88 protein-coding genes, 1 tRNA gene and 2 pseudogenes are annotated in these 115,343 nt (G+C 44.5%); 30 read left to right on the plus strand and 61 right to left on the minus strand.

Annotated features, from left to right (window positions below; translation table 11 throughout):
- The 8 genes and pseudogenes from C7475_RS04685 to C7475_RS04725 form a co-directional block, all read right to left on the minus strand.
- Window positions 1–640, minus strand: a pseudogene (locus C7475_RS04685) (hypothetical protein); the annotation flags it as partial.
- 1,238 nt (window positions 641–1,878) lie between these two features.
- Window positions 1,879–2,103 (minus strand): hypothetical protein, encoded by a 225-nt coding sequence (locus C7475_RS04695; protein ID WP_110051617.1) that lies wholly within the window; start codon window positions 2,101–2,103, stop codon window positions 1,879–1,881.
- A 73-nt stretch (window positions 2,104–2,176) separates the two neighbouring features.
- The gene (locus tag C7475_RS04700) at window positions 2,177–2,458 is read right to left on the minus strand and encodes a hypothetical protein (protein ID WP_110051619.1); all 282 of its coding nucleotides are present in this window, start codon (window positions 2,456–2,458) and stop codon (window positions 2,177–2,179) included.
- A complete protein-coding gene (locus C7475_RS04705; protein WP_110051621.1) occupies window positions 2,451–2,810 on the minus strand; it encodes a hypothetical protein in 360 nt (119 codons plus the stop codon). Before C7475_RS04705 ends, C7475_RS04700 begins: the two co-directional genes overlap by 8 nt.
- Before the next feature lie 102 nt (window positions 2,811–2,912).
- A complete protein-coding gene (locus C7475_RS04710; RefSeq protein ID WP_146217467.1) occupies window positions 2,913–3,458 on the minus strand; it encodes a hypothetical protein in 546 nt (181 codons plus the stop codon).
- 32 nt (window positions 3,459–3,490) lie between these two features.
- A complete protein-coding gene (locus tag C7475_RS04715; protein WP_110051626.1) occupies window positions 3,491–4,018 on the minus strand; it encodes a hypothetical protein in 528 nt (175 codons plus the stop codon).
- A gap of 141 nt (window positions 4,019–4,159) precedes the next feature.
- On the minus strand, window positions 4,160–4,621 hold the full coding sequence (locus tag C7475_RS04720; protein WP_146217468.1) for a hypothetical protein: 462 nt from the start codon (window positions 4,619–4,621) through the stop codon (window positions 4,160–4,162).
- 181 nt (window positions 4,622–4,802) lie between these two features.
- Window positions 4,803–7,175: an ABC transporter permease gene (locus C7475_RS04725; RefSeq protein WP_110051630.1), complete on the minus strand. Its 2,373-nt coding sequence runs from the start codon at window positions 7,173–7,175 to the stop codon at window positions 4,803–4,805.
- 229 nt (window positions 7,176–7,404) lie between these two features.
- On the opposite strand from C7475_RS04725, the gene C7475_RS04730 reads away from it, so the two are divergent.
- From C7475_RS04730 to C7475_RS04740, 3 genes are all read left to right on the plus strand, one after another.
- Entirely contained in the window at window positions 7,405–8,145 is a 741-nt protein-coding gene (locus tag C7475_RS04730) for a DUF92 domain-containing protein (protein ID WP_110051633.1), read from the plus strand.
- A 218-nt stretch (window positions 8,146–8,363) separates the two neighbouring features.
- Complete coding sequence (locus C7475_RS04735; protein ID WP_110051635.1) at window positions 8,364–8,936, plus strand: GNAT family N-acetyltransferase; 573 nt, start codon at window positions 8,364–8,366, stop codon at window positions 8,934–8,936.
- A 392-nt stretch (window positions 8,937–9,328) separates the two neighbouring features.
- The gene (locus C7475_RS04740) at window positions 9,329–10,123 is read left to right on the plus strand and encodes a hypothetical protein (RefSeq protein WP_110051637.1); all 795 of its coding nucleotides are present in this window, start codon (window positions 9,329–9,331) and stop codon (window positions 10,121–10,123) included.
- 9 nt (window positions 10,124–10,132) lie between these two features.
- Here C7475_RS04740 and C7475_RS04745 read toward each other — a convergent pair whose 3' ends face one another.
- From C7475_RS04745 to C7475_RS04790, 10 genes are all read right to left on the minus strand, one after another.
- Window positions 10,133–12,700: a BamA/TamA family outer membrane protein gene (locus tag C7475_RS04745; RefSeq protein WP_110051640.1), complete on the minus strand. Its 2,568-nt coding sequence runs from the start codon at window positions 12,698–12,700 to the stop codon at window positions 10,133–10,135.
- A 205-nt stretch (window positions 12,701–12,905) separates the two neighbouring features.
- On the minus strand, window positions 12,906–14,456 hold the full coding sequence (locus C7475_RS04750) for an MFS transporter (protein WP_110051642.1): 1,551 nt from the start codon (window positions 14,454–14,456) through the stop codon (window positions 12,906–12,908).
- Window positions 14,457–14,487: 31 nt separating this feature from the next.
- Window positions 14,488–16,917 (minus strand): ABC transporter permease, encoded by a 2,430-nt coding sequence (locus C7475_RS04755; RefSeq protein ID WP_110051644.1) that lies wholly within the window; start codon window positions 16,915–16,917, stop codon window positions 14,488–14,490.
- 209 nt (window positions 16,918–17,126) lie between these two features.
- Complete coding sequence (locus C7475_RS04760) at window positions 17,127–18,674, minus strand: PepSY domain-containing protein (RefSeq protein ID WP_110051647.1); 1,548 nt, start codon at window positions 18,672–18,674, stop codon at window positions 17,127–17,129.
- A gap of 83 nt (window positions 18,675–18,757) precedes the next feature.
- The gene (locus tag C7475_RS04765; RefSeq protein ID WP_110051649.1) at window positions 18,758–21,196 is read right to left on the minus strand and encodes a TonB-dependent receptor; all 2,439 of its coding nucleotides are present in this window, start codon (window positions 21,194–21,196) and stop codon (window positions 18,758–18,760) included.
- Window positions 21,197–21,340: 144 nt separating this feature from the next.
- Window positions 21,341–23,104: a hypothetical protein gene (locus tag C7475_RS04770; protein WP_146217469.1), complete on the minus strand. Its 1,764-nt coding sequence runs from the start codon at window positions 23,102–23,104 to the stop codon at window positions 21,341–21,343.
- Between the two features lie 129 nt (window positions 23,105–23,233).
- On the minus strand, window positions 23,234–23,452 hold the full coding sequence (locus C7475_RS04775; RefSeq protein ID WP_110051651.1) for a hypothetical protein: 219 nt from the start codon (window positions 23,450–23,452) through the stop codon (window positions 23,234–23,236).
- A 538-nt stretch (window positions 23,453–23,990) separates the two neighbouring features.
- A complete protein-coding gene (locus C7475_RS04780) occupies window positions 23,991–24,263 on the minus strand; it encodes a hypothetical protein (protein ID WP_146217470.1) in 273 nt (90 codons plus the stop codon).
- A gap of 38 nt (window positions 24,264–24,301) precedes the next feature.
- Window positions 24,302–24,736 carry a hypothetical protein gene (locus C7475_RS04785; protein WP_110051653.1) on the minus strand — a complete coding sequence of 145 codons (435 nt, stop codon included), beginning with the start codon at window positions 24,734–24,736 and terminating at the stop codon, window positions 24,302–24,304.
- Window positions 24,737–25,199: 463 nt separating this feature from the next.
- A tRNA-Cys gene (locus C7475_RS04790) sits at window positions 25,200–25,270 on the minus strand.
- Between the two features lie 92 nt (window positions 25,271–25,362).
- Here C7475_RS04790 and C7475_RS04795 point away from each other — a divergent pair.
- The 4 genes from C7475_RS04795 to C7475_RS04810 all read left to right on the plus strand — a co-directional run bounded on the left by C7475_RS04795 (window position 25,363) and on the right by C7475_RS04810 (window position 28,579).
- Window positions 25,363–26,241 (plus strand): nucleoside phosphorylase, encoded by an 879-nt coding sequence (locus C7475_RS04795; protein ID WP_110051654.1) that lies wholly within the window; start codon window positions 25,363–25,365, stop codon window positions 26,239–26,241.
- Window positions 26,242–26,380: 139 nt separating this feature from the next.
- Window positions 26,381–27,166: a diaminopimelate epimerase gene (dapF, locus tag C7475_RS04800; protein WP_110051656.1), complete on the plus strand. Its 786-nt coding sequence runs from the start codon at window positions 26,381–26,383 to the stop codon at window positions 27,164–27,166.
- Window positions 27,167–27,193: 27 nt separating this feature from the next.
- The gene (locus tag C7475_RS04805) at window positions 27,194–28,132 is read left to right on the plus strand and encodes a magnesium transporter CorA family protein (RefSeq protein WP_110051658.1); all 939 of its coding nucleotides are present in this window, start codon (window positions 27,194–27,196) and stop codon (window positions 28,130–28,132) included.
- Window positions 28,133–28,135: 3 nt separating this feature from the next.
- On the plus strand, window positions 28,136–28,579 hold the full coding sequence (locus C7475_RS04810) for an NUDIX domain-containing protein (protein ID WP_110051661.1): 444 nt from the start codon (window positions 28,136–28,138) through the stop codon (window positions 28,577–28,579).
- A 1-nt stretch (window position 28,580) separates the two neighbouring features.
- Here C7475_RS04810 and C7475_RS04815 read toward each other — a convergent pair whose 3' ends face one another.
- Together C7475_RS04815 and C7475_RS32915 are read right to left on the minus strand one after the other, a co-directional pair.
- A complete protein-coding gene (locus C7475_RS04815; RefSeq protein ID WP_110051663.1) occupies window positions 28,581–29,363 on the minus strand; it encodes a queuosine precursor transporter in 783 nt (260 codons plus the stop codon).
- The gene (locus C7475_RS32915) at window positions 29,363–29,644 is read right to left on the minus strand and encodes a hypothetical protein (RefSeq protein WP_158286424.1); all 282 of its coding nucleotides are present in this window, start codon (window positions 29,642–29,644) and stop codon (window positions 29,363–29,365) included. Before C7475_RS32915 ends, C7475_RS04815 begins: the two co-directional genes overlap by 1 nt.
- Window positions 29,645–29,717: 73 nt before the next feature.
- Between C7475_RS32915 and C7475_RS04820 the strand changes: the two genes are divergently transcribed.
- Window positions 29,718–30,653, plus strand: a complete 936-nt coding sequence (locus C7475_RS04820) for a glycosyltransferase family 2 protein (RefSeq protein WP_158286425.1) — start codon at window positions 29,718–29,720, stop codon at window positions 30,651–30,653.
- A gap of 83 nt (window positions 30,654–30,736) precedes the next feature.
- Here C7475_RS04820 and C7475_RS04825 read toward each other — a convergent pair whose 3' ends face one another.
- Together C7475_RS04825 and C7475_RS04830 are read right to left on the minus strand one after the other, a co-directional pair.
- Window positions 30,737–31,486 (minus strand): SDR family oxidoreductase, encoded by a 750-nt coding sequence (locus C7475_RS04825; RefSeq protein ID WP_110051668.1) that lies wholly within the window; start codon window positions 31,484–31,486, stop codon window positions 30,737–30,739.
- Between the two features lie 255 nt (window positions 31,487–31,741).
- Window positions 31,742–32,746, minus strand: coding sequence for a glycosyltransferase family 2 protein (locus C7475_RS04830; protein ID WP_110051671.1), 1,005 nt, complete (start codon window positions 32,744–32,746; stop codon window positions 31,742–31,744).
- Window positions 32,747–32,862: 116 nt separating this feature from the next.
- Between C7475_RS04830 and C7475_RS04835 the strand changes: the two genes are divergently transcribed.
- Window positions 32,863–34,359: a lipopolysaccharide biosynthesis protein gene (locus C7475_RS04835; protein WP_110051672.1), complete on the plus strand. Its 1,497-nt coding sequence runs from the start codon at window positions 32,863–32,865 to the stop codon at window positions 34,357–34,359.
- 5 nt (window positions 34,360–34,364) lie between these two features.
- On the opposite strand, the gene C7475_RS04840 is transcribed toward C7475_RS04835, so the two are convergent.
- Genes C7475_RS04840 through C7475_RS04855 form a run of 4 tightly spaced genes read right to left on the minus strand, consistent with a single transcriptional unit; the run spans window position 34,365 to window position 38,276 of the window.
- Window positions 34,365–35,303: a glycosyltransferase family A protein gene (locus C7475_RS04840; RefSeq protein WP_110051674.1), complete on the minus strand. Its 939-nt coding sequence runs from the start codon at window positions 35,301–35,303 to the stop codon at window positions 34,365–34,367.
- A 1-nt stretch (window position 35,304) separates the two neighbouring features.
- Window positions 35,305–36,420 carry a non-hydrolyzing UDP-N-acetylglucosamine 2-epimerase gene (gene wecB, locus C7475_RS04845; RefSeq protein ID WP_110051676.1) on the minus strand — a complete coding sequence of 372 codons (1,116 nt, stop codon included), beginning with the start codon at window positions 36,418–36,420 and terminating at the stop codon, window positions 35,305–35,307.
- Entirely contained in the window at window positions 36,417–37,592 is a 1,176-nt protein-coding gene (locus C7475_RS04850; RefSeq protein ID WP_146217471.1) for a glycosyltransferase, read from the minus strand. Before C7475_RS04850 ends, wecB (C7475_RS04845) begins: the two co-directional genes overlap by 4 nt.
- 36 nt (window positions 37,593–37,628) lie before the next feature.
- Window positions 37,629–38,276 carry a C40 family peptidase gene (locus C7475_RS04855; protein WP_199236171.1) on the minus strand — a complete coding sequence of 216 codons (648 nt, stop codon included), beginning with the start codon at window positions 38,274–38,276 and terminating at the stop codon, window positions 37,629–37,631.
- Between the two features lie 225 nt (window positions 38,277–38,501).
- Here C7475_RS04855 and dnaE point away from each other — a divergent pair, with 225 nt between their 5' ends.
- The 6 genes from dnaE to C7475_RS04890 all read left to right on the plus strand — a co-directional run bounded on the left by dnaE (window position 38,502) and on the right by C7475_RS04890 (window position 48,533).
- Entirely contained in the window at window positions 38,502–42,146 is a 3,645-nt protein-coding gene (gene dnaE / locus C7475_RS04860; protein WP_110051681.1) for a DNA polymerase III subunit alpha, read from the plus strand.
- Between the two features lie 173 nt (window positions 42,147–42,319).
- Entirely contained in the window at window positions 42,320–42,637 is a 318-nt protein-coding gene (trxA, locus tag C7475_RS04870; protein ID WP_110051685.1) for a thioredoxin, read from the plus strand.
- A 346-nt stretch (window positions 42,638–42,983) separates the two neighbouring features.
- Window positions 42,984–45,116, plus strand: a complete 2,133-nt coding sequence (locus C7475_RS04875; RefSeq protein ID WP_146217472.1) for a M43 family zinc metalloprotease — start codon at window positions 42,984–42,986, stop codon at window positions 45,114–45,116.
- 5 nt (window positions 45,117–45,121) lie between these two features.
- The gene (gene mqnE, locus C7475_RS04880; protein ID WP_110051689.1) at window positions 45,122–46,303 is read left to right on the plus strand and encodes an aminofutalosine synthase MqnE; all 1,182 of its coding nucleotides are present in this window, start codon (window positions 45,122–45,124) and stop codon (window positions 46,301–46,303) included.
- A 12-nt stretch (window positions 46,304–46,315) separates the two neighbouring features.
- Window positions 46,316–46,852 carry a DUF192 domain-containing protein gene (locus tag C7475_RS04885; RefSeq protein WP_110051692.1) on the plus strand — a complete coding sequence of 179 codons (537 nt, stop codon included), beginning with the start codon at window positions 46,316–46,318 and terminating at the stop codon, window positions 46,850–46,852.
- A gap of 277 nt (window positions 46,853–47,129) precedes the next feature.
- On the plus strand, window positions 47,130–48,533 hold the full coding sequence (locus tag C7475_RS04890; RefSeq protein WP_110051694.1) for a sigma-54 dependent transcriptional regulator: 1,404 nt from the start codon (window positions 47,130–47,132) through the stop codon (window positions 48,531–48,533).
- A gap of 2 nt (window positions 48,534–48,535) precedes the next feature.
- Here C7475_RS04890 and C7475_RS04895 read toward each other — a convergent pair whose 3' ends face one another.
- Complete coding sequence (locus C7475_RS04895; protein ID WP_110051697.1) at window positions 48,536–50,815, minus strand: c-type cytochrome; 2,280 nt, start codon at window positions 50,813–50,815, stop codon at window positions 48,536–48,538.
- A gap of 178 nt (window positions 50,816–50,993) precedes the next feature.
- On the opposite strand from C7475_RS04895, the gene C7475_RS04900 reads away from it, so the two are divergent.
- On the plus strand, window positions 50,994–52,256 hold the full coding sequence (locus tag C7475_RS04900) for a NupC/NupG family nucleoside CNT transporter (RefSeq protein ID WP_110051700.1): 1,263 nt from the start codon (window positions 50,994–50,996) through the stop codon (window positions 52,254–52,256).
- 93 nt (window positions 52,257–52,349) lie between these two features.
- Here C7475_RS04900 and C7475_RS04905 read toward each other — a convergent pair whose 3' ends face one another.
- Both C7475_RS04905 and smc read right to left on the minus strand, forming a co-directional pair.
- Entirely contained in the window at window positions 52,350–52,745 is a 396-nt protein-coding gene (locus tag C7475_RS04905; protein WP_110051702.1) for a DUF4259 domain-containing protein, read from the minus strand.
- A 36-nt stretch (window positions 52,746–52,781) separates the two neighbouring features.
- Window positions 52,782–56,312: a chromosome segregation protein SMC gene (gene smc / locus C7475_RS04910; protein ID WP_110051705.1), complete on the minus strand. Its 3,531-nt coding sequence runs from the start codon at window positions 56,310–56,312 to the stop codon at window positions 52,782–52,784.
- A gap of 398 nt (window positions 56,313–56,710) precedes the next feature.
- Here smc and C7475_RS04915 point away from each other — a divergent pair, with 398 nt between their 5' ends.
- Window positions 56,711–58,948 (plus strand): FUSC family membrane protein, encoded by a 2,238-nt coding sequence (locus C7475_RS04915; protein ID WP_110051707.1) that lies wholly within the window; start codon window positions 56,711–56,713, stop codon window positions 58,946–58,948.
- Here C7475_RS04915 and bshC read toward each other — a convergent pair.
- The 3 genes from bshC to C7475_RS04930 all read right to left on the minus strand — a co-directional run bounded on the left by bshC (window position 58,935) and on the right by C7475_RS04930 (window position 63,866).
- On the minus strand, window positions 58,935–60,530 hold the full coding sequence (bshC, locus tag C7475_RS04920) for a bacillithiol biosynthesis cysteine-adding enzyme BshC (protein ID WP_110051709.1): 1,596 nt from the start codon (window positions 60,528–60,530) through the stop codon (window positions 58,935–58,937). The genes C7475_RS04915 and bshC overlap by 14 nt on opposite strands.
- Before the next feature lie 603 nt (window positions 60,531–61,133).
- A complete protein-coding gene (locus C7475_RS04925; RefSeq protein WP_110051712.1) occupies window positions 61,134–62,408 on the minus strand; it encodes a glucose-1-phosphate adenylyltransferase in 1,275 nt (424 codons plus the stop codon).
- Window positions 62,409–62,444: 36 nt separating this feature from the next.
- Window positions 62,445–63,866, minus strand: a complete 1,422-nt coding sequence (locus C7475_RS04930; protein ID WP_110051714.1) for a glycogen synthase — start codon at window positions 63,864–63,866, stop codon at window positions 62,445–62,447.
- 310 nt (window positions 63,867–64,176) lie between these two features.
- Between C7475_RS04930 and C7475_RS04935 the strand changes: the two genes are divergently transcribed.
- A complete protein-coding gene (locus tag C7475_RS04935; RefSeq protein ID WP_110051716.1) occupies window positions 64,177–65,085 on the plus strand; it encodes a DUF72 domain-containing protein in 909 nt (302 codons plus the stop codon).
- A gap of 63 nt (window positions 65,086–65,148) precedes the next feature.
- Window positions 65,149–68,079 carry an FAD-binding and (Fe-S)-binding domain-containing protein gene (locus C7475_RS04940; RefSeq protein ID WP_110051718.1) on the plus strand — a complete coding sequence of 977 codons (2,931 nt, stop codon included), beginning with the start codon at window positions 65,149–65,151 and terminating at the stop codon, window positions 68,077–68,079.
- 74 nt (window positions 68,080–68,153) lie between these two features.
- Here C7475_RS04940 and C7475_RS04945 read toward each other — a convergent pair whose 3' ends face one another.
- Both C7475_RS04945 and C7475_RS04950 read right to left on the minus strand, forming a co-directional pair.
- A complete protein-coding gene (locus C7475_RS04945; protein WP_110051720.1) occupies window positions 68,154–69,038 on the minus strand; it encodes an inositol oxygenase family protein in 885 nt (294 codons plus the stop codon).
- A gap of 400 nt (window positions 69,039–69,438) precedes the next feature.
- Entirely contained in the window at window positions 69,439–71,088 is a 1,650-nt protein-coding gene (locus tag C7475_RS04950; RefSeq protein WP_110051723.1) for a sodium/sugar symporter, read from the minus strand.
- A 167-nt stretch (window positions 71,089–71,255) separates the two neighbouring features.
- Between C7475_RS04950 and C7475_RS04955 the strand changes: the two genes are divergently transcribed.
- A complete protein-coding gene (locus tag C7475_RS04955) occupies window positions 71,256–72,290 on the plus strand; it encodes a hypothetical protein (RefSeq protein WP_110051725.1) in 1,035 nt (344 codons plus the stop codon).
- Between the two features lie 54 nt (window positions 72,291–72,344).
- Here C7475_RS04955 and C7475_RS04960 read toward each other — a convergent pair whose 3' ends face one another.
- A complete protein-coding gene (locus C7475_RS04960) occupies window positions 72,345–73,310 on the minus strand; it encodes a (-)-gamma-cadinene synthase (protein WP_110051727.1) in 966 nt (321 codons plus the stop codon).
- Between the two features lie 33 nt (window positions 73,311–73,343).
- Window positions 73,344–73,859, minus strand: a complete 516-nt coding sequence (gene idi / locus C7475_RS04965) for an isopentenyl-diphosphate Delta-isomerase (protein ID WP_110051730.1) — start codon at window positions 73,857–73,859, stop codon at window positions 73,344–73,346.
- A gap of 310 nt (window positions 73,860–74,169) precedes the next feature.
- Between idi and C7475_RS04970 the strand changes: the two genes are divergently transcribed.
- From C7475_RS04970 to C7475_RS04985, 4 genes are all read left to right on the plus strand, one after another.
- Window positions 74,170–74,649 (plus strand): GAF domain-containing protein, encoded by a 480-nt coding sequence (locus C7475_RS04970; RefSeq protein WP_110051732.1) that lies wholly within the window; start codon window positions 74,170–74,172, stop codon window positions 74,647–74,649.
- A gap of 24 nt (window positions 74,650–74,673) precedes the next feature.
- Window positions 74,674–75,441 carry a tyrosine-protein phosphatase gene (locus C7475_RS04975; protein ID WP_110051735.1) on the plus strand — a complete coding sequence of 256 codons (768 nt, stop codon included), beginning with the start codon at window positions 74,674–74,676 and terminating at the stop codon, window positions 75,439–75,441.
- A gap of 10 nt (window positions 75,442–75,451) precedes the next feature.
- Window positions 75,452–76,732, plus strand: a complete 1,281-nt coding sequence (locus C7475_RS04980; protein ID WP_110051737.1) for a nucleotide sugar dehydrogenase — start codon at window positions 75,452–75,454, stop codon at window positions 76,730–76,732.
- Between the two features lie 308 nt (window positions 76,733–77,040).
- Window positions 77,041–77,733: a response regulator transcription factor gene (locus C7475_RS04985; RefSeq protein WP_110051740.1), complete on the plus strand. Its 693-nt coding sequence runs from the start codon at window positions 77,041–77,043 to the stop codon at window positions 77,731–77,733.
- A gap of 677 nt (window positions 77,734–78,410) precedes the next feature.
- Here C7475_RS04985 and C7475_RS04990 read toward each other — a convergent pair.
- Window positions 78,411–79,190: a ThuA domain-containing protein gene (locus tag C7475_RS04990; protein WP_110051742.1), complete on the minus strand. Its 780-nt coding sequence runs from the start codon at window positions 79,188–79,190 to the stop codon at window positions 78,411–78,413.
- Window positions 79,191–79,445: 255 nt separating this feature from the next.
- Between C7475_RS04990 and C7475_RS04995 the strand changes: the two genes are divergently transcribed.
- On the plus strand, window positions 79,446–79,793 hold the full coding sequence (locus tag C7475_RS04995; RefSeq protein WP_110051745.1) for an SWIB/MDM2 domain-containing protein: 348 nt from the start codon (window positions 79,446–79,448) through the stop codon (window positions 79,791–79,793).
- 106 nt (window positions 79,794–79,899) lie between these two features.
- On the opposite strand, the gene C7475_RS05000 is transcribed toward C7475_RS04995, so the two are convergent.
- The 24 genes and pseudogenes from C7475_RS05000 to C7475_RS05115 form a co-directional block, all read right to left on the minus strand.
- Window positions 79,900–80,517 carry an acetyltransferase gene (locus C7475_RS05000; RefSeq protein ID WP_233259763.1) on the minus strand — a complete coding sequence of 206 codons (618 nt, stop codon included), beginning with the start codon at window positions 80,515–80,517 and terminating at the stop codon, window positions 79,900–79,902.
- A gap of 104 nt (window positions 80,518–80,621) precedes the next feature.
- Window positions 80,622–81,512 (minus strand): FkbM family methyltransferase, encoded by an 891-nt coding sequence (locus tag C7475_RS05005; protein ID WP_110051747.1) that lies wholly within the window; start codon window positions 81,510–81,512, stop codon window positions 80,622–80,624.
- 163 nt (window positions 81,513–81,675) lie between these two features.
- Window positions 81,676–83,313, minus strand: a complete 1,638-nt coding sequence (locus C7475_RS05010; protein ID WP_110051749.1) for a gliding motility-associated C-terminal domain-containing protein — start codon at window positions 83,311–83,313, stop codon at window positions 81,676–81,678.
- A gap of 182 nt (window positions 83,314–83,495) precedes the next feature.
- Window positions 83,496–85,265, minus strand: a complete 1,770-nt coding sequence (locus tag C7475_RS05015) for a DUF4838 domain-containing protein (RefSeq protein ID WP_110051751.1) — start codon at window positions 85,263–85,265, stop codon at window positions 83,496–83,498.
- A 54-nt stretch (window positions 85,266–85,319) separates the two neighbouring features.
- A complete protein-coding gene (locus tag C7475_RS05020) occupies window positions 85,320–86,462 on the minus strand; it encodes a DegT/DnrJ/EryC1/StrS aminotransferase family protein (protein ID WP_110052817.1) in 1,143 nt (380 codons plus the stop codon).
- Between the two features lie 39 nt (window positions 86,463–86,501).
- Window positions 86,502–87,119: a sugar transferase gene (locus C7475_RS05025; protein ID WP_110051753.1), complete on the minus strand. Its 618-nt coding sequence runs from the start codon at window positions 87,117–87,119 to the stop codon at window positions 86,502–86,504.
- Window positions 87,103–88,371 carry a glycosyltransferase family 4 protein gene (locus C7475_RS05030; RefSeq protein WP_110051756.1) on the minus strand — a complete coding sequence of 423 codons (1,269 nt, stop codon included), beginning with the start codon at window positions 88,369–88,371 and terminating at the stop codon, window positions 87,103–87,105. The genes C7475_RS05025 and C7475_RS05030 overlap by 17 nt, the downstream gene beginning before the upstream one ends.
- A 4-nt stretch (window positions 88,372–88,375) precedes the next feature.
- Window positions 88,376–90,271: an alginate lyase family protein gene (locus tag C7475_RS05035; RefSeq protein ID WP_110051758.1), complete on the minus strand. Its 1,896-nt coding sequence runs from the start codon at window positions 90,269–90,271 to the stop codon at window positions 88,376–88,378.
- Complete coding sequence (gene wecB, locus C7475_RS05040) at window positions 90,268–91,386, minus strand: non-hydrolyzing UDP-N-acetylglucosamine 2-epimerase (RefSeq protein WP_110051761.1); 1,119 nt, start codon at window positions 91,384–91,386, stop codon at window positions 90,268–90,270. The genes C7475_RS05035 and wecB (C7475_RS05040) overlap by 4 nt, the downstream gene beginning before the upstream one ends.
- A gap of 52 nt (window positions 91,387–91,438) precedes the next feature.
- Complete coding sequence (locus tag C7475_RS05045; RefSeq protein WP_110051763.1) at window positions 91,439–93,604, minus strand: bi-domain-containing oxidoreductase; 2,166 nt, start codon at window positions 93,602–93,604, stop codon at window positions 91,439–91,441.
- 3 nt (window positions 93,605–93,607) lie between these two features.
- A complete protein-coding gene (locus tag C7475_RS05050) occupies window positions 93,608–94,600 on the minus strand; it encodes a glycosyltransferase (RefSeq protein ID WP_110051766.1) in 993 nt (330 codons plus the stop codon).
- Between the two features lie 28 nt (window positions 94,601–94,628).
- Window positions 94,629–95,753: a glycosyltransferase gene (locus C7475_RS05055; protein ID WP_146217473.1), complete on the minus strand. Its 1,125-nt coding sequence runs from the start codon at window positions 95,751–95,753 to the stop codon at window positions 94,629–94,631.
- On the minus strand, window positions 95,740–96,972 hold the full coding sequence (locus C7475_RS05060) for an O-antigen ligase (protein ID WP_110051768.1): 1,233 nt from the start codon (window positions 96,970–96,972) through the stop codon (window positions 95,740–95,742). The genes C7475_RS05055 and C7475_RS05060 overlap by 14 nt, the downstream gene beginning before the upstream one ends.
- 23 nt (window positions 96,973–96,995) lie before the next feature.
- A pseudogene (locus C7475_RS33500) lies at window positions 96,996–97,148 on the minus strand (antibiotic acetyltransferase); the annotation flags it as partial.
- A gap of 338 nt (window positions 97,149–97,486) precedes the next feature.
- The gene (locus C7475_RS05070; protein WP_110051773.1) at window positions 97,487–98,533 is read right to left on the minus strand and encodes a glycosyltransferase; all 1,047 of its coding nucleotides are present in this window, start codon (window positions 98,531–98,533) and stop codon (window positions 97,487–97,489) included.
- Window positions 98,534–98,646: 113 nt separating this feature from the next.
- A complete protein-coding gene (locus C7475_RS05075) occupies window positions 98,647–99,774 on the minus strand; it encodes a polysaccharide pyruvyl transferase family protein (RefSeq protein ID WP_110051776.1) in 1,128 nt (375 codons plus the stop codon).
- Between the two features lie 36 nt (window positions 99,775–99,810).
- On the minus strand, window positions 99,811–100,359 hold the full coding sequence (locus tag C7475_RS05080; protein WP_110051778.1) for an acyltransferase: 549 nt from the start codon (window positions 100,357–100,359) through the stop codon (window positions 99,811–99,813).
- Complete coding sequence (locus tag C7475_RS05085) at window positions 100,340–101,863, minus strand: oligosaccharide flippase family protein (RefSeq protein ID WP_110051780.1); 1,524 nt, start codon at window positions 101,861–101,863, stop codon at window positions 100,340–100,342. The genes C7475_RS05080 and C7475_RS05085 overlap by 20 nt, the downstream gene beginning before the upstream one ends.
- Window positions 101,860–103,047 carry a non-hydrolyzing UDP-N-acetylglucosamine 2-epimerase gene (gene wecB, locus C7475_RS05090; protein ID WP_110051782.1) on the minus strand — a complete coding sequence of 396 codons (1,188 nt, stop codon included), beginning with the start codon at window positions 103,045–103,047 and terminating at the stop codon, window positions 101,860–101,862. The genes C7475_RS05085 and wecB (C7475_RS05090) overlap by 4 nt, the downstream gene beginning before the upstream one ends.
- A gap of 10 nt (window positions 103,048–103,057) precedes the next feature.
- A complete protein-coding gene (locus tag C7475_RS05095) occupies window positions 103,058–104,413 on the minus strand; it encodes a nucleotide sugar dehydrogenase (protein ID WP_110051785.1) in 1,356 nt (451 codons plus the stop codon).
- A 41-nt stretch (window positions 104,414–104,454) separates the two neighbouring features.
- Window positions 104,455–106,842 carry a tyrosine-protein kinase gene (locus C7475_RS05100; protein WP_110051787.1) on the minus strand — a complete coding sequence of 796 codons (2,388 nt, stop codon included), beginning with the start codon at window positions 106,840–106,842 and terminating at the stop codon, window positions 104,455–104,457.
- A gap of 4 nt (window positions 106,843–106,846) precedes the next feature.
- Window positions 106,847–107,698 carry a polysaccharide biosynthesis/export family protein gene (locus C7475_RS05105; RefSeq protein WP_110051789.1) on the minus strand — a complete coding sequence of 284 codons (852 nt, stop codon included), beginning with the start codon at window positions 107,696–107,698 and terminating at the stop codon, window positions 106,847–106,849.
- Between the two features lie 77 nt (window positions 107,699–107,775).
- Entirely contained in the window at window positions 107,776–109,500 is a 1,725-nt protein-coding gene (locus tag C7475_RS05110) for a nucleoside-diphosphate sugar epimerase/dehydratase (RefSeq protein WP_233259764.1), read from the minus strand.
- A gap of 1,031 nt (window positions 109,501–110,531) precedes the next feature.
- Window positions 110,532–110,804 (minus strand): hypothetical protein, encoded by a 273-nt coding sequence (locus tag C7475_RS05115; RefSeq protein ID WP_110051794.1) that lies wholly within the window; start codon window positions 110,802–110,804, stop codon window positions 110,532–110,534.
- Between the two features lie 511 nt (window positions 110,805–111,315).
- Here C7475_RS05115 and C7475_RS05120 point away from each other — a divergent pair.
- The 5 genes from C7475_RS05120 (at window position 111,316) to C7475_RS05140 (ending at window position 114,793) form a co-directional block, all read left to right on the plus strand.
- Window positions 111,316–111,855, plus strand: coding sequence for a hypothetical protein (locus C7475_RS05120; RefSeq protein WP_110051796.1), 540 nt, complete (start codon window positions 111,316–111,318; stop codon window positions 111,853–111,855).
- Between the two features lie 486 nt (window positions 111,856–112,341).
- Window positions 112,342–113,313 carry a GntR family transcriptional regulator gene (locus tag C7475_RS05125; RefSeq protein WP_233259765.1) on the plus strand — a complete coding sequence of 324 codons (972 nt, stop codon included), beginning with the start codon at window positions 112,342–112,344 and terminating at the stop codon, window positions 113,311–113,313.
- Between the two features lie 212 nt (window positions 113,314–113,525).
- Window positions 113,526–113,846: a helix-turn-helix transcriptional regulator gene (locus C7475_RS05130; protein ID WP_110051800.1), complete on the plus strand. Its 321-nt coding sequence runs from the start codon at window positions 113,526–113,528 to the stop codon at window positions 113,844–113,846.
- A complete protein-coding gene (locus tag C7475_RS05135; protein ID WP_110051803.1) occupies window positions 113,843–114,346 on the plus strand; it encodes an SRPBCC domain-containing protein in 504 nt (167 codons plus the stop codon). Before C7475_RS05130 ends, C7475_RS05135 begins: the two co-directional genes overlap by 4 nt.
- Window positions 114,347–114,415: 69 nt before the next feature.
- Complete coding sequence (locus C7475_RS05140) at window positions 114,416–114,793, plus strand: DoxX family protein (RefSeq protein ID WP_110051805.1); 378 nt, start codon at window positions 114,416–114,418, stop codon at window positions 114,791–114,793.
- The last annotated feature ends 550 nt before the right edge of the window (window positions 114,794–115,343 follow it).

The following is a 115,343-nucleotide window of genomic DNA, read 5'->3' on the forward strand; positions in this document are numbered from 1 at the left end:
CTTTCGCCTCTGCCTTCTTTTTATCCTTTAGTAAGGTCTTGTATTCGCTGATCTGCTGACCGTAGTAATAAGCCTCTTTATTAATCTTCTGAAGATCCTTCGTAAAGCCGGTATACTGGGATAACTGTTCTTTCAGCTGTTTCTTATGTTCGCGGATATAGGCCTTTATCTGATCGGCTTGTTGCAGTTTGCCCTGTAGCGATTCAAGATTTTTGGTAGCGTCAGCCAGTTTCCCTTTCGAAGTACCCAACAGTTCCCCTTTCCCTTCCAGAAACTTTAAGGAATTACCAAGTGTATCAAGATAGCCGCCGCCACCGCCTAATGGCAGCTTGCCCGTCACTTTGTTTTTAAGCCCCGCTTTCAGACTACCTAAACTGTCTATAGATTTCGAGAAAATATTACCTGCAGCCACTGAGTCGACCTTCCATAGGCAAGCTTTCATCTTCTTCTCCTGTTTAAGCAAACGGCTCAATGCTTTGTCGGTCCGCTTATTTACCTGCTGTTCCGTACGCATTGATTTCTGCTTCACCTGCGATAAATACTTTGCAGGTAACTGTGGTGCATTCTTAAAGCTGCTATCCTGGACTGGCGCCGTGGAATCTTTACGCTGAGCGTCAACAGAACTGTGCAGATTTATCATAAGTAGACTTACAATAATCCAACTAGTCATATGTATAGGCTAAGATCTAACTTGAAAATGCTGATTTTTTACAAACAAAGTATAGGCAACCACAATGGCTATTGGGCGACATAAAACTTTAACTGAATTCAAATATCACGAAACAATTTGAAGAACACAAAATATATTCGTTGTATTTCAGTTCTGAGATCATCTACCTGCCATTTACAAACAAAGAAAGCAACCGGATACGTATTGTATCTGCGCAGAAAAAATACCTTTATAAACCCACCGTGTAATAAAACCCGACTGTCAGAAGAATCGGCCCTAACATCGCTACTTAATCCTCAGAATAACGACCCGATTTGAAACTAAATAATTCTGCCCATATCTTGCGAAAGATCCATCTAAGGTGCAAACCGGCCGCCTAAAAGATAAAATTGGTACGAATAACACTGTCTCTTTCATTTCGCCCTGCTCTACATTTGTTCACACCAAAAATCAACTGTAAAATACGTCAAAAAAAGGGCCGACCTAAAAGCCTTTTCTGACTTTTTGGTCAACCCTACAATCTTTACAAAACCATAATCGGCTCGACAGTGCAATTAAAGTTAAATTATATCCCAACCCGTATTACTTCCGTTGTTTCCACAATTTGTATGATTCATCAGTAACTATAAATCTACATTTTGAGTCACCTACTTTATATCCAACAAAACCAACCCCTTTTTCAAAATAAAAGGTAGTGTATCGTCCATTGACAATTTGTGACTCAATACAATTTTCCTTGGTCACAGGGTAACAATCTCCGATTAAATAGTATAGATATACATTGTGATTACCTATACGCTCTTCCTTAACGGGAACAAAAGCATTTACCGAGTACGCAAGTCTTAAAAACCGTGACACATCCGCTTCACCTGGCCGTTGAATCGTATCACCAGCATTTATATCACTATAGTAATATCTGAAACTCCGCTTACCAATCTTGAAATCTTCCTCCGTATCGACGATCTTATAGACAGTATTGTGCGATGTAATAAACAATCTCCCGTTGTTGACAATAAATGTGTCTATCAGATTATAACTCCGCTCCACATATATCGAATCGTTAATATACCTACGTGTATAGTCCGTATATACTTTACAACTGTCCGTATAATACTGCCATTTGTAGACTGAGTCGGTTGCTTCAATTCTTCTCTGTGCCGTACATGAGAAGATTGAGAAAAATACCATAGTTATAATAATGTAAATCTTCATTGACCCGATTGTGCGATTAATAAATTATTAGTAACATAATCTTTCATGGCCGAATATGCAGCAGCCAACTTTTTTCCATAACCCTCTTCGTTGCTATTCAACTTTATGCCCAAAAAAGACTCAGCATATTCTGCTGTTATATCTGCGACTGCTTGGATAATGGTTCCATTCCTTTCCTGTATGCCTATACCGATTGCACTTATCGCCTTGGAGATTTCCATACCATATTCTATTAATGGGGTTAATACTCATCTCCGGTAAAGAAGAAATATCTGGTCCGTACATCTAATCAGATCAAACAACTACCCTCTTCTTAAAATACCCCCTATATATCATCCACCCGGTTAAAACAAAAACACAGAACTGAATTAAAGCAACAGGAAGATAAGAACCAGCTTCCATATAGCGATATCCAAAACTTATAAAATTGACAGGGAATGTAAGCAACAAACCAACCCAAACCCATTCTCCGGAAAATTTATCAGCGGGATAAACAGATAAGACTGTCAGCGTCCCTAAACCAACATACAAAAAAGAGATCAGGTATGCGTTTATATAAGCGTCTTTCTTACTCATGTAATTTATTTTTGACTAATTCATAACCGGTTATTTTTGTCAGTGGGAAAAGATTAGGCGGACCAAAATAAATTTTCAACTCTATTTCCTTAACATTATTAATTGAATCCCTGCCTTTGAAAATAGGAATTCTCACCTCCCGTCTGCCCATATCGTCATATTTATCCGTAATTACTACCGGTATCCTATCGAAGCTACTATATGTTAATACATACTTTCTCACATCCTCAAAAACCCAGTGAACCCTTTCTTCGTCCGTCATATAGCGCAAGTCCGGACCAATCATACGGATAAAATCGGCTTCGTTATTTTCCTCAAAAACATCTACCACCTCGTTTGAAGTCTTTAGCATTCTCTGTTCCTGGGATAGTCTTTCACAACTACACAGACACAATACAAGTACGAAAATTCCGATGGATGGTTTTAGATACAGCATCTTTTTAGTTTTGATTGTTTAAAATGCTCCCGGGTTTCCCTTGAACTGCCAGTCTGGTAGCATTAGACTCCCGGACTCATCCCCTGTCGTGACAATCACATGCCGCTCAAATAATGCATTGATAATTCCATTCTCCGTTTCATTCGTTACAGCACCCTTAAATGTATACCAATTGCGCCATCTGCGAAAATATTTTCCGAGAATATATTCTGTTCCCTTTTCAAGTTCCTGGTTGATTTCTTCACATCCATAAAGTATGGCAAAATCATATCTCTTGCGGTCCGCTGCACTAACTGCTATCACGCGATCTTCTTTAATAATCTCCTTTGCAAGGCTTGCATACTGACTTTCATTTAAACCCTGCCGATCGTTGAAATACAGGAATAAATTCCCATTTCTAACAATGCATCGTACTACTGCCGAATCAGTCCTCACCTTTAACGATATAAAATAACTATGCCGCTGATAGTCATTCACACATGCATTTAGCACCTTCTCTTTCCATTTTCCCGACAAACAAGATTGAAAAAGAACAGCGCAAAGAATAACAACGATATACTTCATGTAGGTATTCAACTTATTAATGAATAAACTGCTCATGTCCTCGGAAAACGTTTCCAGCTCATATTGTACAAGCTATACGATATATTAGCTTCCTTCCAAGCTCTTAATAAACTCTTAAGGTCATTCACAGATTCCTCCTTCACCAAAAACCGGTACTCCTTCTTCTCACCTCCATATCGGAATTGTAGAAAATTAGTTGCGCCCTGATTCATAATAAAAGACCTGCCCTGATTAAATTCCCCCTGAACGCCCAGCAAGTTAAACCCGACATTCGTTACAGTTGAAAGTAAAAAAGACAACTGTTCCTGCTCACTATCAACAATAATTTCTTTGTTTGTAAGTTTGATCTTTCCAACAATTTCGTATAACCTCACAATCTGCACGGGTATCGCAGATGCAGCAAACAAAATAAAGAAAATAAGGGTTATTTTACCAGACCAAAATATCAGGCTGAGAAACAGCAGAGGAAAGCTTATAAACACAATCCATGTTAATAGTCGGATAGCGAAGTTTTTTTTAACAGTAAGTAAGGGCAGCTCAATTACGATCTCATGTGTCATTTCTTCTTTTTTGCAATTATAGCATGCTACCCAATGTTCCAGGGACAACAAACTTACAACAACGTATAGGCTAAACACTGAACTTAAGAACACCGATTTCACGAACAAAGAATAGGTAACCCCCAAGATAACAAACGTCCTCTACACATCATGCTTCTCACGGGACTTATATTCCTCAAATTCACCAACTATCTGCCTCAGTGTACCCGCCTCCCAGCCTTTATCATTTGGTGGCACTTCAATGATCTTTTCATTATTTACAAAGATCATAAAAACGTCTTTTCTTGCCAATTTACTCCCCTTCTCATCTCTTTCAAAGATCACCTGCATATCAGCAACCGGATATTCAAGTGCGCCTCCTATGCTAAACCACCTTTCCATTTTAATTTTAACGACACTCTCTTTTTCCAATATTTCAAAAGATGCCAGTTTAGCCTTGTTCATTAAAGTCGAGAGGAGTATAGTGTTAAAGGCTACTATATATAGTGCTTCAGGCCACTTATGCCTGACTGCAACATAAATCAGTATTAAAATCAAGACTACTACATTCATCCAAAATAAATAGGGGATAAAGCGTTGTTTCGTTCTTCTGTATTCAGACATATATACTACGTTTATAGGCGAAGACTACACTAAGAATACTTATTTTCTACGATCTAAGTATAAATAACGATAACAGCTATAAATTTCTATGAAACTCAAAGATCGCGTGACGGCATGAAAACACATAACACATTCGTTGTACGGTAGTTATGAGCGTTCTAAAGCAATACTCACTGGTACATCATTCCATCCTCAAACTCTTCACCGGGTTTACCAACGCCGCCTTAAGTCCCTGGTACCCTACTGTCAGTCCCGCAATAAACACCACAAAGAAAGCCGACAATGCAAACATCCACCATTCAATGTCAATCTTATACGCAAACTCCTGCAACCACTTGTCCATGATGAACCATGCCAGCGGAGACGCGATCACTAACGCAACAATAACAAGCAGAATGAATTCCTTTGATAGCAGTCCAAATAAAGAAGTCATACTTGCACCCAATACCTTGCGGATGCCTATCTCTTTTATACGCTGCTCCGCTGTGAACATCGCCAGACCAAGCAGTCCCATACAGGATACCAATATACTGAAAAAAGAAAAATAAGCGGACAGTTGGCTCACGATCCCCTCACTCTTATATAATTGCTGGTATTCCTCATCAGCAAATGAATATGTAAACGGAACATTTGGATTCAGCTCTTTGCAGATCTTTTCAAGACTTGCCAGCGCCTGTTTTGTTTTACCAGCTTCTGTACGTACAAGGATATTACCCCAGTTTTCCTTCACATCTAACCTTAATATTAACGGTTGAATAGGATCATGCAAAGACGTTATATGGAAATCTTTTAGCAGCCCTACGATGTGCCCTTTCTGTCCCCAGAAGGTCAGCGGTTTCCCGATAGGATTTTTATATCCAATGATCTTCAGCGCCGATTCATTGATAAGATAACCTGTAGAATCAGAAACATAATTCTTCGAATAATCACGGCCATCCAGTAATTTTAAATTCATCGTCTTTACGAAATCATACCCAACAGCTGTATTCGTAAATTGCGGAGCAGTATTAGGCTCTTTCCCACTCCATTCAACAGCAAAGGTGGCGCTTCTTACAGATGTAGGGGCCTCCCCTATCTTTGACACCATTTTCACTCCCGGCGCATTTGACGCCACTTCCTTAAAGGTGCTATACTTGCTGGTGAATGCCCCTTCAATGGGTATATACAACAGGTTCTCCCTGTCATAACCAAGATTGATACGCTGCAGATAATTTACCTGCTTTGAAACGACGATCGTACCTGTTATGATCACAATAGAAAGTACAAACTGGAAAACGACGAGTCCCTTGCGGAACATCGTCGCATTGCCACTGAACTTCAATGTTCCCTTTAAAACACTGATAGGCCTGAACGAAGAAAGGAAGATCGCAGGATAGCTGCCGGCAGCAAAACCCGTAACAAGTGTTAACCCGATCAATGCTGCCCAGAAGTAAAGATTCAAATAAGGAAATACAACCTGTTTACCGGTCAGCAGATTAAAAGAAGGTAATGTAAGCAGAACGATCAATAGTGCCAGCAGGACAGATACACCTGCCAATATCATGGCCTCACTTAAGAATTGTTTTATCAGCGCCCCACGCATAGCTCCAGCCACCTTACGGACCCCGATCTCTTTAGCTCTCCTGGAAGAACGGGCTGTGGTGAGGTTCATAAAATTGATGCAGGCTATCACAAGGATAAACACCGCTAACACGATGAATAATCTGACATACTCTATACGCCCGCCCGATAAATAACCGTTCTTAAAATTGCCATGCAGATAACTGTCGCCGAAGCGTTGCATCCCCAGTTCCAGCCGGAAATTCGGAGAGCTGAATTTATCCATCGCCTTTCTGATCTTGGCTTCCGCCAACAAAGGATTGGCATCCTTCCGCAACATAATAAGAGTGTTGGGGCCTGTATTCCCCCATTCTGCCGCCCATTTATTATCATCCAGGAAACTCATCCAGTTGATGAGAAAATCAAATTTAACAGAAGCCGCTCCCGGTAAGTCGTCAAACACACCGGTCACCGTCATGTCCTTCCTGTTATCATATCTGATCGTCTTGCCCAATGCTGCGGTTGCACTTCCAAAAAAGGCTTTCGCCATTTTATCTGAAAGACATATCGATCCGGGTGTATTCAATGCTGTTGCTGCCGATCCTTCTAACAAAGGATAACTCATCATTCTAAAGTAATCTGAATCAGCATAACAACCGTCAAACTTCATGACCTTATCACCAGCCTTGAAAACTAACCGGTCAGGAGTATCGTTGATCCATGCAAAAGCGGAAGCGTACTCAATTTCAGGAATCGTACGCTTTAGTTCACTCGCCAGTACACCCGGCGTGTTATATCCCGCATATACGTTGTTGTCAATATACTGCCTTTCATAAACGGCATATAGCCTGTCTCCGTTCTTGTGAAAATTGTCAATGCTTACCTCATCCCATACCCATAATAATATCATCAGACTACAGGCCAGTCCTATCGTCAGACCAACTACATTGATTGTCGAAAAGGCTTTGTTCCGGACAAAGTTCCGCCAGGCAATTTTCAGATAGTTCCTTAACATAGTATATGCATTTGTTGATGTTGATTCGAAAATAATATGCCGGTTTATAATTATCAAACCGACACACGACTATGCATGAAAAAACTTACAATATGTTCAGTTGCAATATAACAGGCGTTCGTTAACGAACACATGATCATGTCATGCAGGGAGCTCCTTCTCTTTTCGATTGATGCTCACTATCGACCGGCATATATTTACTCAAATATTTAATTAGTTTTACATTCCTATGGTAACACTCCCTACAGGCGCTTTCCAGTTACTTATCCTGCTGATACTTGGCATTATTATGTACATCTGCGTCAGGACCAGAAAATTGACCGTTCCCGCTGCCCTGTTGGCAGGTATGATCGGTTTCATCGTAGCAATGGGATCTGGATATATTGGTCTCTTTTCACTCATCCTCTTTTTTGCGCTTGGCGTATGGGCTACTTCTCACCGGAAAGATCTGAAAGCTAACATAACACCCGATGGTGTACATCCCGAGCGGAGAAAGGCAGGCCAGGTCTTTGCAAATGGCGGCGTGGCAGGTATCATATCATTCATCGCATATTTTGACCGCATGCATGAAGACCTGTACGTACTGATGGTAGCAGGCAGCCTGGCGTCTGCACTGGCCGATACACTCTCTTCAGAGCTGGGTATGGTATATGGCCGCAGCTTTTACAACGTTAAAACCTTCAGGAAAGATACAAAAGGCCTGGATGGCGTGGTAAGCCTGCAAGGTACACTGATAGGCGCTGCAGGCGCGGGGTTAGTAGCATTGCTGTCGGCAGGTTTTAGTAAAATGGCTGTTGCTGTTTTATGTGCAGGCGTGTTAGGCAATCTTGTCGATTCCATTCTTGGCGCAACACTGGAACGCGGTCAACAAATTGGCAATGACACGGTGAACTTCCTCAATACATTGAGCGGCGCTATTTTCGCGGGAATAGGTTATGCCATCGTACACGCTTCGACCGCTACCTATTGAATAATATGCTGTTTGATCACCTTACATTCTACAGCTCTGGTAGTAACAGGTAAATAGGATGGCTGTCTTTTAAAAACTGCACAGGATGCCATAAATAACAAACATGATATCAGGGATAAAAATATTGGTTTCATAAGCAGGGGATCTATCTCCGATTTATCCTTTTTTTTCGTTAAATTCATTATGAGCATACATCATTACACCAAACAGCCATTATCATGTCCACGTTTACTGATCATAAATCCGTATTTGATAAGTTCCCTGCCATACGCACTCCACACCTGGAACTTGTCCAGATCACCGAGCAACATGTAAACGATCTGCTGAAGATCTTCGGTGATAAACACATGAGTGAATACTACAACCTGCTGCCACCTGAAGACGAGCAAGACTGCCAGCGTCTTGTGAACCACTTCCGTAGCCGCTTTGAATCAAAAGCTGCTATCAGATGGGGTATCCGGCGGAATGATAATAATGACATCATCGGTACTGTAGGATTTAACAACTTCACCAAAAAGCACCGCGCTAATATTGGTTACGACCTTCAGAATAACTGCTGGGACCAGGCAGTTATAACGGAAGCCCTTTACGCTGTTATCAGCTTTGGTTTTCACGCCCTGGACATCAACCGTATAGAAGCAGAAATAATGGAAGGCAATGAAAATTACATACAGGTAATGCACAATATGGGCTTCAAACAGGAGGGCGTTCTCAGACATTGGATGTACTGGAACGATAAACACTATGATATGCTGATGTTCTCACTGTTGCGTTCAGATGGTGAGGCTTAAAGGATAATTCCCCTAAAACACTTAAAAATCCCGTAAACCAGGTTGATTGGTTTACGGGATTTTTTTTGATTCAAAAAGACAAATAGTTTATTTATACAATATATATAACAACTATTCCATAATCATATATAAAACTACTATTTTAAACACGCTTTGTAACTGTACTACTATAGCGAGTTTCCTGAGATGTCCCATATATGTCCCATATATGTCCCATATATAACCCATATATATCCCATATTTAAGAGGTATGGGATATATATGGGTTATATATGGCTTGAATATGGTTTATTGATGAGTTATCGATTATTATACTTACTTTAGTAGTATATTTAAGCCCGTTAACTCCGGAGCCCATATCTAATTAATTATTTTAAGTTAATTCCCTTATTATGGCCATTCTTAACAACAAGTCCCTCGAAATCACAGGAAGTTTAGGGATCTTGAGCCTCTACAAACGGAAAGATTCCGACAAGATCATTGCACGTACCAAAGGCGGTCCGTCCAGAAAACAGATCCAGAAATCTCCAAAATTTGCACGAACGCGTCTCAACAATGATGAATTTGGGGATGCTGCGAAAGGAGGTTGTTTTATTCGTGGAGCTATATTTCAGATCCGGCATCTGGCAGACTACAATTTCACGCCAACATTAAATGCTTTATGCAGGAGCATTTTTAAGCTGGACATGGAAAAACCTATTGGTGCCAGGATAATGCATTTTTCGCAATACCGTCATCTCCTGGACGGTTTTAACCTGAACAGAAGGTATCCATTCAACGCCGTCGTAAAACCCCCAGTTTACAGCTCAATAGACAGGGATACTGCGACTGCTACTATTCATATCCCGGAGCTTTTGCCTAATATTAATCTCACATTACCCTGGCAATATCCCATGTACAGGATCATATTGTCAATTGGTATTATAGAAGACGGTTTAGGAGCTGACAGCGGTTACATAGCAAAGACCCCGTTATTGCTCAACCAGCCCGCTACAACAGGCTGGCGACTTGCGACACAGACTTATAAAGAAGAAACGATAGTCGTACAGCCTGACATACCTAAGAAACTCCGTGATGGTCAGACACTCTTAGTATCCATCGGCATTGAAATGGGCACACTGATCTCCGACAGCGTGATAGAGCGGGTAAAACACGCCGGTAGCGGCAAGATCCTGATGGCGGGATAACAAGCCATGTCAGAACCTGAAACCGGCCGTAATATAAGGCAATGCGCCCTCTTCCGAGATACCGACAGCAGCCTGTATCAGGAACAGTTCCACAGGTATGATATAAATACCACCGCCATAACCGTCGTGCCATCTGCCGGACGACTGCCCCGGCAACCATACGCGGCCAATGTCGTTGAACCCGATCATGCCCACGCTACCCGGGAACAGGTATGAAGTGAAATCAAATAACTTCAGGCGTAGTTCAAAGTTATGGTACACGGCTGTCTTCCCGATGAAACGGTTCGTATGGAAACCGCGCAGGATCTGTGTTCCACCGATAGCCATCATCTGGAAATAAGCAGGATCACCGAAGGTGGTGCCTGCAGCAATACGATTGGCCATCACTAACGTGGAATCGCCGATCAACGGAACATAAAAGCTAAAGTCAGAAGTCAGTTTGCCATATCTCTTATGTTCCCTGTTGGTCTGTTGCATGCCCGTCAGCTCCGTATGCCAGTTAATACCTCTGGATGGCAACATGATATTATTACGGGTATCGGCTTCAATAGCAGTTACAAGACCGGCATAAAGACGATCGTCAAACACATGCTCATCGGGGAAAGCAGCATTGTAGGCTCCCAGGAATTTACGGCTGTTATTGGCTTCCCGGCTGGTATAGAACTGCCCTGCAATACCGCCGCTCACAGTCAATCCCCTCCCGATGTTACGATACAATCTTACATCGCCGTTTATCAGGTCATATCGGTTACGGTAATACGTAATTTCCTTATCATCGTCATTCACAAAAACAGATTCATTGCCCAGGCCAAAGAAGTTACTCAGGTTATGCGGACCGCGGGAGAGGATATTTACCCTTAGATCATTCCTGCCGATCGCTTGTTTAAAGTCAGCCAGATATTGTAACAGGAACGCCTGTCTGCCGGTCACATAACTAACTATCAGCTGATGTTGCTGCGCGTAAGGCTTCTTGCGGAAACCCTGCTTTTCCAGCATCGTATTCACGCGAAGCATAAAGCCCTGGTCAGGATTATATTGTACGGAAGGCAAAGGACCGAACCTGTCAAATAAGAAACTGCGTTTATCATAACTGTTCACAGCTGTATCTGCGGATGTTCTGATCTTCGCACTTCCCTTCGGTGGTATGTAATTCGTTTCGTCAGAACGGTCGTACACGTACAGTCTGCCTTTTCGCGGTACATTGTCCGCCACTACAAAGCTATCTGCATCATTACCTCCTATCATACGTATACGGATAGGTGAAGATGCTTCACCGCTCACCCTGAATGCATCATGCCCGCTAAGCCCGAACAGTCTTACTTCTTTGGTTACCGCAGGATCGAACACCCGTTTATACAAAAGGTCCTCCACCGTGCCTTCTTTCTTCGTTTTGTAGATAGATACATCCACTTGTCCGTTTGATTGTCGCCGGATATCGAACAGCTCATGTTTGTCGGAAGCCGGGATGTCTACATAAATAGACAGGAACTTATAATAGCTGATGGCCTCCTTTTCCAGGCCGTTCCTGCGGGCTATAAAGGTGCTGATGATCTTTTCGCCCGATAACTTAAAGATGGTATCCGGCATAAGCATCACTGAACTGCGGATAAGACTATCCGTCAGGATAGCCTGTATGTAATGCACCTGTTTCCTCCAGTCCTCTTCACTCAGGCCATTCAGGAAATACCGGTCAAAGTAGCGGGCATTGAAATTGAAACCCTTGATATCCCTGATATGATCGTGATAGCCCTGGAACTTCGATTTAAGCCACTGGTGAGAGATGATCCAGGGAAATACACCGGTGGTATTATAGTACACCTGGTCCCTGTCGCGCGGCACCGGCGTATAGGTTACCTTCTTATGATCTTTGTCCCTTTGCCAGCGCCACTGGTCCTCATGCCGGTCCCAGTCGCCCAGCAGCATGTCCAGCAGTCTTGCTCTTAACACGATCTGCTGATCAATATGCGTGTCATTATCCTCTTCGAGCTTCCGTTGTGTCTTATCGGTATTGTCGGTATCCTCGGAATCTGCGGGTTCTCTCTCTTCAAATAAGAACACGGCATTGGCGAAATCTTTCCGGTATGCTCCCAGTGCGGGATCATCGGGTACATATACGATCTGTGGATTGGCATGTGGAATGCCCAGCGCTTCCGCCAGCGGCGGAACTGTCACCGATGAATAAGGATGTGCAGTGACCACCTGGTCCTGCAGAATATCTTTGGCGATGGTAGCCCTCAAATTTGCAGGCATGCCCCTCTCGGGATATTTCTGGATGGTACGTAACACCCATTCCCGGCCACTGCCGTCTTTCAGTCGCAGCGACCTGGTTTGCAGTCCGCCGCCCATCTGTTCGATGGTCAGCCCGCCCTTTTCCTTTGCCAGGTAAAATACTTTCATCTTTACAGGGGCGGCCCATAACTTACGGTAACTCTCACCGAACAACATACGGTGTAAGCCACCTACACTATCATATGCAGGAGAAATAGCTACGGTAATACTATCGCCCGCAGGCATCTGTGCCCGCGCCGTGGAAATTGACAGGATAGCCAGGAGTGTAAACAGTCTGTTCAGGCTCATGCAGTTATTTTATCAATGTTTGTGCCGTGCCGCCCATAATGCGCATGACAGAACCGAAAAAATACGAAAACAGGAACAACTCTCATCAAAGAAGGCATAAAAATATCTTTGAAGTGATGATGCATCTAACCGGTAGCATTAAAGACCGCCTTATCCAAAACATGTATAACGGAAACATTGTTGACCCGGAGGGACAAATGACAAGCTATTTTGGTACCCTTGCTGCTCTTACAGCGCTATTCCTGATAAAGATGACAGACATCAGTGCACCAAGTAAGCCCAGTACGCCGGATATGCGCATGATCTTCTGATATGCGGATATAAAGCTGTCGTGATACAAGCGGGTAACCGCTGCTTTCTCTGTTTCGTTCAGTGAAGCGGGCGCTTTGGCGTTACCTAACTCCCCTGCCTGCTGCATAACGGCCTGTTTACCGGCTTCATTCAGCGATAAATGCTGCAGATCACCCTTTAGTGCACCGGAGAAGAACAATACCGCCAGGGCGCCGAAAATAGCATTAGCAAAGACGCCTGCAATACGGGATAAGGCATTATTGATACCGGACGCAGTTCCGGAGAAGTGATCGCTAACGGCACCCATAACCGTTGCCGTCAGTGGTGCTACGGTAAAAGACATCCCCAGGCCGAAAACCAGGATACCGGGAAAGAAAGTTCTGAAATAGGCTGATGGTCCGGGAGTTTGTCCGACGAAAGACAACATTAACAACCCCACACCGGCAATAGCCGGTCCGATAGTGAGTAATAACCTGGGACCATACTTATCAGCCAGTGTGCCTGCAAAGCGGGCCACCAATACCATCAGGACCGTAAAAGGCAGGAAGGTAAGTCCTGATTGTAACTGATCGTATCCCTGCGCCTGTACAAGGTTAAGCGAGAGGAATAACATACCGGCGCCGAGGCCTGCATAGAGGAAGAATGTAAGCAGGTTAGCGCCGGAGAAAGTCATATTTTTAAATAGCGACAGGGGCATCATCGGGTGACTGCTCCTTCGCTCTATGAATATATAGGTAGTCAGCAGTAATATACCTACCACCAATGAGGCTAGCACCTGTCCGTTTAAACCCGTCTCCGGTATACGCAGAAACCCGAATGTGACAGCTATCAATCCCAGGGTGATGGCAGCAGCTCCTTTGAGGTCGAGTGTTTTATCCTTATCATCTGCAATACTTTCCTGCACCTTCGTCCATAAGATGATCACCGCGACGATACCGATAGGCACATTAATGAAAAAGATATAACGCCAGTAGCCGGCATCCGCTAGGGCGCCTCCGAGTATTGGTCCGCCGATAGTCACTACAGTTGTAAAGGCGGACCAGGTACCGATGGCTTTACCTCTTTCATCTTCGTTGATGGAGGAAGAGATGAGTGAGAGACTTCCGGGAATCATTAATGCTCCGCCAATGCCCTGCAGCATTCTGAAGATGATCAGCCACAGTACATCAGCTGCCATCCCACAGGCGGCAGAGCCACCAATGAAGATGAGGATCCCCGTAATAAAGATCTTCTTACGGCCTAACTTATCTCCCAGGGAACCACCGATTAACATCAGGGCGGCCAGCATCAGCAGATAAGCATTCAGGATCCAGAACAGGTCTGTACCGGAGGCGTGCATACTTTTCTGGATGGCCGGCAAGACCACATTCAGGGCTGTGCCGTCAATGAATGCCATGGCAGAAGCCATGATCGTCGAAACCATGATCCACTTTCCTGAAGTGCTCGAGAGCGGTACTGTTGCCATTCAGGAAAGTTAGGATAAAAATAGATACGACTTACTCGGCCTTCAGACTGTTCAGCGGATTGGCGACCGCCGCTCTGATAGCCTGAACACCTACTGTACACAGCGTGATCAGCATAGCCAGCATACCTGCGAGGGCGAACATCCACCAACTAAGCGGAATACGGTACGAAAAAGCCTGTAACCATTCTGACATCGCCCACCAGGCAACAGGAGTAGCAATGACAAACGAAATGCTTACCAGTTTAAAGAAGTCTTTCGACAATAAAGTGGTCAGACCGGCTACACTTGCTCCCAGCACCTTCCGGATACCGATCTCCTTACTTCTTTGCTCAGCATTGAAAGCAGAAAGACCAAACAGGCCGAGGCAGGAAATGAAAATAGCCATCGCTGTGAATGAGTTGATAATACCGGATAGCGTGATCTCCGTTTCATATTGTTTCTGCACCTCGTCATCCAGGAATGCGTATTCAAAAGGTATAGCCGGAAACGCCTGCTGCCATAAAGTATTGATCTTCCCTAACAGTTCCTTATAGTTTCCGGTACTGGCGCTGATGATCACATTATCTGTCGCGTTGGCCGGCCTATACGTCAGCATTAACGGTTTCACATCTTTATGAAGCGAATTATAATTGAAGTCTTTCACAACACCCGCTATCTCTACAAACGTCATGGGCTCTCCGCTTTCTACCTGCGGATACAGTCTTTTTCCTGGCGCATTTTCAGCTGTCAGTCCCAGTACTTTTGCAAATGCCTCATTGATCAATACCCTGCCGGAATCGTTTGCCTTTAACTTCCTTCCACCGGCCAGGCGGATGCCCAGGGCATCTGTATACCATTGATCTGTCCACGTAAATTGTACGTCTGTTCCTAATGTTCCATTACTTCCTTCAAGATAATAAGGCCAGTCATGGCTCACTGGCTGACTAGGGAAATTGTCTGCCTGGCTTACCACATTGATGCCTGCCAGCTGTCGCAGGTCACTGGCAAAAGCCGGTATCTTTCCTTTCATGTTCTCTGAATGAAAACTTAAAACGATCTTCTGTTCTCTATCAAATCCAAGATCTTTGCCTTTCATATAATTCAGCTGACTGTAAATAACAATGATAGCAGTAATGAAAATGACAGACAGCGTAAACTGGAACACTACCAGGAAACGCCGTATACCCACTGAAGATAGATGACTTTTGAAATTCCCTTTCAACACCTTTACCGGTCTGAAAGCTGAAAGATAGAACGCGGGATAACTTCCGGCCAGCAAGCCAGTTAATATACCTGTACCTGCCAACAATAGCCAGAATTTATAATCTGTGAGGAATGACAAACTGATATCCGCCTGTGTAATACGATTAAGGTAAGGCAATGCCAGTACCAATATTGGTAATGCCGCGAGTAAACCCAGCAATGACAATATCATTGACTCCCCTAAAAACTGTTTTACGAGATCGTTTACACGCGCGCCTATTACTTTCCTCACACCAACTTCCTTCGCTCTTCTGGAAGCACGTGCCGTAGACAGGTTCATAAAGTTGATACATGCGATGATCTGTATCAACACTGCGATGAGTAATAACATCTTCAGAAAAGAACGGTCAACCGTTTTGCTCATTTCAGTCGCATAGCCTTTTGTAGTATGTATGGAGGTCACCTCTTGCAAATGCAAACGCTTCACCATGCCCATTTCCTTCAGTTGCTGCGCACCGTGTCTTGCTAAAAAGGCCGGAAACTTCTTTTCAAGTGCTTTCACATCGGCATGATCGTTGAGTTTTACATAGGAAGCGGCATAGTTGTAGGAGGCCCAGTTGGTGTTTTCATAGGTAAAACTTCCCATACCACCGCTATTCATTGACATGAACATATTGGCTTTTATATGTGATCTCCCCATGCTTTCATCTACAACACCGGTTACCCTGAAGGCATGTTTCCCATAGGCGTTATCCATTTCGATAGTCTTCCCGACAGGGTCTGCGTCACCAAATAATTTATCAGCAACAGGCTTCAAAAGTACTACGCAATAAGGCGAGGTCAATGCGTCCAATGCATTTCCATGTACAAAATGATAGTTGAACACGCCGAAAAAAGTAGAGTCTGCAAACACTGCATTCTGCACATAAATACCTTTCTGATTATACTGTAACAAGTGTTGCTTTGCTCCCAGCCCCTTTGTAGGGACCACCCGGGTAAACTGCTCCACTTCTGCAAATTCAGCCTTCATAGCCGGAGCTATCGGCGGAGAAGTCGTAGAATTATTATGCTCAGTACCGTTAATGGTAAACCAGGAATTAACACGGTAAATATCCGATGCCCTGTTATGGTGTTTGTCGTAGCTATATTCGTCCGCAACGTACATTACAATGTAAATGCAACATAGCGTTCCTATTGCCAGACCAACGATATTTATAATACTGAAGGTTTTGTTTTTTGCCAGATTGCGAAGGGCAATTTTGAGGAAGCTTCTGATCATAAGGCTTTGGTTGAGCTATGGGTAAACCCAATGAAATGCCAATTATTAATATATTACTAATGAGTTAGTTAACAAAATTAAAATATCTGCATCCGTTCGTTTTGGGACAAAATTGTTCGATTCTGGACAAGGTCAGTGAAATGTATCAGGCTCTTACCAATGTACGTTATGGTAAGAGCCTGATAGCATATATCAGCTGTTGATAATCGTCAGAAAATATGAAGCCCTGTATTCAGCAACAGCTGATACGATACCATGAAAATAATGAAAAAACTAAACGATAATGAGAAATACCGTACCAGCATCCGGCTCCCTTTTTTAAAGGGTGCAAGAAAAATGATATTGAATAAAATACACAGCAACGCAACCACAAAGTTGATCACTACCAGCACGGTGGTAAATGCAATACCGAATACAGGCGGTTGTATGATAATTCCCGATATGATGCCGTATAAGATACCCATGACTATTGTTATGGCCAATGTCCACAGAGCATACTTAAAACCCTTTTTCAACTGCAGTACGAAGTAACGGCCAACGGAGACATCATTTTTGATCGTTCCATTTTTCTGGTCTTCTTCATAGCGCAGGGTTTCGTCATCTACCTTAGTAAGATGTCTGGCGCCAGCCTTTTTCTGTTTACGCCAGCGCGGGTACCAGATGATAAATCCTGTAATGAATAAGGCCAGTGGAGTAAGTCCTCCGAGACAAGCCAGTATTTTGGTCGGCCAACCTCCAAATGATCCGTAGTGCACCGGTGTAAGCCATGAAAGATAAGCATTGCCAACTTCCGGAAAGTCTTTCCGGCTATCCAGCAGTACCTTACCGGAGTATAGATCAACCATCAGCATCTCTCTCTTGCCATCTTTCGGTAAACCGGGCGACAGCATATCAAACCGGTATACGCCGGTACTGTCCAGCGGTAAGGCTAAACCACCGATCCTGCTTGCAGGCATTTCTTTATGAGCAATAGCAGCTGCCTGTTCAGGGGTAAGCATTACAGCACCCTTTGTATAGGCAGACTTAGTACCGAATATTGAAGCAACGCCTTGTGGCGATTTACCACTTAATATAAAGAGAGAAGGTATGATGATGATCGAAAAGGTGATACATACGCCGGTTAAAGATAAAAAGGCGACAACGGGAGCTGAATAGAAGCCGATCACGTTATGCCAATCGTAGTTCTGCCTTTTAAAACTGGCGCCGAATTTAACGGTCAATACTGATTTCAGCTGCTTCCATTTCTGTGGTATCCAAAGCCGGAGGCCGGTAATGGTCAGTATCAGCAGGATCAGTGAGGCGATACCTGTGATGTATTTACCTGCAGCCGGAATAAGTAGTGCTGTGTGAATATCGGTCACAATATGCACGAAGGAGCTTTCATATATACGTTTGCCGCTTAGCGTGGCGGTATATGGATTGATGAAGAATTCCTGTTCGGTGGTGAAATCATAAAAGCGGTAGGCCATATCAGGTTCGTCCGTCTCATTCATGGCATAGCTGAATTTCAGATCAGGATATTTCTCCTTTACCAGCGGGATGATCTTCCCGATCGGAATTTTCTGTTGCTGCTGTTCGACTGTAAAAAAGCTTTTGTTGAGTGCAACATCTATCTCATCCTCAAAAACTAAAATGCTGCCGGTAAGACCGACAACAGTAACTATTATTCCTGCAATGATGCCGAGGTATACGTGCCATTTCCCAAACCATCTGTCCTGATGCCTGGCCCATTGCAGCTTTGATCTGTTCCGTTTCATTGATCTAAAGGAAGAATATGTTTTTAAAGGAATGCACCGACATATAGCCGGTGCATTCTATTGATATTATGTACGGTTAGTATTTAGAACCTGTATGAAACACTGCCTACGAACTGTCTTAACATTTGCGGATTGTAGGTGGAATAACCCTGCCAGTATTTCTTATTGGTCAGATTGTCTGCTTTTACCGCTACAGTAAATTGTTTGAAGTCGTAACCGGCGGATGCATTCAGCACGGTATATGCAGGCAGGGTAAATGTACCGCTGCTTTTGGAATCGGCTATTTTATTATCGCTGGCGTAGTTACCACCGAAGCCGATACGCAGACCTTTCACCACATCAGTGAAATGATAGCTCAACCACCAGTTAGCCAGCCAGGGAGAACCGGAATACGGGTGACGGCGGCCGTTTACATCATCGCTGATATTCTCATATTTTGAATCGTTGTAAGCTAATCCTGCAAGGATAGTAAAGCCTTTTAACGGATTACTTACTACATCCAGTTCCACACCGCGGCTTACCTGTGTACCATTCTGTACCTGGGCTCTTGCAGGGTCTCTTTCATCTATACGCAGGATGTCGTCCACTTTAATATTATAGTAGCTAACAGTAGCGGTCAGATAGTTTTTAACGAGGTCTGTCTTAACACCAAACTCCCACTGATTAGCATGTTCCGGTTTCGCAAATCTTGCAACAACAGTGTCCTCACTGGCATCATAGGCAATGTAAGAGCCCTGGTTAGTAAAGCTGTTCTGGTAGTTAGCAAATATGGAAACCTGGTTTTTTACAGGCTGGAACACCACACCGAATTTTGGTGAAAGAGTGGTTTGGTCAAATGACGTTGCAGATGTTTTATCCTTGTTACGGTAGTGGTCTACACGCAATGCAGCTATTACAGACAGATTGTCGAGGATATTGAACACATCAGACACGAATGCGCTGTAAATGTTTGTGTTGCTTACCACCGGGTACTGTTGTACCAGGCCGGCACTTGCTGTATCGTAATAATTCTTCAGGAATGCTTCATTAAACTTTGAGTAGTCGAAACCTTTGACATTTGTAGGCACCACATCAATAAAGGACGCCGGGCTGAAAAAGTGCTGGTCAGAATTGATATTGGTATAGTCCAGACCAAACACAACACGGTTTCTATGTCCGCCGATATTGAAATCGCAGTTAAAGTACTGCTGAACCTCGAAGATATTGTTACGGGAATTTGCCGTTGACTGATCAGCACGGGCCAGGTAATGGGATACAGTACCTATATCAGCCGGATCGCCGGTCACTGCGTAATTAGGCAGCTGGAAGAAGTACTGGTTACGGCCATCAGAATAACTGCGGCTGTAAGATATGTTGGTGGATGAAGTGAAGTGATCAGAGATTTTATAATGCACATTGGCAAAATAATTAGCACTACGGGAAGTAGTTCTGATATCATCACCGGCATAAGAATTTTTATAATCGAGGCCTGAATGTTCAGGAGAGTTAAATCCTAAATCAGCCCCGGAGAAGTAAAGGAATATGAACTGCGCCGGAAGGCTTTTCGCATAGGTCAGTTCAGCATCCAGGGAGATGGAGAGTTTGTCGTTCGGCTTGATCAGTAACGAAGGTGCTGCAAAGTAACGGTCGCCGGTCCCGGTATTCTCCTGGAAACTGCCTTGTCTGGTAAATGCGCCATTAAAACGGAACATTACTTTTTTAGCCTTATCAATGGGAGTATTGATATCAGCGCTTGCCCTCATGAAGTCGTAGCTACCACCGGAAACACTTACCTCACCACCAAAGTGTTCATATGGCTTTTTAGTAACACGGTTGATCAATCCACCGTAAGTTGTAAGGGCGCTACCATACAAAGTAGCTGATGGGCCTTTCAATACTTCCACTTTTTCTGCATTGGCAGCGTCGGTAGTAGCGGTAACCATGCTGGCAAGACCGTTACGCATGGTGTTCTGTGTAGCAAAACCACGCAGGGCGTAATAGCCGCCGCCATCACCTGCACGACCGGTAGCATCCCACATTTTCTGCAAGCCGGCAACATTACGCATAGCATCATCTACAGTGAACAGCACCTGGTCTTTGATCAGTTCTTTCGTAACAGTGCTGTAAGACTGGGCGTTTTCCAGGCTGCTTAATGGCATTTTATTGGCATAATCGCTTTCTGTACGTTTGAACCTGTTGCTGGAGGTAATGGTCACAGCCTCCAATTGTTTCTCAGACACGGTGAGCTGAAGACTTATATCGGTTGCTTTTCCTGGTTCTACATTCACCGTTTCTTTTAATGGCTCATAGCCGATCAAAGAAACTTCGATGGTGTAGCTGCCTGCAGGAATATTGTTCAGGACAAATCTGCCGTCATCATCAGATGCTGCTGTTTTCTTTATTTTGGCAAGAAAAACTGAAACTCCGGAAGCTGGTTTATTGTCGTTGGTCTTAATTGTCCCCTTTATTGAGCCGGCATTCTGCTGTGCAGATAAAGATGCAGCAAAAAATAAGAGTAAGAAAAGTGTAGAAAGTCGTTTCATCGGTACTGATAATTTTGTTTCCCCCCTTCCATGATGGAAGATTGACGGCCCAAAGGTATCAGTAGCAAAAACGGCTGGTTTCTTTATTCCGGAATTTTATTTACGCAAAACGGAAATTTATCTGCAGCGGGATAAAATGTATTGTTATTGTGAATTGTATATCTGTCGTAGAACGGCCTTCGCATCTGTCCAGGCCCGTTGGTGGGTATTAGTCCATGTTCTCCATCCATCATTGCCGTACTCCTGCTTTGCTATAGCAATAAATCCTTCTATGAACACACTATCGTTATGATATACTCTTGTCATTTTCTTTATCCTGTTCAGATTTGTTCCTGATTGTTCCCCGAGAAGCGTATCCAGTCTTTTATAATTCTGGTCGTTCGCAATGCCGGTGATCTTCTGCTTTTTATGAAGGTCAACAAGCGGTGCGGGAGTATCTGAGCGGCTTCTTTTTCTGGTCTCTTCCAATTCTTTTTTCAGCGCGGCATTTTCCTTCTTCAGCTTTTCGAATTCGTCCGCTTCCGGGAATTGTGCTTCCAGTTGTTTTTCAGCAATTATCTGCCTGATCATCTTTACGCGGCCAATGTCCTCATCTTCGTGTTCATCTTCCGAAGCCGAGCTGGCATCAGAGCTGGCATCAGCTATATCGTTCCTGAGCCTTAATTTCCTGGATAATGATTTTCTACGTTCAGGTTCACTATCGAGCTGCCCTAATCCACGTTGTTTTATCCGGGTGGCCATTTTCCTTTCTCCACCTTTCTCAAGAGCGAGGGCGCTGCTTGTTTCTCCATGATTAACCCGGAAATGGTTTTCTATCAGGTCTCCTAATGGTTCACCCTTTACGTTGCTTAATCCATTGTTCACAGGCTCAAGGAACTGATGCTTGCTGAAAAAACGTTCGCCATACCATGGATTTTCTTTTATCAGGGCTAGCGTACTCTTATTACTTTTTCCTTGCTGGTTGTAGTGTTTAGACGAGAAAACAAGATTTCCCCGACTGTTATGAAGTTCATACATTGCCCATCGGGTTGCGGTCCATTCCCCCTTCGGGTTTATAAACCAATATCTGAAGGTAAGTCCGGCACTGGTCAGCCATTTCTTTACACTGTTTTCATAGCCCGGTATAGTATTCATTTTGATTGCAATACTAAGCAGATGATCTTTTAATTTCCTTGTAGGTATTACGTGGTCGAGATCAGCCTCTTCGGCCCGTATCCACTCCAGCGTATAGGCGCATTGGATGTGGGGTACCATCACTTCTTCATTTCCTCTCAGTTCCGGGAAGTATTGTATGTGTGAGGCTGTTCCGTCCCAGAGGGCCAGTTTGTCCACCTTAATTCGCGGCACCTTGCTTTCATCACCGCTAGGGTTTGTCAACGGAGTAAACTTATGAGGGAGTTCCTTTTTCTTGAAGTCCTGTCCTTCGTCTACGCTTCTGCCTACCTTGGGGTTCAATGGGGTTGTATGTTTAGGCGGTTGCGGCGGCTTCTGTTTTCCCCCCTTCTTTTTAGGTTTATTTTTCCTTGCGGGCGGAGGTTTCTGCCCGGGGATAGCCTGCCTGAAGCCAGAGAATGGATTGACCGCTTCCAATACTTTTATACGTGCGTCTATTGCAGCCAGACGTTTAGGCTTTTTCAGGTTGCGCAGTCTGAAGTCGTTTAATAGATTTATATCCGTCTCCGTTTTCGTATCTATAGTTGCGTTCAAGGTTGCACTGGTTATCCTCATCAACTGTGTGGGAGCTGCCTTTTGAGCAAAAGGATTGACAGCGGGTAATGAAATACCTCCGCTTTGACTATTGGCGGCAGCTGATCTGCCGGGTACAGGAGTATTGTTGGCTTTCAGGTGGTCCTTTGGCATGCGAACAGGGTATACGTTAGATAATAACGGATATGTGAATCTACGCATTTTTCATATTTCTATGAGCATAGCCGTACCAGCAATATTTTTGAAGTCAGATTGCGAGAGGAAACCCGGTAGGCTGGCTGGAATGACTACATAATTGGGCGAGGAATATACTGTTATACCTGTGCACTTTTATTTAATCATTGCCTGGTAAAGATACCTCCCATTGGAACCAATACCTCCAAGCGGCTGATATCCAGCTTTGATTTTCAGCTCAACTTGTCTTTCGAGGTTGCTTGCCCCTATTTCCTCTATAATTACATAATCTGATGGTTTATTGGTTTGCGCGAATAGTTTATAGACGTATAGACAGCTGGCGAGTAATGCTAAAGCGAAGAAATAATTTCTCATGTTATTGGGGTTTTCCTAAAGTTAAAAAGAAAAGGGAGAATTCACATAGGGATTACGGAAGATGTTAAGCCTGGAAAGGCTAGATAAGGTTACGGAAGGTATTAATCATCGAGGGATAAGATGGGGTTAAAAAGATAGTAAGCCTTAAAGGGCAAATGGTGTTATGGAAGATATTAAGCCTTGAGGGGTATGATGGGGTTAAAAAAAGATAGTAAGCCTTAAAGGGCAAAATAGCGTTACGGAAGATATTAAGCCTTGAGGGGTATGATGGGGGTAAAAAAGATAGTAAGCCTTAAAGGGCAAATGGTGTTACGGAAGATACTAAGCCTTGAGGGGTATGATGGGGGTTAAGAAAGATCGTAGGCCTTAAAGGGCAAAATAGCGTTACGGAAGATACTAAGCCTTAAGGGGTAGATGGGGTTAAGAAAGATCGTAAGCTTAAAGGGCAAATGGTGTTATGGAAGATATTAAGCCTTGAGGGGTATGATGAGATTAAGAAAGAAGGGAAAAAATTTAGGGATTAATCCAAAGGATTAAACTACTCTATTTTACTGGGAACGGGTAGATCTTTCATTCGGATGATCCCCCGTTCCACCAGTTTTGTTACATACCCTTCACGGGATAAGGGACAATTTGCCAGATCAAGGAAATCGTCCTTTCCCAAACGGCACTGGTTTTTCATCATGATAATGAGATAATCATTTATATCCTGGTTATCGTGGCTACAAAAGGTTTGCAGGATATACTTCCCGTTGAACCAAAACTCCAGGAATTGATGACTTCCTTGTGCTTTTACGAACCCTTTACTCAAAAGGTTTTTGATTGTTTTCTTGCTGTTTAATGACGACATCATTTAAATGTTACTTCTTTAACAATAGTATTTAACATCGATTTAATCGCTTTAATTCTCTCTGACATCTGTTGGTCTGAAAGTTCGTTATACCGCTGAAAAATATAATCAAACTCCATCGCAAAAAGCTGCTCGGCTTCATGCTGCGTTCTACCTGTCGCAATAATACCCAGAGATTCATTCTCTATAATCGCGTATTCATCTTCAAAGCGAACTTCAGAAGACAGGGGTGAGTGAAAGGAGTAAATTCTATGACCGGATACGATCATGTCGGGAGCATACGATAACATAGCGGATTGTTTTTTATTAAGTTCATTTAATTGAGCCGATTGCTTTTTACCCTGTTTCTGTGCAACAGCAGTAAGGCTATTAGCAACATGCTGCATTACACCTGTACCCATACTCATTGAAAGATCTTTTGAAACGTTTAACATAATCTGGAATTTATTTTTTTATGGTTATTCTACTTATATAATTTCACACCGGAACTTCCTTCCAAATGAAAAACTATTACGGCAACGAAAATACGATTTGCTTCCTGTTACACATCAATTACAGCTGTTCATTTTCAAATCCTGCTTTTTCCTTGTTCATTTTGGTCACTGCCTTCAAATCCTATTGGTTGCGAAATAGATATGCAGTAATACCAGGGAGCAGCATGTGAGTTTATCTGCAGATGCACTTAATACAAAATGTGATGCTTATGCGTGTGGGACTAAAGAATGCTTTCAGCGTGAATGCAGATGATGAGGGGACGTAAATTTGTGGTAGCAATTTTGTAGTCACTATCTACCGTAATAGACAATAATAACCGGCTAAATGAGAAGCCATCAAAATATCAGAATGCCTATAAACAAAGAAACCCAGCCGTTAGACTGAGTTTCAATTTTCTTTCCGAGGTTTCGAGCGGATTCGAACCGCTGTAGGAGCTTTTGCAGAGCTCAGCCTAGCCACTCGGCCACGAAACCTTATTTTTGTGTTCCCATCCGTTTGATGGGATTGCAAAAGTAGTAAATTTTAGATATTTGCCAAATCTATTTCACAATTTTATCAGATAACCATGAATAAACGTATTGCAGAATCTGAACTGATATTGAATAGCAGGGGTGCTGTATATCATCTGGATGTAAGGCCAGAAGAGCTTGCCCCGACAATTATCACAGTTGGCGACCCTGATCGCGTACCCGAAGTTAGCAAACATTTCGATCGTACAGAAAGCAAACATCAGCATAGGGAATTTGTCACCCATACCGGATACATCGGGCAAAAAAGGCTCACGGTGGTATCAACAGGTATAGGGACCGATAATATCGATATCGTGCTGAACGAACTGGATGCGCTGGTGAATATTGACTTTAATACCCGGACCGTAAAACCGTCCCTCACCCGCCTGCAGATCATCAGATTAGGTACTTCCGGCGCCCTGCAGGAGAATGTACCGGTAGACAGCTTCGTGGTTTCTTCTCATGGCGTAGGGCTTGACAATCTGCTGCCCTGGTATGAATTCGAGAACACTCCGGAAGAAAAAGTGCTACTGGACGCCTTCAGGCAGCAGGTCCGGCTCCGTCCCGGCAGTGCCAGTCCATACTTTTTAAGTGCCGCCACCAGCCTGGCCGGACGTTTTACCGATGGGTATATTAGCGGTATCACTGTTACCTGTCCCGGCTTCTATGCCCCCCAGGGCCGTGCACTGAGAGGCCCTCTCTCCCATCCGCAACTGCTGGAACAACTGACTGCCTTCCGCCAGGACAACCACTATATTTCGAACTTCGAGATGGAAACTGCCGGTATCTATGGCCTGGGCCGTGTATTGGGACATGACTGCCTGTCTATCAGCGCTATTGTGGCAAACCGTATCAGGCAGGAATTCACCAAAGACGGTGCATTGGTAGTCGAAAACCTGATCAAACAATCATTGGCTATTATAGAAAAGATCTGATTGTCAATAGTCCATAAACCTTGACTTCGTCATCTAACGATTATTGACCTTGTCAAGCAACAGGTCCGGGCCTCACAAGCTCCGGACCTGTTGTATCCGGGTTATTGACTGTCACTTAAAAGACTTACTTTTGCGCATTATGTCAGCAGTACATTTCTACAAATATCAGGGTACCGGTAATGACTTCGTGATCATGGACAACCGGAAAGGCGAGTATAACTTTTTGACGGAAGAGCAGGTGAATTTTCTGTGCGACCGCCGTTTCGGTATCGGGGCGGATGGCCTTATGCTGCTGAACACCCAGGAAGGTTATGATTTCGGTATGAAGTATTACAACGCTGACGGCCGTGAAAGCAGCATGTGTGGTAATGGTGGCCGTTGCCTGGTGGCTTTTGCCCGTAAAATGGGCCTTAACGATGAAAAACTCAGTTTCCTGGCCGTAGATGGTCCTCACGAAGCTACCCTCAACGGTGATAGCTGGGTGAACCTGAAAATGCAGGATGTAAACGGGGTGGAAATAGGCTCGCTCTACTCCTATCTCAATACCGGCTCTCCTCACTTCGTTAAATTTGTGGAGGACGTTAAGTCGGTAGATGTATTCTCAGAAGGAAAACAGATCCGCTATAATGACCGTTTTGCCAAAGAAGGTACAAACGTCAATTTCGTTCAATCCCTGGAAAAAGGCATCTTCGTCCGCACCTATGAACGCGGCGTGGAAGATGAGACCTATTCCTGCGGTACCGGTGTTACTGCTGCAGCCCTGATGACAGCAGGACAGGAAGAAAAAGAGTACGTAGTACCCGTGCAAACCCTGGGAGGCAAACTGGAAGTACGTTTCACCAAAACCGGCGAAAGGTCTTACAACAATATCTGGTTATGCGGGCCTGCTACCCTTGTCTTCGAGGGAAATATCACATTACCATAACTTTAATTATTCTACCTTTGCGGCCGGATGATCCAATATTTCAAAAATATAGACGCGCGTACGGTAGAAATATCAACTCCTGAAAACGGGGCCTGGGTAAATATTACCCCTCCCCTGAAGCAGGCCGAGTTTGAACAACTGTCGGAAGAGCTGGATATTCCCCTGGACTTTTTGACCGACTCTCTCGATATCGATGAGAAGTCCCGTTATGAACTGGAGGACAATGTTAAGCTGATCGTAATCAAGACGCCTACGGAGAATAATTCCATCAACGAAAGCGATGCTTATTACATCACCATTCCTATAGTGATCATCCTGACCCATAATCAGATACTCACTGTTAACTCTTTCGATAACGCGGCCATTAACCGCTTTCTGAATACTTTCCATAACCGTCATCCTGAAAAAAGGAATATGATGGTGCTGAAAATCTTCGAAAAGGTGACCATGAACTTCCTGGATTACCTGAAAGAGATCAACCAGCGCAGAAATATCCTGGAACAAAAGCTGTATGACAGTAACCGTAACGAAGAGTTACTCTACATCATGCGGATCCAGAAAAGCCTGGTCTATTTTCTCACCGCCCTTCGCAGTAATGAATTGCTGCTCATGAAAATTGAGCGTACCAACTTCCTGGGACTGAACGAAGATGAGAAAGAATTCCTGCATGACCTGATCGTAGATACTTCCCAGGCCCTGGAAATGGCCAACGTTTATACAAATATCCTCAGCAGCTCAATGGATGCCTTTGCCAGCATCATCTCCAATAACCTGAACCTGGTCATGAAACGCCTCACGTCCATCACCATCGTTCTGACCTTCCCGGTATTGGTAGCCAGCGTATACGGTATGAACGTAGAGATCCCGTTTGCCCACTCGGCACACGCGTTCTATATTCCTGTCGTGCTCTCGATCGTTATTTCCGTGATCATGAGCTGGTATTTCATGAAGAAGAAATGGTTCTAAATAATGTTTAACGTTCGTGTATACGGCATAATGCTCAATGAGCAGAAACAGGTCCTCGTAACTGATGAATACATCCGTGGGGATTATTACACTAAATTTCCCGGCGGCGGACTGGAATTCGGCGAAGGCACTTTACAGTGCGTAGTGCGGGAGTTTCAGGAAGAATTGGGACTTGACGTAGAAGTCATAGAACATATCTATACAACTGATTTCTTTCAGCTGTCTGCGTTTGACGACGGCAAACAGATCATCTCTATTTATTACCTGGTAAGACCATTGTCGGAATTAACCTTTCCTACCAGCGACAAACCTTTTGATTTCGTCATTCCCGAAGACAAAACCGATGTGGAAGCCGCCAGATGGATAAACTGGGAAGAGTTTTCCGCCGAAGCAGTTACCCTTCCCATTGATAAAGTAGTGGCAGATCTTGTAAAACTGCGGTATTAACTTATTCAGCCGTCTTTCCCATAGCCGCATTTTTCATGCGGGTTGCAGTTTCCTTACCCAGGTAATTCTCAATACGTCCTTCTATGAAATAGATCACAGGCGTCAGTATAATAGCTACTGTAAACTTGTAGATGTAATTCACCGTACAAACCGCCAGCACCAGTTGCCAGCTCCAGTTATTACCCAGCTTAAAGGCAATATACAATACGATAAAGCTGTCTACCAGCTGGGACACGACTGTCGATCCTGTAGCCCTTAACCATACATGTTTCTCACCGGTTGCACGTTTAATACGATGGAATACGGCTACGTCTATCAACTGGCTCACCAGGAACGCCGTGATACTGCCAATGATGATCCACATACCCTGACCAAAGATCCCGCCGAAAGCGAGCTGCATATCAGGAATACCTTTGTCGGCGTTAGAGCCGATCCAGAATTCAGCTGGTGGCACAGACAGCGAAACGTAAAACATAATAAACGCGTAGCTGATCAATGCAACAGCGATCCAGGAGATCCGTTTTACGGCCTTAGGCCCGTAATATTCATTCACAATGTCTGTCATTACAAACTCGAGAGGCCATAATAATACGCCACAGGTGAGATTGAACGATAGTCCGCTTTGACCAAATATCGTGAAGGTATGTACGGGTAAACCGAACAGTTTCTCCAGCGAAAAGATCTTCCCGCCGATACATTCTGCTATCAGCGCATTAGCTACGAAAAAGCTGCAAAAGAAGATGAAAAGCTTAGTTGGTCTGTCTTTTAGGATGTTCTGTATCATTAGAAGAGAAAATAAAATTGCACTAGTAAAATTATAACATTCACAATAAATACGTACGGAGGAAGTGCTGACCAGGTTATTTTACGCCTGAACAACATAATAGCGGCAACCAGCAGTGTAAGGACGTTGAGCGGAAAAGCGACCATCATGCCCATTGGCAGTACAAACTTCAGCAACTCCTGAAAATGGCCTTTGTAGTCGATATAATATGACACTTCTGCCAGCAGAAAACAGATGTTACAGATAAATGCCACCTTTAAAAAGAAACGTAAACGTCCCATTATTGAAATTTCGGATAAATTACAGTTATTTTGCTTTCCCTGCGAGGAATTTAAACAAAAAGGAAACGAATTCATGCAAATAGCAATATCAATAGTCATATGTTCATATAACAGAGAAGCCTATATCATTGAGGCAATTGATAGTCTGTATAAACAGGATATTGATAAGCAACGCTATGAAGTGATAGTTGTTGACAATAATAGTAAAGATAATACGGCAGAAAAGGTGAAGGCATACATTGCCGAACACCCTGATATGCAATTGTATTATTACCTGGAAACCCGCCAGGGTGCCTCCTATGCACGTAATACGGGAGCAGAGAGATCAAAAGGTGCATTGATCTGTTGCATGGATGATGATGCAGTGGCTATGCCAGGATATCTGCAAAACATTATCACCTTCTTTGAACAACATCCGGATGCTACCGGCCTGGGAGGCCGTATCATTCCCCGGTATATCCCTTCAGAGCCAAAGTGGATGTCACATTATGTATCCTCACTGGTGGGAAACTTCGATTACAGTCCTGTGGCCAAACCTTTTGAAAACGGGCGTTATCCGCTGGAATCCAACATGATAGTCCGCCGGGATGATTTCTTTGCCGTTAAAGGCTTTAATACCAGTTTGCCGGGCGTAAAAGGCACACTGCGTGTAGGTGGTGAAGGAAAAGAATTCTTTTATAAGCTGATAGCAAGAGGTGGCGTTATCTACTACGATCCTTCGGCGATCGTACATCATGTGGTAGAAGTGAAGAAACTCACATCCGAATATATGTACCGTGTCGCCTCGGGGATAGGCCGTGGAGAGAAGGTTCGCATGGTCAGCAAAGGCAGTACGGCCGTTCATAAAAAAAGTCTGGAATACCTCTTCAAACTGGGCGCCTCCGTACTGATAGGCGCCTACTACCTGCTACAGGGAAAACCAGCCAAATCATGGCCTGTAATACAATTCAGGATTGATGTACTGAAAGGTTATTGGGAACCGGTACACAAACAGGAATCTCATCCGTAAGAAATCAGCCACTGCCTTAACGGGCAATGCCGCATAGCAAACATCTTCGCTATACGGCCGACCCTCATGCTGGACAGTACTATTTAGAAAGATTTTTGTGCCGTAGGACGAACTACCAGTTCGTTCACGTCAACATCAGCCGGTTGCTCAATAGCATACGCTACAGCCCTCGCAATGGCCTCCGCCGACAACAGGTTCACCCTGAAACGTTCTATCGCCACTTTCTTCAGATCAGCATCAGATATGCTTTCTGCAAGTTCCGATTCTGTAGCCCCAGGTGCTACCAGCGTCACGCGGATATTTCCGCTTACTTCCTGACGCAATCCTTCTGAAATAGCCCTTACAGCGAATTTTGTCGCACTGTAAACAGTGGATGTAGGCCCTACCCAGCGGTCGCCAACAGAAGAAATGTTGATGAACTGCCCACTTTCCTGCTGCTCAAAAACCGGCAGCGCCGCCGCAATACCATGTAATACGCCCTTAATGTTTACGTCCACCATCTGATGCCATTCATGCACCTTGTAGCTATTCATCATAGACAATGGCATCAGGCCTGCATTATTGACCATTACATCGAGTCCGCCGAATTGTTCCTGTCCCAGCTGTACCAGCGCTTTTACATCCTCCGGCCTTGTCACGTCCATCTTCAGATAGGCCGCCTTCCCTCCTTCTGCCACGATAGCAGAAACGATCTTTTCCAGTTTGTCCGTACGTCTTGCACCCAGCACCACTGCCGCACCTTTGGCTGCCAGGTGACGCGCGATCGCTTCTCCTATACCACTGCTGGCACCTGTAATAGCAACTACTTTTCCTGCAATTTTTAGTTCTTCCATGATTCTAATTTTGTAGTGAGTTATTTGGTTTGATGAGACAAAATTAGCATGGCGGAGGGCCGTGGTGTTAGAGCTATTCAATGCGATAATTGCATAATTCAAACAATGGAGGGCCGGGGGCTGGGTTAACACGTTTCCGCGGTGCGCCCCGTATACAACACGTTTCCCGGGGGTTGTCACCCCGGGCTACAGACAAGGGACTCCTAACGGAGTCCTATTATGTTTTGTTGATCAGATTTTGTTGATCAGATTTTGTCAGAGGACTTTGTAGAAATGCGGTTTGTTGCTCACGATGGTAGGAGTAAGCGTCCATAGACGGAACACATTTTTTGTAAGCCCCCATACCTGAGGCATGTATCTGAATGGGTTACGTGCTTTGAAAAGATTTTCAAATATGCTGCCTATGAAAAATAGGGGTATGGCGAATGTGTAATTCAACAGAAGAATAAAATACCACATCACACCAAACTGTTTACGTACCCGTACATGATTGGATAACATCAGTTGAAGGCCTTTTCTGTCGTATAGTCCGTAGTAACCTTTTTCATCGGAATCAAAGGCGTCTCCCGTCGTTTCCCCCTGCAGATGTATGATATTGATATCTCCTAAAATGGCGAGAGGCCCCAGTTGACGAAGCCTGCTGCACCATTCAACTTCTTCGGCATACAGAAAGAAATCTTCATCCATATAACCTGCTTTTTCAAGAGAGCTGCGCTTCACCATCAGGAAGGCGCCACTGATCCAGTCTACAAGATGTTCCGTACTAGCCTCCTGTACATTGGGCACCTTGGTTTTCAATTGATAACCGACCCAACGGATCACCTTTCCCCAATAAGGTAAAGGCAGCAGATGATTCAATCCTCCTTTCATAAAGTAGTTCCCGGAGATCTGCAGACTACGGTCTGCATTCAGCTGTTGCACACCACAGGCAACGAGGCCGCTTTTGGAGAACCGTTGCACACATTTGTCCAATGCATGATCAAGGATCAGTGTATCAGGGTTGAGCAGCAACAGATGATCCCCTTTTGCAACACGTAAACCGGCGTTGTTAGCACGGGAGAAACCTGCATTGTAGCCCATCTGCAGAAACTTTACGAAAGGAAAGGCATCTGTGATCTGTTGTTCACTGTTATCACCGGAAGCATTGTCCACTACGATCACTTCATAACTGATAGCAGTAGTTTCCGCTACAATTGTACTGATACAATCCAGTATGAGACGGCTGCTCTTATAATTCACAATGATGATCGATAGGTCCATGCTCGAATAGTATAATTATAATTAACGTGCGTTTACAGATGATGAAAAAATGCTAAACATCACGAGAAATCGCAAATTAATAAATACCTTTAGCTTTCCAAGAACTGTTATAGAATATGAGCTTATTGCGGAAAAAGAGTATCGTCTCGATCGTATGGACATATATTGGTTTTATTTTCGGGGCTATCAATGTATTCTTATCCGCCAGATACCTTTCGCCAGAGTATAACGGTCTTACACGCGTGATCCTGGAAATGGGTGTGTTATTTTCCTCCTTTGCCACCTTTGGCGTGCCTACCCTGCTAGCTAAATTTTATCCTTACTATAACGACCGGCTGGATCGCAAAAACTCTGACCTGCTTACACTTGCGCTCGTTATTACCACGATAGGCTTCATTTTGCTGGCAGCCAGTACTTACTTTCTGAAGCCGCTGATCAGCCGGAAATTCTCCGGGAAGTCGCCGTTACTGGTTGATTACTATTATCTCGCATTACCAATCGCCTTCTTCCTGACTTATCTAAATATACTGGAAGCCCAGGCATGGAATCTCTTTAAAACAGTCATTTCCAACTTCTTCAAAGAAGTGGCTTTTCGCATCGCTAACTTAGTATTGCTTGGGGCTTATATCTTTCAACTGATCTCACTGGATACCTTCATCATACTGTTCAGTTTATTATACGGCGTTTCCTTCCTGGGACTCCTGATCTATATGATCAGTATCGGGGAGATCAACATTACCTTCAAAATTAGCAAGTTAACCAGACGGCTATGGAGGATGATGGTGCCGTATGTACTCCTGATGCTGGCAGGGAACGTTGTGACAATATTCAAAGACAGTTTCGACGGACTCGCTATTTCCAGCTTACACGGACTAGAATATGCGGCTGTATTTGTATTGGTGAATTACCTGGTTACTTCCATAGGTGTGCCACAGCGAAGTGTGGTAAGCATTGCATTTCCAGTTATAGCAAGGGCGTGGAAGGAGAAAAATATGGAGAAGCTGGCAGATGTTTATACTAAAACTTCTATCACGCTGTTGTTGATCTCTACCTTCCTTTTTGGCCTGGTATGGATCAATTTTGAAGATGCATTGACGTTCCTGCAATTACCTGCTATTTATCTGACAGGAAAAACCACGTTGTTATTGCTGGCACTCGCGAAGATCGTAGAACTAGGTACCGGGGCCAGCGGACAGATCATCATTTCCTCCAGGAGATGGAAATTCGAGTCTTATTCGAATATGATCCTGCTGGCGTCATCTGTTCCTGTGAACTATCTCATGATCAAGGAATATGGTATTGAAGGAGCCGGGGCGGCCGTACTGATACTTATTATAGTATTTAATGGTATCCGCTTCTTTTATCTTTGGTACAATTATAAACTACAGCCTTTTAATATTAAAACAGTATATGGCGTTGCAATGCCGGTAATACTGATCCTCATCACAACATTGCTTATCAACACTCCCTGGCCATTACTGAATATCTGTCTGCGTAGTATTATTTACGTAGCAGGCTTCATTACCATCACACTACTGCTCAACATCTCAGAAGATGCCACAGGCGTATTTCAGACGGTAAAGAAGCGTTTAGGAATAACCAAACCTGAGTAAGGCGATTATTTTTCTTTTCCTCCGGAAATAATGTTCTTCAGTAGTGCGATCCCGAATGAAAGCGGGACAACTACAGCACCTTTGATCTTCCTGAAAGTGATATAAGCGAAAGATATAAATGCCTGTGAAGGAGATAAACGATAGAGCTTCTGCAAATAGAACTGCATCTTCGGTCCGTTCTCCTTGAAGACGGCATAGAATACTGCATACTTCCTGTACAACAAGATCTCATCTCTTTTGCTCACATGCTGCACCAGCAATGGCAATTGCTTTTCAACCACGATCTTTTGCAGGTCCTGTACCGCACTTGACATAGTGCCTGTGAGAGAAGCAGCATGCACACGGTAATAATAAACGTTGTATTCAGGCAGATAATAAAACTTACTATGCATGAATGCACGTAAGAAAAAGTCATAGTCTTCAATCATGAACGCAGATACATTATACCCTTTATTCCGTTCATGCACTGCCTTTTTATATAAGAAGCATGCGCCGCAACCTTCCCAGGTTATAATACTCTGGTTGATATCATTGAAACGCATGATGCCGACCTGTTTGTTATCATCATCTATCTGGATATAATCGCAGTATACGAGATCAATTTCAGGTTTCTCCTGTAATACCTTCACCATTCTTTCAATAGCATCGGCTGCGTAATAGTTATCGTCGGATGTCCAGGTGAACAAACTTCCTTTCGCCTCATCAAAACCGACGTTCAAAGAGGCTGGCAAACGTTTATTCACAGCATTGTTGATCAGGCGTACACGCGGGTCACGGTTTACGTATTCCTCCGCAATGGCGGCTGTATTGTCGGTTGAACAGTCATTTACAATGAGCAGCTCAAAGTTGGTATATGTTTGCGCGAGGCAGCTGTCCAGCGACTGTCTCAGGTAACGCGAACCGTTGTAAGTAGGTAAAACAATCGTGACCAGTGGTCCGTTCATATTAAAGCACTTTGTATAAAATATCAATGATCTGTACACTACTGGTGCCGTTCCCGTAAGGGTTCACAGCCTGCGCCATCTGCTGGTACAGGGCCTCATCGTCCAGCAATGCCATACAATTCTCTGCAATGGCTTTTCTGCTGGTACCTACCAGTCGCGCTGTACCGGCAGCAATACCTTCCGTTCTCTCCGTCACTTCCCGCATTACGAGTACAGGCTTGCCCAATGCTGGCGCCTCTTCCTGAATACCGCCGGAGTCTGTCAGCACCAGGTAACTCTGTTGCATCAGCCATACGAGGTACGGATAATCCAGCGGTTCAATAAGATGGACACCGGCTACATCACTTAACAAACGTTGTACCGGTTCCTGTACCTGTGGGTTCAGGTGTACCGGGTATACGATCTGTACCTGACCGGCATATTTCACTGCAATATCCCTTATTGCCATACAGATCTCTTCGAATGGTTGTCCGAAGCTTTCGCGACGGTGCCCGGTAACGAGGATCGTCTTTTTAGCAGGATCAAGAAAGCGGAAGTATTCTTTATAAGCCGGCGCATCTTTGATCAGGTCGAGGGCCATAAGCAACGCATCGATCACTGTATTGCCGGTCACGTACACCTGTTCTCTGATATTCTCGGCATAGAGGTTCTCCTGTGCATTCACTGTCGGCGCAAAATGAAAATCGGCCAGGTTACCCGTCATTTTGCGATTCATTTCTTCGGGAAACGGAGAGTATTTATTTCCACTGCGAAGCCCTGCTTCTATATGCGCGATCTTTATTTTCTTGTAGTAAGCGGCAAGTGCGCCTGTGAATGCGGAAGTAGTATCTCCCTGTACCACAAGCACATCCGGCTGCTCTCTTTCCAGTACTTCATCCAGCCGTTTCAGACCATCAGCAGTAATGTCAAACAGCGTCTGCCCTGGCTTCATCAATGCCAGGTCTTCGTGCGGAGTAACGCCAAAGAAGTCCAGTACCTGTGCCAGCATCTGACGGTGCTGACCGGTCACACATACATATGTCTGCCATTTATCGGGCTGTTGTTCACATGCTTTGATCAACGGGATCATCTTAATGGCTTCTGGTCTGGTACCGAAGAGGAAAAATATTTTCTTCAAGCGTCGCTCTCTTTTTGATTTAAGAATAGTTTCAGTATTGTTCTTCCGGGAGCAGGATTATACAACTTCAATGCATTGGCATTTGCGGCCAATCCCATTTTCTCCCAGTCTGCCCGTTTCTGCCAGGCCCTTTCCATTGCGTCTGCCATGGAGGCCACTGACACACCGGGGCTGATAAAGCCTTCCACACCGTCATTCACCCATTCTGTATGTCCACCAACATCTGTCAGTACGGAAGGACGGCCCGATACCATCGCCTCCACTACAGCAAGCGGCATGCCTTCCTGGTGAGATGGCATCAGCAAGAGGCTGTTTTTTCTCCACACTTCTGTGATGTTGTTTACTTTTCCATGGAATGTGATCCTGTCGTCCAGGTTATAAAAAGTGCTTAAGCGTTTCAGGTATCCTTCATCAAGGCCGGAGCCATAAATGTTCAAATGCCAGTTGCGGGACCGCCATTCTTCCCTGTTCAATACACTCAATACAAGGTCCTGCCCTTTATGATCGGTTACCAGTATTCCCACCATAGCAAAGTGTACCGTATCGCCAGTTGGAAATGGCTGTATGCCGATATTTGAAAGGTTCACAGGGTTCCTCACCACCATGGCATTCTCTATATGTGAACAGGTATGCATGCGGGCCAGTTCCAGGTTATGTTCGGACACGAACAGCACCTTCTTTGCCTGCTTATAAGCGGCTGCAACTCTGTCGTAATCCGTACTGCCAAAGCCTCTTACATTATGATTCAGGTTACAGTTGATATACAGGGCGGCAGGACTGGTCTCCAAAGCCTTCAGCAGTAATACGTCGTCTGCGATGGAGTAAGAGGTCCCAACGTAAAATATAATGTCTGGTTTTACCTTAAACAGTTTGTGAAAAGGGTTTTGCAATTTATTAGCGAGAATGATCAGGCCTTTACGAAGGATCCTTTGCAAGAAAGGAAGACCTGGTTTGACAAATCCACGGCGATAAAACAATTTTGCTCCATTCTCCACCAGTTTCACGGTCTTTGGGTGAGCAGGCCCGCATTTCAACGCAGAAATATAGATCTGATGCCCATCTTTCAACGCTTCTGCGGCCATATCGGCCCACAGCTCTTCGCTACCGCCCCAGGGCTCTTTAATAATGGAAACAATACCTATCTTCATTGGATATTCACCGGAATTTTTCAAACCGTAAAATTAATGTCCGGGCGAAGATATATTTAATTATTCTACCCTGCCTCCTCCTACATAATACTTTTTCCAGTAAGTTTCATTGAGGTCACTGATCATAACGCCGGAGCTGGTAGAAGCATGTACAAATTTATCATTACCAAGATAGACGCCAACATGTGATACAGAACTGCCGTTGGTCTTAAAGAAAACCAGGTCGCCTTCACGCATTGAAGAGTTGCCGATCTTTTTGGATTTGCTATATAACTGGGAAGAGCTGCCTCCTGCCGGTAAACTGAATACCTGCGATAACAGGTTATTCGTGAAGCCGGAACAATCTACGCCGCTCTTGGTCTTACCGCCGTATACATAAGGAGTTCCCCACCAGTCCTCGATGAACCGGAAAAGGTTCATATTCAGGACCGTTTCCACCCTTACGTCCAGTAACTGGGCATATTTAAACTGCCAGAGCGCTGCAAACTCGAGGTTAGCACTACCTGCTGTAAAATTCTTAATCTTTGCGGACCCTGTATTAGCAACATTGCTGGATAGTCCCGCTCTGGAAATAACCATCCCCTCTATGAACTGGGACTCGCTCCCGGAAGCTGACTTTCCTGCCGTTCTCTTAGTAGAAGTACAGGAACCTATTCCCAGCGCACACAATATAACAGTCGCCAACAGGACCTCCTTTCTTTCTTTCATAAGCCTTTCAGATTAAATAGATTTGAGCAAATTTACTAATAATAATTGTTTTTAAAGTGTTTTCAGCTGCTGCTCCGGAACCCTCATCTGTAAAGGGATGAGGAAAAGACGACGTATAGCCTGCCGTTAGTATTCCGTGCTTTTTCTATTTTAAACGCAGGGGTTGTGGATAAATTTTACTGTCAGCTGATTCTTAATATGGGCTAAGAGTCGGATTTTTGCCAAATGATCTTTTCCCACTTACACGTTCATACTCAGTATTCATTGCTGGATGGTGCAGCAGACATCAAATCATTGTACAAGAAAGCTATGGCCAGCAATCAGCCGGCCCTGGCCATCACGGACCATGGTAACATGTTCGGAGTGTTCCAGTTTGTGGCGGAAGCTTATAATAATAGGCTGAACCCTGAAGATCCGAAGGATAAAAGGCTGAAAGTAAAACCCATCGTAGGCTGTGAGTTCTACGTCGTGGAAAATCGTTTCAAACGCGCCTTTACCCGTGAGGAAAAAGACATCCGTAATCACCAGGTACTGCTGGCCAAAAACGACGAAGGCTACCGCAACCTCATCAAATTGTGCTCACTCGGGTACATGGAAGGGCTGTACGGTAAGTATCCACGTATCGATAAAGAACTGATCCTTCAGTATCATAAAGGTCTTATCGCCACTACCTGCTGTCTTGGTGCCTCCGTACCAAGAGCGATCCTTAAAAAAGGAGAAGAAGCTGGTGAAGACGAGTTCAAATGGTGGCTGGACATTTTCGGTGAGGATTATTACGTTGAATTACAACGACATGGTATCCCCGAACAGGAAAAAGTAAATGAATCCCTGCTCAAGTTTGCCGCCAAACATAATGTAAAGATCATTGCGTCCAACGACTCTCACTATGTGGACAAGGAAGACGCCAACGCACATGACATCCTGCTCTGTATTAACACGGGCGAGAAAAAGAGCACTCCTACCATGAAGGATTTCTCTGATGATGACGTGTCCATGAAGAATAAACGTTTCGCTTTTTATAACGACGAGTTCTATTTCAAGACCACGGAAGAGATGACAAAACTCTTCCACGATCTGCCGCAGGCGATTGACAATACGAATGAGATCGTTGACAAGGTAGAACTGCTGGACCTGAAGCGAGACATCCTTTTGCCTAACTTCCCTATCCCACCTCCCTTCCTGACACAGGACCAGTACCTGCGTCATATCACTATGGAAGGCGCGGCTAAAAAATATTCAGAGATCACGGCAGAAGTAGAGGAGCGTCTCAACTTCGAACTCCAGGTAATTGAGAACATGGGATTTGCCGGGTACTTTCTTATTGTATCCGACTTCATCAAGGCCGGACGTGACCTGGGCGTATTCATCGGCCCAGGCCGTGGATCTGCCGCCGGTTCTGCGGTGGCTTACTGTATAGGTATCACCAATATTGACCCGATCAAGTACAACCTGCTTTTTGAGCGTTTCCTTAACCCGGAACGTAAGAGCATGCCCGATATTGATACGGACTTCGATGATGAAGGCCGTCAGAAAGTTATTGACTACGTTGTTCAGAAATACGGTAAGAACCAGGTAGCACAGATCATTACCTATGGTACGATGGCTGCCAAGATGAGCATCAAGGACGTGGCCCGTGTAATGGACCTCCCGCTGGTAGAGTCCAACATGCTGGCCAAAATGGTGCCCGATAAGCCGGGTATTCAGCTGGACCGTATCTTCAACGCTCCCATTGATGAAGGCGAAAAGAGCCTGGCAGAGAAAGAAGGTCTGGGACCGGAAGACCTGGAGAACGTGAAGAGATTACGTGAACTGATCAAAGGACAGGACCTCCAGGGTGAAGTATTGAGAGAGGCCTGCGTACTGGAAGGTTCCGTACGAAATACCGGTATCCATGCGGCGGGTATCATCATTGCGCCGAAAGACCTGTATGACCTGATCCCGGTATCTACTGCTAAAGATTCCGACCTGCTGGTAACCCAGTTTGAAGGTAGTATCATTGAGAGCGCCGGTGTAATCAAGATGGACTTCCTGGGTCTGAAGACCCTCACCATCATCAAGGGCGCCCTGGAACTGATCAAAACGAACCACGGGATTGAGATCAGCATTGACGATATTCCGCTGGACGATGCCAAGACATATGAACTGTACCAGAAAGGGGAAACCAACGCCACGTTCCAGTTCGAGTCTGCCGGTATGCAGAAATACCTCCGCGAACTAAAACCTGACCGTTTTGACGACCTTATTGCGATGAACGCCTTGTACCGTCCGGGACCACTGGAGTACATCCCGTTGTTCATCCGTCGTAAACATGGCCTGGAAGAAACGGTGTACGACCTGGCGGAAATGGAAGAATACCTGAACGATACCTATGGTATTACGGTATACCAGGAGCAGGTAATGCTCCTTAGCCAGAAACTGGCCAACTTCTCCAAAGGTGATGCTGACGTACTCCGTAAAGCCATGGGTAAAAAGCAGAAGGCCGTACTGGACAAAATGAAGAAACAATTCATGGAGGGTTGTGCCGCTAACGGACATGACCTGAAAATCTGTGATAAAGTATGGACGGACTGGGAAGCATTCGCATCCTATGCGTTCAATAAATCCCACTCCACCTGTTACGCCTTCGTGGCATACCAGACCGCTTATCTGAAAGCGCACTATCCTGCGGAGTATATGGCGGCTGTACTGAATAACGCCAGCAACATTGAAAAGATCACCTTCTTCATGGAAGAGGCGAAACGTATGGGAATAGACGTATTGCCACCGGATGTGAACGAGTCATTCAAAGGCTTTGCGGTGAACAAACAAGGTCAGATCCGTTTTGGGCTGGCAGGTCTGAAAGGTGTGGGTGAAGCAGCGGTTGAAAACATCCTGGAAGAAAGGAAAAAAGAAGGCCCATATAAGAATATCTTTGAGATGATCAGACGGGTGAACCAGCGTGCGGTGAATAAGAAATCACTGGAAGCCCTGGCTATGTCCGGTGCCTTTGACTGTTTCCCCGAACTCCACCGTGCCCAGTATTTCCATAAACCAGAGAATGATACTACTACCGGTCTGGATAAGATCGTGAAATTCGGTCAGCAGGTGTCTGCAGGAGCAGCTACAGCAATGGGGAGCCTTTTTGGAGAAGAGTCAATGCCAGACATTGAACCACCCAAGATCCCACCGTGCGATGCATGGCCGCTCATCCTGAAGTTGAACAATGAACGTGAGGTGACCGGTATTTATATTTCGGGGCATCCGCTGGATGATTACCGTTTTGAAAGCCGGCATTATAACATGAACACGGTTCAGGAACTTGTTGAATATCAGGCAGATCTAAGCACCCCCGGCAATGCCCGTGCAGGCCGTGAACGTAACTTCAGGCTTGCTGTCTATGTGACGGGAGCACAGGAAAGAATATCAAGAAACAACCGCCAGTTTGGCATAATGACGATTGAGGATTACTCCGGTAAATTCGAGTTTGCCTTGTGGAGTGAGGACTTCATCCGTTTCGCACCATACCTCAAAACGGGGTTATGTCTCTTCCTGAATGGCGGTTTCAAAGCCAAACGTTTTAATGATGCCGAGTACGAGTTCAAAGTAAGTGGTATACAGTTGCTACAGGAGGTTAAGAAGACGCATACGAAGAAGGTGACGCTGGTTACAATGCCGAAGTTCATTACCAGAGAGCTGGTTGACTTCCTGGTGGACAACATTGCCAAGTATCCCGGCGCCAGTGAGCTTTTCCTGCAACTTATTGACCGTGATGATCAAATGCAGGTCAAACTGCACACCTTTAATAAACATATTGAGATGAATGATGAACTGGCGCACTTCTTGACGAAACAACCTGATATCGATGTGTATATAGATACAATCAATAAGTAGCGGTCGTAAAATGCTCTAATTTGCATGGTCGTAAGGCGCCTTTTAACAAACAGATACCGGCTGTCAAAAAAGCAGTAATTTGCAGTTGGTTTGAAAATTGAATGTATATATTTGCATTTATAAATTTATTCAGGAACTTTGATTTTACAATAATTTCATAAACTTTAAATATCATGGCATTAGAATTCACAGATTCGAACTTCCAAACGGAAGTATTGAGCTCCGATAAATTGAGTGTGATCGACTTCTGGGCAGAATGGTGTGGTCCTTGTCGCGCTATCGGTCCAGTTATCGAAGAACTCTCTAAAGACTATGCGGGCAAAGTAAACGTAGGTAAAGTGAACGTAGACCAGAACCCTCAGTTGTCTATCAACTACGGTATCACCAGCATTCCTGCTATCCTGTTCATTAAAGATGGTCAGGTAGTTGACAAACAGGTAGGTGCTGCTCCAAGATCTGTTCTGGAGAAGAAGATCCAGTCTAACCTCTAATAGGTTTAAAACATCATAAAAAGAAGCCGGCCCGTCTCAGATGGGCCGGCTTTATTATTTATTATCCTGTTCCCGCCAGTGTATCCCTTTCTCTGCAGTGATAGATCCGCTCTTCCCATTCGAGGTTGCCACTAGTTATAATAAGAAATCGTCACAAAATTCGTTTACTTAATGCATGTCCCTGAAATTGCCGCCAGGTTGAAAAATGGTTGTTCTTTATCAGATAATCAATTTAACCGCAGAATATCCCTTTTTCGTAGATTCATTATCTGCTTCTGACCATAAGGTTGTAACTTTTCCGGAAAAATAACGGGACAAGCCGTATTTTAACATTCAAACTAGAACATTGCGCAATTTTACCCTTTTTATCCTCGCCCTCCTCTATGTTATACCATCCTTTGCCCAACGCAAGTGCGGCACTGAAGAGTCCATGCAACAGTTCATCGCTGCGAATCCCGCTTTTCAGAAGGTACGTGAAAGAAAAGAAGCTCGTTTGCAGGAGATGACCCGGTCTGTGAAACAATTAAGGGCGCAGGCGAAAACGATCTATCCTGTTGTGACGATCCCGGTGGTAGTACATATCGTGATGAGAAATCCCAGCCTGGTTACTGACGAGCAGGTGCAATCACAAATAGATGTGCTTAATCGCGATTACAGTGCCAGCTCTCCTGACATATCAAGTGTACCGGATGCATGGAAACCGCTCATTGGCGATGCAGAGATACAATTCTGCCTGGCACAGCGCACACCAGATGATAATCCAACCAATGGGATCAACAGGGTGACCACTACCGTCAATTCTTTTAATCCTGGTAATTCTGCATCTATGGTAAAACATGCATCCTCAGGTGGGGCAGATGCATGGAACAGTAACAACTACCTCAATATATGGGTTTGTAACCTCTCAGAAGATTACCTGGGAATTGCTACGTTTCCCGACGGTTATCCTGCCGCTGAACAGGGCGTCGTGATCCTCTACTCAGCGTTTGGCTCCACTGGTAGTGCAGTATCTCCATACAATCAAGGACGTACTACCGTCCATGAGGTAGGTCACTATTTTTCCCTCCGCCATATCTGGGGTGATGAATCACGCTGTATGGCAGACGATGGCATTGACGATACGCCGTTACAGGGCGACCATACATATAACTGCCCGGGGTTTCCACTTACAGACGCCTGTACTGTTGATTCTCCCGGTATTATGTTCAATAACTTCATGGATTATTCGGACGATGTCTGCATGTTGCTGTTTACCTCCGATCAGGTGGATAGGATGCGCCTGACATTGAGCCAGGACAGGGCTTCTCTCCTTTCTTCCAATGCCTGCATACCGTTAAACCTACTGGAAAATGACGCACAGGTATTGAGTGTTGTTTCTCCTTTCGGACAGGTTTGTGAAAACAGTATTACGCCTTCTGTGGTACTTAAAAATCAGGGCAGCAATACGCTCACTTCGGTGAAGATCAATTACCTGGTGGATGATGGTACCATCAAAACTTATAATTGGACAGGCAGTCTCACGGCACTAAAAACAGATACCATACAACTGGAGAACAGCGTACCCGGAGAAGGGATGCACGTGCTGAAAGCATTCACGATATCACCTAATGGCGTGGCTGATAACGACATTACAAACGATACAGCCTGGACCACTTTCCAATACTATACAGATGGCAGTCTGCCTTATGCCGAAGGTTTCGAAAGCAATACTTTCCCACCAACAGGCTGGGAGATAAAGAATTACGACGGCAGTTATACCTGGGAGATTACATCTGATGCCGCGAAGTCAGGTACAAAGTCCATCGTAATGCGTAACCTGCTTTATAACACCAATGATGCTATTGATGACATTCTGAGCCCGACCTTCGATCCCGCGGGCCATGACTCCGTATTCCTGTTTTTTGATGTAGCAGCAGGAGCATCTTCAAGTCTCAGCTCTCTGGAGCCCTGGGATAGCCTCCAGGTCTTTACAACTTCTGATTGTGGTCAAACGCTTGATATTGTTTATAACAGAGGCGGAGCAAATTTACTGACCCGCAAACAACCGTCAATCAGCGAGTTTATTCCTACTGCAGCCGAATGGCGCAGGGATTCTGTCAACCTGACACCGATGATCAAAAAGGGGCGGTTCAGGGTTGTATTCAGGAATATCAGCAATGCTGAAAACAATATCTACCTGGATAATATCAATATTGTTACGAAGAATACCCTTCCTTATCTGAAAGAGAAAGGGATCACCATAGGACCTGTACCTGTGGCGAACCAATTATACATCACCTTCCTGGAAACGCCTAATGACCTGGACTACATAGCGATCTATAACACTTTAGGACAACTGGTGGCAAAGCAACCGGGTTCTTCCATCAACAATAGCAACCGTTTTATCTTTGATTTGGTAAATGAGCCAAATGGTATTTATTTTGTAAAATTAATATACAGGAATAACGTCAAGACTATTAAGATAACTAAAGTGAATTAAGCCAGATGACGACCAGAAATGATCATCCTGCCGTAGCAACATTACTGCAAGATACAAGATTGGATAAAGGGTTGAAAACCATTGGAGAGAAGGTGATGTCGGCTGAAAGGCTGACGCCGGAAGATGGCCTGCTGTTATTTGAGAAGGCTGAACTGGGATACCTGGGAGCCCTGGCCAATGCAGTAAGGGTGAGGATGCACGGTGATAAGACCTATTTCAATCGGAATTTCCATATAGAACCTACCAATGTTTGCATTTTTACCTGCAAATTTTGCTCTTACTCCCGTTTGTACAAGAACCGTGAAGAAGGCTGGGAATTAAGCATCGATCAGATGCTGGACATCGTAAAAAAGTATGATGGCCAACCTGTTACAGAAGTACACATTGTAGGCGGCGTGCATCCTAAAATGAACCTTGATTTCTTTGTAGAGCTGCTGCAGAAAATAAGAGCACACAGACCTGATCTTCATCTGAAAGGATTTACGGCTGTGGAGCTGGACTACATGTTCAAAAAAGCAAAGGTTTCCGTAGAAGAAGGCATGCGTATCCTGCACGATGCAGGTTTACAGTCTATGCCAGGCGGTGGCGCTGAAATATTCCATCCTGATGTTCGTGCACAGATCTGTCATGATAAAGTAGATGCAGACGGTTGGTTACATATTCACAAAACAGCACACCTGCTCGGTATGCATACTAATGCTACCATGCTGTATGGCCATGTTGAAGAATTCTGGCACCGTGTTGATCATATGGAACGCCTGCGCAGTCTCCAGGACCAGACAAAAGGTTTTAATACTTTTATTCCACTGAAGTTCCGTAACAAAGACAATGAAATGTCCCATGTAGCAGAGACTTCCGTTGTCGAAGACCTCAGGCTCTATGCCATAGCACGTCTTTATATGGACAACTTCCCCCATCTGAAAGCTTACTGGCCTATGCTGGGTAGAAATACGGCACAACTGACCCTTTCTTTTGGCGTAAACGATCTTGACGGTACTATCGATGATACTACCAAGATCTATTCCATGGCTGGCTCAGAAGAACAGAACCCATCCATGAACACGGCACAGCTGGCAATGCTGATCAAACAGGCTGGTAGAAGGCCTGTGGAGAGGGATACAGTTTACAATGAGATCAAAGACTATACAGACGTCGTATTCTCGGAAGAAGAATTGATGGCCCGTTAAAAACACACGCTTATGTCAATTACCAGATTGTTGTTATTCAATGCAGGACTCTGTCTTTATATTGCCGGATGTCATAACAACAGCGGTAATTCTGTCAGCGGCAATCAATCTGCTACCACTGGTAGTACAATTACTACCACGGCAGATAGCGGTCCGCAATTCAAAAAGGAAGCTGTCCTTTATTTTCTCAGTAAGGTAAATAATGATACCCTCCGCCAGATCGATATCGAACTGGCCACCAACGACGCTGAAAGAGCGCAGGGCCTGATGGACCGAAAGTCCATGTCTGATACACAAGGTATGTTATTTATCTTTCCTCATGCAGAAGAACAATCTTTCTGGATGAAAAATACATACATCTCCCTTGACATCATTTATCTCGATGAGAACAAGGAGATCGTATCAGTCCAGAAATACACCACTCCTCTTTCAGAGGAAAGCCTTCCCTCCTTCAAAAAAGCGCAGTATGTGCTGGAAGTGAATGCGGGATTCTGCGATAAGTATCACATCGCATATGGTGATAAGATCAGTTATAAAGAAATAAAGTAGTATAATGATATTACTATAAAAATAAAGCCCGTTTCGCTCATCGAAACGGGCTTTATTTTTTGCTTGCAAGCATTATTTCGATACCTTTATACCAGCCATAGCATTTGACTCCTCGCAACGCTGTGTATTGGAAATAAAATCATTCCTCTTACAGTGTGATTATAGAATATACCATACTTCATTTCTATTTATTCCCTCCCTGCCAACAGTCATTCGTCCAGTAATAAATGTTCGTGTCATTCGGAGACATATATTGATCACTTTTTAATCTTAACATGTGAAAACTATCCTGATTGTCGACGACGAAATCCATATCTGCACATTGCTAACCACCATCCTTGCCAAAGAGGGTTATGAGGTAGATCATAGCGTATCCGGCGCTGTTGCTATTAAAATGGTAAAAGAAAAAATATACGATGTTATCTTTTGTGATTACCGGCTGAAAGACAAGGAAATAGACGGCAGTGTTTTATCTCTTAAGATCAGGGAATTAAGCCCTGCTACCGGCATCGTTGTAATGACCGGTTATCCGGATGTACGGATAGCTATTCAACTGATCAAACAAGGTATCTACGACTATATTGTCAAACCATTGAGCGCAGCCCAGGTTGTTTTGCTGGTGCAGAAAGTCCTCCTTCATCAGGCTGTTATCTCTAAAGAACAATTGCCACCTGCCAATCCCCCAGCGACAGGTCCTGTTTCCACTTACATATCACACAGAGGACAGCTCAGTCGATTTGTTTATGGTACAGGAAATACCTCAAAGGAATTACATACGCAGATCAAACTGATCGCGCCCACTGACTATAGCGTTGTTATTCTGGGAGAAACCGGTACAGGTAAAGAATCCGTCGCACATCTGATCCATAGTCAGAGTAAACGGAAAGACAAACCGCTTATAGCCATTGATTGCGGAAGTCTTTCCCGCGAGTTGGCATGCAGTGAATTGTTCGGGCATGAGAAAGGCGCATTTACCGGAGCTGTGCAGGCTAAAACTGGCGCCTTCCAGGAAGCTCACGGAGGTACTTTATTCCTTGATGAAATAGCTAACCTGTCTTACGAGGTGCAAACTGCCTTATTAAGGACTATACAGGAAAGAGTTGTACGCCCGGTAGGCAGTACGAAAGAAACACATGTGGACATCCGTATTATTGTGGCCTCTAACGAGGACCTGCAACAGGCCGTTTTAGCCGGCAGATTCAGGGATGATCTATATTACCGGCTCAATGAATTTGCGATAAACGTACCTCCGTTACGTGAACGCCCGGATGATCTTCCGCTGTTCATATCTACATTCAAACAGGCCGTTGAAGACGAACTGGAAAGAGAGTGCGGTCCGTTGTCCGACGAAGTACTGGCTGCATTTTCCAGTTATTCCTGGCCGGGTAATATCCGGGAACTTAAAAACGTAATGCGGCGTATCTGCCTGTTGTCAAAAGATAGAGAACCTATCACGGCCGACCTCCTCCCGGAGGAATTACAACCTGTTTCTAAAGAATCATCCGAATCAATTGCAACCGGCGAGGCTAATTTAAAGAATGTTACGAGACAGGCTGAATACCAGAAGATCCTGGATGTATTGCAAAAGGTACGCTTCAATAAATCGCAGGCGGCCAGGTTGATGAACATTGACCGAAAGACGCTTTACAACAAGCTGCACACCTTGAACATACTGTTATGAGCTTATTTCAGCTCTTCCATAGTGAATGATCTCTGACGTCCTTTATATTGTTTTCTAACATCCTGTATATCCTTCTCCGTTACTTTAGCAGCGTGATTACTCCATGCGCTACGAATGAAACTCAGCACCTCTGCAATATCCTTGTCAGAGAATTCATCATTGCTCCCTATACCGGGCATATCACCACTTATTTCCGGCGCTTTATATTGCTTGCCGGCCACATTAACAGGTCCGGTCAGTCCAAACAAAACAATAGCCGCCAAACGGTGTTTGTCGCCCGTTACAATTTCTGACTGATTTAACGGAGGCGCAAGCGATTGTATACCATCTCCATCTGCCCCATGGCAAGTCTGACACACCGTTTTAAACAAGATGGTCCCACGTGGATAAGTCTTTTGCAGGCTTTCGTCCATGCTCGCCTTCTTATGATTTTCGATATCCTTCATCACCCTCTTCAGGTGTTTGTATAGTACCAGGGTGGTATCATTCTTCCATGCCGTAAGCTGCGCCATTAATGCCGTTTCTTTACCCGCCATTCTGCTGATAACGGCATCTGATACATATGGATCATTAGCGCACATTCTTACGAGTTGCAATTGCAGGGTATCTGTTTCTTTCTCCAGTTGCGGAGGGAACGCCGGCAGTAATAGTGCTACATAAGGCGCCAGGAAAACATTTCGCTCAAGGCCGGTCAGCTCCTTCAATATTTCCCTGCCGTTGGAAGGGGTGATCACAGCCGGAAGTGCTGCGAGCGCCTGCGCCTGGATATATGGATTATGCTGATGAAGCATTACCATTACATCTGACAATTGTAGCGCACCTAAACCTTCCAATGTCCAGAGTGCATGGATCTGTCCGTTCACGCTATCCCCACGTTGCAGGCGTTCTTTCAATGCAGGCGCCAGCGAGGTGTAATGATTATCAACGATCATCTGCTGCGCCTTGTCACGCACCCAGCCATTGGGATTGTCCAGCAATGCCAACAGTTTACCGGGTTCATTCTGTATCTGTACAGGAACTGTTTTCTTACCTGCAGGTACGATACGGTAAATGCGGCCACAGTTCAACGGATTGGTCAGGCTACGACTTTTGATCTCATTTTTAAGATAAGGCGTGAGGTAAGTTTTATGCTGAATGATGCCTCTGTACATATCTACGATGTACAAAGCGCCATCCGGGCCATCATACAAGCTTACCGGTCTGAAACGTTCATCATTGCTCGACAGGAATTCGTAGCCCTTATAGGCCTGGTGTCCCTTTACAATATAACCGCTGTCTTTGATAATATTCCTTTTAATGAGGTTGCCCGAGGGCTCCGCTACGAAAATATTGTTATCATAGGCCTTACCCAGCAATCCACCTCTATAGACCAATGGTCCGCAGGCAGCCGTCATATTACGTAGCCGGAGGCTATCGTCCAGAACGCCTTTCATATACCCTCTGTTCACACCGGTGGTAGCCCTGACTGGATACACCCGATTGTCGGGTACGATCTTTTCATCATAACCGGATACATTTTTCTGCTGCGGATTATGGGCGCCCAGTCCGGCCGGGAAATAATCGCCCAATACGTTTTCAGAATTGTTGTTATAAAAGAGACGGCCGTAATTATCCTGGGAAATTCCCCACTGACCGCGGAAATGTGTTTGTTCTTTTAACCATTTGCCACCTATCTTACGGTAGCGCTTATCTGATTTTGCATTGTAGATCCAGTTATCCATGGCTCTCAGCAAACCGTTCGGCTGGTGCTCCACATTACCACCTTCTGTATATTTATCATCAACCAGTGTTCGTTTTCCGGGTTTGTCATTGTTGATCTCAACAAACCATAACTTCGGAGGTTCAGCTATCAGAATACCGTTCTCCACAAAGCAGATAGCTCTTGGTAATACGAGGGAATCGAGGAATATATTGCGTTTATCTGCCACACCATCGTGGTCCGTATCTTCCAGGATCACTACTTTTCCGTTGGGAATATCTTCCCCGGTACCACTGGTATCGGGCATATAACCTGTCATCTCTACCACCCACATACGTCCCTTTTCATCAAACGTCATAGCAACCGGCACTGTTACGACTGGCTCTGCTGCAACCAGCTGTACTTCCAGACCTTTCTCCACTTCCATATGTGAGATAGCTGTTTTTGCATCCAGAACGGGCGATGCTGCATATTTTTCACGAATAGCCAATGAGTCTGATTCCTTTGAGGACTTCGTGCTCCCACCGTTGTTACATGCTGCCAACAAGAAGCCGATCGCTAAGAGATAAAACCTGTAACGCATTCTTATAAATCGATTGTAAAGCCCAAAATATAAATTAAATTAGGAAATAGGAATTAAGAATGAGGAATGAAATATTGATGCGGTTGACCGGCAGCGGGCTGTTACAACCTGTCATTTTCAATTCCCAATTCCTAATTGTTTATTTATCTTCGTTTCTTTTATACCATTTATCGCGCTTATGGGACGTTTCCAAGGATTGTTAGGGATAATTCTTATCCTGGGACTTGCATACCTGGTTTCCAACAACAAAAAAAAGATCAATTTCCGGCTGGTAATCAGCGGAATAGGCCTGCAGGTATTAATTGCCCTGCTCATCTTTAAAGTAGGGTTTGTTTTCCGCTTTTTCCAGGGTATCGGGAAGGCAATGGGCAAACTGGAACAATTTGCCCGCGAAGGCGCTGCTTTCGTATATGGAGGCATTGCCGTAGAACAGGCGCCGGGTACGATAGGCAACTACCTCACCGGTGGGTTCGTATTTGCATTTAATATTACTGCAGCTATCATACTTGTATGTTGTCTTGTGGCAATTCTATATCACTATGGCATCATGCAGCGCATTGTAGCGGTGATCGCGAAGGCGATGAACGTCATTATGCGCGTGAGCGGCGCGGAAGCGCTGAGTAACGTGGCCAGTGCCTTTGTGGGCCAGATCGAGGCCCAGGTAATGATACGCCCTTATCTGCCTTATATGACCAAAAGTGAGTTACTGGCGTCTATGAGCGGAAGTCTGGCCTGTATTGCCGGGGGGATACTGGTAGTATACTCCAATATGGGCAAGGCCGCCGGCATGGACCTCGCGCCGATGCTGATCACTGCCAGCCTGATGGCGGCCCCTGGTGCACTGGTGATCTCCAAGATCGTTTTTCCCGAAACGGAAGAATCGCAGACAATGGGTAAAGTGAAACTGGAGGTAAAAAGCCAGTATGTAAATGTGATCGACGCTATCACACATGGAGCGGGCGATGGTTTTAAAATAGCCATGAACGTGATCGCGATGATCATTGGTTTCGTGGCGCTTATTGCATTCCTTGACTGGGGATTACTGAAGATAGGTCAGCTGTTTCATCTGGACTTCGTACTGAGCCTGAACTGGATCTTCGGAAAACTCTTCTATCCTATTGCATGGGCTATGGGCGTGCCTACTTCGGACGTAAACAGCGTAGCGACATTGCTCGGACAGAAACTCAGCATCAACGAATTCATTGCCTTCAAGAACCTTACAGATAAGACTGTGCCCGTGTTAACGGAAAAGGGATTACTGATCGTGAGTATCGCGATCTGTGGATTTGCCAATTTCAGTAGTGTGGGTATGCAGATAGGTGGTATTGGCGTACTTGCGCCGGAAAGACGCGCTGATCTCGCCAGTCTTGGTTTAAGAGCGCTCTTCTGCGGAACGCTGGCGTCCTACTTATCAGCTACGATTGCAGGAATACTGATTTAAGTAAGTACACATAAATACTAACAAAATCCGCCTTATCATCTTCCGGTACGCCGGCAAGAGGATAAGGCGGAGCTCTTTATAGTATCAATCAGATTAGCTTAGTCTTTTAACCAGGTCTGCCAGTACAGCATCCCAACCTTCGTACTGTCCTTCGTCAGTTCTTACATCTCTCATTTCAGACGCGGCTCTGATCTTCTCAACAACAGCTACAGCCAGTTTGCGAAGTGCAGGTGTAGCCAGCAGGTCAAGAGAATCCAGGTTGTCGAGCGGATCTTCCGGGAAATCTTCACTTGCTTTTCCAGCCAGTGCGGCAACTACTTCTGCTGCCGCCAAAGCGTCTTCGCATTCGGATGTATCCAGTATGCCATCCTTGTTAAGTGTGAACTGCAATGTGTCGGCAACCATGCCGCCATCTTTGTTGTCCATCATTTCAAATACCCAGTCTTGAGAGCCATCATTTTCGAAGTTTCTGGTACCCCATGTGCCCATGATATGTAGTTTTTTTGGTTTGCTTTATTGATTAACTTAGTTGAGACTTCTGAAATCCACCGGTACCAGCTTACTTACGCCTGGTTCCTGCATGGTAACACCGTAGATCACATCCACTGCCGCCATTGTCTGCTTGTTGTGCGTAACAATGATGAACTGCGAATTGTCTGAGAACTTACGGATCATGTTTGTGAATTTACCAACGTTGGCATCATCCAGCGGCGCATCCACCTCATCGAGGATACAGAATGGTGCTGGTTTGATCAGGTAAATAGCAAACAGTAATGCTGTTGCTGTCAGTGTCTTCTCTCCTCCGCTCAGCTGTGTGATAGCTGCCGGACGCTTACCCTTCGGTTTGGCAATGATCTCGATACCAGTATCTGCCAGGTTTTCAGGATCGTTCAATATCATATCACACTGGTCTTCCTCGGTGAACAATGCCTTAAATACACGTACGAAGTTTTCCTTTACCTGGTTGAAGGTATCCAGGAATTTCTGGTTAGCGGTTGCTTCCACTTCCTGAATAGTGGCCATTAACGACTCCTTCGCAGTTACCAGGTCATTCTTCTGCTCCAGTATAAACTCATAACGCTTTTTCATTTCCTGGTAGGCCTCGATCGCGGTAGGGTTGATCTCTCCCATATTCTCAAGGCGCTTCTTCAATCGTTCGGCGCTTCCCTGCAATTCATCTACCGGCAATGTGGAACTACGCTGTTCGTCAATGATCTCGTCGAGGTTCACTTTAAACTCTACGCTAAGCCTTTCCTTCATAGATGCCAGCTGTAATTTCAGTTCATTCACCTTGTCCTTGATCACTGTCAGCGCCTGCTCGAGCTGTTCTTTGGCACGCTGGCGTGCACGAAGGCCGCTTTCCTTTTCCTGCAGCTGGTTACGGAAGTTATAGTATTCCTGGTCCTTTTCGTTCAGTTCCTTCTCTTCTTCTTCTTTCCGGCGGAACAGATCGATCAGTCCATCTTCTGCTGTTCCCAGCTTGTCCTCCGCAGCCGCAATATTTGCTACTGCATCTTCCAGCTGTGATTTATTACTGGTGATCTGCGTATGCAGATCAGATAACTGTTTGCGTTTAAAGTCGAGTTCCTGTCTCAGGGCCTGCACCTTACTTTGCTGGCGTGTATGCTGCAGGTTCTGGTTATTGAACTGCACATTGGCCTGGTTGAACTGTTGTTCAGCATCTGCCGACGCTCTCTCTGCCGCTACAATGCTGTCATGCAAGGTATGTACCTTTTCATTCAGGTCTTCCAGTTCTTCCTTTACACCTGAAATGCTTTCCTGGTTAGCTGCCAGGGAATCCTGCATTTCCAGCAGGCGTTTTTCGCCAGACTCGATCAGGTGACGGAAGTTCTCAATACGGTTCTGCAATCCGAACACCTGGTTATTCAACTGGTTGATCTTCTCGCGGGCTGTATTGATATTATTTTCGTTCAGCTGACTGTTATATCCTAATACCTGGTTGTGTTTGTCCTGGATCTGCTGACGCAGTGACGCTACTATTTCTTCCAGCGCTTTGATCTCTTCATCCAGTTTTTCCAGGTTCTTGGCACGACCCAGTTTCTTTCCTTCAAATAATCCTACGGAACCACCACTAAAACTGTACCTGCCGCGGTTCATCCTGCCGCTTTTCTCTATCACAAGTACGTCCTGGTCGGCCAACTGACTGAATTCCAGGTTGCTGATATCTTCCGAGATAAATACTTTACCCAGCAAATAATTACCCAGCCCCTTGTAACGCTCTTCGAGTTCAACCACTTCCAGTGCCGGAATGGAACCTGATGGTGTGAACAAGCTTCCACCCTGGTGGTGGAACTGGTCCAAAATAAAGAAGTTAGCTTTCCCCTTTTTATTGTCATCCAGCAAGCGGATAGCCTGAACTGCTTCTGCTGCATTATTTACAACATAGTAGTTCAGATAAGGTTCAAGCAGATTCTCTACGCAGGTACGGTATTCTTCCTTACAGAAGAAAATATCACTCAGGATAGGCGCGTTATTATTCCAGTCTGTATTCTTCTTGAGGAACTTGATACTTTCAGGATAACCCTCCAGGCTGTCCACAAGGGATTTTAACAGGTCGTATTCATTCTTCTTCTGGTCCAGCGCACGATTCTCGTCCACCAATTTATCGCGGAGGCCTTCTATTTCACCTTGAGTAGCCAGGATCTTACCTTTGGTCTCTTCCTGGAAAGCTATCATATCTTCCAGGTCTGCTTTCTGGTCCTGCAGTGTTTCCTGAAGCGATACTTTCTCTTCTTCCAGTTGTGTGATCTGCAGCTGACGTCCTGTCTTTTCTTCCTGTAACTGGTGTATGCTTCGTTGCAGGTTCTGAACGGAAGTATCGGCTACCGCCACTTTCTTTTCTGCCTCAAATTGCTGCCGTTGCCATTGTTGCTGATCGCGGCGTAGGTTTTCGAGAGATAGTTTCTTTTGATTAAAGGCTTCTTTCTTCTCGTCCACCATGTCCTGCAAGCCTTCCAACTGGTCCTGCAGTGATTCGAATGCGTCCTGCTCTTCTTCTACCTGTGTTTCAGTAAACGCGATAGAATCTGTCAATCCCTGCAACTGTCCTTCTGCATTACTCAGGAACTGACTGATATTGCGTTCCCGTTCTTTCAGATAGGTGAGCTGCTGGCTGGCCAGGTTCTTATCGTTTTCCTTCGTACGGATGGTAGATACCAGTTCGTTAAAGGACTTCTGCAGCACCTGCAGTTCCCTTTCCTTGGCGACGAAGTGCAGTTTATCTTCTTCCACACTGGCTTCTGAAGATGCGATCTCCGCTTCCAGCGCCAATTTCTTATCACTCTCCGCCTGTTGTTCGTCTGTCAGATCTTTAAAGGTGACGTTGAAACCTTCCAGTGCGGCTTTTGCAAGCTCAATACTGATCTCGCGATATTCCTTCTTTACCTCGTAGAAGCGCTCGGCTTTACGGGCCTGGCTTTCGAGGGTCTTTAAGTTATTATTGATCTCAAACAGCAGGTCCTCAATACGGTTCAGGTCACCTTCTGTAGCATCCAGCTTGGATTTGGCTTCCTTTTTACGCGTTTTATAGATGGAAATACCGGCAGCTTGTTCCAGCATACGGCGGCGGCTGTTCTCTTTGTCTTTGATGATGTCGTCCACCATCCCCAGCTCAATGATGGCGTATGAGTCGGTACTAACACCAGTATCCATAAATAAGTTATGGATATCTTTCAGGCGGCAGGCTACATCATTCAGGCGGTATTCACTATCCCCGTTCTTGTAGAATTTACGGGTGATAGTAACAGTAGTGAACTCAGTTGGCAATACATTGCGGGTGTTCTCAAACGTCAGGCTCACTTCGGCCATACCACTGGCAGAGCGTGTCTTGGAGCCATTGAACACCAGCCCTGACTGATTCTCTGAACGCAGGTTACTGATCTTATGCTCGCCTATCACCCAGCGGATGGAGTCGATAATATTACTTTTGCCGCATCCGTTGGGGCCAATTACCCCCGTTACGCCTTCATCGAAGTGTAACACCGTTTTGTCAGCAAAACTTTTGAAGCCTTTGATTTCTAATGTTTTTAAACGCACAATTGCTTCGCTTTGTTTTTTTAAGCCGTCAAAGATAACTATGATTTCTCTGATTTATGACCAGGATTTGCCTAATCATACTATAATAATCCATTTTTACCAGACTATTTATCTCCTTTTTTTGATAATCAGTATCTTAATCCTAGCCGGTCGCCTTTATTTTTCCAAAGAAAACAGTAATTTATCAGACAACCATGTCCCGATTAGAATTTAATTATACACAGTTGTGTATAAATTACAGGTCAATGGTTGACCGGTAGTCGGGATGGATGATATTTGCGACTGTAGTATTATATTTAAACAGTATACCGTGAACAGAAGATAGCCGTGCGTGCGGATCAAGCATTCTTTTTGCTTATCAGCGATTTAAATAACTTTGTATATATTAAAATTTCCAGATGCGGCATTGGGTTCAGGAAGTCAGGAATTTCGTTTATAGCTATCATTTCAGTACGGGATTACGTACTACCATTAGTGTGGTGGTACCTTCCATCGCATTTTCCATGATGGGCGACCTGCCTATGGGGATTGTGGTTTCCCTCGGCGCGCTGGCCACGGCGTTATCGGATGTAGCCGGTACAGCACTTCACAAGCGTAATGGTATTCTGACCGCCATTGCATTTATATTCTTCACGGCCGTTGGCACAAGCCTTGTTGCCCCCTATCCCATTCTTATGACCGGCTGGATACTGGTTTGCTGTTTTGCCAACAGCATGTTGCTGGTATATGGCAACCGTGGAGGTAATATTGGCATTGCCTGTTTGCTGGTGATGGTGTCCATTCTCGGAGAGACGCCAAGTAGCCCTGCCAGCGCCATGATCGACTGCCTGTTAATACTGGGGGGCAGCGTCTGGTACGGTTTCCTGGCCCTCCTGCTCTGGCAGATCCGGCCTTATTTAAGCGTACAGCAGATGTTGTCAGAGTGTATCATAGAAACGGCCCACTACCTCGAAGAACGGGCGGGATTTTATGAGAAGGGCGCTGATAAAGACTTTGATGAGATCTTCAGATCTGTGCTCGCCCAGCAGGTGATCGTGAGTGAAAAACAGGAAGCTGTCCGTGAGCTGCTCCTCAAACGCAGGTCCGCACAGCAGGGTTCTACAAGTATCAATAAGAGCATGGTGCTTATTTTCCTTGATATTGTAGACCTGCAGGAACAGATCATGGCTTCACAGACGGATTACCTGGCACTGCACAAGGACTTCGAAGAAACGGATATCCTGGAAAAGTTCCATACCCTTATCATGCAATTTGCTTCCGAACTGGAGCTGATCGGGACTGCGGTGGCCGCCGGACAACGTTCCCTGCCAAAAGCTAACCTACGGTATGAGATAGAGAAAGTGCAGCATGCTATTGCAGAAATCCGTAGAAAATTGCCGACGCTGAAAGAACGTGCCCGGATCATCACCCTTACCAGTATCCTGCATAATCTCCAGGATATGACACACCGTATTTATAACCTGCACCGTCTTACAAGACTAGAGAGGGTAAAAGATCAAACAATAGACCCACGTATACAACTGGCAAGTTTCACTACGCGTAATCGCTACGACCTGGAAACATTGCTGAACAACCTGACATTTCAATCACATATCTTCCGGCATGCCCTGCGTGTAAGCATTGCGGCCGTTACAGGTTATTTGCTGGGACAGGTGCTACATCTGGACAGGGTGTACTGGGTGCTGCTGACGATAGTCGTCATTCTAAAGCCCGGCTTTGGCATCAGTAAGACCAGGAGCTATCAGCGTATCATCGGGACTATTACAGGCGCCTTATTCGCCGCAGGCGTATTATTCACGACAGATAACACGACGATCATCTTCACTCTGATGCTGATCTGTATCCTGGGGGCGTACAGTTTTATGACGCAACAGTATACCATTAGTGTATTCTTCACGACGCCTTTCGTTATATTCCTCTTACACTTCCTGCATCCCGCTCACCTGCAAAATGCGGAACTGCGTGTGCTGGACACCTTTATAGGCGTGGGCATAGCATTCCTTTCCAGCCTTTTACTGTGGCCAAGCTGGGAACACAACTACCTGCCCAGTTATATGACCAAGATGATGCAGGACAATGCACGTTACTTTGAACAGGTCATACGCCTCTATACCAAACAGGAGTTTGCGATAAATGATTTTAAACTTGCAAGAAAGGATACAAATGTGAGTGCGGCTAACCTGATGTCTGCCTTCCAGCGGATGTTATCCGAGCCTAAAAGCAAGCAGATACATGGTTCTGAGATCTATCACTTTGTGGTATTGAGCCATTCCATGATGTCTAACATTGCATCACTGGCCAATTATGGATTGGTGCATGGCGTCAGTTTTCCTAAACCGGAGTATAAGCTGATCCATCAGTACATGCAGCAGCATTTTGACTGCATCATAAAATTACTGGAAGATCCTACCTATAAACCAGCCCAGCTGCCTGCCAGCATTGAAGCTTTTGAAACACTCGACGTAGAACTGGAAAGTATCTTCCAGCGCAGGCAGGAGGAGATCAACCAGGGTAAGGGAGATACTCCTCTCAGGGATGAGCTGCGGGAAACGAAGATCATCCGCGATCAGCTGCACGCCATGCTTTCATTACTGAAAGACATGAAGAAAACGATCGATAAGACTATTGCTGATTGATAATGCCAAACTGGTCGGACAAAGGATCCAGGTTTTCCAGTAACATATCAAAAAATGCCGGTCCCTGTTGCACATACCAGGGCATAAAGTTCTCCTTTCTTTCCTGTAACGAGTTTGCCGGGAACAATCTTATTTTAAGGTTGCGGATCTGCTCCGTTTGCCAGCCAAACTTTTTCTTCTCTGCCTTCAGAAACTTATGTTCCAGCTTTCCGATAGATTTTACGGCCCTGGTGCGTTCGGCCGCCACGGAGGCCTCCAGTGTTACGTCTATCTCTCTCGCCTTCAGCACCAGGTCATCGAACAGTTTCTCCACCGCGGCATACTCATCTTTCAATACCAGCGCGGCATTCGTATGTTCCTGCACAAACCTGTTCACCAACTCCTCCGTATCTTCAAAAAGATCTGTCACTGACAGTCCGAGTTTCTGCAGGCGTTCCCGGGAATTAGCATCTGTAAGCAGGAAAGAGTTACGCAATATCAACACAGGGAACGGTACCCTGTAATGGTCAAATAACGATTGCAGCTCCAGCCAGTAGGCAATCTCACCACCACCACCAATGAATGCGATGTTAGGCAGGATAGTTTCCTGCAACATACCACGCAATATTACATTGGGGCTGAACTTTTCGGGATGTTCCTCCAGCTCTTTTTCAAGGTCATCAGCAGTAAATTCCACCGGCAGGTGCAACACTTTCCAGATGTCCCCTACCTGCACAATACGTTCACGGGAGGTTTCTGTCAGGTAAAACAGGTTGATTTCCCTGGGATTAGCCTGAACTTTATGATGCTTTGAAAGGGCTTCTATTGTTTCATTGACAATCCGGTACGACTGCTGCTTAAACAGTTCATCCTTCATGACGGGTATAAATAGCTTTTTCAGCTTCGGATTATCAGGTACCAGTACAACCAGTCCGTAACGGCCAAATAGTTCATTGACCAGGTAAAGGGTGGCTTCCTGAATATTCTTATGCCCGAGGTAGGCACGCTTTAACAGTTCGATCAGTTCTTCGGCATATGGTCCGTAGCCCAAAGCGTCTTTCACCTTTCCGATCAGCTCTTCAAATCCTTCGGGCTGCATACGTCCTACAGCTCCCTCCTGGTCAGTCGGCCAGGTGATCGTCTTACCATCAATGTAGACGTGGCCCAATTCATCCAGGTCGGCGTCTTCGCTTCCCATGTAGTAAACGGGCACAAAATTATACTGCGGATATTGCGTCTTGAGCTTGCCAGCTAACTTAATGGTTTGCAATATCTTGTAAACGAAGTATAAATAACCGGTGAAGATGTTCGGCTGATGTGCCGTGGTGATGGTAAAGGTCTGCTGATCCAGCAGGCTGTTAATATTATTACGAACGTTGTCGGTAATGTCCAGGTGCTTATACTGTTCCTGCAAGGCAGCTACCAGGACGTCCCGCTGTTGTGGGAAGGCCTTCTTGGCGTTTATAACTGCCTCAAAATCAGGCTGTACCGGAGAGTACTTATAAAAAGGTCGGAGATTCGGATGCTCGGCCAGAAAATCTATTACCAATTGATTGAAATACCCGGTTTTACCATACGGGATATGACTTACAGGTTGCTCCATACGCTACACGCTGATTCTTTTAGATGCACGAAGGTATGGAATGAATCGAGAATCATCAATTACGAATTACGAATGGTTAAAATATGGAAGGAGCGGAAGAAAACGGTATACCTCATCCTTTCTACAGTGTTCATTACGCCTTTCTGTCGGCTTAATATAAGGTTACTAAAAGATCACCAAAAGGGCATTAAAAGGGCATCTATATATCCAATCGATATTGAAGTGACCTTTAAATGACCTTTTAACAGCGTTTTGGTAACCTTATATATACCTTAGTGAAACGGGATAGTAAACCTGTAACTATGAACTCAGAAGCCTTTTTAGGGCAATTATTAAAGACAATATCCTCATACAACTTGTAGGGCTGCAATTGGCAAACGGATCACGATTCACACGGATCCCCCGAGTATTCAACTTAATCTGCGAAGAACGGACACGGAAATAAAAAAGGCCGCGGGAATTTCCGCAGCCTTTTACTTGTTATTTGAGCTAAGAGGAAAATAATATCTTCCCTCTCATTTATACTTCATATGTGTTATATACCTGACGTTTACATGCCTCATTGGTGGACCTGAACTGATCCGGGAGTTTCACGCTGCCGATCTATATCACAAACCCATCCGGTAAGACCATCCCGTTCTTGATCACGACAATGCCATCTTTGACAGCGTATAGTTCATGATCGCCGTCAGGCAGTACTGTTCCGCTGACATTGATCATCACGTTATTTCCTATACTACAGTTCTTATCTATGATAGCGTTGTTGATCTGGCAGTTATCGCCTATACCCATTGGAGGATGGCCTTTTGCCTGGGCCTTGGCCAGGTCTTCCAACGTCTGGTAATGGTCGCTACCCATTACGTAGCTGTTGGTAATAACAGAGTTCCGTCCGATACGGGTCCTGATACCCACTACACAGCGCTCCAGGTGACTGTCCAGTATGATGCTACCGTCTGAGATAACGGTATTTTTCAAGGTACCGGAGATCTTTGCCGGTGGCAGCATACGTGCACGGGAATAGATGATCTGGGACTCATCGAAGAGGTTAAACTTAGGTATCTCGTCTGTGAGTCCGAGGTTAGCTTCCCAGAAGGAGCTGATGTTTCCGATATCAGTCCAATAGCCTGTATATTGATAGCTTACCACTTTCATGTCGGCGTTGATCGCGTAGGGAATCAATTCCTTCCCAAAGTCGGTAGAGGACTGCTGACCATTCAGGAGGTCATACAGCGTCTGACGGCTGAAGATATAGATACCCATGCTGGCGAGGTAGACCCTGCCTTCCTGCTGCATCTCTTCACTTACCGGAGAGGCCCAGGGCGCGAGAACGTCCTGTTTAGGCTTTTCGGTGAAGGAGGTGATCAGGGCTTTGTCGTCCGTTTTAAGGATCCCAAAATCGGAAGCGTCTTTAGCATTCACCGGGATGGTGGCTATTGAAACATCCGCCTGACTTTCTATGTGATGCTGTAGCATTTCACGGAAATCCATCTGGTAGAGCTGGTCGCCGGAAAGGATGAGCACATATTCAAACTCGTAGCTATCTATATGATGAAGACATTGACGCACGGCATCTGCGGTACCCTGATACCAGGTTGGGTTGTCGGGCGTTTGTTCAGCTGCGAGAATATCTACAAAAGCTTTACTGAAATGGCTAAAGTGATAGGTATTCTTGATATGCTTATTCAGTGACGCGGAATTGAACTGAGTGAGCACGAAAATGCGGTTCATGTCGGCATTCAGGCAATTCGAAATTGGAATATCCACCAGGCGGTATTTACCAGCTACCGGTACGGCAGGTTTGGATCTCTTGCGCGTAAGGGGGTACAGGCGGGTTCCGGATCCGCCACCTAAGATAAGGGAGATAACTGCGTTAGACATATATTACGATTCTTTGTTTCAGTTTTTGGGTTAGGATCAGTGTACTACAATTGAGCTGTATAATTGCAGATATTCTGCAGCTGCACTGTCCCATGAATGATCAAGCTGCATTATTGTTTCGCGGATATCATGCAATTTTGCAGTATCTCTGTAAAGCTCTACGGCACGGCCTACGGCAAGACACGCATCCCATGCTGCAGCATGAATAAACCGGATGCCAAATCCACCGGGATCGCCGAAGTCTGTAACGGTATCTTTTAATCCGCCTACGCTGCGAACAATGGGGATTGTTCCATAACGCAATGCATACATCTGGTTCAATCCGCAGGGTTCCACCCGGCTTGGCATCAGCAAAAAGTCACTTCCCGCATAAATTCTGTGAGACAAAGCCTCATCATATCCAAACTGCACATTGAAATTTGCTTCGGTATATATTCTTGTTTGTTGCAATGACCATTCCACATGTGGATCTCCACTGCCCAACAACAGAAAATTCAATTGTTGTTTCTGCTCATATATAGACCTGCCAATGATCTCGGGCAACAGATCTGCTCCTTTCTCTCCCACTAAACGACCTATAAAGGATATCAGCGGGAGTTCCGGATTGAGGTTAAACTGCTCACACAGCTGTTGCTTTATGTCACGTTTTGCTTGTACAAATGTCTGTTCATCATAATTGACTGGTAGCATAGGGTCCGTGGCAGGGTCCCAGACTTTTGTATCAATACCGTTCAATATACCAACAGCTTTCCCCCTTTCATAGTTCAGTAAATCTTCTAAACCGTTGGCACCGGTAAATAATTCTTCCATGTAACTGGGGGATACTGTTGTGAACCGCCAGGCGCATTTAATAGCTGCGGCCAGTGGATTGATGGCGCCGTCCCAGCCTAGAAGGCCGGCTTTCCAGAGATCGAAACCGGGTAACTGGTATAACCTTTCCCAGCCAAACTGACCCTGGTATTGGGCATTATGTATTGTTAAAACAGTAGCAATATTTCTCAGACGCTCATACTTGTATGCATGCGTCATCATGAACGGGATCAATCCGGTGTGATAGTCATGCACATGCACAACATCCGGTTGATGCTGCCATTCGTTCAGCCAGTCCAGTACTGCTACCTGGAACGCCAGGAAGCGTTCCGTATCATTGTAGTAGCCGTACACTTTTTCGGTATCCAGCAGCCGGGGAATATCGACCAGGTAAAGGTCAAACCCCAGGAAGTTAGTTACTTCCCTCCATACGTTGAAGTGATACCAGCTGTGTCCTAACCAGCATCCTCCCTGGTGTACCAGTTCAAATTCGTGTGTGTGAAAAAAACGGGTATTATATGCAGGCATCACTACCTTGGCTATATGCCCTGCCTGGAACTGGTACTTGGGCAATGCTCCCACTACATCCGCCAGACCTCCTACTTTGGCTACAGGGTAACACTCCGCGCTAACGTGTAATATCTCCATGCTTAACGATTAATACTGTTCTTTTAAATTACCTTGTAAAAAGCATATTACAAAGGATTGTCCAAACTTTATTTGGGGGTCTTTATCCTGCAATACACTGCTGATCTAAATCCTGACGTGCGGTCTAAGTTAAATCAATCTCCTTATATAACAGCTGATTTAAACAAGCGTTTTTTTTTAACTCTCCCGTAACTGTTAGCCCTTGTTGATTGTCCCATAAATCCCTCAGTTGGGCAGGCAACGCCCCGGAATGCGGAATACTGCATGTAAAAGCATAATGTATTACCTTCGGAGAAAGATTGACTTTACTATGGATTTTGGTCGTGTTGATCCGGCACTGCTGGACGAAATAGATTTCAAACTGCCGGCTGAACCGGCTTTTAATAAAACAGCATTAAAGGGTAAGCCCGTTAAGAAGCCAAAGATCTACCTCGGCTGCGCTAAATGGGGCCGTAAGGAATGGATAGGAAAGATCTATCCGAAAGGTACCAAAGAGGCCAATTTCCTGGATGAATATGTGCATCATTACAACAGCATCGAGCTGAATGCCACGCATTACAAGATCTATGGACCCGAGGCGATCGAGAAATGGGATGTCCGTGCCCAGGGTAAGGATTTTAAATTCTGTCCCAAAGTGCCACAGTCCATCAGCCATTACAGCAACCTCATAGACGCTTCTTTGCAAACCACTTCTTTCCTGGAAGGTATATTGGCCTTTGGCGACCATCTGGGGCCGATATTTCTGCAGGTGAGCGATAAATATTCTCCTAAAAGGAAAGACAACCTGTATCGGTATCTCGAAAGTTTGCCGAAAGACCTGCAATTCTTCCTTGAAGTACGCCATCCTGACTGGTTCAGTGACGCCAAGACGAGTGAAGAGCTATTCAGCACCCTGCATAAACTTAATGTTGGCGCTGTTATTACCGACACGGCGGGCAGGCGGGATTGTGCACACATGCATATGCCTATTGCGAAGGCCTTTATCCGCTATGTGGGCAACAGCCTGCACCCGACCGACTATGTCCGCATCGACGATTGGGTGAACAGGATGCATTACTGGCTGCAACATGGGCTGCAGGAACTGTATTTTTTCATGCACATGCACGATGAGGCTTACTCTCCCGAACTGACTGTTTACCTGGTAGATATGATGAAGGAAGTTTGCGGAATTGAGTTGCAGAAACCACAGTTTGTATCACAGCAGAATACCTTATTCTGATTGTGTTTGTGTTCCAACTTTCTAAATATTATTTTTACTGCCTGAAAAGGGAAGTTTAATAATATGCGAGATAAGCTTAGGGGATTGGCCCGTGATCTGACGGGTACATTATATGACGATGACACCATGCGTACCCTATACGCGACCGATGCATCTGCGTACCGGGAGATGCCGCTGGCAGTGGCTATTCCGGCAAATGAACAGGATATCAAGACATTGATCTCCTTCGCCCGTGCCAATAAGACATCACTTATTCCACGTACAGCCGGTACCTCCCTTGCAGGACAGGTAGTTGGAAACGGAATTATAGTAGATGTTTCAAGAACCTTTACTAAGATACTGGAAATCAATACGGAAGAACACTGGGTAAGAGTACAGCCAGGCGTCATCAGGGACGAGCTGAACATGTTCCTCAAACCTTACGGCTTCTACTTCGGACCGGAAACCTCGACGGCCAACAGGGCGATGATCGGGGGAATGGTCGGTAATAACTCCTGCGGCTCCAACTCCGTAGTTTATGGAAGTACCCGCGAGCACCTGCTTGAAGTTAAGGCCATCCTCAGTGACGGATCGGATGTGGTGTTCAATGACATCTCTATTGACGAGTTCCATGCCCGTTGTGAAAAAAATGACGGCAGCCTGGAAACGGCGGTATATCGTCAGATCCGTACCATGCTGGGCAACCATAATAACCAGGAAGAGATCCGCAGGGAATTTCCTAAACCCAGCATTACCCGTCGTAATACCGGGTATGCGGTCGACCTCCTCTTGGAGACCGCTCCATTCACTGCCGGTAAAGAAGATTTTAACTTCTGTAAACTAATAGCGGGTTCCGAAGGCACCCTTGCTTTCCTGACGGAGATCAAACTGAATGTATCTCCGCTGCCACCCAAAGAAACCGGGTTGTTATGCGTTCACTTCAACACCATCGATGAATCCCTGCGCGCCAATATTATTGCCATGCAATATAAGCCCAGCGCCAGCGAACTGATAGACCATTTCATACTGGAATGTACCAAAGATAATATTGAGCAAAGCAAGAACCGTTTCTTTGTACAGGGCGATCCCGGCGCCATCCTCGTGGTAGAATTCTGCCGGGATACCCGGGAGGCCGTTACGGAAATAGCAAACCGTCTTATAACTGAATTACAGGCAGCCGGACTGGGTTATCATTTTCCCCTGCTGTTCGGCGACGATACCAAGAAGATCTGGACCTTGCGTAAGGCGGGCCTGGGATTGCTGAGTAATCTGCCCGGCGATGAAAAGGCGGTTCCTGTAATTGAGGACACTGCGATCGCTATTGAAGATCTTCCGGATTATATCCGCGACTTCAACGACATCCTGAAAGGATATGGGCTCCATGCCGTTCACTATGCACATGCCGGTAGTGGTGAGATCCACCTGCGCCCTATCATCAACCTGAAAACTGAGGAGGGTAACCTGCTGTTCAGGAAGATCGCAGAAGAGATAGCCACCCTCGTAAAGAAATACAATGGCTCCCTCAGTGGAGAACATGGCGATGGCCGTCTGCGCGGTGAGTTCATCCGTCAGATGATCGGGGAGAAAAACTATACGTTACTACGTGACCTGAAATATACCTGGGACCCGGAAAATATCTTCAATCCTAATAAGATCGTCGATACGCCAAGCATGAACAGTATGCTGCGTTATGAACCCGGTCAGAAGGCGCCGCAGTTGAAAACGGTGTTCCACTTCCCGGAGCAGACCTACCTGCAGCATGCGGAGCAGTGTAATGGTTCGGGCGACTGCCGTAAGACAGAAAAGAGCGGCGGTACAATGTGCCCGAGCTACATGGCTACCCGCAATGAAAAGGATACTACCCGTGCCAGGGCCAACATCCTGCGTGAATTCCTGACACATTCCAATAAAGAGAACCGTTTCGATCATAAAGAGATCTATGAAGTATTAGACCTCTGCCTGGCGTGTAAAGGCTGTAAATCAGAATGCCCATCTAACGTGGACATGGCCAAACTCAAAATGGAATTCCTTCAGCATTATCATGATGCCAATGGTGTTCCCTTCAGGGCTAAACTGATCAGCAACTTCACCCGTCTCAATGGTCTCGCAACCATCGCACCAGGTATCTATAACTGGATGGTGAATACACCTGCAACCAGTAACCTGATCAAAAAGACTTCCGGTTTTGCGCTGAAACGGTCTTTGCCAGAATTGCAGTCAACTACACTCAGAAGCTGGTTTAATAAGCAGTGGCCGCGTGAAAGGACAGCACCATCTACCGTAAAGAGAAAAGTATACCTGTTCTGCGACGAGTTTACCAACTTCAATGACACGCACGTCGGTATCAAGGCGGTAAAACTGTTACACCGTCTCGGATATGATGTACAGATGATCGCACATCCGGAAAGTGCCCGTGCCTGGATGTCGAAGGGACTGCTACGTAAGGCCCGTAACTTCGCCGAAGAGAATGTACGCATCTTCAGTGAGGTGATCAGTAATGATGTGCCTTTACTTGGTGTAGAACCTTCTGCTATTCTTAGTTTCCGGGATGAATATCCTGATCTGGTTAGGGAAGAGTTTAGAGAAAAAGCGAGGAAGCTGGCTCCGAATGTATTGCTGATAGATGAATTCCTGAGTAAAGAGGCAGCGGCTGGCAACATTCCTGCAACGCTCTTTACCAGTGAAAAAAGGCAGATCAAACTGCATGGGCATTGTCAGCAGAAGGCGCTGTCCACGCCACAGCACAGCAAAAATATCCTGTCCTTACCAGCCAATTATTCTGTAGACATTATTCCTTCCGGCTGTTGCGGTATGGCCGGTTCTTTCGGGTATGAAAAGGAACACTATGATATCTCGATGCAGATCGGTGAGCTGGTGTTGTTCCCTGCAGTACGTAATGCAACGGAAGAAACGATCATTGCAGCACCTGGTACAAGTTGCAGGCATCAGGTGAAAGATGGTACTGGCCGTAAGTCAAAACATCCGGTAGAGATACTGTTCGAAGCATTGATATAAAGATCCTTCTTACAAAAAATAAAAGGCAGACCCATAACAGGTCTGCCTTTACGTTTTTAAACACAATCGGCAACTTACAACCTGATCGTATCAGGTAAATATTTTGCTATAAGGTTCTCGTAGTATGGCTTTAATTCGCTTATTACCGGAGGTTTCGGGCTCTTCGAATAGAGGTCATACGGATTGAATTTCTTTACCCATTCAAACATTTCATAGTCATGCTCATTCATCAGATGCGCGTAAGCATCTTCACGATGCTGTGCATAGAAAGAGTGATAGCGGATCATGTATAATGCCGGTTCCGGCAGGTAATCCTTCATCATCTGATAAAGATATTCGTCGTGCCCCCATGAGAGGTCGACTTCATTCAATCCGCAGTTAGGTTTATAAATTCCGTATTTGGTATTATAGCGTTCATCCTTTGCATCCGGGTTGTCTGCAAAGAATTCAGGATAAACAATTTTGTCGGAGAACTGGCAGCCTACAGGGAAGGTATCTCCTACTACCGCCCATTGTGGTTCACCGAACAGGCAAAGTACCTTGCCCATATCATGAATAAAGCCGGTCAGTACGAACCAGTCAGGATGTCCGTCCGCCCTGATGGCTTCTGCTGTTTGTAATAAGTGTTGCAACTGGTCCAGTTCGATATCCGGATCGGAGTCGTCCACGAGTGTATTGAGGAATTCCATTGCACCCCAAACAGGCGTTTCCTTTCTGTTGAAAGCCAGGAACTCTTTCTTCTTTTGTTGCACGAAATCGTACGTCTGATACTTATGATTCAAGCGGTAGAACTCACGCACGGTGTCTCTTTCCGGATTATCATAATTTCTGTATTCCTCTTTGGATTTGGCCGTTTCAGCAACTGCTGGCTCAGGATAGCGCAACAGCACATCATCTTCCCATTGTTCAATGCTTTGCAATGGATTTAATTCTTCACCAGAAAAGTTGTTTGAGTTCATAATTCGTGGATATTGAAAATGTTGGAGAAATAGATCGTCTGCAAGTCTAATTTACAAATTTCAATCGATTTCTACAAATTATTTAATACTACAACTTTATATTGATAACAAGTTAATTTATAAAGACATAGCTCGTCAATACCTACTTGATTCAGTAGTCTATAACCTACTATTTACTTTCGGCTGACATATTTCAGGCCATTGATAAAAAGGGGCGTTTTAATGCTCATTGCATTAAAACGCCCCTTAATTTGATAATCGCTCACTTAGCGCATAATAGCCTTCTATTTACCTTCTTCAGTGGTCCGGATAGCCATCGAAAAGGGTCATTCTATATATGTTAAGGCCTTCTAACCCGGTATACAGCCATTGAAGCGCTTTCCGGGTATTTAGCCAACGACTACCAGAACACGGTATACAGTGCCACCAATATTCCCGTAATGATCACACTTCCAACGATGAACCCTGGTGAACTGCGGAACATGGATTTATCGATCTCGATCACCCGCTGCTGATCTTTACTTCGTTTATCCAGAAGTGTCATCACGATCATCAATACTATCAGGAAGACAAATACGATAGTCATACGGTCCAGGAACGGATAATCAGGGAATGCACCGTTGGTCCATACAGGGAGGAACTTCAGCACTGTAGACAATGGAATGGTCAGCAATGCCGCCGCCAGAGCAGCTTTGGAGGTAGTACGTTTCCAGAAGAAGCCCATGAGGAATATAGCCAGCACGCCTGGAGAAATGAAGCCTACATAATCCTGGATAAACTGGTACGCCTGATCCAATGTTGTCAGTGCCGGTGCTACCAGACTGGCTATCACCATTGCAACGATCACCGTAATACGGCCCACTTTCACCAACTGTTTTTCAGTTGCTTCCTTATTGAAATAGCGATGGTAGATATCGAGTGAAAAGATGGTAGAGATACTGTTTGCCTTGCCTGCCAGAGAAGCTACAATAGCAGCTGTCAGTGCAGCGAAGGCCAGTCCTTTGAGGCCTTGCGGCAGAAGGTTCATCAGCGTCGGGTAAGCCCTGTCCGGTTTTACTATGCCGGCTGCGTCCTGAAGCTCTGTAGTAAAGACGCCTTCCTTAAACAATACGTAGGCGCAAATACCTGGTAATACGGCAATTACAGGAATGAGCAACTTGAGGAAGGCAGCGAACAGGATACCGCTGCGGGCTGTCTTAAGATCGGCGCCTAATGCCCGCTGGATGATGTACTGGTTACATCCCCAGTAATTCAGGTTGTTGATCCACATCCCGCCGATCAGTACTGACAGGCCGGGCAGATCTTTATAATAAGGATGATCTGACGAGAAGATCATATGAAAATGCGAGTCAGCCTTTTCACGTACGAGCGTCAACCCTTTCAGAATATTTTCACCATACCCGAAGTGTGTCGACACCATACGTAAAGCCAGGTAAGTCGTGGCAAGTCCGCCTATGATCAGTACAAAGACCTGTATCACATCCGTATAGCCGATCACCTTCATCCCTCCCAGCGTTACGATCACTGCAAAGACTGACAACCCGACAATACACCAGAGGAATGGTATCCCGGAAATAGCCGTTATAGCCAGCGCTCCCAGATAAATAATAGAGGTAAGGTTCACAAATACATACACCAGCAGCCAGAATACAGCCATCACCGTACTTACGGTAGAGTTATAACGTTCCAGGAGGAACTGCGGCATGGTGTAGATCTTGTTTTTAAGATACACCGGTATAAAAAATACGGCCACAATAATAAGTGTAGCGGCAGCCATCCACTCATAGGTGGAGATGGCCAGTCCAAGTGCAAAGCCGGAACCCGACTGCCCGATGAAGTGCTCCGCCGAAATATTAGATGCGATCAGCGAGGCCCCGATGGCCCACCACGTAAGCGAACCTTCTGCCAGGAAGAAGTCTTTTGTATTGGCCGTTTTCGACCTCTTACGTTGATAGATATAGTACCCGTACCCGGTCACTATAATAAAGTAGATGAAGAATACCAGGTAGTCCCAGTATTTTAAGTGGTGTGTATCAGTCAATTGGCCCATATTTGGAATTTGAAGTCCGCAGATAACCATTTGCAGACCGTAGCATTATGTTTGATAATATAAAAAGCGGGTTAAGATACTTAAATAAACATTATTACAATAGCCCCCTAATGTAAATGATAGCACTACCGGGAACAGGTGGATGATTTTTACATATATTTACTCATATGTTAGAAGTAGACAAAAAAGAAGCGTACCTCTTACAAAAGGCTGTCCGTCAATGGGAATCCGACTCTCTGATCACACCAGAGCAGGCAAACCGGCTAAAAGAGACCTGGCAGGTAAGGCAGGGCGACTGGCAGGTAGTGACGCTGTACATTTTCATAGCGGCTGTCTCCTGTGCCCTGATGGCCTTCGGCTCCCTAGTGCTGGATGAGAAATGGATAGAGGTATTACGTCTCAAATTTTCTCTCACTGATGGCATTATTTCCACACTTTTTGCGGGGCTGACGGTATTCCTTTGCTTTCAGGGCTATCGCCGGCAGCAAAAACAGGCTGAATATACTCTGAGCGGGGAGTTATTCTGGCTGTTGCCTGTGCTAAGTGTTGGTGTAAGCGTAGTCTATCTTGGTAAAACGTTGCAATATCTGCATGGTAACTACGGCGTATTCTGGCTGCTGGCCACTGCTACCTATGGTATACTGGCGCTCTTGTTGTCTTCCAGGCTGCTGTGGACTTCCACGCTGATCTGCCTGATCCCTGCTTACGTAAAACTGACTTATTATTTAGCCGACGATAAGGCATTCTTTCTGGGTATGAACCTCCCCTGCCGGATGATCCTGCTGGCATTTATCATGGTAGGCCTTCACCAGCTGTTTCGTAATAATCGTTTATACAAGCAGGTAAAAGATATTACCTGGATAGGCAGTTGGCTGTTATTGCTGTTGTCGGGCTGGATGATCTCTATTTTCGGTAATTCTGCCTCCTGGGAAGAATGGCAGCATGTAAGGCAGGTACAGTTACTTTGGTGGGTGGCCGCATTTACCATGTTATGTGTATTGGTGCTGGTATGGGGTATTAAAATGCATGATCCGATGGTCAGGGACATGGCAGTGTTATTTTTGCTGCTTGACCTCTATACCCGTTATTTTGAATATCTCTGGGACCGCACCCATAAAGGACTTTTCTTCACGATACTGGCGGTTTCTTTTGCATTGATAGGTAAACTGCTGGAGAGACGGTTGAAAAAAGCCAGGAATTAGGAACAACACAAAGATCTCTGGCTACACTTTCAATTCCTAATTCCTGATTTGAGCTTATTTCGCTATCAGCACTTCTACTTCCTTCACCTGGTACCTGCCGGTATCATGGAAACTCCAGTCATAATTTGCTGTGATCCAGGAGCGTAGTACGGACAGGAACCTTTCCAGTTCCTGATCCAGTTCTTCGCCAAATGAAGGCAGCAATTTCTCCAGTGCGGTAAACAATTTCACTTCTTCATTATGCATTCGCACCGTTTCATTTACAGCATCCTGTAAGGAGATATTGCGTTCATGTTCGAGTACTAATACAAGGTTATGTACATCTCCCTGTCTGGCTTCTTTAGCGCAGGAGAAGATGTCGTTGGCCCAGCATACAATGTTATTGCAGGCCAATACGAGACGTTGTACGATAAAATGTTGCAGGATGTGAGCGGGGAGATAGACTTTTTCGATGATCTCAATAGCTTCCACATCGGCGAACAATGCTCCGGTATAAGGGCGCATGGTGACGTATTCCGCTACAGTCGGCGTAACGCTGGCCGCCCTGTTGCCTGCTTCCCAATGGCAGGAAGTAAAATACTCTTCCATACTACGGATAAATCGCGTCTGCCATGCAGTGTCTCCGATAGCCTGCATACGGTCCCATATGTCGGTAAAACTCCTGCCTAGAATGGTGTCAATAGGTGTATTATGTTTCAGAATGTCCATGAAGCCGTCCGTAACGTGTTCCAGGGAGACTGCTTTTTTGCCCAGTTGTGCTTCGTCGCACTGATCGTCCAGCATGAACAACCATGTATTGAAGTTGGCAATGATACACAGTTCGTGAAAATCTGCATGTGGAAATGCGCGGGCGGCCAGCCAGGCGAAGCGTGACCTGTCAAAACGGGCTAAAGCTTCAGGTGTCGTAATAAATCCGAAGGATTGTACCCACTGGCGGTTTTGTTCGTGAGCAGCTGTTACAAATTGGTTAATAGAAGAGGGGAACGGATAGACTATCCGTGGCAAGGTGATCGTTGGCATAGTAAAAAATGGTTAGGAGGTGAATGGGCCTTTTCAGACCCGTAATTGGTCAATTACTCTTTGAAAAGCCAGTCGGAACCAGCTGGTAAATTGCTCCGGTACCTCTGCCATTAGCCGGATGATCTCGTTTACGGGTAAATAATGATATGCATGCACTTCCCGGGGATCCGGGTTGATCGCTCCGTTATAGGTGCCCACCCATACATGGTCGTATTCATGTTCTATAAGACCATTGTCAAATTCTGTGCGATAAGTAAATTGGAATAGTGCGCGTAAGGGACAGTCAAATCCCATTTCTTCCGAAAGGCGCCGGTGAGCTGCCGCTTCTACAGTTTCACCCGGCAACGGGTGACTACAGCAGGCATTTGTCCATAAGCCCCCGGAATGATATTTATCGAGTGCACGCTGATGTAACAGCATTTCACCCTGATCATTAAAAATAAACACTGAAAAAGCTCTGTGAAGTAATCCCTTTTCGTGTGCTTCCATTTTTTCCATTAATCCTGTCTCCTCATCCAGCTCATTCACCAATATAACCTGTGCTTTCATAAAATGACAAATATATGGTTCAAAATTTATGTAAACGAATTCCGGCTGGCATAAGTACCCTTATAGCAGCAACATACCGTTGCCCGGTGGGGAGTGGATGCTCATCATAACAGGTGTCTTTTAAAGGTGACGCTTAAATTTTGGTTGCTGGATTTTCAATAGGGATATTGCTGACGACAGCGGCGGGTTAAAACTTATTGCTTCAAATTACGCATTTATTTGTTCATTTTATCCTTTGCGTTTGTTCATTTTATCTGTCCGGTGCTGCCCTTTTGCCTTCCTCCCTGCAAGTTTCATTATATTTGCATCTATGGCAGAAGATCTGAGCATAGTTAAAGGAGATAAGACAGCAGAATATCAGTCTATTATTCCGCAGATAAACGCGCTGGTAACCGGCGAACCCGACCTGGTAGCCAATCTGGCCAACACAGTAGCTGCATTGAAAGAACAATTCGGTTGGTTCTGGGTAGGATTTTATCTTGTAAAAAGTGATGAACTGGTTCTCGGTCCCTTTCAGGGCCCTGTAGCCTGCACCCGTATTAAAAAGGGCCGCGGTGTATGTGGCACCAGCTGGGCAGAAGCAAAAACCCTTATTGTACCCGACGTGGAAGCATTCCCCGGGCATATTGCCTGCAGCAGCCTGTCGAAATCTGAGATCGTAGTTCCTGTCATCCGCAATGGCCAGGTAATAGGTGTATTAGATGTAGACAGTGACAGGCTTGATCAATTTGATGAAACCGATAAACTCTTCCTGGAAGAGATCGTTGCATCCCTCGATTTCCAAGTGTAACATTTTAGAACAGATCATAACGCTATGTTCTTTTTCCGTAAAAAATCCGATAACACCAGTGCTCATATTCCATTCCTCGCAGGAATAGAAACTGATATCCATTCACATCTGGTACCGGCTGTGGATGATGGCGTCCAGGACGTAGAAACGTCTGTCCACTTCATTGAAACATTGCATGAACTGGGTATTAAAAAGGTCATTACCACACCACATATCATTGTAGACCGTTATCCAAATTCAGCTGAAACCATCAGCGCTCCTTTCCGGCAGGTAAAGGAAGCTTTGAAAGCGAAAGGAAGTCCTGTAAGCTTTCATCATGCAGCAGAATATTACATGGATGAATATTTTGAAGAGCTGATGAAATCCTCCCGCCTGCTTACTCTTAATGAAGAGTTGCTGCTTGTGGAGATCTCATTTATGTGTGCGCCGCCTCAATTGCACCAGTGGTTGTTTGAATTATCAGCACAAGGATACAGGCCTATACTTGCCCATCCTGAACGTTATAATTATTACCATCAGCAAACGGATGAATACATGACCTTCAAACAGCGGGGCTGCTATCTGCAGATAAATCTGCTGTCGCTGACAGGTTATTACGGCAAACATATCCAGAAAGCTGCCGAGTGGCTGATAGACCAGCAAATGGTAGACTTTATCGGCACTGATCTGCACCATGAGAAGCACCTTCAGGCTATCAAAGGCATTGCAAAAGATAAAAAACTGGTGAAACTACTGGAAACCTATCCATTTAAAAATAAGACACTCACGACTACCTCCCAGGCTATAAAATAATTTACTCAACATGATAGCAGTGATCGGTTTGGGCTACGTTGGCCTTCCTTTGGCCATCGAGTTTGCCAAACAATACGATGTGCTGGGATTTGATATTAATGAAGCCCGTGTACACGAACTCGCAAATGGCCAGGATAAAACCCGTGAAGCGAATATAGAAGACCTAAAGGCCGTAATTGAACAAGGGAAACAATCACATGCTACAACCGGCTTGCGGTTCTCCTCTGATAAGGATGAGTTGAAAGCACATCAGATATTCATCGTTACCGTTCCTACTCCCATAGACGAGTTTAAATCGCCCGACCTGACCTTTCTGCTGGCTGCTTCAACAATGCTGGGCAGCATCCTGAAAGCAGGCGATATCGTAATATACGAGTCCACTGTCTATCCCGGCTGTACCGAAGAAGATTGTGTTCCTGTGCTGGAAAAGTCGTCCGGTTTGCGTTATAACGAAGATTTCTTCGTGGGCTATTCTCCCGAACGTATCAATCCAGGAGATAAAGTCAATACATTGACCAAGATCAAAAAAGTAACAAGCGGTTCTACACCGGCAATAGCCACAAGTATTGATAAGTTGTATGCATCCATCATTACTGCAGGTACACATAAAGCACCCAGCATCAAGGTGGCGGAAGCCTCTAAAGCAATTGAGAACGCCCAGCGTGATATCAACATATCTTTCGTGAACGAGTTGGCGCTGATCTTCGACCGCATTGGTATTGATACCAATGACGTAATAGAAGCAGCCGCCACCAAATGGAATTTCCTGCGATATAAACCCGGCCTGGTAGGCGGGCACTGTATAGGTGTGGACCCTTATTATCTGGCGCATAAGGCAGAAGCCCTGGGGTACCATCCACAGGTGATCTTGTCCGGTAGAAGGGTCAATGACCAGATGGGGTATTTCGTGGCGAATAAGATCGTCAAACTGATGATTGAAAAAGACCACAAGATCAAAGGCGCCAAAGCCCTTATTATGGGTATTACGTTCAAGGAAAACTGTCCTGACGTACGTAATACAAGGGTAGTCGATATCTACCACGAGCTGAAGCAATATGGCCTCGATATTACTATATACGACCCCTGGGCCGATGCGGAGGAAGTGAAGCAGGAATATGGGCTGCATATCATTAACAGCCTGAATGGCAACGAGGTATATGACGGTATTGTTATCGCTGTTGCACACCGCGAATTTCTCGGCTTTAATTTTAATAAACATGCGCGGAACAACGCAGTCATTTTCGATACCAAAGCGTGTATAGACCGGGATCTGGTAGATGGCCGGTTGTAATACTGCCGCAGTCCATGTACAATAAAAAAAGGCGATATTATTAAATATTGCCTTTTTTTATGTACTGAATCAATTAGTTATAAAAAGATTCCTTAACTTTACTTACGTCAGTTTGCTTTTATATAAAAGTCCAAAAATCCCATATCTTTCTTCCAAAGCCACACACAGATTGTTATTATTACTATCGACCTTATCATGCAAGGCTTAAAAAGCAAGCCAATTTTTAACCATTAGAAGACGAGTCATTAACCTAATAAAGATTCCCGAGGCCAGCCTGAACGCTGATCTTAGGGGATAAACCATGTACCATGAATACACCTTATCCAGTAGCCTCTGGTACACATGAGGCCCCCCTGTCGAAAATCCTGTTGGTAACAGGAGATGCAGCGATTTTACGCAAGTTCCGTCAGCAGTTAATGCCAATGTATGAAGTAATTACGGCCAACACCATTGCAGAAGGTGTCCAGTTAGCTCACAGGCAGCAACCAGATCTGATCATGTGCGATGTATTAGTGGCCGATACCTCCGGCTATCAGTTCCTGATCACCCTTCGAGATGATCCTTCTTTAAAACATCTTCCTTTTATCCTTTTCAACCGGTTAAGTGTTACACCTAATGTCAGAAAAGGCATGAACCTGGGTGCGGACGATTACCTCGTCTATCCGTTCAGCGGTGAAGAATTACTGAAAAGCATTCAGTCCCGCCTGAACAGGTATCATCACATCCGGGAAACTTTAGCTGCCAATAAAACGGCTATCATACATCCTATCCATGCGGACGGACGGGGTACCGTTATCAATGAGCGGTTGAGTAAGACAGAAGCAAAGATCCTGGATATGATCGCCAGGGGGATGAGCAGCAGGGACATTGCTTCTTTCAAATGCATTAGTGTACGCACGGTCGATAATCACCGGCATAACATCACCAAGAAACTACAACTCTCAGGCCCGAATGCCCTTGTAAAATTTGCTATTGGGTATGGCGGTACGATGAGCAGGTAAACGACCGTATTTCGGGCTAAAACAGCTGGGATACACCGGAAACATTACCGGAGGCCTTCTTATGCCTGCCACACAGCATATTACATAACAGAAAAATAAAAGAGCGTTCATGTGAACGCTCTTTTTATGCAGAGGAAAATTAAGTTCAAAAAAAAACGGCCAACCATGAATGGAAAGCCGGTCTTTCATCCATTGTTTGTTAACCCCAGTTACCGAATCCGATTTGGTAACTGGGGCTACCCTTACAAGGATTGTTAATGCAATATTAAGACTTTGTTAATTAGAAAGTTGTTAATCCTTGGTTAACGAAAATTTATTCTTGCATCATCTTTGTAATACGAGGTGACACGTTTGTTGGATAGTATAAACACGAAGTAACCGGTTGCATATTTACGCATGATGTTTTTTTGCCAGATTCACAGCATATTTTGCCTTTATCCGATTTAGCGAGCCAGTAGTCCGAACAACAGTCAATACATTTTTAGTTTGATTTTTCAGACTTTGAAAATGATCGCTTTTACGTAAACAATGTCCGGAAAAACGTAAAAACTTACAATATCCTGACACAAGACAGCGCCAATCTGTAGTTATGAAGTGTTACATATCGGCCAAACTGCGGTATGGTTGCTTCTTCCGGCTATTTCTATTTCTTGCAGATGATCTTATCCTTAACCGTCCTACGGCTTTCCTACAGCCCAGAAAATTGCATTGCGAAACAAAGTCAGATATGCCGTGTTCTCAAACAGGTCCGGAGAATGGCCCATGAAAATATAGATATTGCGAGCCTTATAGGCAGGATTGGTCCAGATTACAGGATGATCTCCCATTTTCTTGTCAGACGCAGGTTTATAGGAATTCTCATCAACGTTCGCCAGTACATGTACGGCGGGTCGGGGGCTCCTGTCATACGTATACCACTCTTCCGTTTTTATATTAAAAACAGCAGGCACGCCCTTGAATACAGGATGTTTAGTGTCTTCCACATGTACGTCGCCTGCTGCAAATTTGGCGATGTAGTCCTTGAAACGGATCTTCCCCATAAAGTCGTAGAACCAGGGCCACAAACCATATCCGTCAAACTCACCTAACAAAGTGGCATGATGGAATCCGATCCAGCCTCCTCTCCCTTCGGATACATACTGCTCAAATGCCTTTACGGCATTCTCTTTCCAGGCATACGGCGGATAATCCAACTGAATGAATAACTGGTATTGGGCCAGAAAAGTACTGTCTATTTTGTCTGTGTTATCGATGTAGTCAATAACAAATCCACTGTCGGCCGCCAGTTTGTCCAGCCATACTTTTGCCGTCTTCGAATAAGCGATGTGATGTCCTCCGTTCTCTGCCAGCGCCAGTACGCGGAAACGAGGCTTAACGGGTTGCATAGCCAGTAAGGAACAAAGGCCTGCCATAACGGGAATGAAGAAAACGATCTTCCTGAAAATAAGTTGCAACATGATTATTATGATGATAAGTGATCCTTACAAAATAACACATCCCTGCAATAATACTATAGCCTGGCCTGGCTTTCTGCATGTTTACAATTACATTTTCCGGGTAATGAATTCCCTGGTTGTGCCAGCACCTGTAACCGCCGTATGATCCTCCTTTTAAAATTAATCTATCACTTTCTATATCAAAAACTTAGATCTGCTAAACGGGGCATAGTATTTGGGGTGCCTTGCTTATTATAATCATCAAAAAGGTCTACAATGCCTAATTCAAAACAAACAACAGCAAAAGAAGCAACTAAAAGTACTACTAAAACAGCTCCGGCTAAAGAATCTGCGGCTAAGAAACCAGCCAAAGAAACTGGCGGTAAGGGCCTGAAAGCCCCATTGACCCCAAGTCCGGAATTAGCAGCTGTTATTGGTAGCGATCCGTTGCCAAGAACCGAGATCACTAAAAAGATCTGGGATTATATTAAAGAGCATAATTTGCAGGATAGCCAGAACAAACGCATGATCAATGCTGATGACAAACTGAAAAAGGTTTTCAACGGCAAGTCTCAGATCTCAATGTTTGAACTGGCCAAAGAAATGAATCAACACGTGAAATAATTGTCAACCCCTTATCTTACTAATACGAGGGTACCTTGTTGTATTATGGGTTGTTGCTTACTATCAATGTAGGCGACAACCCATAACTACCCTTTTATGGTTATTGTTATTCGATCTCTTTCAGAATTCTACCAGGATTTCCTACTATCACTACATTATCAGGTACGTCTCCCGTTACCACAGTTCCCGCTCCTATCACCGACCAGCTCCCGATTTTTACGCCCTGTTTTATGGAAGATCCTATCCCGATGTGCGTTCCCTCTCCCACAGTAACATTACCAGCTAAGGCTGCATTAGGAGAAATATGAACATAGTTTGCCAGTTTGCAGTCATGATCAACCGAGGCATTCGTATTGATGATGGCATGCCGGCCAATGCTTACACAACTATTAACACTCACTCCGGCCATTACAACGGTCCCCATGTCAATGGAACACCGCGTTGAAATATTTGCTGAAGGATGAATGGCATTCCCCCATTGGCAGTTCATTGTTTCTGCCAGCTTTTTGCGTACCGCGTTATTACCAATAGCCAGGATAATTTTTGCTGCATCAGTTACCCGTGCAGGGTCCCACCTGCCCAACACCGGATATCCCAATAACTCTTTCAGATCCGGATTATCGTCAAATATGCCTGCACAGTTATACTTAAGCACCTCCAGTATTTCGAGGACCACTTTTGCATGACCGCCGGCGCCACAAATAAATATTTTTGGGTTATCCATGCCAATCGCTGTTTTTATGGACCTGCCCTTCATAAAAAAAGGCAGACTGTTTAAATATATTGAATAATATTTAAACAGTCTGTCTTAGCAATTAAAGTGCCATCTCAGATAACCTGGTTCCGCAGATGTACTTTATCAGCAGTATTTAAACGCTCTTTCACAAAATCCACATCCCTGATATAGATTGTATTGCTCCGGCCCAACGCCTCGCATTTGATCAGTTCTTTATTCAAAGGATTATAAGAATACGGCATGAAACCATATTCCAAAAGCGCGTCATGATTTTTTCTGTTCTCAATACCATACCGTTCACTCAAACCATTCAATTCGATAATAATCGCCTTCAGGTTTTGATTCTGAAGTGTTTTTTTTGCTCCCTTTAATACCTCTGTTTCAAAGCCCTCCACGTCAATTTTCAGCAATATCGGCGACTGCTTTTCCAGTATATTGTCAAGTGTGTCCATATTGACCTTGACCGTATCCGTAGCTTCATTTTCAACTACCACGTGATTAGTAGTATCCAGAGAGATCGTAAAATCAACCACTCCCGTAGTGGCCCCTAAAGCAATATTTAACGCATGTACTCTGCTGCCGATATCGTTGATGCGGACATTTGTCATCAGGTTCGTATAGGCAGAAGAACCGGGTTCAATAGCAATGGTGTTTGCTTCTTTGTCTGCCGACGCCAATATAGTATACCCTCCGATATTAGCGCCTGCATCCACAAAAAGATCGCCTGCCCGTAGTAAATGAAGTAAGAAGCCCATATCATGGAACTCGTGCAGCCCACAATATAAATTTCCGGTAGCACCATACATTCCTTTCTGTACGATGAGTTTCGATTTTGCCGTAAACTGATAAATAACCGGATAAGGCATGATCCGCGTAGTGATCTGCCAGCCTATGAAACGTAACAGGGTCCGGAGTTTATGATCAGTACATAACGGATGATTCGTCAGATATTTTAACGTAGTCAGAATGCTCATGTTTGGCATAATTCCGCAATTAAGTTCACATGAATATTTGGTGTACCTGTTTTTCTACGATCGTGCTAAACTCCTCCTGCCCGTCCTAAAAACTACTTCCTGTTTAATTAATCTACAACATATTTTCCGACAGAAAGTTCTTTTATCCCGTATAAACATTACTGATAATTTTTTATCGCACCAACACAAGTGTTCCCTGTTGTTTTACCGGCTGCCCTTTACTATTATTGTACGTTAGCAGCCAGAGATAACTGCCTGCAGGCAGATCAATCCCTTTCTGCGTGCCATTCCATCCTTCATCCGGATTGTTCGTCTCAAAAAACAGATTCCCCCATCTTCCATAAACAGCTAATCTGAAAGCAGTCACAGCATCATTTACCCTCACCCGGAACACATCATTGACACCATCCCTGTTCGGACTAAAAGCAGTGGGAATATATACTGCACAATCACGTAACTCCATATCAATATCTGCAAGCCCTTCCACAATACACCCGTGACTGTCAGATACGCTGTAATCATACCGGCCTTCATCAAGCCGCTTAAATATACTGTCCGATTGTACGATATGTTTTGTAGGAAGACTATATTGGTAAGGAGGCGTCCCTCCCACTGGCGTCAGAATTATCTGCCCGTCATGCACACTGCTACAGCTTGTATTTTTTGTTACAACACTTTGCAGTTCCAACCTGGGCGGATCACTAACGGTGATGTCATCGAGCATGTTATAACAACCACTTTCGTCCTCGACTTTCACATAATAATTACCGGAAGGCAGATGAACAAACTCAGGCGAACTAACGCTATTATCGGATCCGTTGAAGAAATAACGGTAAGGTGGCTGCCCCCCGGTTGTATTTATTCGCACACTATTCTCATCTTCACCATTGCACAGTCCGCCTGTTACGAAGTAAGAACTTGACAGATCGGATTCCTGTATGTCAATTTTTCCGGAGATCTTCAAGCCATTTTTTGCTGTTACCTGAACTTTATATTCACCCGCAGGCAGATCAGACAAATGGCTGGTTGTTTCACCGCCGGGAAACCACTCATATGTAAAAGGGCCTGTTCCGGACAGCACCTTGACCGTAATATTTCCGGTATTTCTTCCCTTGCAGGTGCTTGTAGCAGCAATACTGATCTGTGGCACCTGCTTCAGCTCGGGCGACAAATTATCGATCAATGCCACCGACCCATATGCACTGTTACACTGCATCGGTAGTACCGTCGTATAAACGGACAGGTATTTATAGTTTCCCGACGGATTAATATTAGCGGAATAACGTTGCCAGTCGGTATGATAGAACGCACCTGAGTTCCATAACAGTTCAGCCGTATCTCCGGGACTGTTACCTCCATAAATGGAAACGTGCCCGTAACAGCCTCTATACACGTAGTCAGCATAATAGGCAAGATCAAATGAAAGCATATAAGATCTCCCTTCCCGCATTTCGCTGGTCAGTTCCTGCGCGATGCCCTCCAGGTATCCCGCTCCACTATGTAGTCCTACGTAAGATCTTCCATTAGTAGGCGGTACGTTCACCTTATACATACCGGGTTGAACATCGGGCGTCTCGCCGGCAATGACCCAGCCTGCAGGCGCTTTGTTATCCTTTGGCTCATCTTCCAGTGAAGGATTGACAAGCGGAATATCCTGGCCGGCAGCATTAACTGCCAACATACCAGATACCAATAAACAATAGAAAAACTTCAGACCGGTACAGGTTAATGGTTTTTCTCCAACAAAGAATGGTCGGCGGCTTGCGCGCACGGTATTCCATTGCCGGGATAGACGGACAATGATTTTCATAGGATCATAGGATAGGTTACCAACTACTTACAACCTGGGTTGTAAGGGTCATTCATCAGGAATAGTAAATTCGATTTTCGCAATCAAATATACAAAAACCACTATATAAATAGTGGTTTGAGACAAGAAATATCTAAAAAATAAACATACGTGAATATAGCAGCTTCAATATATTAGCGGACTCACCAGTCCTTACCTGCCACAGTGGCCCGGCTAAGTATTGCATTTGCGGGTAGTGAATAAATGAGGTCGGTCTTCAGTGATTGCAGTAATTTCAATCTTTCTCTTCCTTCCGGAGAGTTCCTGCCACCTTTCTGGTATTTTTTATATGATACCACTGATGTTTTATATACTGTCCACATCTGGGTTAACTTGGACACCAGTGCTTTTTGTTGTTCAGTTTCCGCCAACTTGTAAGCATCACCGATCAGTTTATCGGACTGCGTCAGATAATCATCCGGTACAGATGCCAGATAAGACGGATTAAAAAATGTGACCCTGCTGCGTGTATCAGAATTGCCATTATTGGCAAATATGTCCTGCGACCAGAACTTCTCCCATATCGCATAAAAAGCCTTCAACTTTGCTCCTCCCTGTTTACCAGCGGCATTGGTATACCAATCATTCAGCAAGGCGTCCACATCCTGGTTAGGGTTCCATAACAATTTTGCCAATACCCAGGCTTTAGGCCCTTCCCCCCAGTTAGGATACAGCTCACCATAATAATATTTCACTTTATGGTCATTGCCCCAGCTTAAGTATTCTTTCATGGAATGGAACCAAACCCGTGGCACCAGATAAGTATTGCCATAGACATAATCATACCATCCCAGTGTCTGTGCAGCCTGTTCCCAACGCTGCGTTAACCCCTGATCAGTTTTCTTCAATCCGTCATTCCCCCAACGCATTCTTTCAAAGGCGATAAACGGAATAATATCTTTATCTACCTTTTTGTCTGACGGAGGTTCCGCTACAGAAGTATACGCGAGCACTGTATATTTCTTGCCGGGATATACCTTTCTTACTTTACTGATCACATTATTGGCCCAGGAATAATACTGGTCAGACGCGTTGGCAAATCCCATTACGTTCTTCTGCGCCATACTCCTGGCATTGGTAGTGTTGGCAGCCGGTTCATTGAAGTTGCCGGAATCATTGATGCCCAAAGAAAAATTCGTTACACTCTTATTCCTGTCAAACCAGTTCACGATTTCCTTTGATGCCGCATCTGCAATACCAGCTGCACCGAAATCAGGCTGCCAGGCCTGATCATTATTATCTTTAGGCAAAAGCTTTTTTCCTTTTACCATCGGATAGAATTCAGGATTTGACCGGGTATATTTGGCAGGCGGGAACAGGTTCTTAAGATTGTGAGACACCTCCACACGGCCTCTCAGCCTGTTCACCCTTCCCCATTGATTTAAAGGGGTCGTATTCTTCTCTATAACGATAGGAGATAATGTGCGTGATAGAAAGACAGGGTTTTCGACAATCTTAACAGAAGGTATTTCCAGCGTGCTCAGTTTCGGTATTACTGTTCCCAGGTCTGTAGGCAGTAACCACCTCACCCCTACAAATCTTTCCAGGAAATCATAGACCCCGAATTCCGTTCCCCAGTCGCTTCCCCCGAGGATCACGAAATTATTGGCATCAATTGTCTGTAAGAGAAATCCATCTTCATCCAGCGAAACATTTCCGATGCCGCTGTATGCACCTTTACCAACATACAGGTTCGATGTTCCCTGTTTTTGATTACTGACAGGTACGGTAACACCGGTGCTTTTCTGCAGATATAACTGCAATGTCTTTACCGCTGCCTGTACCTGCGCACTTGCATCCTTTGCTATAACGATCCCGGATACCGCGACCTTGTTTTTGATGATCACAATAGCCTGTACCTTGCTGATAAAAACGCCCGATAATACTGCCAGTAATAAAAATGTCTTTCTCATAACCTTCAGTGATTTTTGTACAACCACATTTTTACTTATTGCGGCACCTTCCTGTTACACCTTCTGTGGCTGCATTATTTCATTGAATACATTTACTACCCTGTCCAGATCATGTTTTGTCAGGTTCGATCCGCTTGGTAAACAAAGTCCTTCGTCAAATAATTTCTCTGACACGCCATTTGTATACGAAGGGGTTCCTTCAAAAACCGGTTGCATATGCATAGGCTTCCACAATGGTCTTGACTCTATATTCTCTTTTTCTAACGCTATTCTTATTTCTTCTCTTGTAACGCCGTTACTTTCCGCTGGATTGATCAATATAGTGGTCAACCACCTGTTGGAATAATATCCTTCCGGTTCTTTGACAAAAGAAATGCCCGGAAGTTCATTCAGCTGATTAAAATAATATTCATAGTTATTTCTCCTCTGCTGCACACGCTCATTCAGCACTTCCATCTGTCCCCGTCCTATACCTGCACATACATTACTCATCCGGTAATTATACCCTACGTGACTATGCTGATAATGCGGCGCTGCATCTCTGGCTTGTGTCGCCAGAAAACGCGCCTTCTTTATGAGGCTTTCATCATTGCCAACAAGCGCACCGCCGCCGCTCGTTGTGATGATCTTATTGCCGTTAAAACTGAGTATACCCAATTGTCCGAACGTACCACATGCCTTATCCTTGTAAAAAGAGCCCAATGCTTCCGCTGCGTCTTCAACAACGGGAATGTCATATGTCGCTGCAATGGCTAGTATTTCATCCATCTTTGCCGGCATACCGTATAAATGTACCGGAATGATCGCTTTCGGCTTTTTTCCCTTAGCCAACCTGTCTTTAATAGCTTCTTCCAGCAGTGCAGGGTCCATATTCCAGGTATCTTCCTCACTATCCACAAATACTGGTACAGCCCCCTGGTACGCAATAGGATTGGCTGACGCTGAAAATGTCATACTCTGGCAGATCACCTCGTCGCCTCTTTCAACACCCAATAAAATAAGCGCCAGGTGTAATGCCGCTGTTCCAGACGATAGAGCGGCCACATGCCCTGCACCTGTATAAAGTGCCAGGTCACGCTCGAAACCGTCCACATGAGGCCCTAAAGGGGCAATCCAATTCGTTTCAAAAGCTTCCTGCACGTACGTCAGTTCCTTACTGCCCATATGAGGAGACGACAACCATATTTTTGTATTCACACTTTTACTATTTAAAGTTTTAATATCGTTAGCCATAACTTAATACGCATCGTTTCCTGTAAACCTTTCCATCGTCGCTGAAGATGCCGAATTTACCCCTTCGGATTGTATCACCTTCAATACCGTCATCCACAATATTTTCAGGTCCAGGAGAAAACTGATATTATCTACATACCATACGTCATACGCAAACTTCTGTCCCCAGCTGATGGCATTCCTGCCATTTACCTGCGCCCAACCAGTAATACCCGGCCGTACATCATGACGTTTCCGCTGCTCCTCGTTATACAATGGCAAATACTCTACCAATAAAGGACGGGGCCCCACCAGGCTCATATCGCCCTTTAACACGTTCAATAACTGGGGAATCTCATCCAGGGAGGTCTTCCTCACAAACTTCCCTACCGGGGTCAGCCTGGCTTCGTCCGGTAATAATTGTCCGTCGCTACCCCGCTTATCATTCATCGTCTTAAACTTGATCACCCGGAATACACGTCCGTTCTTTCCCGGCCTGGGCTGACGAAAGAATGGTTTTCCGTCATTGGCCCAATACAGGAATATGATTAAGAATATAAATATTGGCGATAACAGCAGCAACGCGACCAGCGCCACTAAACTGTCCAGTAAAGGCTTGATGATATTACTGTACAACTGCATTTTTCAGACTACCGTTTTTTAATACTTTCTGTTGTATAAAATCAACGTACCGCAATGCCAGCACCTGCCTGTCAAAGTTCTGCTTTGCGTAGGCAAACCCGCTCTCCCCTTCTTTCACCAATCTTTCAGGCGCTACCAGGTATTCCCGTATGATACGATTGTATTCGGCAGTATTTTCCGGCTCAACATAACAGCCCGCCCCCGCAGTTTCCACCAGCTCACGGGACACGCCGTCGATCGCCATCAGGATCGGCTTTTTACAAGCCATATAATCAAACGTTTTGTTGGAGTAAACTGTTTTGAAGGTATCTACCCTTTTAAGCACGGATGCGCCCATTTCTGATGCCAGTATGTATTTGAATACTTCCTGTTTAGGTACAGAGTCAAGGAAACGTACGTTTGTCACTTTCATATCCAGGGCCAGCTGCTGCAGGCGTTTCTTTTCCATTCCCTGACCTATCAGCAGGAACAACACCGGCGTATCCTCCAGCTGTTTGCCTGCATTTAGTATCTGCTCCAGATGATTCGCTACGCCATGAGCGCCTACATATGTAATGACAAAGTGCCCGTTCAAACTGTGCTCCCTACGGAACGCATCCCTGTCAAATGTTTCCAGCAGATTATCTGACAAGGAAAAATCTGCCGCATTGGGAATGAAGATCAGTTTGTCTTCCGGAATATTTTTCTTGTCCCTTAAAGTATTATAGAATGCCGGTGTCAGTACATTGATTAGCGACGCTTTCCTGTAAATGAAATTTTCAAACCAGTAAGCCAGCTTAATGATCATCTTATTTTTAAGTACGCCTGTATCAATAGCAGATTCCGGCCACAGGTCCCTTACCTCAAACAGGAAAGGCGACCGTTTTACTCTTGACAATACATATCCTGAAAACCCGACAAACAGTGGCGGTGATGTAACAATCACCACGTCGAATTTACCTTTTACTTTCATCAGCCCTGCCCACAAAGACGAAAACATAAAAGAGAAATAACCCCATAAACGCCCCAGGAAGTTAAGGTTGTACGACTCCGAAACATGACATCTCCACACCGTTACATTTCCCTGCTGTTTCTTCACAAAATATTTCTTCTTGTATTCCGCACGTTTCTCCGATCCATTGGCATGGATCATTCCAGCCAGCACCGTAACACTGTGTCCCTGATCTGTCCAGCTCTTCGTTATCTCATTCCACCTGGAGCCTCCCGGATCATCTTCCTCCAAAAAATACTGATGAATCAATAAGATCTTCATAATTCTATATTAAACTTATCTCTGTGATGATTGCATGCTGGTCTGTAGTAAATACGATTTCACGGCTCTCTTCCTTCAAACCATACAATGAAGAATAAACACCTGGCCGCTCTTCCTCCCTGATGATTTTCTTATCCGCATCCACTGCCCGCCAGTTGATCGCTTCCGGTAATGTAGTATGCCATAACTGATGCATTCTCATCTGCACCGGTTTATTCATGATGTAGTCTTCTACCTTCCACAACGGCTGTCCCTTTTTCTTTTTCACCACACGCCGGTGAATAATATCGGTCCCTGCATGCTGAAATGCCGATATGGTTCCCTCCCATATATACTCGTCTTTCTTTTCATACAACACCGCATTCCTGCATTGCGTCCAATTGTACCAGATAAAACGCGGACCTTTTTCCATCTGGTCAAAGTCTTCCAGCATCACGGTATTATGGGAGGCGGTTCCCATGAAATATCTCAGCGTCTGCTCGTTCGTATTGTATTTGTAGCTACCCGCATCTATCAGGACATTCTCACCTTTATACCATATATCAAGATGAAGATTATCTGCCTGTGAAGGCCTGTCGCGATGATTACCGCAACGCATGAACGTGAGCGTCTCTTCTTCCCTGCAGATGTAATAGCCGCCGTCAGGGTATATAAACAAGCCGTTCTGCCCTTCAGCAGCCAATTGCCTGTTCTCTCCCGGTATCTGTCCATACCAGTACACGTCCTCGTACGTTTCAGGAAATCCAGGATCTACATCAAGTAAAGTGGCCAGTGCCTGTAACTGCGGCCGGTAATCACGATATTGCTGATTGTTGAGCGGAAAAAAAAGCGCGCCGTCATTGGCGCCATAATTAGGCAACCAGCCATCGCTGTCGTTCATGCAGGATCGCAGGAACCCTAGTGATTTCCGCGCCCTGTCTTTAACAGCCGAAGGGAACTCTTCTCCGTTCAACTTCGCCAGCCGGAACGCCCATGTTAAAAGCTGTATCACCACCCGGTGATAGTTCATTGAAAATTGCAGATAGGTCCCATCAGGATAGATCTGGTAAAGGATCTCCTGGATGAACCACTTTCTGCCGTTCTCCTTCCAGGTCTTTGCACCCGGAAAATCCGGGTATAAAAGTCCTCCGAGGTAAAGCGCCAGCGTTTCTGTAATTGCATGATTATTCCTGACAGCGATCCTTGAAAAGTTGATGTTCTCATAAACATGGTGCAGTTGCCAGTAAATGGCGTGTTGTATCTGTTCAAATACAGCCTCGGTCAGGTGCTCCGAATTACGGTAGTAATGTAATGCGAATGTCCAGTTCAAGATCCGCAGACTGATCTCCTGACTGCATTTATAATGAGGACCACAATTCACTTTATTGGCCTTTATCCAGGAAAGGATATCATTCAGCACAAATGGTGAACAGTCTACATTAAAATGATAGTCATACCGAATGATATCATACAGGTAAGCGAACCTAGCCTTTTCCCATACAAATTTGATGTCCCCTGCCTCTCTTGAATAATCATTTATTTCCGTCCAGTGTTTATCTGCCTCATAAACGAAACCACTATCCGGATTTTTCATCCAGTTATAATCCAAGCCGAGGTTAGCTACCTTTCCGTTAAAAAGGGACAGTTTACCTTCTCTTATCATTTCGTAACGGGCAGCGATGACGGCATCAGGATGCCTGGGTACTTTCAGTTCATCCTTACTGCTGAAGAAAAACTTCGCATCCTGGTTCTTCCAACGCTCCAGCGACAGATATTTTGTTATAGCCGGGGCTTCCGGGAAACGTTTTTTAAGACGTCCTGTTCTTCTGTTCAGTTCATAGACCGAGCGAAAAGCAATATACTTCCACCCCATGTTATGCGCCACTTTCACGCTTTTCTGCAAGATTCTCCAGGTGCTCATATCACAGCGCTGTGTTTTTGTGTAACAGCGAACAATTCAATTAATTTCTTAATAATACGTTCTGCTGCATGTCCATCCCATAAAGGCGGAATGCTTCCCTTTTTCCATTCACCATTGAACAATTTCTCCATTGCAGGTTGTAATGCTCTGGGATCTGTACCTAACAGTTCATTGGTACCCAATGTGCATGTTTCCGGCCTTTCGGTGGAATCTCTCAATGTCATACAGGGTACTCCCATTACAGTAGTTTCTTCTGTAATACCGCCCGAATCAGTAATCACCGCTTTTGCATTTTCCACGAGATAATTAAACTCAAGATATCCCAGTGGTTCTACCAGGTGAAGGTTCGGATATGATACTCCTATATTCTCCAGATTTTTCGCGGTGCGTGGATGTACGGGGAAGATCACAGGCAGTCCGTGACTATTGTTCATAATCTCCCTTATCAGCAATGCCAGGTTCTTTTCCCCGTCCACATTCGCAGGCCTGTGCAAGGTCATTACGAGATACTGCTGCGGCTTCAGCCCTGCGCTTTCAAAGATCGCGGGAGCTACAAAGCGGCTCCGCTGCTTCAGCAGGGTATCGATCATGGTATTGCCGACAAAGATGATCTGTTCATCTGTTTTTCCCTCCCGTTGCAGGTTAGTATTGGCGATATCGGATGTTGTAAAGAAATAGTCAGTGATCGCATCTGTCACCATCCTGTTGATCTCTTCCGGCATCGTGATGTCGCCGGAACGGATGCCAGCTTCCACATGCGCCACTTTCACCATCAGTTTCTTGGCCACGATGGAACAGGCAAGCGTGGATGTCACGTCGCCTACTACCAATACCAGATCAGAACGATGTTCTGTAAGCTCCTTTTCGAAACGTACCATGATGTTCGCTGTCTGCTCCGCCTGGGAACCTCCTCCTGCTTCCAGGTTAGCATGTGGTTCAGGTATACCCAGCTGCTCGAAGAAAGACTGACTCATATTCTTATCATAATGCTGACCTGTATGTACCAGCCGGTAATTTATTTCATACCCTTGTTGCTGCTTCTCCTGGATCGCGGCAATAATGGGCGCTATCTTCATAAAATTGGGCCTGGCTCCGGCTATTAATGTAATTTTCATTCCCTGATGTTTAGCTCAATTAAAAGTTATGCAACGTAAACACACTTACTGTTTATTGAAGTACAGCCACGGGCTCAGCTACGGATGGTTCTGCGGCCTTTACACGGTCCAGTCTTACCCATCCGCCCTGCTGCAGGCTTTTTATAGCAGCAAAGCTGGCGTATGTTGTATTCACAATTTCATCAAACGGTATCAAAGGCGCACCTCCATCCCTTACACTATTTATCAGCGCCTGGAATTGCCCTTTGTGGCCCTTGTCCATTGTGGTCTTCAGTTTTGAAAACCCTTTGAAACCATAACCGGTGGTCTGTTTGTAATTATCGATAATAGCGGTCCTATCCTGTGAGTACACTTCTATCCGCTCTTTGGAATAAGCCTTTGAGCCATTCGAGAAGTAGTTGATCACACCGGTCGACCCGTTTTCATATTGCAGTAATATCGAAGCGTTATCCGTATTCTCTGCAGGATTGATGCCCATCGCGTTCATACAAACACCGATCACCTTACTACCTGTCAGGTAAGTGATAAGGTCAATGAAATGACAGGCTTCTCCCACAATACGGCCACCACCTACTTTCATATCATGTACCCATACATTCGGCGGAATAGCCCCGGCGTTCATGGTAGCAATAACGTTCATCTGCGTATCACCGACGAGCTGTTTTACCTTCTGTACATGAGGTGAAAACCTTCTGTTGAAACCTACTGTCAATGATACGGAACCATCATATGCAGCAATAATCTGTTCAAGTTCATCTTCATTCAACGCCAGCGGCTTCTCTACAAACACGTGTTTCCCAGCAGCCAATGCTTTCAGCACCATCGCGGCGTGCGTATTATGACGTGTCGTGATCATTACCCCATCTGTCTCTTTATCTTTTAATATCTCCTGATAATCTGTCGTACTAAGCGCAATCTTATGCTTCTTCGCGAGCGCAGTTCCGGTCAGACCGCCTGCACTGGCAATATATTTTATGTCCGCTTTGGCCTTTTCCAACGCAGGTAACATCGTCATCTTGGTAAAATTACCGGCGCCGATAATGCCCCATACACCTCTCTTTCCTGCAAATGAAGCAGCGGACGCCACACGGATCACCTTCTGTTCATCAGGGTTCTCCCTGTACAAAAGAATAGAGGCAATAGAACGGCTCTGTCCAATACTGCCATATACTTTATCATATTCATCCAACGGTACTCTTTCGGATATCAGGGATGCTACATCCAGTTTTCCGGAAGAGATGGACTGCAGGATGGCTTCGAAATTCCTTTTTTCCGTCCATCTCACATAAGGCAGCGGATAATCAATACCGCGCTGTTCATAGTCTTCATCATATCTTCCCGGTCCATAAGAACAGGAGACCTGGAACGTCAGTTCTTTTTCGTAGAACTCTGCCCTGCTGATGTTTAGTCCTATTACACCTACCAGGATGATCCTTCCCCGTTTCCGGCTCATTCTGGCCGCTTGTGATATGATCTCATCTGTTTTGGCGGATGCAGTGATGATCACGCCATCAGCACCTTTTCCATGCGTTTCATCCAGTACGGATTTAACCACGTCAGCGCCTTCTCTGGGATTAATACCTATAATACCTTTCTTTCTCGCCAATGCGATCTTTTCGACGTCCAGGTCAATCCCGATCACTTTACAACCATTCGCTAACAATAGCTCGGCAGTGATCATACCGATCAGTCCCAATCCTATTACAACAATGGTCTCTCCCAATGTAGGATTACAAAGACGGATACCCTGCAGTCCTATAGAACCGATCACTGTAAATGCCGCTTCATCGTCAGAGACATTTGCAGGAATAGCTGCCACCAGGTTCTGTGGCACACACACAATTTCAGCGTGCGGCCCGTTAGACGCAACCCTGTCTCCGGTTTTAAATTCACTGACACCTTCTCCCACACCTATCACTCTTCCCACATTACAATAACCCAATGGAAGCGGTTGCGCCAGTTTATTGAATACAGCGTCTAAAGTAGGCATCAGTCCTTCAGTTCTGATCTTGTCCAATACTTCTTTCACTCTCTCGGGTTGTTGTCTGGCCTTTTGTACAAGGTTGGCTTTACCAAATTCCACTAACATTCTTTCAGTACCCAATGAGACAAGACTTCTCGTTGTTCTGATCAGCACTTGTCCCCTCGCTATCTGGGGAGCAGGTACTTCTTCAAGTATTGTCTCACCTGTCTTGAATGATTGAATTAGTTGTTTCATATTCTATTTTAAAAAATCTACAATTTCCCTGATCTTATTTTCAACTACGAGCGTTGTAGCCCGCAGATCATCTCCTGTCAGCACCTTCGCTATCGCATCGGCTATTGAATGCGGATCCAGCGGATCGAATACAAGTGTCGGATTAACCACTTCGAAAACATAAGGCAAATCAGATGCCACAACATCACATCCGCATTTCACTGCTTCGATCAGTCCTAATCCGAAACTTTCACATAAAGAAGGATACACGAGGTACTTATGTTGGCTATACAGATCATAGGCATTTACGAACCCGTGATTAACTATTTTCAGACCTTTGCTTTTATATGTATCGATCGTGTTGATCATCTCACCATAGTTATCCGTAACTGTCAGATGCAGTTCGGGGAACATATTTCTTTCTGCCAGAATATTCCATGCCTCCAACAGGTTCTTATGGTTCTTATGTGTATTACCATTGCTGATGAATACAAAAGACTCTTTTCTACTTTCATATACATCGCATTCCTCCACATAGTAGAATGGTGCTACCAGTACCTTTCCCGCCTTTATGCCTTGCTGTTGCAGTAATGTTTTCACTTCATCTGTCTGCACAATAAAGCTATCTGTGTTCCTGCTCAGGAAAGTGATCAGTTTCCCTTTGATCCTTTTCATTGTCTTCTCTTTAAACCCATAGTTGGCCGGATAACTGAAAAGAGAGACATTATGAAAATAAGTAAAGACCTTTGCGTCCAGTCGTATCGTTGGCGGCAGATTACCAAAGCAGAGCACCTTTTTAAACTTTTTGCTGTGTTGTCTGTAAAAACGGTGCCGCTCTATCAGCGATCCCTTAATAAAGTGTTTACGATCTTTTGCAATAAATTCAAACTGTCCACTGCACCTGTCATCGAATAAATAAAAACAGTCCAGTCCTTCCTTACTGATCTCTGATACGAGATAATCCAGCAGGACCTTACCTCCGCTATTATTAATAAAAACTGCGTCTAATAATATCATTTGTGTCTCTATTTGATGCCTCGGGAAACTATGCTTCCATCTTCTTTCTCCATGGCGCCCGTGGCACAGTTCCTCCTTGATATACGCTCTTCACTATGTCCAGGAAATAGTCCGCCGCATGTTCGCCTGAAAGACATTCAGACCATGAGCGGATCTTTGTCCGGATACTTTCCACTGTTTTCCCTGCCCTGATGCGCCCGTCTATCTCATCTGCAAGCCTGTCCACATCTCCTGCCTTTATTACTGTACTGTAATTGTGCTCTCCTAGCAACACCGACGCCCCGCAATGGTCTGTACAGATCACAGGCGTACCTTGTATGAGCGCCTCGTTTACAACGGCGCCCCAGCCTTCTTTCAATATGCTCGGCAATACAAACAGATCATGTTCTCCTATCAGTGCCCTGATCTTCTCATTACCTTCAAACCCGGAAAATCTTACATTACGTGCAGCCAGTTCTTCCGCCAGCCCTTTTAGTGTAGGATATTCCGGCCCCTCACCTACGATGTTCAGTTCAATATCTTCCCGCTTTAACCTGGACCACGCCTGAACCAGCGTATGCAGGCCTTTTGCCGGCAGCAGTGAGCCTGCGTACATCACTTTGAAAGGACCGTACTTATCGGCGGTAACAGGCGGCATATCCTGAACGAAGTAGCCCCATTCAAAGAGCTTTTCCCTCTTATATCCGGCCTTGCTGTATACTTCCATTCCCTTATTGCCGATGGCCAGGATAAAGTCTATTTTTTTACCATATTGCTGCCGCTGATAAATACTGCGAACATATCTGAGCTTGCCCTTTAGTCCCAGCCAGTCATATGGTTCGGCCATAATTCCCAGATGAAGACCATGTTTTATCACATACGAAAAAGCATTTTTAAAATGCGGTTCCCTGTCAAATCCACTGAAAATATGCACCGTATCTCTGTCTGAAGCTTCCAATATCTCATTGATCGTCGCCTCGTCCGGCGCTACCACAAGCCTCGTACGTCCCATATCGGGTACCTTCCAGCCCATCTTCTGCCTCTTCTCGTCCATTGCAGTAACTGCCACCAATGTAACTTCCACCTGCGCTCTCAGAGAAAGGCAATGCAAGAAGCAGGACTGGTGAAAGCTGACCATATTCTGCCAGAAAACGAACTTTTTACTGGTTGACATGAGCGAAACTTTTTTGCGCCTGATGCAGTTCGACACGCGACTTTATATAATACTCAAACTGAATATTCGCGAGGCAACACCAAAACAGACTGGTCATCAATTCATTGATCCCAACCAGGTACGACTCTACAAAAGCCGCAATCAGAATACTTGTAACAATGAAGAAATAAGTACGCATTTCTTCCTTTTTATGTTTGAAAAAGTCAATCAGATAAATGGCATAGTTCCAGAACATCATCAAAACGAAAATACCAGCAAACAGTATCCCCATCATAATGCCCAGTCCCAGGTAACCATTATGCGGATTACTCACGATATTTGCACTGCTGAACTTAGGATCGGTCCATCCGTACCTCGCCAGTCCATGTCCTCCCATCAGTTCATCCAGGAATGTTTTTATACCCCAGGTATAAGCGTGGTCCCTGTTAGAGAACATACTCTCCTTTCCGCTAATGCTAGACACCATCCTGGCAATAGCGTTAGAAGAGTTCATATCGCTGAAATAAGGGATGATATAAGGCAAGAGCAACAGCACAGGTAACAACAGCAACAAATACTTGTATACCGGCATTTTCCTGAGATCTGAAAAGAATAACGCTATCACAAATACAACAAGAGCGGCTCTCGATCCCGTCATAAAAATCACGTAGCCCAGATAGATCATCATCGGTAAAGAAATGTACCGCTTGAAAAACTTATTCTGCAGAATGATCCCGAACGCAATAGCGGCGAGTGTTCCCGCACTGTTTGCGTTCTTAAAACCAAAGCTCAGCCTGAACGTTTCCGAATCGATCGTTTGTGAAAATGTACCGTACACACATGAAAGGAAAATTACTACTGCGGTCCACTTTAAGCACTGTTGTTTATACTCATCCGTATTGAGGGCCATAAACAAAGCGAACAGCAGGAATAACAGCACCTTTGATATCAGGTAGACCAATGATTCATCCTTTACAGGATCGAGAAAAATAAAGTAAACCGTAAAGCATAATGTCAATGCCGTAAAAAGCCGGAATTGCACAAACAATGAGAAGACCTTCTCCCTTTTCAAAAAGAAAAGAAAGAACACCAGCCCCACCATTACCGGTATGAGCAAAACATCTCCATTAATAAAGCTAAGATGAGCATACTTCAATGCGAAGTTCAGGAGCATGAACAGGATAAAGATCACATTCACTCCATTTTTAACAAAACTCCGTATACTCAGGCTTTTTCCCATATCTTCAGTACGTTATCGTATTTCTTAATAATCTTCGCCGGATTCCCTGCTACTACGCTATAGTCCGGAACATCCCTTGTTACAACAGATCCTGCGCCGATAATAGCCCGGTTGCCTATTGTAACGCCGCCCAGTATTGTAGCGCCTATACCTACCCATACACCGTTACCTATAACGATGTCCTTGCCAAATCCTTCTCCTGCCATTTTCTCCCCGTCCGGATCAAGTTCATGCGTACCTGTAACAAGCGTAACCTTTGAAGAAATGTCACAGTCTTTCCCAATCCTGATCGTGCTGTCAATAGCACCTACCAGGAACGTATCTTCACCGATAAATGTATTATCGCCTACATGCAGGTCAAATGGTCCCAATATCTTTAGTCCCATCATTCTGACATTTGTTCCGAGATCAGCTCCTGCAAACGCCAGCAATTTTCTCTTCAGATCAAACATGCGCGTTGGCGGCAAAGAGCGGATCATCTTATTGATTATATATAGTCTACCTGGTTTCAGGCTCATCTTACAATATTTTTGATAATGGAATCCAGATCAACACTGTTATAGAATGTTTCTGCATTCGCGGAATATTCAGGATAGTCGGTAAAGATCTTTCCCAGCGTATCCTTCACTGAATCGACACAATTGAAATCGGTACAAAGCCCGGCCTTGTAATGTTCAACCGTATATTTCAACCCAGGTATATCATTACATAACATTGGCTTCGAGAACATTGCGTACTCCCATATCTTATTAGGCGCACAATAAATATTGTTCAGATCAATAAAATCATACACCACAATGCCTATATCCGCCAGCTTGGTAATTTCCAGATGCAGCGGTGCATCAATGAAAGGAATGTGGATGATGTTCGGGTTGATGCCCTTTAAAGTCTCTATATAATCGTAGTCCTTTCCTACTATCAGGAATACAAACTTAGAATCATCCTCCAGGGTTGCCTTCGCTACTGTGTCCAACCGGCGCCAACTGGTAATAATCCCCTGGTAAAGAATGACCTTTTTACCTTTACTGATCTCATCCTTTACTTTCTGGACGAGCGGGCCATTCACCGCATTATGGTTCCCGTTTTCCGTACCCGGTTTGAAATACGGCTTATTAGGCAGGACATAAGGCGTCTGTTTCAGATTCCATCTTACCCTCAGGATCGCCGACCTGTTATATTCCGCTGTCACAATTTTATGTGCATACCGGGAGAGACGTTTCAGTAAAAAATTATAAAGCGGCACAGTATCATACAACTCCAGTAAACACATTACAAACCGATAGGATCTCAGCTTATTGCCCATGCTGACTGCCGTATCTCCGGTAGCGATCCACAAAAGATCATGCTGTGTATTATCGATAATCTGAAATACTTTCTTCCTGAAATGATAAACTGATAATATCTTGGATCCTCCTTTACTTTGCAGCTGCAAATTTTCAATTGTCAGATTTTTACATTCTCCCAAAAGAAAAGCTTCACTGTCTTTACTGATATCTCCGCAAATGAACTTTACACTATCATAAAGCTTTGAAAGCCCCAGTACGACATTTAAAACAGGCATAATAAATGAGGGATTACCCTTGCATACTATAAGAGCAGAATTGTATGACGTCTCAACTTTCATTTATATTATAACTTTGATCATTGTAGTCTATTTCAGGTTTCCTCACTGTTCTATCGTAGCTCACGTAAATATTTGCCCAGCGAATCAAACATGGCGTCTGCCTTTTTTCTTAATGAGGTCACCGAATCCGAACAATCGAAGCTGTCGTTATCGAATACCTTCATTGCCTGTTTCAGATCATCTTCACTATATGGCTTATCCCACAGTCTGAAGCCTTTTATCTGTTCTACCAGTATATTCAGTTTAGGATCAATGCCAATGCATACTGCCGGCTTATTCAATACAGATGCAAACACTCCTCCATGATATCTTGCTGTGATAAAACCGTCAAATCCGTCCAACGTATCCATGAACTCCGTTATCTGGCCGCTGGATGGGTCCCACTCCAGGTAGGGATACATTCCTTCTGTAAGCAGTTTCTTCCAGTTGATATCGCCCAATGAGAAAATAATAAACGTGAATTCATAGTCTGAGTTCTGATGTTCATCTATCATCTTCAACAATGCTTTCTGATAGCCATTACCACCGTTCTCATATTTCCAGTCCCTTACTATAACACCTATCTTCTTGCGTTTCACTCTGGCATGAATACTCGTTCCATTTGTGCGGACCGGTCTCTCGTAATTCATGAACCTTGAGTAACAGATATCGGCTCCTTCATCTGCATCATACCCCCAGTCTTTGCAATATGACAGGGAGGTTGAATCCCTTACGAACAGCAGGTCCATTTGCCGAACGAGGGACTTTATATATTCTATCCGGTCGTTTTCCGGATTAAACGGACCAAGACCGAGGCCGAGGCCTATATACTTTTCTGCCGGTACCATTCTTTTTCCTGAGAGCTTCGTTTTCATTTTCAACAACAGCAGTTTCGGATCGCTCTTTAACAGTCTCAAAAAAAACTTTAAATAAAAGCTTCCCTTATTGGAATCAAATAAAAAGAACTGCGTTCCACCTCCATAAATCAACACATCCGCCGTTGGCATTTTATTCTTGGAGATATCAACATAGCCAGACTTCTGTAATAATCTTCCGCAATAGTCGCTGGTCGTTCCACAAAAAACTGTGTTTACTCCAAGTTTCTCCGATACAAAAAAATTCTCTATAGTACACATCAATGCGTCATCTCCAAAATTGGCATCTCCGTACGCACCTTTGATCACAACTCTTTTTTCCATTTCTCTAAATTGACAGGCTTTCAATAAATATTCTCTTCAAGTCACCCGGTTCCTTTCCAGGTTTCCTTCTTTCTTAAGTTTAAAGTAGACCAGGTCTTTGGCTTTCAGTTCCTGGTAATGTTCTTCGTCTCTTGTTGATATGACTTTTGCAGGATTACCCGCAATAATTGAATAAGGCGGTATCTTCCCGGAGACTACACTTCCAGCGCCTACAATAACCCCTTCTCCGATAATGGCGCCAGGCACTATAATAACATCCCCCCCGATCCAGACATTCTCATGGATCTCTACCGGTCTTTCATCCAGTGTTTCGTCATATGGGATAGCCCTTGCATTTCTGAAAACATGGTTAGCAGAATAAATCTTCACACGTGGCCCGATAATGACGCCACGGAAGATCTTAATACCGCCCAAACCGCTGATGAAAGCATGAGGGCCTATATATACATAGTCTTCAATAAAGATATTTTCCGGCTTCTGGAAGCTGTAGTGCGGCTGAATTTCCACACCTGTACCCAGCTTACCAAAGCGTACTTTGGATAACTGGTATTTACGGATAGCTCTCTTAATTTGACCTAATACCATGGCGTTTGAATATTTTAATCAATAAAAAAGCAATGACCGCCATCACACAGGGCAGCATTAAGATCCGGACTACAAAGGGAATATTCACGAAGGCCAGCAACCCTATTGAACCAAGTATCAGCAGCCAGACAATATTGCTTTCCAGCGATAACACAAACTCCTTTTCACACAATTTCCTTGACAGATAAAAGGGAATAAACACGATCGTATTTAACAGATAAGCGATAGCGTATGCTGCGGAACGTCCAACTGCTCCATATTCCTTTAAAAAATACATACAGACCAATGCCACCACTCCCCAAAAACCGTTACTTAAAAAGCTCCACCACATATATCCTTTCGCCGTGAAGTTCCTCGAGATCCCTTGCCTGTGCGCTACGACGATCGTAGTGAACATTACGAGCACAATGGACGTCTTTAAGGTCTCCCCTGCATAGTCACGACCGAAAAGCAGGTTGCCCAACTCAGGAACATACATGAAAGGCAGTGAGATAAAGATCCCTACCGTCCACGGCAAATAGTTATTTACCATTTCAAACTTCCTGTTCGCGCTATTTAGGTTCTGGACTACATAAGGCAAAAATGCCTGTCCGATCATCCCGTTAATAACAGTCACAACAAGCATAATATTCAGTGCTGCATTATAAATACCCAGCTGCTGATATCCACTCGGAATTTCTACCAGGAATGCATTACAGAACCAGTTTACCGGCAATACCAAACCTCCGCTTAAAACAGCCGGCAGACTATAAGAATATAAAAGCCCGAATTCTTTGAAGAACCCGCTCTCTCCCACATTAATACCTTTCGCTGCCGCGGCTCTTCTCACTTCATAAAAGCCAAAGCAGCATATGATAAACGCGTTACATGCCAGCGAGATCACCGCTCCTGAAACACCAAAAAAGTAAGCAAGAGCGACCGCTATCGGAATGTTAAGTATGCCTGCCGTAAGATTGATCTTCGAAATGCTTTTAAACTCTTCCATTCCAAGTAGTATGCCGTTTTGCATCCCACCTACCGAATAAAAGAGAATAGCGATACCGCCTATTTTCAGGTCATTCACCAGTTCTGTCGACTTTAACGAAACAGCAGCCAGTGGTTCTGCATAAATGAAAATACTCGCCGCTACAATGATCCCTGTGATCCACGACACCAGATAAGACATCCGTATGATACGGCCTACCTTGACCTTATCTGTGGCGCCATACTCTGAAATAAACTTTGTGGCGGTGATACCAAGTCCTAATCCGGCAAAAGTCACGAACATATCTACTGTAGACCTCACCATACCCAGTTCACCAAAGCCCTGCGTCTTAAGTATCCTCGCTATTGCCACATAAGTCAGGAAGATGAGCATCCTCGAACCAATAGTACCAATGAATGTCCACACCATACCAGAAGACACCTTCCGGGCAAGATCAGACTTGAGATTTCCTCTGATCAACCCGGTAGCCCTTTCGGGCAGAATATCCATTACCCTGGATACTAATATGCTGCGGCTCATAATACCTGTAATTCATTAATGTGGTTCACTATCCTGTCACATGACTTACCGTCTCCGTAAGGGTTCACTGCATTAGACATATTTTCGTAAGCCGTCTTATCTGTAAGAAGGCTATTTACATACTGATAGATCTTTTCCTTGTCCGTACCTACCAAAGACACGGTGCCTGCCGCTACAGCTTCAGGACGTTCTGTGGTATGCCTCATCACCAGTACCGGTTTTCCCAGTCCGGGCGCTTCTTCCTGTATCCCTCCGCTATCTGTCAGAATAAGATAGCTGCGGTTCATCAGGTAAATAAAAGGCAAGTACTCCAACGGTTCTATAATGAACACGTTTGGCAATTGTTCATTCAGCAGCACATCGGCCACAGGCTTTCTTACATTCGGATTAAGATGCACCGGGTAAATAAAGTCAACGTCCTTATGATCTTGCGCGAGCTCTTTAATAGCATTACAGATATTCAGGAACCCATCTCCGAAATTCTCACGGCGATGACCCGTTATCAGGATCATTTTCCTGAGTGCCGGAGTGCCATTGTCCTTCCATTGATTGATCAGCTCTATGGAAATTCCCATCTTCGCCAGTTCACCCTCTGTCTCCAGTTTCAGCTGATCGTCTGTCAATACCCTATCCAACACCTGGTACAGCGCATCGATCACAGTGTTGCCCGTTACGTATATTCTATCGTCCGGTATACCTTCTTTCAAGAGGTTTTGCCTGGCCGTTTCTGTAGGTGCAAAATGGCAGGTGGCCAAACGACCTGTTATGTTCCGGTTCATCTCTTCAGGCCACGGGCTGTAAATATTATGTGTTCTCAGGCCCGCTTCTACGTGTGCAACAGGGATCTGTTTGTAGAAGGCAGCGAGTGCAGCAGCAGTTGAGGTGGTAGTATCTCCATGCACCAGAACAATGTCCGGAGTTACTTCATTGAGAACGTTCCTCATGCCTTCCAGTACCCTGACAGTAACATCCGTCAGGTCCTGTCCCTGCTTCATAATATTCAGATCATAATCCGGCGTGATATCAAAGATCCTGAGTACCTGGTCCAGCATCTCCCGATGCTGTCCTGTAACGCAGACAATTGCTTCAAACTTTTCCGGATTGCTCATCAGTCTTTTCACCAGTGGAGCCATTTTAATGGCTTCGGGTCTCGTACCAAAAACAACCAATACTTTTTTCTTCATTATATATGCTTTACAACCGTGCGTCTACCAAATCCCTGTTAAGACAAGCTTTGGTATCAAAAATGACCCCGTTATTTCTGATGATTTTCTTATAATCCAGTTCCAGGAACTCCTGGTGAGCAACCGCTACAATGATCGCGTCATAAACAACTGAACTGCTCAGTTGCTTGATGATATCTACACCGTATTCATGATAAACTGCTTCTTCGTTCGCCCATGGATCGTATATATCTACATCCAGTCCGAACTGCTCCAGCTCATGATAGATATCCACTACTCTTGTATTTCTTACATCCGGGCAATTCTCTTTAAATGTGATGCCCAGGATCAGTGCTTTGGAGCCTTTTATTTTATGATCTTTTTCGATCATCAGTTTCACCACCTTATTGGCGACGAACTGTCCCATCATGTCATTCACCCTTCTTCCGGACAGGATAACCTGTGGGTGATAACCCAATGATTCCGCCTTATGTGCCAGATAATAAGGATCTACCCCTATACAATGACCTCCTACCAATCCCGGTTTATACTTCAGGAAATTCCACTTCGTACCTGCTGCTTCAATAACATCATGCGTGTCTATCCCGATCCTGTCAAAGATCAGGGCCAGCTCATTTACAAATGAGATATTCACGTCACGTTGTGCATTTTCGATAGCCTTAGACGCCTCCGCCACTTTTATGCTGGGCGCCTTATGCGTACCCGCCTTGATGATGGAACTATACAGGTTATCTACTATAGTCGCAATCTCCGGCGTAGAGCCGCTGGTTACCTTTTTTATCTTAGTGAGGGTATTTACTTTGTCGCCCGGATTGATCCTTTCCGGAGAATATCCAACGAAGAAATCCTTGTTAAACTTAAGTCCGGACACCCTTTCCAATACCGGTACACAATCTTCCTCTGTACAACCCGGATATACTGTTGATTCGTAGATAACAATATCGCCCGGTTTCAGCACTGCTCCGATCATTTCTGAGGCACGTAACAACGGCCGCAGGTCAGGCGCCTTAAACTGGTCAATAGGCGTAGGAACAGTCACGATAAACGTGTTGTATTGCCTGAGCGCTTCCCTGTCGAAGGAGAAACTCAACCCTTTGCGGGACTTTCCATTTTTTCCCTTCAGGCGGATGGCTTCCAGCAGTTCATCCATATCTGCTTCCTTCGTGCGGTCCTGTCCTTCACTCAGTTCCGATATACGTTCCTGGTTGATGTCAAAACCTATTACGTTATAATGCTTCCCAAATTCAATTGCCAGTGGCAAGCCCACATATCCTAACCCAATAATGGCAATGCTGCGTTGATCATTTACTGCTTCAACCTCCGCAGGTATATGAAGCTGATTAATTTCTTCGACCACGTTATTCATATAAAACAGATTAAAAAAATTAGAAAGTTGACATATATGCGTTACTTCTTCGCGAGCGAACGTTTCACTTTAGATATTATTCCATTCGTTGACTGTGGCGTTTCGGAATAACCGTAACCGTAACCATAGCCGTATCCATAACCATATCCGTAGCCACTGCCTATCTTAACATCGTTCACGATGATATTGATCTTAGGCAGTTTCTTGTTGAGATGCAGATCTCTTGAGAGCAGCAATTGCTGTTTGAAAGTGTACCCCTGCCTTACCAGGTAAAGGGTCGTATCAGCAAAGCGGCCCAGCAGCTGTGCATCGGTAACAAGACCTACAGGCGCTGTATCTATGATGATATAATCAAAGCGTGTTTTCAGCTCACGGAATAATTTCTCCGTTGCATCCAGCAGTAACAATTCTGCAGGGTTTGGAGGAATAGGTCCGGAAGAGATGATGTAACAATTCTCATGGAACCCGGAAGGCCGTATCAGATCGTCAATACTGGTCTTTCCGATCACATACGTACTAAACCCGAACTGGTTCACCAGTCCCAGTTGTTCTGAGATCTTTGGTTTACGAAGGTCCATTTCCATCAATACGACCGACTTTCCGGAAAGTGCCAGTACAGAGGCAATATTGGTAGCAACAAAGGACTTTCCTTCACCACTCATACTTGAGGTCAGCAGGATCACCTGCCCTTTATCGCCCAGTATGAACTGAAGGTTCGTTCTGATAGCGCGGAACTGTTCAACTACCGGAGCAACAGAACCTTTCCGTACAACAACGAGCTCTTTATGATCAGAATGCCCCACCTCTGCAAGGATCGGAACAGGCGTATTGTTGGTGATATCTTCACGGCTGCCTACCCTGCGGTTAAAGAGGTCTTTCAGATATAAAGCCAGGGATGGAATAGCAACACCTGCCAGCAATGCAAACAAATAGAACAAGGTCCGTTTAGGTGCAAATGGAGCGGCATCACTTTTAGCAGGATCAATGATCCTCGCTATTGCCAGGTTCGACGATTTGGAAATGGCTGACTCTTCACGTTTCTTCAGCAGGAAGAGATACAGTTCCTGTTTTACAGCCTGTTGTCTTGAAAAGTCGAGGAACACCCTCTCTTTACCAGGCACCTGTTTGATCTGGCTGCTAATGCCTCCCATGCGTGTTTTCAGCTGATTAATGCCGATCTCCACGTTATTCTTCATGGATGTTATATTGGAGATCATATCCTCTCGCAGGGAAGCCAGTTGCTGATCTATATTCTTTACAAAAGGATTTGACTCTGTTGTGGTCATCAGGCTGCGCTGTCTTTCCAGCTGCAATGCGTTATATCTTTCCACAATTCCCAGGAAGGTAGGGTCCTGCACAACGAGGGAAGATGGTACGATACGTTTGCTGTTGTTCTGGTCTTTCAGGTACTGCTCGATGGACTCTACTATACTCAGTCTCACTTCCTGTTCTGTGAGCTGTTTGGTAAGGTCTTCTGTACCGGATACCAACACTTTGGATTGAGCATCCAGGTCGGCCAGATCATTAGCCTGTTTGAACTGCTGGATCTGTCTTTCAACGCCGGTCAGTTCACTGCTTACCAGCACCAGCCTGTTATCTACGAACGCGATCGTGCTGTCCACTATCCTGTTCTTATCTTCCACGCTGGCCTGAAGATATTTATCAATTAACTTGTTAAGAATGATCTCTCCTTTTCTGGGTATGGTCGATTCAATACCAAGATTGATCACGCTCACCTGTTTATTCGGTACCTCTATTTTGATCCTTTTCTGATAAGCGGCTACGGCATTATCAAATGAGGTCACGTTTATGAGATATTCCACATCCACCAATTCAAACCTCGTATTTCTGTTGATGCACAGCACACCTTCTTCCAGCGTGATGGTATCACCCCAGTTCAGTTCCTTCTGGTTATTCCTGTCTTTGAACAGGAATTTCTTTTCGTTAAGCGGTTTTAAAACGTACTGCACATTTCTGAGGGTATCTTTCAGGTACACCCAGTTGGCGGTGAACGGCACGTCAAGCACTTCAGATTTCTTCAGGTTGCCTTCCACTACATAATTAACATTCAGCTTCAGGTCTCTTACCACTTTTTCAATGATAGACCTTGACTTCAGGATCTCAACTTCGTTGTCGACATTGCTCTTTGTACTGAAGAGCCCCATCTGGTCTAATATTTCCTGCCCTTGTATATCGCCGCCTTTCTTGTCGTCTTTCACAAGGATCTTTGCATTGATATTATATCTGGGAGTAGCATATCTCAAATAAGCCCATGCCAGTGAACCGGTCACCAGCAGGCAGATGACAAACCAATACCATCTGTTACGCAGCTTCTCGATCACATTTTGTATATCCAACGTGCTGTCAGGTAAAAGCTCCATTTCCAGCTTGTCATTTAAAGCGCCATTTACGTGTTTTCTACCGTTCATTTAATTAAAGTTTAATCCTAGTTGCAAGCACAACTATAAGTGACAATAAGGATACCGCTATTGTGAAATTCCTCGTCCTTGCAACGTCGGTAGACGCTACTTTCGCTTTATTAGGCTCCACGTACACAACATCGCCCTGGCGTAAATAGAAATAGGGTGATGAGAACATTCTGCTATCATTTATATTAAAACGGATAAACTCCTTTTTCGCGCCGGAATCTCTTATCAACAGGATATTCTCCCGTTTACCGTAAATGGTAAGATCGCCGGCCATGCCCAATGCATCCAGCAAACTCACTTTTTCATTCGGCATGATATAAGAGGCAGGTTTAGCAACTTCCCCAAGAACGGTGATCTTGAAGTTTACAAACCTGACGTTTACAACGGGATCTTTATAGAACTCGGCAGCTTTTGTTCTGACCTCATCGCGCACCACGTCTGTCGATTTTCCTTTCACAAACATCTTCCCGATGAGAGGCAGCACTACATATCCGTCTTTATCGACCAGGTAGCCGCTTACAGACGAAGATGACGAAGTAGGCGCCGGACCACCCTGCCCCGTACTGTTGGCGGTTACCTGCCAGGTAGCAGTGTTTTGCTGGTTCAGCAATGCCGTGGAAGAAGGATCGAGTGTTTGTATCGTTACCTGCAAAATATCATCCGGCTGGATCTGAGGGGTATAGAAAGTCGTTTGGTCAATGACTGTCTTTTTCGCCGAATCAGGGATATCTCTGAAGTACGTAATGTTTTTGGGCGTTGAACAAGATGCAAAATATAGAGACATACTACCTGCCAACAACAACAGCAGGTACAATCTGGGTTTTGTAGTGCGACTCCCGTAATTAATAATCCTCATTATTTATTTAGCTGTTTAAAAAATATAAATTGTCAGCATACCAGGGTGATATGCTGATGATCATTCATTGATTCTAACTATAGCTTTATCTTATCTTTGTCCAGATGCTCGTACGCTGAATTCTTGCTGATAAATTCTGGTACCAGTTGTTTCATCAGAGCCACTGTTGGAGTGATATAATGCTTTTGTGCGGATGCTAGCAGTTGCTCAATATGCTCATTCACTTCGACGAAATCATATTCACGAACACGGGCTATCATAATTTTCTCATGATAAGTACTGAGTGTATTCTCTGCATTGTTCAATAGTTCTTCATATAGCTTTTCTCCCGGCCGTAATCCTGTGAACACTACCTGTACATCTTTACCAGGTTCTCTGCCACTCATGCGGATCATCTTACTGGCCAGTTCAGCGATTTTCACGGGCTGTCCCATATCGAATACAAAGATCTCACCGCCTTGTCCCATAGCGCCGGCTTCCAGCACCAGCTGACACGCTTCAGGGATGGTCATGAAATAACGGGTGATGTCAGGATGAGTTACTGTCAGCGGCCCGCCTTTTTCAAGTTGCTGTTTAAAGCGAGGTATAACAGAACCGTTAGAACCTAATACATTACCAAACCTTGTTGTGATAAACCTTGTAGGCGGAATACCATATACAGGGCCAGATTTTTTATACTGGCGATTAACATGATTATTATAAGATTGTATAAAGATCTCAGCTACTCTTTTTGAAGCGCCCATTACATTTGTAGGGTTCACTGCTTTATCGGTGGATACCATTACGAATTTTTCAACACCGAATTCCACCGACATCTCCGCAAGGATCTTCGTGCCTAGTACATTGTTCAGTACGGCCACTGATGGGTTCTTTTCCATCATGGGCACATGTTTGTAAGCGGCTGCGTGGTATACTACAGAAGGCTCATATACTTCAAATAACTGCTGCATACGTACGCGATCGCATATATTGGATATATAAGAAACTATGGGAGTACCGGGCGCGAGTTCTGCAATCTCCAACTCCAGTTCATGCAGAGGAGATTCGGCCTTATCGCACATCACAACAACTGAAGGCTGCAGCTTAACGAGCTGTCTTACCAGTTCACTGCCTATAGAACCGGCAGCACCTGTAACGAGGATGGCTTTCCCTTTTGCCTCACGGCTAACCTGTTCATTATTGATGCTGATAACGGATCTTTCCAGCAGGTCTTCGATTTTGATGTCCTGCAATTTGGCAGGGCTCCAGCCTGCATTGATCCATTTTTTCACTGGAAGAACTTTTTGAACTTTAATGTTCAGCGCGATACAATTATCTACAAGATCGTTCAGTACTTGCGCATCGGGTGCCTCTTCTGCAACGATGAGCAATTTCACCTTTTCCTGTTTCACCAATCTTTCAAGCGAGTTCCTGGACGAGCCATAGATAGGCAATCCATCGAGGCGTTTACCCGAGCGTGTGAATTTTTCATCAATGAAACCAGCGATGCGTATATTACCTGTCTGATCTTCGCTAATAGCTTTACGTACCATCAAACCGGAATGACCGGCGTTATATATAACAGCTCTCGTTTTATTAATGGTGCCGTATCTGCTGTAATAATTAAATGCCCATTTTACAAAGAGCCTGTAGGATAAGAGGAAGAATGTATTGATGAAGAAGTTGATAGCAATAACAGACAGCGGGAACATATTTTCTGCTGTATAGTTAAATGCCGCAACATTGATGTAGTAGTAAATAACAGCACTGACAAGGCTTACGCAGGAAATGCGGCCTATATCAGCCATGCTCGTATACCTCACAATGCCCGTGTAAGTACGAAACAATAACGACAATAATAAATTCACACTCACTACAACCAAAACAATATCCTGCATGGGGTATCGACCAAAGTCTTCGAGGTTAAAGTTAAGCCTGAGTAAAAAAGACAAGCTCATTGCAACAATCGAACACCCGAGGTCTAATAACAAAATCAGCCAGGATGGGGTAATCCATGATCTCTTAGTCATCGGTTTAATTAGATAAGGTTAAAACTGTATCATTATTTCATTAACTCGGAATCTCTTTCAAACAGTGTGTTTTACAGCATTTTAAGTTCTAACCTGCGTGCAAAATAAATACATAATGTTAAATTTTGTCCAGTTTACAGATGAGTTTAGCCACATGTTTTTAACACTAATATTTATAACTCTTAATATTAAAAACACATTGATTCCTACAATTTATCTATACTCCCTACACTCGCGCTTATATCGTCAGAATATTATTTTCGATCTCTATTATTTAACAAACACACAGAATTTAATATTGCGTATTTCTACGCAGCATTAAATCACCAACCTCAATGAAACACATATATCAAACACGCCAAAGATTTGGACGGAGCCTGCCTTTCCATCATGGGTCTTTCTTTTAAGAATATGGTATTAGCATGAAGCAACGAGTTTCTCATGGCATGTGAGTTAAGTTGACTTACCTGGTTATACTTTATACTCTAAAGGTGTTTTTAGCATACTTTAAAGCGAATGCTTGTTATTCAAGTTGTTTGGTGAGACAGTTGAAACAAACACTATACCAAAAAGAAGACTTGCCAATCTTTCGACATACCACACTTGATAACAATTATTGACATGAGTTTGTTTTGGAGATTTAAAAAACGGGAGCTCATCCGTTGTCTTTAAACAAAAAGGAGTAACAAATAAAAAATAAAACAAATTCAAATTAATGATTGTATGAGCATCTCGGGTTATCTTAAAAAAAAATACCCGGTGCTTTTTCAAGCACCGGGTAAAGTTTACTACAAAAAAATATATGTCTTTACGTTATTCCACAGTTAGTGTGCCGGTATGGCCACAGGTTTGTTCCTGATTACCGGCATTGGTGTTTCCACATGCATTTGTTTGGCCTGTGGCTTATGCCATACATAACTTTTCTTTAGGCAGGAATAACAGATATACCTGCGGATAGGAAAAGCGCCTAATATATATTTTACAAAAAAACCACGCGGTACCCTGTCTTCAAGAACACCGTGTTTACATTTAGGGCAATCATGCAATTCAATACGTTCCACTTTGGAAGATGAGCCCTGCAGCAATACGTAACTCATAGGTAATTAATTAGAATGATAAGGGATAGTAGTTTGTCCACGAACTACTATGCAAAAATACAGATAATATTATTATTGCATTAAATTATTTTATATTTTGACAATTAGTTAATATGAATAAACTTTAGAATTGGTTGATATTGTCAAGTGTTCTTATTGAAAATAGTCTCCTTTATTGCTACAGCCCCCTAAGTCACTGGTAGCTAATACCATATATCCGTTCCCTCTCGCATTGCAGTTCCGAACCGGATGGTTTTGACAATTCGGAAATTCCTCGATGATAGCCTCTGCCCTTATAGTTAATCCTTCTGAAGTTCTCGGATAAGCTTTCTATCGGCTTCATATAAGCTTACCAAAAGATCACCAAAAGGGTATTTAAAGGGCATTTATATATCAAATCGATATTGAAGTGACCTTTAGATGACCTTTTAATGACGTTTTAGATTGGTTATATGTACCTTAGAGAAACGATACAGTAAACTTGTATTTATAACCTCAAAACGACCTTTTTATGGCCATTGTTAAAGACAATATCCTCATGCAGCTTGTACGGGGCACCCTCGGCAAACAGATCACGATCTACGAAAGGAATGGGCAGATCATTATGGCGAAGAAACGCGGCCATTCAAAGAAAAAGCCTACACAAAAGCAGCTGGAGGCAAGGCATAAGATGACCATTGCTTCGATGCGTGCGCAGATAATGCTGGAAGATCCTCAAATAAAGGCTTATTATCAGTCGCTGGCAGGACCGGGGCAAAATGCTTATAATATAGCAGTGAAGGATGCTTATCGCAGCCCTGAGGTCCAAAATATCAGATTGGAAGGTGATGAGGTTGTAGTGACTGCCCAAAACGAGTTTAGGGTAGCAGAAGTGGAGATAAATGTAATAGACGCTGACGGTGTTGTTACCTGCAATGGACGAGCATTTTTGGGCCGGAATGGAGTAGATTGGTATTATAAAGCAGCGGCATTGCCTGCAGGCGGTAAAGTCATCGTGGTAGCGAAAAGTCTGCCGGGGAATCGAACCGTAAGGGAATTGCTGCTTACATAAAAAACGGTTTCACAGTTTATGAATGGCTTCTTTCTGGTAAAGAACATTCTCAAATACGCCTTAATTTACCAGCTGACTTGGATTATTTTGATATATGTTTTATTCCGCGCTAAAAGTGGATAGGCATAGCCGTGACTTAATCACACGAATCCCCGGGTTTTCAACTTCATCCCATACAAGCTTCTTTGTGACGGCTCTATAAATACGTTTAAAGTATAGCACTTGCATCTTCAAATTCTTCACGTTGGTGAACTGGTTTCCAGTCGGCGGTAGGAAGTTTTCTTTTGTTTTTTCCGGCAATTGTTTTGCGTAATCACTGATGCAAGACGATTCGTTTGCAATTACGCTTGATATTCTTCGTTTCTGCCACGTTACAGATACAGCTAAGTATAGGAATGGCCGGCGATGCAATAATTCCAATTTCTTTACTATTTTACCATAATGAAAGGCTTGCATATAGATACCAGCAGCAAAATTCCCGTTTACATGCAAATTGCAGATTCCATCATGGCTGCAGTTCGCGATGGTGTTCTTACCCGTGATCAACAGATACCATCTATCAATGAGCTAAGTGAGCAATATTTACTTTCACGCGGCACAGTAGAAAAAGCATATAAAGAACTAAGGGATAAAAAGGTGATCATATCGGTGAAAGGAAAAGGGTATTTTATTAACAGGACAGATGTGGTTATCCCGCTGCGTATCTTATTACTTTTCAATAAGATCAGCAACTACAAGAAGCAGGTTTATAACGCTTTTGTAAAAGCGTTAGGAGACAACGTATTTGTAGATCTTCATATCCATCACCATAGTGTTCCGTTGTTTGAAAACCTGATCAATAATCACCTGGGGGACTATGATTATTATGTGATCATGCCGCACTTCTATGAGCAACCAGGTAAAGTGTTGGAAATATTACAAAAGATACCGGCAGAACAATTGATCCTTTTAGATAAAGACCTCCAGGAGCTCCACGGGAATTATGGCACAGTATATCAAAACTTTGAAAAAGATATTTACGAGGCGTTACACGAAGGGCTATCTGCACTAAAAAAATACGACAACCTCGTATTTGTCAATCCAGGCATAACCCCCTACCCTATGGAGATTGAAAAAGGCTTCCGGTATTTCTGCAGGATGCAGGATTTTAATTTCTCCGTTATAGAAGGCATAGAAATGCAAACTCCTGTTACCAAAGGACAAGCGTATATTATTATTGAGGAAACAGATCTTGTCAACCTTGTAAAAATATGCAGGAACGAGCACCTTGTTATCGGGAAAGATGTAGGTATCGTGTCCTACAATGAAACATTACTAAAGGAAATTCTCCTGGACGGTATAACAGTGATCTCTACAGATCACGAGCAGATGGGCAGCGCCGCTGCGCGAATGATCGTGGAGAAGAAACAGGAGCGGATTAAAAATCCTTTTAAACTGATCCTTAGAAATTCCTTATAGCGAAGTTCTCAATGGGTTTCTGAATAATGCTTAATAATGGAATGATAAACGTTCTTACACCCTAATCAATTAACAGCGTATCAAACAGATACGTCTCTTCCACTATATTTCAAACTTTTCAAGCTTCGAAAAAATCTGCTGACTTCACCATTCGCAACCGATTATTTGCATATATTTGCAACCGAATGGTTTCGGGATTAATAATCTGAAAAATGAGAAGAGATATTTTCCAGGCCATTGCCGATCCGACAAGGAGGGCTATCATATTGCTGATCGCTTCACAGGCAATGACCCCAAATGCTATAGCCGAGCATTTCAACACAACCCGGCAGGCGGTATCAAAACACCTGCGCATACTTGCGGAATGTCAGCTGGTCACACAGGAACAATCCGGCAGGGAGATCTATTATCAGTTAAACGGAAATAAAATGAATGAGATCGACCAGTGGCTCGAACAATTCAAAAAAATATGGGAGAGCCGCTTTAACGAACTTGATAAGGTATTATTAACGCTTAAAAACAACAAAAAATGAACGCCAATTTAGCCTTTGACTTTTCTGTTGATAAAGAAAACAAAACCATCACGGTAAAACGGGAGTTTGACGCAGAAGTTGCACTGGTATGGGAAGCTTATACCAAAAGTGAACTCCTGGACCAATGGTGGGCGCCAAAACCCTGGAAGGCCAGGACCAAGAGCATGGACTTCAGGGAGGGCGGATCCTGGCACTATGCCATGGTAGGACCAGAAGGCGAAGAACATTGGGCACTGGCCAATTATCAGAAGATCGAGCCCCGGAAAACATTTACCGGCCTTGACGCCTTTGCCGATGCAGAAGGAAAGGTGAACAAAGACATGCCACAATCCAAATGGGAAGTCACTTTTATCGATAAAGGACAGAAAACACTTGTGCAGATCCATATTTCCTATGACGACCTCGCTCAACTCGAAACAACTATCCAGATGGGCTTCAAGGAAGGATTGGCAATGGCAATGGAAGGATTGGACGAATTGTTGCCATCATTAAAAAAATAGGCTAAATTAGACTACTCTCAGACCAATGCCAGGCCTGCCTGGGCAACACGTTACGAAAACAGAAAAACTATGAAGAAAAAAATTCTATTTGTAGTCAGTCTACTATTCGGACTGATGTTCATTCATTCAGGATTAAACAAATTTTTCAACTACATGCCGCCCCCAAAAGACATACCTGAAAACATGGTAAAGGTAATGGAGGCGTTTATGACAATCGTCTGGCTGATGCCGCTGATCGCAGTTGCTGAAATTGTTGGCGGTATACTTTTTATCACTAACAAATACAGGGCCCTGGGTGCAATCATTATCTTCCCGGTTATGGTCGGGATCGTTTTGACACACATCATCCTCGCTCCTTCCGGATTACCTATTGCGCTTGTATTATTTGCAATAAACATCTGGGTGATCATCGAGAATCGTGAGAAATATCTTCCAATGGTAAGATAACAGGTTATTATACTGTCTTACAACTTCCTTTTGAATCAGGAAGTTGTAAGACGGTATTTATATAGTCATTGTTTTCCAGCTGGGATCTTTTCGTAAAGTTCCCTTCCCGCTCTTTTAACAACCAGCGTAATAACATTGGTATACTCGGGGTCCTGAAATTTAACCTCTACATCCTCTCCTTCCATCTGAGCGTCTATATACTCCGTATAATACGGCAACTTCCGAACAGGCGCTGTTCCCCTATTCCATGAAATAGAAACAGGCCTGAACTGCCTAACGGACAAGAGGCAATGAAAAAATATTTCATTAACATGGAATTAACGCTTTGGCAAAAAAAGATTTTATTACTTCGTGACCTCTTACAATTCGTGCAGCAAATACCTATACTTTCGTCTGCATGGATATTGTTAGCCGACCATAATACTTAGTTCTTACCGACCATTTTAAATAATTATCTCGTTAATACCGGTTAACCATGAGATGATTAGAGAACGCATTTATTGTGGTAACTGATCTTTTAAATTTGTTCACCTAACTATCCGCTATCAAG

Origin of the sequence: Chitinophaga sp. S165, from assembly GCF_003182155.1 — a bacterium.
GTDB lineage: Bacteria > Bacteroidota > Bacteroidia > Chitinophagales > Chitinophagaceae > Chitinophaga.

Excerpts from the sequence above, each read along its gene's own strand:
- C7475_RS04935 (WP_110051716.1), top strand. The coding sequence starts at position 64,177 with ATGGATTTTGGTCGTGTTGATCCGGCACTGCTGGACGAAATAGATTTC.
- C7475_RS04970 (WP_110051732.1), top strand. The coding sequence starts at position 74,170 with ATGGCAGAAGATCTGAGCATAGTTAAAGGAGATAAGACAGCAGAATAT.
- C7475_RS04955 (WP_110051725.1), top strand. The coding sequence starts at position 71,256 with ATGTTAGAAGTAGACAAAAAAGAAGCGTACCTCTTACAAAAGGCTGTC.
- C7475_RS05035 (WP_110051758.1), bottom strand. The coding sequence starts at position 90,271 with ATGAGCACCTGGAGAATCTTGCAGAAAAGCGTGAAAGTGGCGCATAAC.
- C7475_RS05100 (WP_110051787.1), bottom strand. The coding sequence starts at position 106,842 with ATGAACGGTAGAAAACACGTAAATGGCGCTTTAAATGACAAGCTGGAA.
- C7475_RS05095 (WP_110051785.1), bottom strand. The coding sequence starts at position 104,413 with ATGAATAACGTGGTCGAAGAAATTAATCAGCTTCATATACCTGCGGAG.
- wecB (WP_110051761.1), bottom strand. The coding sequence starts at position 91,386 with ATGAAAATTACATTAATAGCCGGAGCCAGGCCCAATTTTATGAAGATA.
- C7475_RS04985 (WP_110051740.1), top strand. The coding sequence starts at position 77,041 with ATGAATACACCTTATCCAGTAGCCTCTGGTACACATGAGGCCCCCCTG.
- C7475_RS05080 (WP_110051778.1), bottom strand. The coding sequence starts at position 100,359 with ATGGTATTAGGTCAAATTAAGAGAGCTATCCGTAAATACCAGTTATCC.
- C7475_RS04725 (WP_110051630.1), bottom strand. The coding sequence starts at position 7,175 with ATGTTAAGGAACTATCTGAAAATTGCCTGGCGGAACTTTGTCCGGAAC.
- C7475_RS04740 (WP_110051637.1), top strand. The coding sequence starts at position 9,329 with ATGGCCATTCTTAACAACAAGTCCCTCGAAATCACAGGAAGTTTAGGG.
- C7475_RS05000 (WP_233259763.1), bottom strand. The coding sequence starts at position 80,517 with ATGGATAACCCAAAAATATTTATTTGTGGCGCCGGCGGTCATGCAAAA.
- C7475_RS04720 (WP_146217468.1), bottom strand. The coding sequence starts at position 4,621 with ATGTCTGAATACAGAAGAACGAAACAACGCTTTATCCCCTATTTATTT.
- C7475_RS04900 (WP_110051700.1), top strand. The coding sequence starts at position 50,994 with ATGGGACGTTTCCAAGGATTGTTAGGGATAATTCTTATCCTGGGACTT.
- C7475_RS05125 (WP_233259765.1), top strand. The coding sequence starts at position 112,342 with ATGCAAATTGCAGATTCCATCATGGCTGCAGTTCGCGATGGTGTTCTT.
- C7475_RS04705 (WP_110051621.1), bottom strand. The coding sequence starts at position 2,810 with ATGCTAAAGACTTCAAACGAGGTGGTAGATGTTTTTGAGGAAAATAAC.
- C7475_RS04975 (WP_110051735.1), top strand. The coding sequence starts at position 74,674 with ATGTTCTTTTTCCGTAAAAAATCCGATAACACCAGTGCTCATATTCCA.
- C7475_RS04745 (WP_110051640.1), bottom strand. The coding sequence starts at position 12,700 with ATGAGCCTGAACAGACTGTTTACACTCCTGGCTATCCTGTCAATTTCC.
- C7475_RS04810 (WP_110051661.1), top strand. The coding sequence starts at position 28,136 with ATGTTTAACGTTCGTGTATACGGCATAATGCTCAATGAGCAGAAACAG.
- C7475_RS04825 (WP_110051668.1), bottom strand. The coding sequence starts at position 31,486 with ATGGAAGAACTAAAAATTGCAGGAAAAGTAGTTGCTATTACAGGTGCC.
- bshC (WP_110051709.1), bottom strand. The coding sequence starts at position 60,530 with ATGGAGCAACCTGTAAGTCATATCCCGTATGGTAAAACCGGGTATTTC.
- C7475_RS05085 (WP_110051780.1), bottom strand. The coding sequence starts at position 101,863 with ATGAGCCGCAGCATATTAGTATCCAGGGTAATGGATATTCTGCCCGAA.
- C7475_RS04710 (WP_146217467.1), bottom strand. The coding sequence starts at position 3,458 with ATGAAGTATATCGTTGTTATTCTTTGCGCTGTTCTTTTTCAATCTTGT.
- C7475_RS05105 (WP_110051789.1), bottom strand. The coding sequence starts at position 107,698 with ATGAGGATTATTAATTACGGGAGTCGCACTACAAAACCCAGATTGTAC.
- C7475_RS04840 (WP_110051674.1), bottom strand. The coding sequence starts at position 35,303 with ATGAACGGACCACTGGTCACGATTGTTTTACCTACTTACAACGGTTCG.
- C7475_RS05115 (WP_110051794.1), bottom strand. The coding sequence starts at position 110,804 with ATGAGTTACGTATTGCTGCAGGGCTCATCTTCCAAAGTGGAACGTATT.
- C7475_RS05060 (WP_110051768.1), bottom strand. The coding sequence starts at position 96,972 with ATGGGAAAAAGCCTGAGTATACGGAGTTTTGTTAAAAATGGAGTGAAT.
- C7475_RS04895 (WP_110051697.1), bottom strand. The coding sequence starts at position 50,815 with ATGCGTTACAGGTTTTATCTCTTAGCGATCGGCTTCTTGTTGGCAGCA.
- C7475_RS05140 (WP_110051805.1), top strand. The coding sequence starts at position 114,416 with ATGAAGAAAAAAATTCTATTTGTAGTCAGTCTACTATTCGGACTGATG.
- C7475_RS04775 (WP_110051651.1), bottom strand. The coding sequence starts at position 23,452 with ATGAGAAATTATTTCTTCGCTTTAGCATTACTCGCCAGCTGTCTATAC.
- C7475_RS04785 (WP_110051653.1), bottom strand. The coding sequence starts at position 24,736 with ATGTTAAACGTTTCAAAAGATCTTTCAATGAGTATGGGTACAGGTGTA.
- C7475_RS04755 (WP_110051644.1), bottom strand. The coding sequence starts at position 16,917 with ATGATCAGAAGCTTCCTCAAAATTGCCCTTCGCAATCTGGCAAAAAAC.
- C7475_RS04945 (WP_110051720.1), bottom strand. The coding sequence starts at position 69,038 with ATGAACTCAAACAACTTTTCTGGTGAAGAATTAAATCCATTGCAAAGC.
- C7475_RS05055 (WP_146217473.1), bottom strand. The coding sequence starts at position 95,753 with ATGTCAACCAGTAAAAAGTTCGTTTTCTGGCAGAATATGGTCAGCTTT.
- C7475_RS05030 (WP_110051756.1), bottom strand. The coding sequence starts at position 88,371 with ATGAAGATCTTATTGATTCATCAGTATTTTTTGGAGGAAGATGATCCG.
- C7475_RS04940 (WP_110051718.1), top strand. The coding sequence starts at position 65,149 with ATGCGAGATAAGCTTAGGGGATTGGCCCGTGATCTGACGGGTACATTA.
- C7475_RS04765 (WP_110051649.1), bottom strand. The coding sequence starts at position 21,196 with ATGAAACGACTTTCTACACTTTTCTTACTCTTATTTTTTGCTGCATCT.
- C7475_RS04885 (WP_110051692.1), top strand. The coding sequence starts at position 46,316 with ATGTCAATTACCAGATTGTTGTTATTCAATGCAGGACTCTGTCTTTAT.
- C7475_RS05070 (WP_110051773.1), bottom strand. The coding sequence starts at position 98,533 with ATGCCTGTTTTAAATGTCGTACTGGGGCTTTCAAAGCTTTATGATAGT.
- C7475_RS04770 (WP_146217469.1), bottom strand. The coding sequence starts at position 23,104 with ATGCGTAGATTCACATATCCGTTATTATCTAACGTATACCCTGTTCGC.
- C7475_RS05005 (WP_110051747.1), bottom strand. The coding sequence starts at position 81,512 with ATGCCAAACATGAGCATTCTGACTACGTTAAAATATCTGACGAATCAT.
- C7475_RS04925 (WP_110051712.1), bottom strand. The coding sequence starts at position 62,408 with ATGTCTAACGCAGTTATCTCCCTTATCTTAGGTGGCGGATCCGGAACC.
- C7475_RS04990 (WP_110051742.1), bottom strand. The coding sequence starts at position 79,190 with ATGTTGCAACTTATTTTCAGGAAGATCGTTTTCTTCATTCCCGTTATG.
- C7475_RS04735 (WP_110051635.1), top strand. The coding sequence starts at position 8,364 with ATGTCCACGTTTACTGATCATAAATCCGTATTTGATAAGTTCCCTGCC.
- C7475_RS04695 (WP_110051617.1), bottom strand. The coding sequence starts at position 2,103 with ATGGAAATCTCCAAGGCGATAAGTGCAATCGGTATAGGCATACAGGAA.
- C7475_RS05075 (WP_110051776.1), bottom strand. The coding sequence starts at position 99,774 with ATGGAAAAAAGAGTTGTGATCAAAGGTGCGTACGGAGATGCCAATTTT.
- C7475_RS04715 (WP_110051626.1), bottom strand. The coding sequence starts at position 4,018 with ATGACACATGAGATCGTAATTGAGCTGCCCTTACTTACTGTTAAAAAA.
- C7475_RS05050 (WP_110051766.1), bottom strand. The coding sequence starts at position 94,600 with ATGATATTATTAGACGCAGTTTTTATTAATAATAGCGGAGGTAAGGTC.
- C7475_RS04855 (WP_199236171.1), bottom strand. The coding sequence starts at position 38,276 with ATGAAAGAAAGAAAGGAGGTCCTGTTGGCGACTGTTATATTGTGTGCG.
- trxA (WP_110051685.1), top strand. The coding sequence starts at position 42,320 with ATGGCATTAGAATTCACAGATTCGAACTTCCAAACGGAAGTATTGAGC.
- C7475_RS04905 (WP_110051702.1), bottom strand. The coding sequence starts at position 52,745 with ATGGGCACATGGGGTACCAGAAACTTCGAAAATGATGGCTCTCAAGAC.
- C7475_RS05135 (WP_110051803.1), top strand. The coding sequence starts at position 113,843 with ATGAACGCCAATTTAGCCTTTGACTTTTCTGTTGATAAAGAAAACAAA.
- C7475_RS05010 (WP_110051749.1), bottom strand. The coding sequence starts at position 83,313 with ATGAAAATCATTGTCCGTCTATCCCGGCAATGGAATACCGTGCGCGCA.
- C7475_RS04960 (WP_110051727.1), bottom strand. The coding sequence starts at position 73,310 with ATGCCAACGATCACCTTGCCACGGATAGTCTATCCGTTCCCCTCTTCT.
- C7475_RS05025 (WP_110051753.1), bottom strand. The coding sequence starts at position 87,119 with ATGCAGTTGTACAGTAATATCATCAAGCCTTTACTGGACAGTTTAGTG.
- wecB (WP_110051782.1), bottom strand. The coding sequence starts at position 103,047 with ATGAAGAAAAAAGTATTGGTTGTTTTTGGTACGAGACCCGAAGCCATT.
- C7475_RS04730 (WP_110051633.1), top strand. The coding sequence starts at position 7,405 with ATGGTAACACTCCCTACAGGCGCTTTCCAGTTACTTATCCTGCTGATA.
- C7475_RS32915 (WP_158286424.1), bottom strand. The coding sequence starts at position 29,644 with ATGGGACGTTTACGTTTCTTTTTAAAGGTGGCATTTATCTGTAACATC.
- C7475_RS04995 (WP_110051745.1), top strand. The coding sequence starts at position 79,446 with ATGCCTAATTCAAAACAAACAACAGCAAAAGAAGCAACTAAAAGTACT.
- C7475_RS04795 (WP_110051654.1), top strand. The coding sequence starts at position 25,363 with ATGAATAAACGTATTGCAGAATCTGAACTGATATTGAATAGCAGGGGT.
- C7475_RS05120 (WP_110051796.1), top strand. The coding sequence starts at position 111,316 with ATGGCCATTGTTAAAGACAATATCCTCATGCAGCTTGTACGGGGCACC.
- C7475_RS04930 (WP_110051714.1), bottom strand. The coding sequence starts at position 63,866 with ATGGAGATATTACACGTTAGCGCGGAGTGTTACCCTGTAGCCAAAGTA.
- C7475_RS05045 (WP_110051763.1), bottom strand. The coding sequence starts at position 93,604 with ATGAAACAACTAATTCAATCATTCAAGACAGGTGAGACAATACTTGAA.
- idi (WP_110051730.1), bottom strand. The coding sequence starts at position 73,859 with ATGAAAGCACAGGTTATATTGGTGAATGAGCTGGATGAGGAGACAGGA.
- C7475_RS04830 (WP_110051671.1), bottom strand. The coding sequence starts at position 32,746 with ATGGACCTATCGATCATCATTGTGAATTATAAGAGCAGCCGTCTCATA.
- C7475_RS05130 (WP_110051800.1), top strand. The coding sequence starts at position 113,526 with ATGAGAAGAGATATTTTCCAGGCCATTGCCGATCCGACAAGGAGGGCT.
- C7475_RS04805 (WP_110051658.1), top strand. The coding sequence starts at position 27,194 with ATGATCCAATATTTCAAAAATATAGACGCGCGTACGGTAGAAATATCA.
- C7475_RS04980 (WP_110051737.1), top strand. The coding sequence starts at position 75,452 with ATGATAGCAGTGATCGGTTTGGGCTACGTTGGCCTTCCTTTGGCCATC.
- C7475_RS04760 (WP_110051647.1), bottom strand. The coding sequence starts at position 18,674 with ATGAAACGGAACAGATCAAAGCTGCAATGGGCCAGGCATCAGGACAGA.
- C7475_RS04950 (WP_110051723.1), bottom strand. The coding sequence starts at position 71,088 with ATGGGCCAATTGACTGATACACACCACTTAAAATACTGGGACTACCTG.
- dnaE (WP_110051681.1), top strand. The coding sequence starts at position 38,502 with ATGATCTTTTCCCACTTACACGTTCATACTCAGTATTCATTGCTGGAT.
- C7475_RS04915 (WP_110051707.1), top strand. The coding sequence starts at position 56,711 with ATGCGGCATTGGGTTCAGGAAGTCAGGAATTTCGTTTATAGCTATCAT.
- mqnE (WP_110051689.1), top strand. The coding sequence starts at position 45,122 with ATGACGACCAGAAATGATCATCCTGCCGTAGCAACATTACTGCAAGAT.
- dapF (WP_110051656.1), top strand. The coding sequence starts at position 26,381 with ATGTCAGCAGTACATTTCTACAAATATCAGGGTACCGGTAATGACTTC.
- C7475_RS04820 (WP_158286425.1), top strand. The coding sequence starts at position 29,718 with ATGCAAATAGCAATATCAATAGTCATATGTTCATATAACAGAGAAGCC.
- C7475_RS05015 (WP_110051751.1), bottom strand. The coding sequence starts at position 85,265 with ATGAGAAAGACATTTTTATTACTGGCAGTATTATCGGGCGTTTTTATC.
- C7475_RS04750 (WP_110051642.1), bottom strand. The coding sequence starts at position 14,456 with ATGGCAACAGTACCGCTCTCGAGCACTTCAGGAAAGTGGATCATGGTT.
- C7475_RS04835 (WP_110051672.1), top strand. The coding sequence starts at position 32,863 with ATGAGCTTATTGCGGAAAAAGAGTATCGTCTCGATCGTATGGACATAT.
- C7475_RS04700 (WP_110051619.1), bottom strand. The coding sequence starts at position 2,458 with ATGAGTAAGAAAGACGCTTATATAAACGCATACCTGATCTCTTTTTTG.
- C7475_RS04815 (WP_110051663.1), bottom strand. The coding sequence starts at position 29,363 with ATGATACAGAACATCCTAAAAGACAGACCAACTAAGCTTTTCATCTTC.